113 protein-coding genes and 1 tRNA gene (1 of these 114 running past the window's edge) are annotated in these 115343 nt (G+C 43.3%); 47 read left to right on the top strand and 67 right to left on the bottom strand.

The window, feature by feature from the left end; all coding sequences use genetic code 11:
* Positions 1–2835 (top strand): PD-(D/E)XK nuclease family protein (locus B3O12_RS15080; protein WP_286756898.1); only part of this gene is annotated, 2835 nt, incomplete at its 5' end.
* 106 nt (positions 2836–2941) lie between these two features.
* Here the strand turns inward: B3O12_RS15080 and B3O12_RS15085 are convergent.
* Positions 2942–4276 carry a serine hydrolase domain-containing protein gene (locus B3O12_RS15085; RefSeq protein ID WP_286743999.1) on the bottom strand — a complete coding sequence of 445 codons (1335 nt, stop codon included), beginning with the start codon at positions 4274–4276 and terminating at the stop codon, positions 2942–2944.
* Positions 4277–4475: 199 nt separating this feature from the next.
* Between B3O12_RS15085 and B3O12_RS15090 the strand changes: the two genes are divergently transcribed.
* Together B3O12_RS15090 and B3O12_RS15095 are read left to right on the top strand one after the other, a co-directional pair.
* The gene (locus B3O12_RS15090) at positions 4476–5504 is read left to right on the top strand and encodes a sensor histidine kinase (protein WP_286756899.1); all 1029 of its coding nucleotides are present in this window, start codon (positions 4476–4478) and stop codon (positions 5502–5504) included.
* Positions 5504–6226 (top strand): LytR/AlgR family response regulator transcription factor, encoded by a 723-nt coding sequence (locus B3O12_RS15095; RefSeq protein WP_189630996.1) that lies wholly within the window; start codon positions 5504–5506, stop codon positions 6224–6226. Before B3O12_RS15090 ends, B3O12_RS15095 begins: the two co-directional genes overlap by 1 nt.
* Positions 6227–6254: 28 nt before the next feature.
* On the opposite strand, the gene B3O12_RS15100 is transcribed toward B3O12_RS15095, so the two are convergent.
* On the bottom strand, positions 6255–8309 hold the full coding sequence (locus tag B3O12_RS15100; RefSeq protein WP_286756901.1) for a S9 family peptidase: 2055 nt from the start codon (positions 8307–8309) through the stop codon (positions 6255–6257).
* A 172-nt stretch (positions 8310–8481) separates the two neighbouring features.
* Between B3O12_RS15100 and B3O12_RS15105 the strand changes: the two genes are divergently transcribed.
* Together B3O12_RS15105 and B3O12_RS15110 are read left to right on the top strand one after the other, a co-directional pair.
* A complete protein-coding gene (locus B3O12_RS15105; RefSeq protein ID WP_348655423.1) occupies positions 8482–11784 on the top strand; it encodes a VPS10 domain-containing protein in 3303 nt (1100 codons plus the stop codon).
* Between the two features lie 256 nt (positions 11785–12040).
* Positions 12041–13504, top strand: a complete 1464-nt coding sequence (locus B3O12_RS15110; protein ID WP_286756903.1) for an alpha-L-fucosidase — start codon at positions 12041–12043, stop codon at positions 13502–13504.
* Here B3O12_RS15110 and B3O12_RS15115 read toward each other — a convergent pair.
* The 5 genes from B3O12_RS15115 to B3O12_RS15135 form a co-directional block, all read right to left on the bottom strand.
* Positions 13479–14270, bottom strand: a complete 792-nt coding sequence (locus B3O12_RS15115; protein ID WP_286756904.1) for a DUF3050 domain-containing protein — start codon at positions 14268–14270, stop codon at positions 13479–13481. The two genes, B3O12_RS15110 and B3O12_RS15115, sit on opposite strands and share 26 nt — an antisense overlap.
* 74 nt (positions 14271–14344) lie before the next feature.
* Positions 14345–15088: a sulfite exporter TauE/SafE family protein gene (locus tag B3O12_RS15120; RefSeq protein ID WP_286756905.1), complete on the bottom strand. Its 744-nt coding sequence runs from the start codon at positions 15086–15088 to the stop codon at positions 14345–14347.
* Positions 15089–15194: 106 nt separating this feature from the next.
* Positions 15195–15268, bottom strand: a tRNA-Asp gene (locus B3O12_RS15125).
* A 240-nt stretch (positions 15269–15508) separates the two neighbouring features.
* Entirely contained in the window at positions 15509–15724 is a 216-nt protein-coding gene (locus tag B3O12_RS15130) for a hypothetical protein (protein WP_286756907.1), read from the bottom strand.
* 30 nt (positions 15725–15754) lie between these two features.
* Positions 15755–16354 carry a DUF6134 family protein gene (locus tag B3O12_RS15135; protein WP_286756908.1) on the bottom strand — a complete coding sequence of 200 codons (600 nt, stop codon included), beginning with the start codon at positions 16352–16354 and terminating at the stop codon, positions 15755–15757.
* Between B3O12_RS15135 and B3O12_RS15140 the strand changes: the two genes are divergently transcribed.
* Positions 16337–16660, top strand: a complete 324-nt coding sequence (locus B3O12_RS15140) for a GNAT family N-acetyltransferase (RefSeq protein WP_286756909.1) — start codon at positions 16337–16339, stop codon at positions 16658–16660. The two genes, B3O12_RS15135 and B3O12_RS15140, sit on opposite strands and share 18 nt — an antisense overlap.
* Before the next feature lie 88 nt (positions 16661–16748).
* Here B3O12_RS15140 and B3O12_RS15145 read toward each other — a convergent pair whose 3' ends face one another.
* The 3 genes from B3O12_RS15145 to B3O12_RS15155 form a co-directional block, all read right to left on the bottom strand.
* Positions 16749–17207, bottom strand: a complete 459-nt coding sequence (locus B3O12_RS15145; protein ID WP_286744077.1) for a CBS domain-containing protein — start codon at positions 17205–17207, stop codon at positions 16749–16751.
* Positions 17208–17357: 150 nt separating this feature from the next.
* Complete coding sequence (locus B3O12_RS15150; RefSeq protein WP_286756910.1) at positions 17358–17870, bottom strand: DUF1905 domain-containing protein; 513 nt, start codon at positions 17868–17870, stop codon at positions 17358–17360.
* A gap of 327 nt (positions 17871–18197) precedes the next feature.
* A complete protein-coding gene (locus tag B3O12_RS15155) occupies positions 18198–18473 on the bottom strand; it encodes a hypothetical protein (RefSeq protein ID WP_286756911.1) in 276 nt (91 codons plus the stop codon).
* 157 nt (positions 18474–18630) lie between these two features.
* On the opposite strand from B3O12_RS15155, the gene B3O12_RS15160 reads away from it, so the two are divergent.
* A complete protein-coding gene (locus B3O12_RS15160; RefSeq protein ID WP_286756912.1) occupies positions 18631–19776 on the top strand; it encodes a serine hydrolase domain-containing protein in 1146 nt (381 codons plus the stop codon).
* On the opposite strand, the gene B3O12_RS15165 is transcribed toward B3O12_RS15160, so the two are convergent.
* Positions 19769–19972, bottom strand: a complete 204-nt coding sequence (locus tag B3O12_RS15165) for a DUF3820 family protein (protein WP_189631007.1) — start codon at positions 19970–19972, stop codon at positions 19769–19771. The genes B3O12_RS15160 and B3O12_RS15165 overlap by 8 nt on opposite strands.
* 221 nt (positions 19973–20193) lie before the next feature.
* Between B3O12_RS15165 and B3O12_RS15170 the strand changes: the two genes are divergently transcribed.
* Positions 20194–20625 (top strand): ubiquinol-cytochrome c reductase iron-sulfur subunit, encoded by a 432-nt coding sequence (locus B3O12_RS15170; RefSeq protein WP_189631008.1) that lies wholly within the window; start codon positions 20194–20196, stop codon positions 20623–20625.
* A gap of 26 nt (positions 20626–20651) precedes the next feature.
* On the opposite strand, the gene B3O12_RS15175 is transcribed toward B3O12_RS15170, so the two are convergent.
* Positions 20652–21317 (bottom strand): OmpA family protein, encoded by a 666-nt coding sequence (locus tag B3O12_RS15175; protein ID WP_189631009.1) that lies wholly within the window; start codon positions 21315–21317, stop codon positions 20652–20654.
* A gap of 238 nt (positions 21318–21555) precedes the next feature.
* Here B3O12_RS15175 and B3O12_RS15180 point away from each other — a divergent pair, with 238 nt between their 5' ends.
* The 5 genes from B3O12_RS15180 to B3O12_RS15200 all read left to right on the top strand — a co-directional run bounded on the left by B3O12_RS15180 (position 21556) and on the right by B3O12_RS15200 (position 25572).
* A complete protein-coding gene (locus tag B3O12_RS15180) occupies positions 21556–22479 on the top strand; it encodes an SRPBCC family protein (RefSeq protein WP_286756913.1) in 924 nt (307 codons plus the stop codon).
* A 178-nt stretch (positions 22480–22657) separates the two neighbouring features.
* Positions 22658–22972, top strand: coding sequence for a helix-turn-helix domain-containing protein (locus tag B3O12_RS15185; RefSeq protein ID WP_189631011.1), 315 nt, complete (start codon positions 22658–22660; stop codon positions 22970–22972).
* A complete protein-coding gene (locus B3O12_RS15190) occupies positions 22972–24273 on the top strand; it encodes a type II toxin-antitoxin system HipA family toxin (RefSeq protein WP_286756914.1) in 1302 nt (433 codons plus the stop codon). The genes B3O12_RS15185 and B3O12_RS15190 overlap by 1 nt, the downstream gene beginning before the upstream one ends.
* A 38-nt stretch (positions 24274–24311) precedes the next feature.
* Complete coding sequence (locus B3O12_RS15195; RefSeq protein ID WP_286756917.1) at positions 24312–24935, top strand: flavin reductase family protein; 624 nt, start codon at positions 24312–24314, stop codon at positions 24933–24935.
* A gap of 151 nt (positions 24936–25086) precedes the next feature.
* Complete coding sequence (locus B3O12_RS15200) at positions 25087–25572, top strand: ankyrin repeat domain-containing protein (protein ID WP_286756918.1); 486 nt, start codon at positions 25087–25089, stop codon at positions 25570–25572.
* Between the two features lie 117 nt (positions 25573–25689).
* On the opposite strand, the gene B3O12_RS15205 is transcribed toward B3O12_RS15200, so the two are convergent.
* The 5 genes from B3O12_RS15205 to B3O12_RS15225 all read right to left on the bottom strand — a co-directional run bounded on the left by B3O12_RS15205 (position 25690) and on the right by B3O12_RS15225 (position 27980).
* Positions 25690–25908: a hypothetical protein gene (locus B3O12_RS15205; RefSeq protein WP_189631015.1), complete on the bottom strand. Its 219-nt coding sequence runs from the start codon at positions 25906–25908 to the stop codon at positions 25690–25692.
* A gap of 151 nt (positions 25909–26059) precedes the next feature.
* Positions 26060–26500, bottom strand: a complete 441-nt coding sequence (locus B3O12_RS15210; RefSeq protein ID WP_189631016.1) for a VOC family protein — start codon at positions 26498–26500, stop codon at positions 26060–26062.
* Positions 26501–26690: 190 nt separating this feature from the next.
* Positions 26691–27116 carry an SRPBCC domain-containing protein gene (locus B3O12_RS15215; protein ID WP_286756919.1) on the bottom strand — a complete coding sequence of 142 codons (426 nt, stop codon included), beginning with the start codon at positions 27114–27116 and terminating at the stop codon, positions 26691–26693.
* 56 nt (positions 27117–27172) lie between these two features.
* Positions 27173–27550: a DoxX family membrane protein gene (locus B3O12_RS15220; protein WP_286756920.1), complete on the bottom strand. Its 378-nt coding sequence runs from the start codon at positions 27548–27550 to the stop codon at positions 27173–27175.
* Between the two features lie 10 nt (positions 27551–27560).
* Positions 27561–27980, bottom strand: coding sequence for a VOC family protein (locus B3O12_RS15225; RefSeq protein WP_286756921.1), 420 nt, complete (start codon positions 27978–27980; stop codon positions 27561–27563).
* Positions 27981–28089: 109 nt separating this feature from the next.
* Here B3O12_RS15225 and B3O12_RS15230 point away from each other — a divergent pair, with 109 nt between their 5' ends.
* Together B3O12_RS15230 and B3O12_RS15235 are read left to right on the top strand one after the other, a co-directional pair.
* Positions 28090–29055, top strand: a complete 966-nt coding sequence (locus B3O12_RS15230) for a GlxA family transcriptional regulator (RefSeq protein WP_189631020.1) — start codon at positions 28090–28092, stop codon at positions 29053–29055.
* A 46-nt stretch (positions 29056–29101) separates the two neighbouring features.
* On the top strand, positions 29102–30367 hold the full coding sequence (locus B3O12_RS15235; protein WP_189631021.1) for a DUF2130 domain-containing protein: 1266 nt from the start codon (positions 29102–29104) through the stop codon (positions 30365–30367).
* Positions 30368–30493: 126 nt separating this feature from the next.
* Here the strand turns inward: B3O12_RS15235 and B3O12_RS15240 are convergent, their stop codons facing one another.
* Positions 30494–31396 carry a YihY/virulence factor BrkB family protein gene (locus B3O12_RS15240; RefSeq protein WP_189631022.1) on the bottom strand — a complete coding sequence of 301 codons (903 nt, stop codon included), beginning with the start codon at positions 31394–31396 and terminating at the stop codon, positions 30494–30496.
* A 242-nt stretch (positions 31397–31638) separates the two neighbouring features.
* On the opposite strand from B3O12_RS15240, the gene B3O12_RS15245 reads away from it, so the two are divergent.
* Positions 31639–32229, top strand: coding sequence for a superoxide dismutase family protein (locus B3O12_RS15245; protein WP_286756922.1), 591 nt, complete (start codon positions 31639–31641; stop codon positions 32227–32229).
* 316 nt (positions 32230–32545) lie between these two features.
* On the opposite strand, the gene B3O12_RS15250 is transcribed toward B3O12_RS15245, so the two are convergent.
* The 4 genes from B3O12_RS15250 to map form a co-directional block, all read right to left on the bottom strand.
* Positions 32546–33352, bottom strand: coding sequence for an oxygenase MpaB family protein (locus tag B3O12_RS15250; RefSeq protein ID WP_286748221.1), 807 nt, complete (start codon positions 33350–33352; stop codon positions 32546–32548).
* Between the two features lie 3 nt (positions 33353–33355).
* Positions 33356–34924, bottom strand: a complete 1569-nt coding sequence (locus B3O12_RS15255; protein ID WP_286756923.1) for a serine hydrolase domain-containing protein — start codon at positions 34922–34924, stop codon at positions 33356–33358.
* 160 nt (positions 34925–35084) lie between these two features.
* Complete coding sequence (locus B3O12_RS15260) at positions 35085–35414, bottom strand: potassium transporter KefB (protein ID WP_286756924.1); 330 nt, start codon at positions 35412–35414, stop codon at positions 35085–35087.
* A gap of 446 nt (positions 35415–35860) precedes the next feature.
* Positions 35861–36625 carry a type I methionyl aminopeptidase gene (gene map, locus B3O12_RS15265; protein ID WP_286756925.1) on the bottom strand — a complete coding sequence of 255 codons (765 nt, stop codon included), beginning with the start codon at positions 36623–36625 and terminating at the stop codon, positions 35861–35863.
* Between the two features lie 292 nt (positions 36626–36917).
* Here map and pnuC point away from each other — a divergent pair, with 292 nt between their 5' ends.
* Positions 36918–37523, top strand: a complete 606-nt coding sequence (gene pnuC, locus B3O12_RS15270; RefSeq protein ID WP_286756926.1) for a nicotinamide riboside transporter PnuC — start codon at positions 36918–36920, stop codon at positions 37521–37523.
* Positions 37492–38508 (top strand): hypothetical protein, encoded by a 1017-nt coding sequence (locus tag B3O12_RS15275; protein WP_286756927.1) that lies wholly within the window; start codon positions 37492–37494, stop codon positions 38506–38508. The genes pnuC and B3O12_RS15275 overlap by 32 nt, the downstream gene beginning before the upstream one ends.
* A 201-nt stretch (positions 38509–38709) precedes the next feature.
* Here B3O12_RS15275 and B3O12_RS15280 read toward each other — a convergent pair whose 3' ends face one another.
* From B3O12_RS15280 to B3O12_RS15295, 4 genes are all read right to left on the bottom strand, one after another.
* Positions 38710–39405 (bottom strand): DsbA family oxidoreductase, encoded by a 696-nt coding sequence (locus B3O12_RS15280; protein ID WP_348655424.1) that lies wholly within the window; start codon positions 39403–39405, stop codon positions 38710–38712.
* Positions 39406–39475: 70 nt separating this feature from the next.
* Positions 39476–40114, bottom strand: coding sequence for a class I SAM-dependent methyltransferase (locus B3O12_RS15285; protein WP_286756928.1), 639 nt, complete (start codon positions 40112–40114; stop codon positions 39476–39478).
* Positions 40115–40287: 173 nt separating this feature from the next.
* Positions 40288–42252: an LruC domain-containing protein gene (locus tag B3O12_RS15290; protein WP_286756929.1), complete on the bottom strand. Its 1965-nt coding sequence runs from the start codon at positions 42250–42252 to the stop codon at positions 40288–40290.
* Positions 42253–42590: 338 nt separating this feature from the next.
* Positions 42591–42890, bottom strand: coding sequence for a hypothetical protein (locus B3O12_RS15295; RefSeq protein WP_286756931.1), 300 nt, complete (start codon positions 42888–42890; stop codon positions 42591–42593).
* Between the two features lie 330 nt (positions 42891–43220).
* Here B3O12_RS15295 and B3O12_RS15300 point away from each other — a divergent pair, with 330 nt between their 5' ends.
* The 4 genes from B3O12_RS15300 (at position 43221) to B3O12_RS15315 (ending at position 47586) form a co-directional block, all read left to right on the top strand.
* Entirely contained in the window at positions 43221–44033 is an 813-nt protein-coding gene (locus tag B3O12_RS15300; protein WP_286756932.1) for a DNA-deoxyinosine glycosylase, read from the top strand.
* 19 nt (positions 44034–44052) lie between these two features.
* On the top strand, positions 44053–45513 hold the full coding sequence (locus B3O12_RS15305) for an ATP-dependent nuclease (RefSeq protein WP_286756933.1): 1461 nt from the start codon (positions 44053–44055) through the stop codon (positions 45511–45513).
* A gap of 370 nt (positions 45514–45883) precedes the next feature.
* The gene (locus tag B3O12_RS15310; protein WP_286756934.1) at positions 45884–46606 is read left to right on the top strand and encodes a DUF6088 family protein; all 723 of its coding nucleotides are present in this window, start codon (positions 45884–45886) and stop codon (positions 46604–46606) included.
* Positions 46603–47586: a nucleotidyl transferase AbiEii/AbiGii toxin family protein gene (locus tag B3O12_RS15315; protein WP_286756935.1), complete on the top strand. Its 984-nt coding sequence runs from the start codon at positions 46603–46605 to the stop codon at positions 47584–47586. The genes B3O12_RS15310 and B3O12_RS15315 overlap by 4 nt, the downstream gene beginning before the upstream one ends.
* 192 nt (positions 47587–47778) lie before the next feature.
* Here the strand turns inward: B3O12_RS15315 and B3O12_RS15320 are convergent, their stop codons facing one another.
* From B3O12_RS15320 to B3O12_RS15350, 7 genes are all read right to left on the bottom strand, one after another.
* The gene (locus B3O12_RS15320) at positions 47779–48420 is read right to left on the bottom strand and encodes a DUF6266 family protein (RefSeq protein ID WP_053224313.1); all 642 of its coding nucleotides are present in this window, start codon (positions 48418–48420) and stop codon (positions 47779–47781) included.
* A 178-nt stretch (positions 48421–48598) separates the two neighbouring features.
* Positions 48599–49033, bottom strand: coding sequence for a DUF6943 family protein (locus B3O12_RS15325; protein WP_071426793.1), 435 nt, complete (start codon positions 49031–49033; stop codon positions 48599–48601).
* A 612-nt stretch (positions 49034–49645) separates the two neighbouring features.
* Positions 49646–49864, bottom strand: coding sequence for a GDCCVxC domain-containing (seleno)protein (locus B3O12_RS15330; RefSeq protein WP_100626886.1), 219 nt, complete (start codon positions 49862–49864; stop codon positions 49646–49648).
* The gene (gene merTP, locus B3O12_RS15335) at positions 49861–50469 is read right to left on the bottom strand and encodes a mercuric transport protein MerTP (RefSeq protein ID WP_053224310.1); all 609 of its coding nucleotides are present in this window, start codon (positions 50467–50469) and stop codon (positions 49861–49863) included. Before merTP ends, B3O12_RS15330 begins: the two co-directional genes overlap by 4 nt.
* Complete coding sequence (locus B3O12_RS15340) at positions 50466–50834, bottom strand: ArsR/SmtB family transcription factor (RefSeq protein WP_053224309.1); 369 nt, start codon at positions 50832–50834, stop codon at positions 50466–50468. The genes merTP and B3O12_RS15340 overlap by 4 nt, the downstream gene beginning before the upstream one ends.
* A gap of 1143 nt (positions 50835–51977) precedes the next feature.
* Positions 51978–52700: an IS1595 family transposase gene (locus B3O12_RS15345; RefSeq protein WP_286756937.1), complete on the bottom strand. Its 723-nt coding sequence runs from the start codon at positions 52698–52700 to the stop codon at positions 51978–51980.
* A 118-nt stretch (positions 52701–52818) separates the two neighbouring features.
* Entirely contained in the window at positions 52819–53040 is a 222-nt protein-coding gene (locus B3O12_RS15350; RefSeq protein ID WP_286756938.1) for a hypothetical protein, read from the bottom strand.
* 182 nt (positions 53041–53222) lie between these two features.
* Here B3O12_RS15350 and B3O12_RS15355 point away from each other — a divergent pair, with 182 nt between their 5' ends.
* The 21 genes from B3O12_RS15355 to dnaK all read left to right on the top strand — a co-directional run bounded on the left by B3O12_RS15355 (position 53223) and on the right by dnaK (position 72767).
* Complete coding sequence (locus B3O12_RS15355; RefSeq protein WP_286756939.1) at positions 53223–53660, top strand: Hsp20/alpha crystallin family protein; 438 nt, start codon at positions 53223–53225, stop codon at positions 53658–53660.
* A gap of 129 nt (positions 53661–53789) precedes the next feature.
* Positions 53790–53978, top strand: coding sequence for a hypothetical protein (locus B3O12_RS15360; RefSeq protein WP_286756940.1), 189 nt, complete (start codon positions 53790–53792; stop codon positions 53976–53978).
* 36 nt (positions 53979–54014) lie between these two features.
* Positions 54015–55547 (top strand): Do family serine endopeptidase, encoded by a 1533-nt coding sequence (locus B3O12_RS15365; protein WP_286756941.1) that lies wholly within the window; start codon positions 54015–54017, stop codon positions 55545–55547.
* 108 nt (positions 55548–55655) lie between these two features.
* The gene (locus tag B3O12_RS15370; RefSeq protein WP_286756942.1) at positions 55656–56339 is read left to right on the top strand and encodes a Crp/Fnr family transcriptional regulator; all 684 of its coding nucleotides are present in this window, start codon (positions 55656–55658) and stop codon (positions 56337–56339) included.
* Between the two features lie 145 nt (positions 56340–56484).
* Positions 56485–56844: an Hsp20/alpha crystallin family protein gene (locus tag B3O12_RS15375; RefSeq protein ID WP_286756943.1), complete on the top strand. Its 360-nt coding sequence runs from the start codon at positions 56485–56487 to the stop codon at positions 56842–56844.
* A 147-nt stretch (positions 56845–56991) separates the two neighbouring features.
* Positions 56992–57429 (top strand): Hsp20/alpha crystallin family protein, encoded by a 438-nt coding sequence (locus B3O12_RS15380; RefSeq protein ID WP_286756944.1) that lies wholly within the window; start codon positions 56992–56994, stop codon positions 57427–57429.
* A 27-nt stretch (positions 57430–57456) separates the two neighbouring features.
* Entirely contained in the window at positions 57457–58395 is a 939-nt protein-coding gene (locus B3O12_RS15385) for a YfdX family protein (protein WP_286756945.1), read from the top strand.
* Positions 58396–58543: 148 nt separating this feature from the next.
* Positions 58544–59242 carry a zinc metallopeptidase gene (locus B3O12_RS15390; RefSeq protein ID WP_286756946.1) on the top strand — a complete coding sequence of 233 codons (699 nt, stop codon included), beginning with the start codon at positions 58544–58546 and terminating at the stop codon, positions 59240–59242.
* The gene (locus tag B3O12_RS15395) at positions 59242–60213 is read left to right on the top strand and encodes a J domain-containing protein (protein ID WP_348655425.1); all 972 of its coding nucleotides are present in this window, start codon (positions 59242–59244) and stop codon (positions 60211–60213) included. Before B3O12_RS15390 ends, B3O12_RS15395 begins: the two co-directional genes overlap by 1 nt.
* Complete coding sequence (ftsH, locus tag B3O12_RS15400) at positions 60213–62111, top strand: ATP-dependent zinc metalloprotease FtsH (RefSeq protein ID WP_286756948.1); 1899 nt, start codon at positions 60213–60215, stop codon at positions 62109–62111. Before B3O12_RS15395 ends, ftsH begins: the two co-directional genes overlap by 1 nt.
* Positions 62108–62392 carry a phosphoribosylpyrophosphate synthetase gene (locus B3O12_RS15405; protein ID WP_286756949.1) on the top strand — a complete coding sequence of 95 codons (285 nt, stop codon included), beginning with the start codon at positions 62108–62110 and terminating at the stop codon, positions 62390–62392. The genes ftsH and B3O12_RS15405 overlap by 4 nt, the downstream gene beginning before the upstream one ends.
* Before the next feature lie 84 nt (positions 62393–62476).
* Complete coding sequence (gene trxA / locus B3O12_RS15410) at positions 62477–62776, top strand: thioredoxin (RefSeq protein ID WP_286756950.1); 300 nt, start codon at positions 62477–62479, stop codon at positions 62774–62776.
* Positions 62777–62781: 5 nt separating this feature from the next.
* On the top strand, positions 62782–63033 hold the full coding sequence (locus B3O12_RS15415) for a hypothetical protein (protein WP_286756951.1): 252 nt from the start codon (positions 62782–62784) through the stop codon (positions 63031–63033).
* 21 nt (positions 63034–63054) lie between these two features.
* A complete protein-coding gene (gene clpB, locus B3O12_RS15420) occupies positions 63055–65685 on the top strand; it encodes an ATP-dependent chaperone ClpB (protein WP_286756952.1) in 2631 nt (876 codons plus the stop codon).
* Positions 65686–65750: 65 nt separating this feature from the next.
* The gene (locus tag B3O12_RS15425) at positions 65751–66758 is read left to right on the top strand and encodes a sigma-70 family RNA polymerase sigma factor (protein WP_286756953.1); all 1008 of its coding nucleotides are present in this window, start codon (positions 65751–65753) and stop codon (positions 66756–66758) included.
* Entirely contained in the window at positions 66745–67104 is a 360-nt protein-coding gene (locus tag B3O12_RS15430; protein WP_286756954.1) for a hypothetical protein, read from the top strand. Before B3O12_RS15425 ends, B3O12_RS15430 begins: the two co-directional genes overlap by 14 nt.
* A gap of 4 nt (positions 67105–67108) precedes the next feature.
* Positions 67109–68362, top strand: coding sequence for a cation:proton antiporter (locus tag B3O12_RS15435; protein ID WP_286756955.1), 1254 nt, complete (start codon positions 67109–67111; stop codon positions 68360–68362).
* An 11-nt stretch (positions 68363–68373) separates the two neighbouring features.
* Entirely contained in the window at positions 68374–68976 is a 603-nt protein-coding gene (locus B3O12_RS15440; protein ID WP_286756956.1) for an HdeD family acid-resistance protein, read from the top strand.
* 20 nt (positions 68977–68996) lie between these two features.
* Positions 68997–70184 carry a cation:proton antiporter gene (locus B3O12_RS15445; protein ID WP_286756957.1) on the top strand — a complete coding sequence of 396 codons (1188 nt, stop codon included), beginning with the start codon at positions 68997–68999 and terminating at the stop codon, positions 70182–70184.
* Positions 70185–70326: 142 nt separating this feature from the next.
* Positions 70327–70734 (top strand): mechanosensitive ion channel domain-containing protein, encoded by a 408-nt coding sequence (locus tag B3O12_RS15450; RefSeq protein WP_286756958.1) that lies wholly within the window; start codon positions 70327–70329, stop codon positions 70732–70734.
* Between the two features lie 125 nt (positions 70735–70859).
* Positions 70860–72767 (top strand): molecular chaperone DnaK, encoded by a 1908-nt coding sequence (gene dnaK / locus B3O12_RS15455; RefSeq protein ID WP_286756959.1) that lies wholly within the window; start codon positions 70860–70862, stop codon positions 72765–72767.
* Between the two features lie 66 nt (positions 72768–72833).
* On the opposite strand, the gene B3O12_RS15460 is transcribed toward dnaK, so the two are convergent.
* Entirely contained in the window at positions 72834–73709 is an 876-nt protein-coding gene (locus tag B3O12_RS15460) for a diacylglycerol/lipid kinase family protein (RefSeq protein WP_286756960.1), read from the bottom strand.
* Between the two features lie 172 nt (positions 73710–73881).
* Between B3O12_RS15460 and B3O12_RS15465 the strand changes: the two genes are divergently transcribed.
* A complete protein-coding gene (locus tag B3O12_RS15465) occupies positions 73882–74691 on the top strand; it encodes a phosphatase domain-containing protein (RefSeq protein WP_286756961.1) in 810 nt (269 codons plus the stop codon).
* Positions 74692–74818: 127 nt separating this feature from the next.
* Here B3O12_RS15465 and B3O12_RS15470 read toward each other — a convergent pair whose 3' ends face one another.
* The 22 genes from B3O12_RS15470 to B3O12_RS15575 form a co-directional block, all read right to left on the bottom strand.
* Complete coding sequence (locus tag B3O12_RS15470; RefSeq protein WP_286756962.1) at positions 74819–76918, bottom strand: Piwi domain-containing protein; 2100 nt, start codon at positions 76916–76918, stop codon at positions 74819–74821.
* Positions 76918–79872 carry a type I restriction endonuclease subunit R gene (locus B3O12_RS15475; RefSeq protein WP_286756963.1) on the bottom strand — a complete coding sequence of 985 codons (2955 nt, stop codon included), beginning with the start codon at positions 79870–79872 and terminating at the stop codon, positions 76918–76920. The genes B3O12_RS15470 and B3O12_RS15475 overlap by 1 nt, the downstream gene beginning before the upstream one ends.
* Positions 79873–79874: 2 nt before the next feature.
* Positions 79875–80708, bottom strand: a complete 834-nt coding sequence (locus B3O12_RS15480) for a hypothetical protein (RefSeq protein ID WP_286756964.1) — start codon at positions 80706–80708, stop codon at positions 79875–79877.
* A gap of 4 nt (positions 80709–80712) precedes the next feature.
* Complete coding sequence (locus tag B3O12_RS15485) at positions 80713–81891, bottom strand: AAA family ATPase (RefSeq protein ID WP_286756965.1); 1179 nt, start codon at positions 81889–81891, stop codon at positions 80713–80715.
* Complete coding sequence (locus tag B3O12_RS15490; RefSeq protein ID WP_286756966.1) at positions 81884–83062, bottom strand: DUF262 domain-containing protein; 1179 nt, start codon at positions 83060–83062, stop codon at positions 81884–81886. The genes B3O12_RS15485 and B3O12_RS15490 overlap by 8 nt, the downstream gene beginning before the upstream one ends.
* Entirely contained in the window at positions 83055–84383 is a 1329-nt protein-coding gene (locus B3O12_RS15495) for a restriction endonuclease subunit S (protein WP_286756968.1), read from the bottom strand. The genes B3O12_RS15490 and B3O12_RS15495 overlap by 8 nt, the downstream gene beginning before the upstream one ends.
* Complete coding sequence (locus B3O12_RS15500; RefSeq protein ID WP_286756969.1) at positions 84384–86153, bottom strand: type I restriction-modification system subunit M; 1770 nt, start codon at positions 86151–86153, stop codon at positions 84384–84386.
* A gap of 2 nt (positions 86154–86155) precedes the next feature.
* Positions 86156–86449 (bottom strand): helix-turn-helix domain-containing protein, encoded by a 294-nt coding sequence (locus B3O12_RS15505; protein WP_286756970.1) that lies wholly within the window; start codon positions 86447–86449, stop codon positions 86156–86158.
* Positions 86450–86568: 119 nt separating this feature from the next.
* Positions 86569–88386 carry a DUF3987 domain-containing protein gene (locus B3O12_RS15510; protein ID WP_286756971.1) on the bottom strand — a complete coding sequence of 606 codons (1818 nt, stop codon included), beginning with the start codon at positions 88384–88386 and terminating at the stop codon, positions 86569–86571.
* 3 nt (positions 88387–88389) lie between these two features.
* On the bottom strand, positions 88390–89364 hold the full coding sequence (locus B3O12_RS15515; RefSeq protein WP_286756972.1) for a BT4734/BF3469 family protein: 975 nt from the start codon (positions 89362–89364) through the stop codon (positions 88390–88392).
* Positions 89351–89629 (bottom strand): helix-turn-helix domain-containing protein, encoded by a 279-nt coding sequence (locus tag B3O12_RS15520; RefSeq protein WP_286756974.1) that lies wholly within the window; start codon positions 89627–89629, stop codon positions 89351–89353. The genes B3O12_RS15515 and B3O12_RS15520 overlap by 14 nt, the downstream gene beginning before the upstream one ends.
* A 14-nt stretch (positions 89630–89643) precedes the next feature.
* Positions 89644–89943, bottom strand: coding sequence for a helix-turn-helix domain-containing protein (locus tag B3O12_RS15525; protein ID WP_073093951.1), 300 nt, complete (start codon positions 89941–89943; stop codon positions 89644–89646).
* A 231-nt stretch (positions 89944–90174) separates the two neighbouring features.
* Positions 90175–91191 (bottom strand): DUF6617 family protein, encoded by a 1017-nt coding sequence (locus B3O12_RS15530; protein WP_286756975.1) that lies wholly within the window; start codon positions 91189–91191, stop codon positions 90175–90177.
* Complete coding sequence (locus tag B3O12_RS15535) at positions 91188–92282, bottom strand: site-specific integrase (protein WP_126973092.1); 1095 nt, start codon at positions 92280–92282, stop codon at positions 91188–91190. Before B3O12_RS15535 ends, B3O12_RS15530 begins: the two co-directional genes overlap by 4 nt.
* The gene (locus B3O12_RS15540) at positions 92279–92632 is read right to left on the bottom strand and encodes a helix-turn-helix domain-containing protein (protein WP_286756976.1); all 354 of its coding nucleotides are present in this window, start codon (positions 92630–92632) and stop codon (positions 92279–92281) included. Before B3O12_RS15540 ends, B3O12_RS15535 begins: the two co-directional genes overlap by 4 nt.
* Positions 92633–92874: 242 nt before the next feature.
* Positions 92875–94257, bottom strand: coding sequence for a tRNA uridine-5-carboxymethylaminomethyl(34) synthesis GTPase MnmE (gene mnmE / locus B3O12_RS15545; protein ID WP_286756977.1), 1383 nt, complete (start codon positions 94255–94257; stop codon positions 92875–92877).
* 946 nt (positions 94258–95203) lie between these two features.
* On the bottom strand, positions 95204–96109 hold the full coding sequence (locus B3O12_RS15550) for a metal ABC transporter permease (protein ID WP_286756978.1): 906 nt from the start codon (positions 96107–96109) through the stop codon (positions 95204–95206).
* A 103-nt stretch (positions 96110–96212) separates the two neighbouring features.
* Positions 96213–97499: a metal ABC transporter permease gene (locus B3O12_RS15555; RefSeq protein ID WP_286756979.1), complete on the bottom strand. Its 1287-nt coding sequence runs from the start codon at positions 97497–97499 to the stop codon at positions 96213–96215.
* Position 97500: 1 nt separating this feature from the next.
* Positions 97501–98292 (bottom strand): metal ABC transporter ATP-binding protein, encoded by a 792-nt coding sequence (locus B3O12_RS15560; RefSeq protein WP_189631427.1) that lies wholly within the window; start codon positions 98290–98292, stop codon positions 97501–97503.
* 164 nt (positions 98293–98456) lie between these two features.
* The gene (locus B3O12_RS15565; protein WP_286756980.1) at positions 98457–99374 is read right to left on the bottom strand and encodes a metal ABC transporter solute-binding protein, Zn/Mn family; all 918 of its coding nucleotides are present in this window, start codon (positions 99372–99374) and stop codon (positions 98457–98459) included.
* Positions 99371–100048: a metal-dependent transcriptional regulator gene (locus B3O12_RS15570; RefSeq protein WP_229838710.1), complete on the bottom strand. Its 678-nt coding sequence runs from the start codon at positions 100046–100048 to the stop codon at positions 99371–99373. The genes B3O12_RS15565 and B3O12_RS15570 overlap by 4 nt, the downstream gene beginning before the upstream one ends.
* Positions 100049–100231: 183 nt before the next feature.
* On the bottom strand, positions 100232–101356 hold the full coding sequence (locus B3O12_RS15575) for a hypothetical protein (protein WP_286756981.1): 1125 nt from the start codon (positions 101354–101356) through the stop codon (positions 100232–100234).
* A 35-nt stretch (positions 101357–101391) separates the two neighbouring features.
* On the opposite strand from B3O12_RS15575, the gene B3O12_RS15580 reads away from it, so the two are divergent.
* Both B3O12_RS15580 and B3O12_RS15585 read left to right on the top strand, forming a co-directional pair.
* The gene (locus B3O12_RS15580; RefSeq protein WP_189631046.1) at positions 101392–102204 is read left to right on the top strand and encodes a 2,3,4,5-tetrahydropyridine-2,6-dicarboxylate N-succinyltransferase; all 813 of its coding nucleotides are present in this window, start codon (positions 101392–101394) and stop codon (positions 102202–102204) included.
* A 266-nt stretch (positions 102205–102470) separates the two neighbouring features.
* The gene (locus tag B3O12_RS15585) at positions 102471–103070 is read left to right on the top strand and encodes a tetratricopeptide repeat protein (RefSeq protein ID WP_189631047.1); all 600 of its coding nucleotides are present in this window, start codon (positions 102471–102473) and stop codon (positions 103068–103070) included.
* A 16-nt stretch (positions 103071–103086) separates the two neighbouring features.
* Here the strand turns inward: B3O12_RS15585 and B3O12_RS15590 are convergent, their stop codons facing one another.
* Entirely contained in the window at positions 103087–104106 is a 1020-nt protein-coding gene (locus B3O12_RS15590) for a DNA/RNA non-specific endonuclease (RefSeq protein WP_286756982.1), read from the bottom strand.
* Between the two features lie 93 nt (positions 104107–104199).
* On the opposite strand from B3O12_RS15590, the gene B3O12_RS15595 reads away from it, so the two are divergent.
* Complete coding sequence (locus tag B3O12_RS15595) at positions 104200–107685, top strand: amidohydrolase family protein (protein ID WP_286756983.1); 3486 nt, start codon at positions 104200–104202, stop codon at positions 107683–107685.
* 209 nt (positions 107686–107894) lie between these two features.
* Here B3O12_RS15595 and B3O12_RS15600 read toward each other — a convergent pair whose 3' ends face one another.
* The 10 genes from B3O12_RS15600 to B3O12_RS15645 form a co-directional block, all read right to left on the bottom strand.
* Positions 107895–108263 carry a nuclear transport factor 2 family protein gene (locus B3O12_RS15600; protein WP_286756985.1) on the bottom strand — a complete coding sequence of 123 codons (369 nt, stop codon included), beginning with the start codon at positions 108261–108263 and terminating at the stop codon, positions 107895–107897.
* 12 nt (positions 108264–108275) lie between these two features.
* The gene (locus B3O12_RS15605) at positions 108276–109019 is read right to left on the bottom strand and encodes an SDR family NAD(P)-dependent oxidoreductase (RefSeq protein WP_286756986.1); all 744 of its coding nucleotides are present in this window, start codon (positions 109017–109019) and stop codon (positions 108276–108278) included.
* Between the two features lies 1 nt (position 109020).
* Entirely contained in the window at positions 109021–109221 is a 201-nt protein-coding gene (locus B3O12_RS15610) for a tautomerase family protein (RefSeq protein ID WP_189631051.1), read from the bottom strand.
* Positions 109222–109327: 106 nt separating this feature from the next.
* Positions 109328–109888 (bottom strand): Crp/Fnr family transcriptional regulator, encoded by a 561-nt coding sequence (locus tag B3O12_RS15615; RefSeq protein ID WP_286746371.1) that lies wholly within the window; start codon positions 109886–109888, stop codon positions 109328–109330.
* Between the two features lie 263 nt (positions 109889–110151).
* Positions 110152–110502, bottom strand: a complete 351-nt coding sequence (locus tag B3O12_RS15620) for a hypothetical protein (protein WP_286756987.1) — start codon at positions 110500–110502, stop codon at positions 110152–110154.
* A 131-nt stretch (positions 110503–110633) separates the two neighbouring features.
* The gene (locus B3O12_RS15625; RefSeq protein WP_189631054.1) at positions 110634–112175 is read right to left on the bottom strand and encodes a M20/M25/M40 family metallo-hydrolase; all 1542 of its coding nucleotides are present in this window, start codon (positions 112173–112175) and stop codon (positions 110634–110636) included.
* A gap of 67 nt (positions 112176–112242) precedes the next feature.
* Positions 112243–112698 (bottom strand): nuclear transport factor 2 family protein, encoded by a 456-nt coding sequence (locus tag B3O12_RS15630; protein ID WP_286746374.1) that lies wholly within the window; start codon positions 112696–112698, stop codon positions 112243–112245.
* 11 nt (positions 112699–112709) lie between these two features.
* Positions 112710–113078, bottom strand: coding sequence for a glyoxalase/bleomycin resistance/extradiol dioxygenase family protein (locus B3O12_RS15635; protein ID WP_286746376.1), 369 nt, complete (start codon positions 113076–113078; stop codon positions 112710–112712).
* Between the two features lie 277 nt (positions 113079–113355).
* Entirely contained in the window at positions 113356–114690 is a 1335-nt protein-coding gene (locus tag B3O12_RS15640) for an amidohydrolase family protein (RefSeq protein ID WP_189631057.1), read from the bottom strand.
* Between the two features lie 8 nt (positions 114691–114698).
* Positions 114699–115343, bottom strand: partial view of an amidohydrolase gene (locus tag B3O12_RS15645; RefSeq protein WP_189631058.1) — the 3' portion only. It continues 726 nt past the right edge of the window; the window shows 645 of its 1371 coding nt (coding positions 727–1371); the start codon falls outside the window, past its right edge; it ends in the stop codon at positions 114699–114701.

The following is a 115343-nucleotide window of genomic DNA, read 5'->3' on the forward strand; positions in this document are numbered from 1 at the left end:
ATGAAAACGTTCCATCAGTTACTTGTTGAGCAGTTTTCTGTTAGTCAGTTGGGTGAGCTCAAAAATCATTGTTTTGTATTTCCAACCAAGCGTGGAGGGGTGTTTTTTAAGAGGGCCTTATTGGCTGCGCATGGCGAAAGCAACTTTATGCTACCGGCCATACTGAGCATAGAAGAGTTTGTGCAGCGCATGACGGGCCTGACCATTACCGATGAGCTTACCTTACTCTTCCACCTTTTCAAAATCTACCAAAAGAAAGATAGTAGCCTGCAGTTTGATGACTTCTATGCCTGGGGGAAGATTATTCTCAAAGACTACGATGAGATAGACCGGTATATGGCCGATGCCAAAAAGATCTATTCAGCCCTGCAAAACATAAAGGAAATAGACCATGTGTTCGGCTATTCCGATGAATTCAGGGAAATAATAGCTCGCTACCGAACGCTGACAGAAAAACAGGAAAAAACAAAACTGCTCACCGAGTTTCTCAAAATATGGAAAGAGGTAGGAGCTGTCTATGAGCAGTACCAGGAAACGCTGCTTCAAGAAGAAAAGGCCTATGGAGGAATGCTGTACCGAAATCTGACCAATGTACTGACACAAGAATCTTTCGATCACCGATATGTACATTACCACTTCTGTGGGTTCAATGCACTGAGTAAATCAGAAGAATTGATTTTCGATGCTCTGGTAAAATCGGGTAAGGCGCAGCTCTATTGGGATGCGGACTCGTATTACCTGCAAGAAAAGAAAGAGGAGGCAGGGAATTTTCTGAGAGAGTATACCGCCAAGTGGCCCAAGAGTCTGGTTTTTGATGCTCGCTCATTAGAGGTGCCGAAGCAGGTAACCCTTCACAGTGTTTCGCAAAACATGGCCCAGGCACAACTAGGGGCACGCTTGGTTACCGAGCTCATAGACCGGGGAGCTAAGCCTGAAGAAACAGCCATAGTACTGGCCGATGAAAAACTGTTGGTGCCATTGTTGTATGCCATGCCTACCCAAAAACATAAGATCAACGTAACCATGGGCTATCCCATGCGATCTACGGTGGTATTTGATTTTGTGCTCAGCTACCTGGAATTAATGCGCAAGGCCCGTCAACAGGAGGGGGAGTGGGTTTTTCACACCTTCGACCTTAGGCCTTTGTTAGCCAATCCATACGCTGCTGTCTTTCATGGAGGAGTATATCAGGAGTTTAGCCAATGGGCGGTGAGAGAAAAGCGCACCAAAGTGAGTCAGTCAGAGTTGACAAGACTCATTCAGAGCTCGCAGCTCTCTACACTCTGGCAGGCCGAAAAAAGCTGGGAAGGCCTGTATAAGGCGCTGAAAGACTATCTCACCGCAGTTTTTTATACGTTCAAAGAACAAAACACCGCACTTACTGATCAGGAGTTTATTTACTTTCTGCTCAAATCGCTTAACCAACTCAACGATTATCTGGAAGGAAGAACCGACTTCAGCCTTAAGCTTATTAAAAAGATTATTCAGGAGCACTTTAGAGCCGTAAAGATTCCGTTTGAGGGAGAACCGGTGCAGGGAATTCAGATTATGGGCTTTCTGGAAACAAGAACCCTTGACTTTAAACAGGTGGTGGTGCTTTCGGCCAACGAAGGCAAGTTACCCACCGCCAGAAATCTCAACTCATATATTCCTTACGGACTACGAAGGGTGTTTGGGCTACCCACCTTCGAAGAACAAGATGCCATTTATGCCTACCACTTTAAGCGACTTATGCAGCGGGCTGAACAAATACATTGGGTGTACGATAACACTACCGAGGCAGATTCTTCTGGGGAGAAGAGTCGGTTTATTTTGCAGCAACTGAAACGATATGCTCCTCTAAGCCATTATCGGGTTGAAGAAAAAAACTACGAGGGCTGGATACCCAATGCGGCAGAAACAGAGGCGGTTGAGGTACAGAAGAGTGAAGAAGTAATGCGTTTGCTTGGCCGGTTTACGACAGAGGCCGGGCAATCAAAGTTTTTATCGCCCACTTCATTGACCAACTATGTTACCTGTCCGCTTAAGTTTTACCTGAAAAACGTGGCCGGTTTTAAAGAGCAGGAAGATGTGGAAGAGGATATTGATGCCCGCAATCTGGGCATTGTGGTTCATGAGGTGTTGGAGTACCTCTACCGACCCTGGGTTGGCCGGTCTATTGGCTCCGAGCAAATAAAGCTGCTCAAAGCACAGGTAGAGAAACAGCTTATTGACTCTTTGCACCGAAACAAGATTATTCAAGACCACCAACAGCTTACCGGACGAGATCTGGTAACCAAAGAGGTGATGGAGCAACTGATACAAAAGGTGCTGGACTTAGACATGGCCGATGCACCTTTTGAGGTAATAGGGTTAGAAGAAGATGGCTATGAACAGCTGGTAAAGGTAGAAGGAAAGGGCACTGTTCGGATAAGTGGAACCATAGACAGGATTGACGAGAAAGATGGAGTGTTGCGTATTACCGACTATAAAACCGGTAGGGTAGATTTTGTGTCGAGGGGTCGTTCCCCGAAGCCGGACGAAGAAATACTCGAACTTCATTTCAATGAGCCCAAGTACAAATCGGGTTTTCAGGCCTATTTGTATGCCGTATTGGTGCGCCCCCACGTACAGAAACCTATAAAAGTGGGTATCACTACACTGAAAAGTCTTAGAGAAGGCACCCAGTGGCTCAAAGGCGGTGAAACACTTGATGATGCTGAAATTGAAGCCTTTTCGGAGAGACTGCAAGAGCTTGTTCAGGAGATTTACGATGTTTCCGTACCATTTATCCAAACAGATGATTTGGAGCGTTGCAGCTATTGTGAGTTTACAAGGGTGTGCAAAAGGGGCTAGTGTCGGCCATTAAAGAAGCCCCTTTCCCGATAGAATGCCTATCGGTTGGGGGCTTCATAGAAAATAGGTCAATTGAGTCTCTAAGCCGTATTTTCTGTCCGTATAACTATTGTTTTTCGAAGATAAACTCACCGCCACCTTGCAGTAGGGTAAACTTATCGCGGTTCTCATGGAATTTAATGACTATGCCAGCTGCAGAAAACTTAAACGTATCGTTTTCGAAGGCCGCCAGAGGAAAACCCGACTGTCCTTCTGCCTGAGCCATCAGGGCTCCATCCTGAACCCAAAGCTTAATTTTCATGCCCAAGTTGCTATTGGCAAAGGTGCCTTCGAAAGCCTTTAGTTGTTCTGAACTCAACTCAACCGGTTTGTCTGAAAAGCTTGGTAGTTCAAAAGGTTTGTCGAACCAGTAGCTTAGCACTCCCAAGGCCACATTATTAAACCCATATTCTCCAACGGCATTCGATAAAATTACCAAGGCCGTTTTTTCTTCAGGAAAGTAGGCCAGGCTCGACTCAAATCCATCGATAGACCCATTATGACCATAGGCCACCCGATCGTAAAAGGGAAAGACCATCATGCCGCGCCCTAAGCCCTGGTCAATAGCTTTCATATCATTCAGACTTTTTGTCGATATAAGTTTGCCCTCGAAAAGTGCTTGAATAAAAGTAGCCAGATCCCTAGTGTTCGATACTACGGCTCCTGCACCTTGAGGAATACCCATTTCAGTTTCTTCCATGCGTTTCCAGCTGCCACTGGCGGCATCGAAACTATAAGAGTGAGCCTCATTACCGGCTTCATTGATCTTCTTACCATAGCTTGTTGCCGTGAGTTTTAGAGGTTGGCTGATTTTTTTATCCAGCAACCTGGCAAAAGACTCACCAGTAACCTTTTCTAAAATGCGGCTCAAAAGGTAATAGTTAGAATTGGAATATGAAGTTTGTGCATTGGGTTCTAGCTCCACAGGCAGGCTTTCGATAAGGGCTATCACCTCTTTTTCAGTCATTCCCTTATACATTTTTTCGCGATACACCGGTGAACTGGTGAAGTTGGGAATGCCGCTTTTATGGTGAAGCATATGGGAAATTGTGATCCGATCGGCATTTTTTATGCCCGGGTAGAATTTCGATAGCTTAGTATCCAAACTCAATTGCCCGGCTTCAATAGACTGGAAAACCAGCACCGCAGTAAACATCTTGCTAATGGAACCAATTCGGAATCGGGTGTCACCGGCCAACGGCTTCTTATTCTCTGCGTTAATCCATCCGGCAGCCTTGCTATACTCTTCCTTGCCATTGGTATAAATGGCTACCACGCCCATATTTTGTTGGTTTTCGTGGAGCAATTCCAAAAATCGGTCGATCGATTCTTTTTTGTTTGTTTGTCCCAGACCGGTTGTACAAACCAGTAGGGCCATCATTAAAGTATATAACTGTTTCATTTTCTGAGTTTTGGTCAAAACTAGGTTTGTTGAGCATACCACAAAAATGAAATCCATCAACGATGCCAAATGCTGGTTGTAAGGCCTGAAATAATTGATGAGTCGGTCTTGTCAATCCAAAGTGCGGGTTTATCCATTGTTACCGGGCTTTCATCAATAGTAGCAGGAGATAAGCGTCAAAACTTGTAGTTTAACGACTATGAAAACCGTTTTGCGCATTTTTGAGAGTGGTCTGTGGCTGATAGGGTTATTTATTCTCACCTGGCCGGCTTTTGGTCTTACCATGGGACATTTTAGTGCAGAAGATGGAGGTCTTTTTTGGTCTTCGCTGGTAGGAACCATCATCAATGTGGTCATTTTTTATGGCAATGCGCTCTATCTGATGCCCAGGCAACTGGCCAAACGAAAGCGTAAGCAATATGTGCTTTCTCTCGTAATTGCTTTTGTGCTTCTCACACTGCTGGAAATTACCTTCGACTACTTGTTACTACAAACACTTGGCCGACCGGTAGCTTGGTACAATGGGGAGTTAATTGGTATGGTGCTGGTGTTCAATTTCTTTTTTCTGTTTCTATCACTTGGCTACGGATTCTTTCTGATCTGGCTTAGGGATACGCAGTACCAGAAAGAACTGGAGCGGGAAAAACTGGCTTCTGAGCTTAATTTCCTGCGTTCACAGATTAACCCGCACTTTCTCTTTAATACGCTCAATAACTTGTTTGCCATGAGTAGAAAGAATGGCGATTATACCACAGCCGAACAACTAGCAAGGCTGGCGGGTATTATGCGCTACATGCTTTATGAAACCAATGCCGACAGGGTTTCACTGCGGAAAGAGATGGAGTACCTTCAGAATTACATTGAATTGCAACAGTTACGATTTCAGGAGAGTGACCCTATAACCATCAACTGCACCTGGCCGGAAGATGATGAGAGTTTGCGTATTGCTCCGTTTTTACTTATTCCTTTCGTAGAAAACGCCTTTCAGTATGGTATTTCACTGTCTAAGCCATCGGCTATAGCGCTTAACTGTAAGGTAGAAAACGGGCATCTTCTGTTTACCCTGCAGAACACTATTCATAAGGTCAACTCTAAAGAGGTTGGGGGTATAGGTTTGCAAAATGCCACACAACGGCTCAAATTAATTTACCCGGAAAAACACCAGTTGGAGATAAGCACAGAAGAAAATTGGTATCGCGTGCAATTGAAAGTAGATTGTAAGAACTAATGAACAATGTAATGGTGCAACCCTTTAAGACAATTGCTGTTGAAGACGAACCTATGGCTTTGGAAGTAATGGTCGATTATATTGGTAAAGTGCCGGGGCTTGAACTTGTAGCCACTTTCCGGCATGGCATGCATGCACTCGACTATCTCAGAAAGCATCCGGTAGACCTTATGTTCTTGGATATTAACATGCCCGATCTTAGCGGAATGGAACTAGCCCGGCTTCTTCAAAAACCTCCTAAAATAATTTTTACCACGGCCTATTCGGAATATGCCGTAGAGGGGTTTGAAGTAGAGGCCGTAGATTACCTGTTGAAACCGGTAGACTTTGCGCGTTTTGTAAAGGCTTGCGAGCGAGCTATGGCCCAGACAAAGCCTTTGACTACTTCAGTAGAGCCTGTGGGTAATGAAGAAACCTATCTGTTAATTAAAAGCGGTACCGAAACCCATAAAGTATCCGTGGATGAGGTGTACTTTTTAGAAGGTAGTGGCAATTATGTCACTTACCATACGGCTAAAGGTAAAATTATGAGCCTTCAAACCATGAAAGAATTGGAAGCCAGCCTGCCGGCCCCCTTTGTAAGAATCCATAAGTCATACATCATCAACCTGAAGCACCTCAATTCTTTTGAGGCGCATCAGGTGAGTATTGGTAAATCTAAAATTCCGTTGAGCCAGGCTTATCGCGATTCCTTTTTTAGTAGACTCAGGCAAGGCAAATAAACGCCCTGTGCTTCCCCGTATTTGGAATTTATCTCTTTCTCTCCAGATCTACCATATCAGTACGGTATTTGTCAAACCATGTGAGTATGGCCGACACTTTGGCAATGAGGTTGCTGGGGCGGGCTGCAATGCCATGAAATGCTCCCGGAATGCGGACCATAGCCGTTTCTATGCCTCTTAGCTTAAGAGCCGTATAAAACTGCTCCGACTCATGAATAGGTGTTCTCAGGTCGGCTTCTCCTGTTAAAAGCATGGTAGGAGTAGTTACATTCCCTACCAGCGAAATAGGAGAGTGTTTGAGGTACTTTTCAGGGTCTTCCCAAGGCTTTTTCTCAAACCAATAGCGGGTAGCAAAGGCCGACATATCTGCATTGAGCGACCAGCTGTACCAGTTAATGACCGGTTTAGCGACTACAGCAGCTCTAAACCTATTGGTTTTGCCAACAATCCATGAGGTAAGCACACCGCCTCCTGATCCTCCGGTGACAAAGAGTTGATTTTCATCGATATAGCCCCGTTTTATAAGCTCATCCACACCAGACATCAGGTCGTCATAGTCATGGCTGGGGTAATTTTTGTTAATCTCATTGCCAAAGGCTTCACCATAACTGGTGCTGCCTCTGGGATTTGTATAAAGCACTACATATCCGGCTGCAGCCATCAGCTGAATTTCGCCAGAAAATACGGGGCCATAGCTTGAGAATGGACCTCCATGAATCTCAAGAATCAATGGGTATTTCTTACCCGGATCAAAATCCGGAGGAGTTACTATCCAGCCATTAATGTCCAGTCCATCGGCAGATGATTTGTACCATATTTCTTCAATAGCGCCCAGTTTTTTGTGTCCGAAGAGGTCTTCGTTTACCCACGTCAGTCGCTTATTTTTACCTGCTTCTCCGGCTCCTAAATCGGCTGGTTCGTGAGTTTCGGCCCAGGTATAGGCATAGCGTCCATTCCTGGCTATGCTATAGGCACCCGAGGTATAGGGCCTTCCGAGAGACATTCCGCCTAAACCAGCGGCAACTTTTGTAACTTTACCATCCAGCGTGATGTTGCCAATTTTAGTATGTCCCTTGTCTACATACTGAAAATAAAGACTTTTGCCATCGGCTGCCCAGTGAATACTGTTCACGTCTCTATCCAGATTACCGGAAATTAACTTCGGATTGGCTCCGTTGGCTTCAGCAACGTACAGTCGGCTCAGTTGGTAGCCTTTGTATTCATCATTATACCCCAAATAGGCCAGTTGCCTTCCGTTTGGCGATATTTTCGGGCTGCTGTCCGGGCCGTAGCGGTTAGTGATTTTCTTAATGGCTCCTGTGCTAAGCTCTATGGTGTAAATGTCAGAGTCCTGAGCTTCCAGTTCAGCATCTTCTCGCATGTTGGCACTAAAGTAAATCAGTCGGCCATCTTTACTCCATTCCGGAGAAGAATGGTTATAGGGTGCACTGGTAAGCTGCCGGGGTGTTCCACCCGAAACGGGTATGGTAAAGAGCTGCTGGTGCCCTGAGGGGAGCTCACCCACACCATCCATTCGCCAAACCAGTTTGTCTACATACTTGGGCGGAGCATTCCATTCCGCTCCGGCTGGTTTGGCTGGCATTTTAATAGGAGAGGCTTGGGGCTCCGGAACAAACATGCTGAATGCGAGAAACCTATCGTCAGGAGACCAGGTGATATTACCGGGAGTTTTTTCCGAATTGACCAGAACCATCTCATGACCGGTGTCCATCCAGCGCAAGTACAGTTCTGTTTTTCCCGATTTGTTGGAGATGTAGGCCAGCTTTGAGCCATCATTCGACCATACTGGCGATCGGTCGCTTTGTTCTCCTGTGGTCAATGGCCGATTTTGACTTCCATCGAAATTAACAATCCATAGATTCGACAGGTTACGATCTGTCATTATGTCCTTGAAGTTTCTTACATATACTATGCGCTGGCCATCGGGCGAAATTTGAGGGTCAGAAACATACTCCAGATTAAAGATGTCCAGCATTTCGAGCTTATCAGAAACCTGAGCAGAAAGAGAGAGTGTGAGGCAGAAAAATAGTGATAAACAAGAGGTGAGTTGAGAGATGTTCATGGTCTTATGGTTTAAGGTTGAGGAATTTACTAAGAAGCCACCACTTGCCCAAGGAGCTCGCTTTGAATGGTAGCAGCTGAGGCATTGGGCTTACCGCTCATACCATTTTCAAATCAGGCAATAAACTTTTCAATTACTTACTTGTCCAAAGCGAAATCAACCTTTTTAAACTATGCAGAATCTTCAACATTCTAATCATCGCCAAAAGCGCTTTTGGATGATGGTTGTAGCCTCTTTTTTACTGATGTTTTCAGTGCAGGCGCAGCAAATCAACTTTAGTGCTATGGAGTCGCTTAAACCCCGGAGCATTGGCCCGGGTAGTATGAGTGGCAGAATCACCACGGTAGATGTGGTGCGAGATCAACCTGAAATTATTTATGCCGGTTCAGCTTCCGGTGGTTTATGGAAATCGGAGAGCGGAGGTATTGCCTGGGAGCCTATTTTTGACTCTGAGCTGGCTTTATCGATAGGTGCTGTTGCCGTTAGTCAGAAAAACCCCGATGTGGTATGGGTAGGTACCGGAGAAGGTAACCCAAGAAATAGTTTAACGGGAGGATATGGTGTGTACCGAAGCCTCGATGCCGGCAAGACCTGGCAGCTCATGGGGCTGGAAAAAACCCGCAATGTGCACCGAATTATCATTCACCCCGATGACCCGAATACAGTTTACATTGGAGCTATTGGTTCTCCCTGGGGAGACCATGAAGAGCGTGGTGTATTTAAAACTACCGATGGTGGCGAAACCTGGAAGAAGATACTTTATGTAGATCAGATGACAGGGGTGGGTGACATGGTGATGGATCCGGCTAACCCCAACAAGCTATTGGTGAACATGTGGCAGCACCGCAGAAAGCCATGGTTTTTTGAATCAGGAGGTCCGAGTTCCGGACTGTATATGACGCTTGATGGTGGTAAAACCTGGACCCAACAAACTGCTGAAAAGAATGGTTTGCCCGAGGGAGATTTGGGTAGAATGGGATTGGCCTTTGCCACTAACAATCCTAATAGAGTATATGCCATTATTGAAGCCAAAGAAAACGCGCTTTATCGTTCAGATGATGGTGGTTTTAAGTGGACTATGATTAACAATAAATCGGAGATTGGCAATCGCCCATTTTATTACTTCGATATCTATGTAGATCCTCAGAACGAAAACAGACTGTACAGCATCTTCACCTACGTGAACAGAAGTGAAGATGGTGGAAAATCATTCGAGCGGCTTATTCCAAATAACCTGATTCACGTAGATAATCATGCCTTGTACATTCACCCAGACAACCCTAAGTATATGATTTTGGGCAACGATGGGGGAATGGCCATTACCCGCGACATGGGAAAAACCTGGCAATTTGTAGAGAATCTTCCACTGGGGCAGTTTTATCATGTCGCAGTAGACAACGAGATTCCTTACAATGTGTATGGCGGTCTGCAAGATAATGGTAGCTGGACCGGGCCTGCCTATATTTGGACCAGAGACGGCATACGGAACGACTACTTTATGTCCGTAGCGGGAGGTGATGGCTTTGACGTGGTGCCCGATCCTGACGATTCGCGTTATGGTTATGCCATGTCGCAGCAAGGAAATGTGTTGAGGTACGATAAGGTTACAGGACGTTCAAAATTCATTAAACCAACACATGAAGACCCAGGGGTGAACCTTAGATTCAACTGGAATGCCGCAATAGCACAAGATCCGTTCGATAACAATACCATTTATTTTGGTAGTCAGTTTGTACATAAAAGCACGAATAAAGGTGACGATTGGACGGTCATTTCACCGGATTTGACTACTAACGATCCGGAAAAGCAAAAGCAGAATGAAAGCGGTGGATTGACCCGTGATGCTACTGGAGCTGAAAACTACACCACCATATTGGTTATAGAACCCAGCCCTAGGGAAAGAGGGGTGATTTGGGCAGGAACGGATGACGGTAATATTCAGATTACCCGAGACGGTGGCAATACATGGACCAATGTGGCCTCTAACCTTAAAGGAGTGCCGGCAGGCAGCTGGGTGGCTCAAATAAAAGCTTCACGCTATAATGACGGGGAAGCAGTAGCAGTAATTAACAATTACCGCAGGTTCGATTTTAAACCGTACCTCATGCGTACCAGAAACTACGGTAAAACCTGGGAACCATTGGTAAAGGAGTCCGATGTATTTGGCTATGCCCTCTCATATGTGCAAGATCCGGTGGAGCCCAACCTGATGTTTTTCGGAACAGAGCATGGTCTTTACATCAGTATAGATGGAGCGAAAACCTGGAGCAAATTCAATAATGGATACCCCAGTGTGTCTACTATGGATTTGGTGATTCAGGAGCGGGAGAGCGATCTGGTGATAGGAACTTTTGGAAGAGGAATATGGGTGCTTGATGATATTAACCCATTGCGGGTATTGGCTTCAAAAGGGCAGGCTACGGTAGCCGCTGCAAAAGTTACAGCCATACCGACCGTTACGGCCTACATGGTGAGCAACCGTTCGGCCAATGGTCCTGCCAATCCGGGTAGCGCAACCTATGAAGGAGAAAACCGATCGAATGGGGCAGCACTGATTAAGTTTTTTGCTAAAAAGCCTGCTACGCCCGAAAGGCCTGCAGGAGCACGCCCGGGAGGAGGTCAGCCAACTGAAGAGCAAATGGCCGCCTTTAGAGCAAGAGCCGGTGCCGGAGGTGGTGGTAATGGTAATGGTCGCTTTGGTGGAGGCCGTGGAGGTCAGAGAGGTCCTCAGGCAACGGTAGAAGTTATGGATGCCCAGGGAAATGTGGTTAGAACTCTTTCTGTACCGGTTCAAGATGGGTTGAACGTGGCGGAGTGGAGATTCGATGAAGACCCTCCGGAATCGGAAGATGATACAGAAGATTCTCCCAATCAGTTTGCCAGTCGCTTCTTCAGAGGCGGAACTCCTGCCTTGCCCGGTCAGTATAGGGTGAAAATTACAGTAGATGGTGCTTCTGACGAAACCACTGTTGAGTTTAAAATGGATCCAAGAGAAGAGTTCTCAATGGATGCCCTGATTGCCCGAAGAGATATGTTGCGGCAGATTGGCGTGGTTTCTAACGAGGTGATGCAGCTGAGTGGTAAGGTCAATGAAAGTATTCAGTCGGTTGACAAGGTAATTGCTGCCCTTCAGGGTAAGAGAGGATCACAATACAATGGCCTACGCACCAAGAGCAACGAGGTGAAAAAGCAACTGGAAGAACTACAAGGACTCATAGGTAGTAGTGGAAGAGGTTTCTTTGGAGGTGGTGGCGATGGCCCTACTCCTGTACTTTCTCATGTGTTTACGGCCATGAGATCGGTGAGCGGTTCTTATGATAAACCGGGGCCAACCCAACAGCGACTGTTAGAAAGGGCTTCCAACCAACTGCAAGAGGTAAAACAAAAAGTAGAGGAATGGTATAGTGCCAATTGGGAAGCTTACCTGAATGCAGTAAAAGAGGTAGACTTTTCGCCCATTGGTGGTGATAATTAGAAAGTTGAGCTAATACATAAGTAAGAGGTTGTCTCAAAAGTTGGTTTAAGGTCACCGAGAATTTACCTGTCGACAGACAGGTTCGGAATGGCCTGGTTCTGACCTTTGAGGCGGCCTCTTTTTCGTAATGCCGGGGCAAATTTATCTGGCTACTATGCTCTGCCTTTATTTTGAGTTGCCTGGCCATGCTAATTTCAGTTACTTGTAAGTGTCCATTGCTTTAAACCCACAGAAGATTTTAGAAATACCTGTTCTTATGAAAAAGATAATTGTTGGCGTATTCGCCCTGTTTACTACCCTGGCATGCACGCAGAATGTGGCGCCACCAGACCCGGTGGGGCCTTTGCCTTCGGCTGAGCAATTGGCCTGGCAAAAGCTGGAATACTATGCGTTCATTCACTTTAATATGAACACGTTTACTGATATGGAGTGGGGGCTTGGTGATGAGCCTGCGTCCAGTTTTAACCCTACAGCACTAGATACAAGGCAGTGGGCAAGGGTGGTAAAAGAAGCAGGGATGAAGGGTATTATCCTCACCGCTAAGCACCACGATGGGTTTTGTCTTTGGCCTTCGGCCTATACCGAGCATTCGGTAAAGAATAGCCCCTGGAAGAATGGTAGGGGCGATGTGGTAGCCGAATTGGCCGATGCCTGCAGGGAGTTTGGACTCAAGTTAGGTATATATCTATCGCCCTGGGATAGAAACCATGCGGCCTATGGCCAACCGGAGTACGTGGAGTATTACCGCAATCAGGTAAAGGAGCTGCTGACCAACTATGGAGACATATTTGAGTTTTGGGTAGATGGTGCCAACGGGGGCGATGGTTATTATGGTGGAGCTAATGAAACCCGCAACGTAGACAGGAATACCTACTACGGATGGGATAGTACTTTTGCGCTGGTAAAGGCTTTGCAACCGGAGGCTATTATTTTTAGCGATGGTGGGCCAGGCACGCGATGGGTAGGCAACGAAAATGGCTTTGCCGGCAAAACCAACTGGTCTACCTTTAGAAAGGAGCAATTTGCACCGGGAGTTGGCCCCTATCAGGAGTCGCCATATGGTCACGAAGACGGTAAATATTGGGTTCCGGCAGAATGTGATGTGTCCATCAGGCCTGGATGGTACTATCATAAAGCGGAAGACGATAAAGTAAAGTCTCTCTCTCAATTGTTGGATATTTACTACCGCTCGGTAGGTAGAAACGCCAATCTACTTCTCAATTTACCGGTAGATAGAAGGGGGTTGGTCCATGAAAATGATGTGGCGGCTTTAATGAATCTGCGAAAAACGCTCGATGAAACGTTTCGTACCAACCTGGCCAAAAAAGCCGTGGCTACTGCCGGTTCAGAAAGAGGTACTGAGTTTTCGGCAGAAAAAGTAATCGATGGAGACTTCGATACTTACTGGTCCACACCAAACGATTCTGTAGCCTCTACTTTGAATCTCTCGTTTTCCGAGCCCGTTACCTTTAACCGACTGCTAATTCAGGAGTATATTCCTTTAGGGCAGCGAGTTAAATCATTCGAAGTATGGATCAAATCGAATAACGAATGGGTACAGGTAGCTAGCGAGACCACTATTGGCTATAAACGCATTCTTCGGTTAGATGACATAACAACCACCGCCATTCAAGTTAGAATTACTGATACTCGCAATGTACCAACCATTTCTGAGGTTGGCGTATATTATGCTACTACAGAACCGGCTCGGCCTCTTTAAGTCCTATGGCTTCGCTAATGGAATCCCATAAACCAATGCGCGCATTCAGGGCCTTTTTAGCTATGGCCAGCACTTCCTGCCATTTCTGTTCATCGTTGTCGCAAAGCTCTGTGATCATGCGCATAGCCAATGGTCCATGATCTCCGCCATCGAGCTCAATGTGTCTTTTCAGATAGTAGGTAAGCTTGCTATAAGCCTTGTGGCCGTCTTTTGCTTCGGCTGATTTTACAATTTCAAGAAACATATCCGGAATTAGGTCTTCTCGTCCAAAAGTGAAAGCTGAAGCGATAAGGTGAGGTTTTCCGCTTTCAATCACATCGAAAGTGAAACGCATAAAGCGTACTACTGCATCGTTCAGGTTTAGTTTTTCCTGAATTTCAGATAGGTTTTGGCCGGCACGGACGCATTCTATAAACTGAGATATTGGCAGAGTATTGGCGCCAATCTGATCCATGGCCTGAAGGTACATTTCAAAATGACTCATGTACTCTCCGTCTTCGTTTACATCGCTCTCTTCTTCCAGCACTATTTCATTGATAAACCTGCTCAATGAAGGATTGTACTTTGGTACCCAGGGTAGAGTAGTGCAGGTAAGTTCGTTTTGTAAGGCTTTTAAAAGCGACATAAAATCCCAAACGGCATATACATGGTTTTCCATAAAAACCTGTATGTCGTTAAGGTTGCTTAATCGTTGATATAAAGGGTGATTGTTGAGTTGGGTTCTATACGGTTGAAGTTCTCTTTCTATCCAATCAGTCTGCTCCATTACTTCAAAGTTTGCTATCTAACCATCTATTGAGCATGGTTGTTGCCGATAGCCGGTGAAAATTTGGGCTAAAATTAACTAAAGTAGATGAACACGGCACCCACGGCCGTCATGAATAAGATAAACTTTCTGAAAAATTGCTCATTGACTCGTTTGAGTAGACGAACCCCAATGAAAAGACCGAGGAAGATGGCCGGAGTAAAGATCAAACTCACCTGAAGGGTGGGCCAATTGATGGTGCCCCAACTCCAAACATGAAAGGGCACTTTGAAAAGGTTAATGATTAGAAACAGCCAGGCGGTAGTGCCTATAAAAGCATCTTTCGGTAGGCGCATGGCCAGAAAAAAGATGTTGGCAAAAGAGCCGGCCAGATTTCCTACCATAGTGGTGAAACCTGCTGTAAGTCCCATAACCCCGGCAAAAGAGAGGTGCTGAGGTACCTTCTTTGACTTGCGCTGATCCCACCAGAACATGATGATCACAGAAATGAAAATAACCAGTGCCATGCTTTTTCTAAAAGCATGAGCCGACATGTGATCGCCAGCAATAGTACCTACTATTACTCCGGCCATCATAAAGGGCATAAGCCTGAAAAGGTATTTCCATTGTGCATGGCGGTTGTAGTAGATTACGGCAAATACATCGCCCACTATGAGCATAGGAAGCAATATGCCAGTAGAGGCTCTTGCTTCAAAAACTAGCGCCATTAAAGCCACAATGATTATGCTAATGCCCTTAATACCTGATTTAGACAGGCCTAGTACAAAGGCGGCTGTAGTTATGGTAACAATATCAAATAGACTCAGTTGGGAGAGCATGCCGCGAAGATATCTAATTTCCCAAAAGAGCAGGGAGGTACTAATGAAGTTGATTTACCGAGAGTCCGATAATAAAAAAAAGCCTCAGATTTCTCTAAGGCTTTTGCGGAACGGACGGGACTCGAACCCGCGACCTCCTGCGTGACAGGCAGGCATTCTAACCAGCTGAACTACCGCTCCTGAATTGTTCCTTTCGTTTAAGGTGTTGCAAAAGTAGTAGCTTAGATTTGATTTGCAAACAGCGCATTCAAAAAACTTTTCATTTTTTTATCGGTTTAAGGCCTTTGGTTTGATTCTGAGCGAATTAGTAATTGCTCGTTTTTTTTAAAAAAACAGAACCAATAAGAGGAAGTGGCCTTTCCGAGCTTTAAAAGTGTAGAAAAAATTACCGGAGGTAATAAAGTCTGTAACTATGGTGGTTTACAAAGGCATGTCTTTGTCTTCGTACCAACAGTTAGACGACTTTCGGGCGCCCTGTTTGTCGACCAGAATACGGTAGGCCATGTGTGCCAATAAGACCTGACAAACTAAAAAAGTGCTAAACAAAATTGGTGGATAACCCGAAACCAGGGTGAGTCCAACATAAATAACCATGGCTAGTGTGGTCATAACTATGATGAAGTATAGTGGTCTCATATTCTTAAAACCGGTAAGGACTGCTCTTGTTTAGGGTTTCAGGCGAAGTTGAATAGTGTAGGCTTTTGTGACTATGGTTATCTCGCTTAGCTCACCTTTTTGATAGAGATAGGTGGTTTGTTCTCCGTCTTCATCGAGAACATAGGCATGATTGCCAATTGAAGAAATCATAAGAAGTTTACCGGAGAATAGCGATAGGATTTCTCGAATTCGTTCGGGCTCTTCAAAATATAAAAGGTCGGTACCCAACAACTCGTAATGCTTTAGTTTGAAGGATTCTTTTAGAGTATTCACTAAATAATATTCGTCTTTTTTTACAACCTGTACAGCGCTTTCAATACCGGAGAGATAGTCGGTTGAAGAAGCAGAAGATTCAACTAATATTTGATTGACGTAAGTGGTTTCAATCAGCTCACCAATGTGTAAGTCGGCTGGAACCTGAGTGTTAAAGGTAGCTTCTATTCGCACCTTTACGTTCTCATCGTTCACTTCCCGATGGGCCACTAATTCGCCTATTTTGTGCGTGTCCACAAAAGCCTCCCAGATTAATTGTTGGGCTAAAAGGTTAGAGGGAGCGAAGTAGTAAGTCAGCAGAAGACTTAAAATAGCTAAATGAAACTTATTCCGCATGCAAGGGTTTTTGAGAATATGGAGCTGAAAATTAAACAGAACGATGAGGAAACCAAAGGTAGTTTCTTTATTGAAGAAGATGGCAAGCGCCTGGCTGAGATGACTTATTCAAAAGCCGGAGCAGATAAAATTATTATAGATCATACCGAGGTGAATGATGTCTTGCGAGGAAAAGGGGTTGGCGTTAGGCTGGTAGAGGCAGCGGTTGATTATGCGCGAGGGGCGGGCATAAAAATTCGACCCTTGTGTCCTTTTGCCAGGGCTACATTTAAACGCAAAAATGAATGGAGAGATGTTTTATCGTAAAAGGCAATTCAAAGCTCAGAAAAGTGTTTTGGAAAGGGAGGCTTTTGGGTATTGATACACTTGAGCTTTGAATGCCGTAGGTGGAAAATTACCAGGTAGATGTCTTTAAATCTCTGGTGGCTTGTAGTATATCCCTTCGGCTTACCTGTCCCACCAATTTGCCATTGTGGTCTACTACCGGAAAACGCCTGAAGTGTGTGTGTAAAAACTTGGAAGCCACATCGAGTACATCGGCAGTTATCGGCACAGTCGACACGTTATTACTCATGTATTGCATTACCGTTATTTTACCATGGGGTAGATTGTGGTAGGCTTCATCGACCATGATTTTCATACAGTCGATTTCAGAAAGTATACCTATAATTTTACCATCATCATCTACCACCGGAGCACCGGAAATGCGGTGTTCCAAAAAGATATCCATAGCATCTGCTATGCTCTGCAGTGGATGAAAGGTTATAACCTCTCTTGTCATATAGTCGGTCACCGGCTTGTACTCGTTTACCGTCTTAGCCGGCTCCGGTGCTTTAGATCCTTGGAAATTCATATAGTCCCTTAGTTTTGCTTGTGAAAAGTCTGTTAAAACAATAGGTAGAATGTATGGATATTTTATCTATAATCAAAATTATTAATGGTGTATTTGTTTTGTCATAGAATTAAATTGCTGTGATTCTATTGTAATGCAGAATTTGATTCATTAGATGTTTTGATTGAACTGTTTGATTTTCTCATTCAGCAGCTTGAAGTCTAATTGACCATGAACGTCTTTTAAATGCTCCATAATGGCTAAGGCCTTGTTTATTTGTCTGTCGATGCTTTTTACCTTGCTTACTATGTAGATCAGGTTTCTTTGTTTTCCGGCTGTGAGTGAATGAAAATACCTGCTACCCAACTCGTCTTGATCGAGCATCAGACGTAGTGTTTCGGGCATAGGCATTCCGTATTCCGACTCATCTTTTTTCAGCTGTAGTTCCACACGATCGCCCTCTTTGAGCTTCAATTGTTGCCTTACTTTCTTGTTAATCATAATGTAGCTGCCTTCACCCAAAAGCATTAGAGCTGCATGAATAGTCACGCTTTGGTTGATGGTGCATACCACGCGCCTGTGTTCTGTACTACTGAGAATGGTCGTGGTGGCTTTGTCGATAGGGAAGTGGTAATATCCGGTAGACCAATTAAATGATTGTAGATGTGTTTCGATACATACCATGCTTTTTGTGGAGGTTAATGGTTGAAGTTATCAAGAAAACGAGTTTTCATGCTTCATGTGGGAAATAAAAAAAAGCAACGGTTAAATCCGTTAAGGCCGGTTACTTCGTATCTCCCAGTATAAAGCATCTTTTGAGTATTGAAGGTGTGGATTTGAAAGAATTAACACGGTAGTGTTGCTGATAGTTGGTTGAGTCGGGGTGGTCTGCGCAAGCGGGCTGCCCTAATTTTTTACATATAAAAAAGTAAACTCTGTTTTACCGAAATAAAATCAATGTTACCTTTGTGTTAACTGATTACATGATTGCACTGTCTTTCATGTTTTCGATTAGGTGAGAGGAGGTGTCATGGCCTCCTTTCTTTTTTTAGAGTTGAAGTAATAAAACGTAAGGCTCAAAATAAGACATAGTAAACCAAGCGACAGGTGAGGGTATGCTTGGGTAATGCCTCCGGCTACCAGTGAGGGGCTAATGTCGTTTGCTGCCTGAATGGCTTCAAACGTTTGGTTTATCTGACTGACAACTCCCCATAAAGCAAGGCATACTGCAATTAACCCTACAGGAATGAGTGATTTTCTGAAAAGATAAACTCTTATCTTTTCCATTCTATAGTGCTGATAAAATCCCATAACGAGTATGTAGGCCAGCAATATGTAGAGGACTGAAGCAAACGGAGATAACCATGGAGAAGGAAGTGCCATAGATAAAAATGTTATTGTGTTTAGTGTGAATATTTAATAAATCTACGTCAAAAATACCTCTATGTCAATCAGGCAATTACTACTCACAATCTTATTTACAAGCTCCATTTCACTCTCAGCTCAATACTTTCCTCCACGTGGTACCTGGCAGAGTAAGGCTCCCCATGAGCTTGGTCTGAATTCTGCTAAACTCAGCGAAGCTGTTAAGTTTGCCGAAGCCAATGAGTATTCCGGCTCAAAAGATTTAAGAGTGGCTATTTTAGAAGGTTTTAGAAATGAGCCTTTTCATGAAATTCTGGGGCCTACTAAGAAAAGAGGTGGTCCGGCAGGCCTGATTATCAAAAATGGTTACATAGTGGCGCAATGGGGCGATGTAAATCGGGTAGATATGACTTTCAGTGTTACCAAAAGTTATCTCTCTACAGTGGCGGGTTTGGCTTTGGATGAAGGACTCATTGGCAGCGTGCAGCATGAGGTAAAAGACTATGTTTGGGATGGAACATTTGAAGGTGAGCATAATGGCAAAATTACCTGGCACCAACTGCTCAATCAGTCATCGGCTTGGTCGGGTGAATTGTTTGGTATAAAAGATTGGGGTGACAGGCCTCCGAGAAGAGGTGGCATAGATGATTGGAGGTTTACTAAGCCTGTAGAACCGGGTACGGTCATGGAGTATAACGATGTACGTGTAAATGTACTGGCTTATTCACTTTTGCAAGTGTGGCGAAAGCCTGTTCCGCAAGTACTAAAGGAGAAGGTAATGGATCCCATAGGTGCCTCAACTACCTGGCGCTGGTTTGGCTATAAAGACGCTTGGGTGACCATAGATGGTCTGCAAATGAAGTCGGTAACCGGAGGAGGGCATTCCGGAGGAGGGCTGTTTATAAATACGCTCGATCATGCTCGTTTTGGCTTGCTCTTTCTCAATAACGGAAGGTGGAATGGTCACCAGATTCTTTCTGAAGAATGGGTGAATGCCGTACAGCAACCTTCAGAACCAATGGAAAGCTATGGCTACATGTGGTGGTTGAACCGTGGTCCGAGAAAATGGCAAGGTGTTGAAGACGAAAATATATACTATGCGGCAGGCTTTGGTGGTAACTTTATTGTGGTAGACAAGACTAACAATATGGTTATTGTTACCCGTTGGCTGGAGCCGGGTAAAATTGGAGAGATGGTTAAGAAGGTTCAGGAAGCTCTCAACTAATTTTTTTGAGCCGGACTAAAAGGTCATCCAGTCCGTTGAGTTTAATTTCATAGACCGTTTGCAACTGCATGCCCAGTTTGCCTTGAGGAAAACCCTTTCTACCGAACCACTCCAGATAGCTTATGGGCAGGTCGCAAAGCAAAGTACCCTTGTATTTGCCAAAGGGCATTCTAATTCGTACAATTTCTTGAAGCATGTTGGGGTTAAAGCCGGCAGGTTCCAAAGGCAGTTGTTTAATTACCTCTAAAAGTACGAGCTATTTTTATAAGGTGGCTGAATAGGCTGTGTTTAGTCGTGTAGCAGTCTAATTTTTTGTATTTCTCAATCAATTCGGTCAATTCTTTAGTTGTGTCTGAATGGTGACAAACCAAGCACGGGGTATTGCTCGTATGCCCTACTAGAATAAACTACTAAACTATGGACCGTAAAGAATTCTTAAAAAATGCTTCTGCTGCTACGGCTTTGGCTTTCTTTGGCTTGTCGTTGGAGAGTTGCTCCAGCGATCAGGAAGACACCACTCCGGGCACCGGCAATCCACCTGCCAGCTCAGCTGTTACCTTTAACATAACGGAAAATCCGTTTAATGCTCTTCAGTCGGAGGGAGGTTGGCTTTTACACCCTTCAGAAAATATTCTGTTGGTCAATGTAGGTGGCCAACTTAGCGCCTTTGGGTCGAGATGTACACACACGGGTTGCACTCGTGATTGGACCTTCCCGAACAACGTTTTTCAATGCAACTGTCATGGCTCTCAGTTCGATACGAACGGCCAGGTAGTAAACGGACCGGCTTCTTCTCCGCTCACAAAGTTGTCGGTGAGCGTAAATGGAGATATTGTAACGGTGGGCTAGGTAAAGAAAAAGAAAAAGGAGGCTGATTAATTCAGCTCTCCTCTTTTTGCCATTCTCTTCATTTTGTCGTTGGCGTAAATGGCTACTTCTACTCTTCGGTTGGCTCGTCTTCCGGCAACCGTATTGTTATCGGCTATTGGTTGAGACTCTCCATAACCGGCTATACTTAGTCTTTTGTAGTCTAGTCCAAGGCTAATCAGGTAGTCTTGCACTGAAGACGCCCTTTGTTCTGATAGTCGTTGATTGTAGGCCGCTTCTCCGGTGCTGTCGGTGTGTCCTTCAATCAATACGTTTGTGTCTTCGTATTTTTTAAGCACTGTGGCCAGGTCTTGCAGGTTTTGCTTGGTGTCAACGGTTAGGGTCGATTGGTTGGTGGCAAACATAAGGCCTGAATCGAAAGTGATTTTAATACCTTCGCCCACGCGCTCTACTTTAGCGCCTTCCAGGTCGTTTCTAAGCTCTTCTGCCTGCTTGTCCATGCGTTTTCCAATGAGTGCTCCGGCAGTACCGCCAATAGCAGCTCCTATAATGACTCCCGTAGCTGTATTGTCTTTACCGGCAATTACTCCACCCAATACGCCACCGGCAGTACCGCCAATGGCACTACCTTTTAGGGTGTTGCTGGCTTTGCAGCCATAAAGCATGAGGGCAGAGAGTAAAGTGATTCCGAATAGTTTTAGTTTGTGTTTCATGATTTTGGATTTTTTTGTGTCATGAAGTCAACTGATATGCCATTTGGGTAACTTGTTGATAATTAGTTAGGTAAGGTTGCCTGGGGTGTGTTGTGTCTTTTGTTTTTGAGAATCTTTTTTCAAAATGAAAGTGAAATAGAGTTATAGCCTATGGTGGCTTGGCCGGAAGAAATTAGGGCTGGAATGGTATGAGGTAATTTGGCCTAAAATTGATAACTTCCTATCCAAATTTTTTGTCATGCCGAAAATGAATATTAGTCGATCCATTACGATCGATGCCCCCGCAGAAAAAGTGTTTTCCAAACTAAACGACTTGAACCATTGGACTGCGTGGTCGCCATGGCTCATTTTAGAACCGGAAACCAAGGTAACGGTAAGAGAAGATGCTAAATATTATGAGTGGGAGGGAGAAAGAACAGGTTCAGGGCAAATGACCATTACCTCAGAAAAAGAAAATGAGGAATTGCAGTTGGATCTCCTTTTTCTTAAACCATGGAAATCGAAGGCTAAGGTGGGGTTTAAATTGAAAGGTAATGGAGTGACTACACATGTTACCTGGACCATGGAAAGTTCCATGCCCTTCTTTATGTTTTTCATGACTAAGATGATGGAGGCTTTTGTAGGCATGGATTATGAGCGTGGTTTAAAGCTGTTGAAAGATTATGTGGAAGATGGAAAGGTGCATTCTGCATTGGAGATAGAGAAGAATGGTAGCTATCCGGGGTGTACGTATGTGGGAATTACCACGGACTGTAAGATTGTAGATTTAGCCGATGCCATGACCAAAGACTTCGATAGGTTATGGGAATATATGGGTGATAAGAAGAATTTAATAGCAGGCAACCCTATCTCTATTTATCATAAGTGGAAGTTTGTAAAGGGTACTGCTCAGTATACTGTGGCTGTGCCGGTGAACAGGCTTCCGGAAAGTTTACCTGGAGGATTTGTGAGTGGTGGTATACCGGCTACTACGGTGTATAGTGCTATTCATACGGGGCCTTATGAACACTTGGGTAATGCGTGGTCGCTGATGGCTAATTTGCAGCGAAGTAAGGCTTTTAAAAATAGAAAGGGAATCCATCCTTTTGAAGAATATCTGAATGACCCATCTGAAACTGATCCTAAATCGCTCAAGACTGCGGTGCGTTTTGCGGTAAAGTAGCATTCTAACCTTATTTTGAAACATAGTCATGCTCTTTAAAACCTATATTTATAGGTTTTAAAGCCGTATTATGAGTTTAATATTGATTATAATGGGTTTTTGAACAAAATTTTGTAAATTTGTTTACACCTGTTAATTTAGGTTTTAAAGCTATTTTATTCACTTAATACCTATTTATATGGGTTATAAAAACTGGAAGAGGATGACAGACCAGGCTATTGTAGAGGAGCTTGGTCAACGGATAAAGCAGCGCAGAATTCACAAGCGCTACACCCAGAAAGAATTGGCCGAAAGGGCAGGGGTCAATGTAAATACTATTCAAAATTTGGAGTATGGCAAGTCGGTAACGCTTGCAGTACTCATACAGGTGCTTAGGGCCTTAAAAGATTTAGATCACTTAGATGCGTTTCTGCCCGAGGTAGAGGAGAGTCCGCTTATGGTTATGGAGAATGAAGCGAAGCCTCTTCAGCGTGTACGAAAACCAAGAAAGTAATGGCGGTTGTGCAAGTTTTTGTTTGGGATGAGCTGGTTGGCGCTGTTATATGGAATGAAGCCCGCCAAGTGGCTACATTTCAGTTTGCCCCGGAATTTATCGAAAAAGGTATTGATTTAGCCCCTCTTACCATGCCTTTAGACGATCTGAAACGCGGTGAAACCATCTATTCATTTCCATCTCTCAATCGTGATACCTATAGCGGATTGCCGGGCTTGCTGTCTGATTCGTTGCCCGATGCTTTCGGGAACCAAATTATTCGATCTTGGCTGGCTACTCAGGGTAGAACACCGGCTAGTATTACTCCATTGGAAAAATTAAGCTACGTGGGCATTAGGGGCATGGGGGCTTTGGAGTTTAAACCGGCTTCTACTCCTTTTGGCAAACAAACGAAAGATATTGAGGTAGAAGAATTGTTAGGGCTTACGAATAAGGTGTTGGAAGAGCGACAGGCCATAAACCTTAGTTTAACAAAAGATGAGCAGGAGGCTATGACCGACTTGATAAGGGTGGGGACTTCGGCCGGAGGGCAGCGCCCAAAAGCCATTGTGGGCTATAATGCCAAAACAGGGGCCTTAAAGTCGGGGCAATTTAGGCTGCCCAAAGGGTTTAACTATTATCTCCTAAAATTCGATGGTGTAAAGGCCGGAAATTTGGGCGATCCGGCCGGATACGGTAGAATAGAGATGGCCTATTACCTGATGGCCAAGGCAGCAGGCATAGAAATGATGCCTTGCCGCCTGTTGGAAGAGAATGGTCGTGCCCACTTTATGACTCAACGGTTCGATCGGAGCCCTGAGGGCGAAAAGATTCATATGCAAACCCTTTGCGCCTTATCACACTATGACTTTATGATGCCCGGAGCTTATGGATATGAAGATGTAATGGCCGATATGCGCGATTTGCAACTGCCTTATGCCGCTATGGAGCAGATGTTTTTGCGTATGGTATTTAATCTGGTGGCCAGAAATCAAGACGATCATACAAAGAACATTGCATTTCTTTTGCCCAAAGGAGGAGAGTGGCGATTGGCTCCGGCCTATGATGTAACCTGGGCATATAATCCGCAAGGTGCCTGGACCAGCCAGCACCAAATGTCGCTAGGGGGTAAACGTGATCATTTTAACCGGGAGGACTTGCTTGTTTTTGGTCGCCAACAGTCCATTAAAAAAGCCGACCTGCTCATCAATCAGGTTTTGGATGCTGTGCATCGCTGGCCTGAATGGGCCAATGAAACTGGTGTGCCTAAAGCTCAGGCTGGGGCTATTGCCAAAACCCATCGTTTGTATTTGGGAGGTTAAACACTTTTGTGCTGGCTGGGGTTTGTTAGAAAAACTTTATGCAACTCAGCAAGGATCAGTTGCTGTCGCTCGACAGAATTTGCCGTTTAAACCTCGTCAATTCCTTAACAGGCATTAAGCCCGCCAATCTTATTGGTACCGTGAACACCCGTGGGGTCACTAATCTGGCCATTTTTAGTTCGGTGATACACCTTGGGAGCAACCCGCCACTGTTAGGCATGGTTACCCGACCTTTGGGTGAGGTGAGAAGGCATACTTATGAAAATATTAAGGAAACCGGAGTCTTTACCATTAACAGCGTACCGAACTCCATGACCAAAGCAGCACATTATACAGCCGCCAAATTCGAAGACAACGAGTCTGAATTTGAGCATTGCGGGTTTACACCTGAATACCTTAGTGAATTTAAAGCTCCATTTGTGCGAGAGAGTCCTTTAAAAATGGGCTTGCAATTGGTAGATGAGCTACCAATAAAGCACAATGATACGCGCCTACTCATTGGAGAAATAGAGTATTTGTGTTGCGAACAAGAGGTAGGTGATGGACACTTGAATCTTGAAGAGTTGCAACTAGCAGGTATCTCTGGGCTCAATTCTTACTATACCCTGGAAAAGATAGCGGAGTATCCTTATCCCAGAAAAGAGGAGTGGAGTAAAGATTGAATATTGCTTGAGTTTATATAGAATATTGATTTTGTAAATACTTTGTAAAGATTTTCAATTTGATCGAACGCTTGATATTGAACAGTTTCGTAGAGTTGAAACATGAATTTTGGCCTGAAAGCAGTGCAATAAATAGCTTAAACCTGGATTAATGGCGAATAACGAATTGACTACTAAACTACAGCAGGGACTACGTTCCGGTGATTTACCGGTAGTGCAAAAACTACTTGAGGAACATCCGCATTTGACTAATCAAGCTGACGAACGTGGGTTTACTCCTCTCATCATGGCGGCCTACTTTAATCATTTGGAACTGGTGAAGCTGCTCGTGGAAACCGGAGCGGATATCGATGCGGTAGATGGCTCAGGAAATACTCCTTTGATGGGAGCCGTGTTTAAAGGGTATGTAGAAATTGCCGATTATCTAATTAAAAATGGAGCTTCTCTTCACATAAGCAATTATAATGGCGCAACGGTGATGACCTATGCGGCTACTTACGGAAAGCCTGAAATGATTGAACTGCTGAAAGCTGTTAAGGCTGATGTAAATCAGAAAGACAACAGGGGACTGAGTCCGCTCGATCATGCTAAAATTCAGAATAATGAGGCTTTTCTCCGCGCTTTCGGAAATGCATAAGGCTATGTATGAACGGGCAAATGGCCTGACCGTGGTTATGTTGTTACCCAATGCCTGTTGGGGTGAACAACAAATAATGCCTTAGTTAGATCAACAGCCAATCCACTATTATGGCTGTTAGTCGAGTAATAAGTTAATTTCCACACCCGACTGCCTTACCAATAGCATAATATCTCCAGGATCTACCTCTCCTTCCACTCGCAATATATTGTCACGGTCTTCCAGGTCGAAGTTTACATCGAGGTGGGGGAAATGATGGAGAATTGACGTTTTGATTAGTGCTGCCTGAGCTTGAGAGGAAACATTTGTTTTAAAAACCTCTATGGTGATGAACATAAGCCTTAAAAAAATAAAGTACGACCCTGTAACTATCATGAAAAATGCAATGATGCACTTTTTGGTTCCCTTGGTATAAAATTTAGGCAAGAGGAAGAAACACCCACCTCAGCCCATTGGTTTCCGGGCAGGTGTTTCATCGGGGCAATCTTTAGGCCTTTTCGGCACAATTGAACATCCACTGTACTCCAAACTTATCGATGCAACTACCAAAATAATCGCCCCAGAACATATCTTGGAGTTCCATGGTAACCTTTCCATTGGCAGAAAGCTCTTTGAATAATCGCTGGGTTTCTTTTCTGGTATCCGGTTGTAAGTTGATGTATACATTATTGCCTTGTTGAAGATCAAAGCCCATACTTTTGGGGGCATCCGTCCCCATCAGACTATGACAATCCATAATTCGTAGTTCAACGTGCATTACGAGTTGCTTGTCGGCCTCAGTGAGTTGGGGCATCTCCGGGTCGGAAGGAATATCGCCCATTCGCATAATGCCTTCTCCGGAAAATTCTCCTCCAAAAACAGATTTATAAAAATTGAAAGCCGCTTCTGTTTCGCGCTCAAAGTTTAGGTAGGTGCTTACACTTGCCATGTGGTTTTATGATTTAATGGTTAGAAATAAATGGCGAAATTCGGTTGCATGCTAAGTTTGTAGAACACAAGGCCTATGGAACGGTGTTTAAGCTGCGAACACAAGTGCGTGAGACCAAAGCGAGCCATCTTAAAAAGTACTTGGTGATTTAAGTATTAAAAAATCAAAAATGAACACGAGATGCTATGGCTTAAGATGCCTTAGCTCCTTCAGCACACTTTTTATAGTTGTTGAGAATAGCCTGCCAGCCGTCTTTCTGCATTTCTAGGGAGTTTTGGGTTTCCGCATCGAAAGTCGTGGTTACTTCAACTCCCTCCGGCTTAGTTTCGAACGTGGTACAAACCTCGCGGCCATCGTCTAACCGATAAACGAGCTTCTTTTCTTTCTCCACCGTTTCGTAAGTCGCTTCAAAATCGAAGCCGAAACTACCGTCTTTGGCCTCCATTCTCGAACAGAGTTTTCCTCCTACTTTGAGGTCGTTTTGAGCCGTTGGGCAATGCCAGGTATCATCGGCAAAGTTCCATTGAGTAATGTAATGCGGGTTGGTATAGCAATCCCAGGCTGTGGAAAGGCCGGCTTTTACCGTAGCTGCAATAGTTATTTTCTGAAAAGTCATGTGGTTGGTGTTTTATAATTCAATTTAAATGTTTTTCTGTGCGAATGGGTGTTGAGTTACTTTACCATTACCAGGTATTTGTTAAGGTTTTCAAAAATTACCCAACATTCAATGGCCAGTAATGCAATTACTAAGGGTAGCCCGCTGGGTGCTGCGGTAAGGTTAATGAGCGTGATACCGGTAAGAATAGGAATCAACACAATGGCCCCCAGAGCTCTGTAGCGCGGTATCATAAAAAGCACTCCACCAATTATTTCGATAATGGCCACCAAAGGCAATAGCCAGCTAACCTGCATTAGAGCCGTCATCAACTCAATCATGCTTTGAGGCAGATCGTCCGGTATCGGCATGTAGTTGAAAAACTTGTTGAGGCCGGCATTTACAAACATGAGCCCAAGGAGCAATGAAAGTGCAAAGAGTATTTTCTGTTTCATATATAAGTTTTTATAGGGTTAATGTTCTTAAGGGGTGGTGAAGCATCCATTGATTGCCAAATTGGTCGGTAAGTCCACCAATCATGGCTCCCCAATGTGTTTTTTGAATCGGACGCGTTACCTGTCCTCCCATTTTGAGCTTATCAAAAATGGCCTCCATTTCTCCTTCTTTTTGGCACTCCAGTAAAATACTCATGTGGTTGCCAGTGGTTAAAGGTTCATCCAAAAGGTCAGAAGCCATCAATATCAGTTGTTCACTTCTTAGGGTAGCATGTACAACCAATTGGGTGAGTTTGGGTGGAAAAGCGTGTCGTTGTGGCATGTCTTCAAGGGTTTGCATGTTCAGCTCTCCACCAAAGCAGTTTTTATAGAAGTGCATGGCTGCTCTGCAATTTCCGTTGAATGACAAATGGGCAAAGGCTCTTTTCATTTTTGTTTTGCTTCCCTACAAAGGTGGCAGAGTAGAAGCTTAGAAACAGGGTGTGAAAACGACTCTCTACGGGGTTGATCGCGTCAAATACTTCATCTATCTTCAATACATGAAAAACATATGCATACTTGTGCCCGAAATGGCAGTTACTGAGGCTGTTTCTAACCCTCGTTATATGTTCTCTGCCGCCAATCAGTTTTTACAAGCTTCCGGAAGGTCGCCCGTTTTTAATATTGAGCTGGTTGGTTCTCGGGCTCAGGTGCCAGTACACGATGGCTATTGCAGTATTCAAACCACTCGGCTTTTAAACCACTCCAAATCGGCAGATCTGGTGATCATACCCGCGCTGTTTGGAGATATGCAAACGGCTGTCAGTAAGAACGAGGCTTTGATTCCATGGATTATTGAACAACACAGTCGCGGAGCAGAAGTAGCCTCACTCTGTGTAGGTGCTTTTTTGCTGGCCGCCACCGGCCTGCTTAATGGTAAAAAATGCAGCACCCATTGGGCCTATTATCAAGAGTTTAAGGAAACTTATCCGGAGGTAGAGGTACAAGACGGAAGCATTATAACGGAAGAAGATCGTATCTACTCCAGTGGTGGAGCCAATTCGTATTGGAACTTACTGCTCTATTTGCTGGAAAAATATACCGACAGAGACACGGCCATCCTTGCCTCTAAATACTTTGCCATAGATATGGATAGAGAGAGCCAGGCACCATTTACGATTTTCAGAGGGCAGAAGGACCACAACGATCAACAGGTGTTGCAGGCCCAGGAGTTTATAGAGCAAAATTTTGCCGACAAGCTAACAGTTGATGAATTGGCCGATCATGTGGCTGTAAGTCGCAGAAGTTTTGAAAGGCGTTTTAAACAAGCCACCGGCAATACCATTCTAGAATACATTCAAAGGGTGAAAATAGAAGCGGCCAAGCGCTCATTTGAGGCCACGCGAAAGAATATTACCGAGGTGATGTTCGATGTGGGATACACCGATACCAAGGCCTTCCGAAATGTTTTTAAGAAAATAACAGGTCTTACTCCGGCTGAGTACAGAGATAAGTATAGGAAGTAAGAAATTGATCAGGATAACTGTGGCACTTTAAATAAATTTGTCAACCATGTCGACAAAGAATCAAATCAATTGCCCCAATTGTGGCACCGCTATAGACGTACAAGACATTCTTTCGCATCAGTTAGAAGAGGAGATAAAACAGAAATATCAGGCCGAACTGACTGCTGCACAACAACGGTTCAAAGCCGAACAGGAGAGTCTGGCCAAAGCCAGAGCCGACTTTGAAGAAAAGAAGAGGAGAGAGAATGAGCTTTTTCAAGAGCGACTGGAAAAGCAAATGGCCCAGGAGCGCAAATTGTTGGAAGATAAACTGAAGTCGAAATTGCTCTCAGAACAAGCCGAGCAGTTTGAAGCCCTTCAAAAGGAACTCAACGAGAAATCGGAACAAGTAAAAGAGCTGAATCGCTCGCGGGTTGAAATTGAACGATTAAAAAGGGAGAAAGAAGAGGCAAAGGAGCTAGCTCAGTTAGAGGCACAGAGAATGCTCAACGAAATGCTCGTACAAGAGCGCGAAAAAATCAGCAAGTCGGAAGCCGAGAAAAATGAGCTTAAAATGAAAGAGCTCGAAAAAAAGCTGGAAGATCAGAAGAAGCTCACTGAAGAAATGCAGCGTAAGCAAGCTCAGGGCTCTATGCAATTGCAGGGTGAGGTACAAGAACTGGCCATTGAAGAGTGGCTTTCTACACAGTTCCCTTTAGATACGATCGAAGAAATTAAGAAAGGAGCCCGAGGAGCCGATTGCATTCAGGTAGTCAACACGCGCACTTTACAAAACTGCGGTAAGATCTACTACGAGAGCAAGCGAACCAAGGACTTTCAACCGGGATGGATTGAGAAATTTAAAGCCGATATGCGCGACAAAGAGGCCGATGTGGGAGTGCTGGTTACCGAGGCCATGCCTGCTGATATGGAGCGCATGGGGCTAAAAGATGGGGTCTGGGTTTGCTCATTTGCTGAGTTTAAGGGGCTTTGCGCGGTGCTCAGAGAGTCGGTTATACAGTTGAGTAAGGTGGCTATTTCTCAAGAAGGCAAAGGCGATAAAATGCATATGCTTTACGATTTCCTTACCAGTAACACCTTCCGTATGCAAGTAGAAGCCATTGTAGAAGGCTTCTCTCAAATGAAAGCCGACCTGGAAAGGGAGAAAAACTCCATGCAGCGAATTTGGAAGCAACGCGAAAAGCAAATCGATAAAGTAGTTTCCAATACTATTGATATGTACGGCTCCATAAAAGGAATTGCCGGCAATGCAGTTCAAAGCGTGAAGGCTCTGGAACTCGATGCCGGTTTGCCTGAAGAAGGAGAGGAGTAATAAGGTGAGTAGAAGGTGTGGGGCTGAGTTATAAGTTCAGAATGACGCACTACGAGTTATGCCAGACATATGAACCATGAGTCAGGAATTACAATTTAGGTGATGATCTTTGGAGAGTAATTGCGACTACTCATCATTTAGTTCAACATACTTTATGCGTTTGGCATAGCGTGTGGCACGAATGTATACTTCGTTTACTTTGGCCATAGCTTTGATCAATTCGCCACCAAAGAATAGGATCACCGATGAGTAGTACACCCAAAGCATAAGTATAATAATACCTGAAGAAGCTCCGCCAAGCTGGCTAAAATTGCTACTGCCAATGTACCAGCCAATGCCAAATTTACCAATGATGAGTAGCAGGGCGGTGATAAGACTCCCTCTGAATATGAACTTTTTGGGAATAACCACATCGGGCAGAAAGCGAATGAGCGCGTAAATAACCCCATACACCAGTAAAAGAATGAGGCTGTATTGGGCCGCCAGGGCCATGGCTACAGAAAGCGTGTCGAAACTTTCGGAAAGAAAATCGACAAAAGCCACCACCAAAGAATCAAGAATCAGAGAAATGATCATGATAAAGCCCAGGCTTAGCACCATGCCCAGCGAAATAAGACGGTCGATCACCAACTTTTTAAATCCTTTACCCTCAATTGCCTTCACCATAAATATCTCGTTGAAAGAGGTTTGAATTTGAATGAAGATGTTGGTGGCCGAATAGAGTAGAAGTCCAATGCCGGCTACTAACGAAAAGGTGTTTTGGTCTTCCTTATGCAAGGTATCCATAAGGGCGCGTACGCCATTGGCCCCTTGTGTACCAATCAGGCTCTCGAACTGAGAGGTTACCTGATCCCTTACCAGAGCATCATCGGCAAAAATACCTGCTACGTAAATGGCCAGCAAAATGAGCGGAGCGATTGAAAATAGTGTGTAGAAAGAGAGGGCGGCACTAAAGCGAAAACAGTGATCTTTCATGAATGCAGGAATGGCAGTTTTTAACACCTTCCACGCATACTTTATGGCTTTCATGTTTTGTTTATTGATGTTTTATAGGGTTACTACAAATATCAAGCAAGGTTTGGGCAGTTTTGTTTGGGCAGCCTGCGCTTGTTTTCCGGTAACTTCTCCACTCCTGCGTTTTTCCATTTGACAGAACCATTTTCAAATTGACAAAGAATGGATTGCAAGATGTGCTTATTATAGCAATAGGAGCGGTTTTGACTCAGCTGGCATGAGTTTTTCCTTATGTGAAGCAACCAAAATTAATCGCTATGAACACGCTTACCAAGAACCTGAAACTTGTATTGGGTATGGCCATAGCCATAGTGGCCTGTACCGAAGCGAGACAAAAAACGGAGGAGGTAGAAGATGCAGTGGCCAAAAGAGTGGCCAGCGAAGCCCAAAAGACCTACCGAACCATTACCACACCAATCAAAAGCATTAACGGGAGTGGTTTGAGGGGAGAAGCTACTTTCAAAGAATTAGAAAATGGAGCCATAGATCTGACGGTAAGACTGAACGGAGTGAGTCCCGGTGAGCATGCCGTGCACATACACGAAAACGGAGATTGTTCTGCTGTTGATGGCTCTTCGGCCGGTGGGCACTGGAACCCAATGGACGTAAGCCATGGCCACAGGCTGGAAGATGAGCAGTTTCATCAGGGCGATATAGGCAATATTACCGTTGGAGCCGATAGCAGCGGCTTGTTTACCATGGAGGTCGAAGGCTGGACCATCGGAGGAGATTCTACCAGCAATATTCTTCAAAAGGCCATAATTATTCATGCCGGACCCGATGACTTTATCTCACAGCCTTCCGGTGCGGCAGGCTCGAGAATAGGTTGTGGTGTCATAAAGCTTTAGAAATCAACGAGATTTATCGACCCGATAAATCCTAGCTATACATTTATTGACCTTTCGACCATTCTGATAGACGATCGGAATGGTCTTTTTTATACTGAAAAAGTTCATGCTTACTTGTATGTGCTCAAAATAAGCAGCCCTAAGATTGTTCTAAAAAACGGATTGGAGTCCTTCAATAGGAGCCAGAAAGTGGTGTCAGGTTATTCTTGCCCTAATATAAGTTGTATTGTTTACTCCATTTCCGGCTAGCACATATTCGGTAGATCAAAAACCAAGAACCTAGAACTATGAATTAAGAACAATGAACCACCAAACCTCAAGCGGTTCCTCCCAACTGCATAAACTGCTGACGGTATTGACCGGGCAATACAAGTCTTTTTAGGAATGAATTTAACCCAAGGGGGCGAATGATTCTGTAGAAGCCAATTAAGAGAAGAATAGGTCTCTTTTTCTTCAGGCCCATTAATGAGCGTACCTTTTTGGGGGCCAAAACTGCTTGTACCTGTAACAGCATGTGGTAACGAAAAGACCCCAGGTGAAGTTTGTATTGCAAAAATAGGTCGCTGGTATAGTCGCTAAACTCCAGGTTTCGTTTAAGGTGTTTTTGGCGCATATTCATCCATACTTGATAGGTCTCCGGCAGACCGGTCATTTCCATTTTCTCACCCAGTTGATTAAAGACCCGAAACACTTCCTCTTTCTCCTCATTAGTGAGTTGGCGATGAAGTACTTCATAGGCTCTTATGGAGTAATCAATAAGCATAAAGAGTACATCTCTGTAGGCCCATTCTGGAATTTGAAAGCCTCGTTTGTACTCCACTCCGTGGTGTATGGCCGAAATGCTGTCTATGGCTTTAAAGGCATCTTGTTTTTGGGAGAATACAATGCGCTTGGCGTAGGTAACTGTAGATAGTAAGCGTCCAAGAGGGTCGGAGGGAAGGCGGCCGGTAAAATACAACCAGTCCACGGCTTTGCTAAGCGCAAATTCTGCTGCGGCTCCTGCAAAAATAAGTAGTATGGTATCTCCATCGGCCCATATTTTCCGCACAATGGAGCCTTCCGGAACAAAGAACTCCTGTACGGCATCAGGTTCTGATGTTAATTGTGCTGTCGATTGTGTCATTAGTTAGTTGTTGAGTCTGGTAAACCTGACATCTTTCAGAACAGGGTTACTATAGGTTAAGGCAACAATTGAGCCTTGGTCGTCCCTTATCCACCCAATGTGCATTCTTCTAAAGACAAACATGTCTTTTACAACCGGGCTAAAGGGAAGCCGCTGCATAGGAGCGTGTTCCAAATATACGACCAATTGTTTTTCTGTGGCCTTTATATGGAAAACAGCTTTGAGGTCTTTGCTCTCATAGCGACCTTCATAGCGACTCAATTCATCTATGGCAGGCCGGTATGGTTCTACTGGTACATATATTTCTTGTTGACCTTCCATAGAAGTGAGCGTAAACCTGCCGTTAGGTTGAAATTCGATTTCGAACTGGTCTTCTGAGCGGAACTCGATATTTCTGCGAGTATTGATAAAGTGAGTATTGCTTTTGGCGCTGAGCATGGGTCCGCCTACAATAGCCAGTCTATTCTTATTCACGGTTAACTGGAGCAGGTTCTTGTCCTTTTTATGGATATACCATCCGCTACGTGTATTGAGTATATCTTCCGGCACCATCACATCTTCTTTGCCGGGGGGATACGACTGAGTTTGTGGTTCAGCGAACAACCTGAAAATCCGGCCGGCAAGTGCAGTTCTATTGATCTGGTCACCCGAATTGCACATAATGGCAATGGATAAACCATGAGCTGGTAGATGGCCTACCAGTGATTTATAACCTCCGGCACTACCCGTGTGCCATATGAGCTTGCCCAGCTCGTTGGAGGTCACGAACAGCCCTTTGGTATATGAGAGTTCCCTTCCATTATTTAGGCGTGTCGGGGTTAGTAGGTTGTTGGTTACAAATTCACCTAGTTTTTGTTGTGCAAGCGCCTGAGTCCATAACAGTAAATCCGGTGCAGTAGTCATCAAAGCGCCACCGCCACCACGGTCGTTGTTTTCCAGCACGGCATTTTCCCATCCGCTCTTTCCCTTTTCGTAGGCCAGTGCCAGATTGGATGTTTTATCCGGATATTGAGTGTATATGGTATTTTTCATTCCTAATGGTTCAAAGAGGTAGGTGGAAGCAAACTCACCAAAAGTTAAACCCGTTACCCTCGCCACGATCTCTTTGAGCAATACGTAGCCGCTGTTCGAATAAGACCATTGCTCCCCGGGAGCAAAATTGAGCGACTTTTGGCGCAAGACCATGGTAAGGGCGTCCTCATCGGCAGCAGAGATCATTCGTATGCCGGTCCAATCGCGAATTCCTGATGTGTGGGTGAGTAAATGATAAAGTGTAACCGGGTGTTCGTAATGTGGTAGTTCCGGTAGGTACTCATGTATATCGGTATGTAGCGATAGTTGCCCTTGCTCTACGAGCAGTAGGGTAGATGCTGCTACAAATTGCTTAACTACTGAGCCGGCATCGAGAACGGAGCTTGGTTGGAGAGGTGTTTTAGTCTCCATATTGGCCAAACCATAGGCTTTATTGAATAGTACTTCTCCATTTTTTGAAAAGGAACAAGAGCAACCGGGCTCATCGGTTGCTATGCTGATAAATAATTGGTCGATGGCATCGGACTCTTGTTGAGCCATAAGTAGTAATGACCTGGTTGAGGCAAAGAAAAGCAGGCTGATTAAAAATAAGAGGCCTCTAGATATCAGGTGGCTAGAGTACTTTGCTGTTGAAAATATTGAGTGATTGAACATTTGAGTATATTTTACTTTGAAATACAAAGTGCGTGAATAAATTTTTTTAATTCCAGTAGGTGCCGTTGAGTCCGAGGATTGTGCCTAACCAGAGTGTCACTACAAAACCTAGTGATCCTAATATGAATGCTAAAGCCCTGCTCCAGTTGTTTGTGCTAAAGATTTTATCGACATAGAAGTGAAGGCCGCCACCCATTGCAGCAGCAATGGGAGTGATGATCAAAGGTTTGATAAACCAGAATTTGTTCCAAGCCGGATCCGGATGATCAACTGAAATTATAAACAGTGTTATAAGCACGAGGCCAATGATTCCTCCAATGAGTATTCTTTTCATTAAACCTCTTGAAGAGACTGTGTCTGAGATATTTTCATTCATTATTTAAAAGTACTTTGAAATACAAAGTAAATAATAAAACCGAATACATCGCAAGAGGAAAGAGGAGATAGATTCAAAAAAAGGAGTAACTAATTAGAGAAGAGGCTTTCACAAAACCTAACCATCATTCTCGACTCGGTTCTGATAAATACGGAGTGAATCCCCCAAAATGACTCTACAGACCGATAGGGATTCCCAGTCAAGCTGGGAATGACTAAAAAAGTGGATTTTGAGGCAGCCTCATTTTATTGGTCACAAAAGGAGTTAAAACTATGCACTTTAGTGCATTTCGCTTTAGCTTCTAAAAAGCATCCTGGAATTTACGATGTACGAATTTTGATTGACGTCAATCGTAAATCTAAGATCGTACATTTTCTAAGTCGGCCATTCAAAGAGACTTTAAGCTGCTTCTAAAACTATGGTGCTTTCAGCCCATAGTGGTTTATTTAACCCCAAATACCATTGGACTGCGTGAGGATTACTGGCTCGCCATCCGTAATCAAAATAGTGTGCTCGTGCTGCGTTACATAACCACCTCTGTTGCCCACCAACGTCCAGCCATCGTTTAGCTGAACCGCTACAGTTGATTGGGTCGAAATAAAGGTTTCAACAGCCACAGTGGTGTTTTTTCTGAATCGTTCTCTATTGGTTTTTACTCTATAATTCAGAATATCTTCTGGTGCTTCATGCAGGCTTCTGCCTACACCATGTCCTGCTAGGTTCTTAATTACCTTAAAGCCCGATTTTTTGGCTTCTGTTTCTATAAGATAGCCAATGTCAGAGATTTTCACCCCTCCTTTGATGCTGTGGATCGCCTTGTGAAGAATATCTCTAGAAGCATCTACCAACGGCTGATGATTGTGAATGTCTTTGCCTAAAACAAAAGAGCCTCCATTATCTGCCCAGAAGCCATCGAGTTCTGCAGAAACATCAATATTCACCAGGTCGCCCTCTTTCAAGATTTTTTGATCAGATGGAATACCGTGAGCAGCCTCTTCATTTATGCTAATACATGAGTAGCCAGGGAACCCATAAGTCTCATAAGGAGCAGATTTGGCACCATGGCTCTTAAGAATTTCGCCCCCAAAATTGTCCAGCTCTTTCGTAGACATGCCCACTTTTGCATGTTCTCTCATTAGCCTTAGCGTTGTGGCAACCACTTCGCTTACCCTTTTCATTCCTTCTAATTCAGACTCTTTTGAGATGGACATATCAGTATTTTTGATTGATGAGTTTTAGCTATTTCGATTCAAAGATAGAAGATTAGCTTGCTAGAAGAGATGAGCTAGGTATTTCTTCAAATTTAAATCTTTTGAATCCTTTCCTTCCTTTTGGGGGAATCTTACATTTGCCCAAAATGGGGTGCTTGCTTGCGCAGGCTGAGATGATACCCAGGAGTTTGGCTCCGCACCTGATCCAGATAATGCTGGCGTAGGGAAAATAAAGCTTTTGCCGTGCTGCAAGGGCTGGTTCATCTCCTCATTTCATTGAAACCTAAAAACAATGATCGAGGAATTTTTAACACAACTTACCTGGCTTCAAGGGTTGGGAACTCTCTTTGGCATAGTACAAGTAGTGCTGGCCCGTCAAAACAATGTGCATACCTATCTGTTTGGTATTGCCTCCATCTTAATCAGTATGTGGGTGCTCTATCAGAGCGCACTTTATGCTGATATTCTACTGAACATGTACTATTTGGTCATGAGTGTTTATGGCTGGGTTTATTGGCGGTTTGGCAGGCAAAAAAAGGAAACGCCTATTTCCATAGTCAATAAAAATGAGTTTTTAAAAGCCAATGGTATTGTACTAGCTTGCTTTGTGCTGATGTCTTACTGGCTTACATTTCACACAGATTCCGATGTTCCCATTTGGGATGCTGTGGTAGTGGCTTTTGCATGGGCCGGAATGTGGCTGATGGCCAAGCGCAAAATCGAAAACTGGATATACCTCAATATCAGTAACATTATTTCCATTCCACTAATGGTTTATAAAGAGCTTTATATCTATGCTGGAATGACCGTGTTCCTATTTATAATGGGTACTTCAGGGTATCTGAAATGGCGAAAATTGATGGTGAATGAAAGAGAGCTTACTTATGCAACTGCCTAGAGAATATTTGAATGACGCAGCAGTTTTTAGAAAAGAGGTGTTGCAATGGATAGAGGAAGAAAATCTATGGAACATCTGGGTGCCAAAAGCTTTTGGCGGACTTGAATGCTCACTTTCTGATGGTTTGAAAACTCTGCAAGCTTTGGCTAGGTTAGACGGTAGTTTAGGCTGGACAGTCACTTTGTGTAGTGGTGCTAATTTCTTTATCGGTAACCTTCGGCCCGAAGTTGCCCGAGAAGTTTTTGCTCAGTCAGCCATTTTAGGTGGAAGCGGAGGAATGTTTGGAACTGCCGAAAAGGAGGGAGATGCTTATCGGCTTAATGGTACTTGGCGCTACGCAACAGGAGCACCATATCTCACTCATTTTACTTTGAATGCAAAAATTATAGAGAATGGGATAGAGTTGAAGAATGAGGATGGAACACCAAAATTCCTGTCATTCGTTATTCCAGCAACTGAAGTGACCATCATTGAAGATTGGCAAACCATGGGGCTGAAAGCTTCGGCTACTCATTCTTTTGAGGTGAATAATGTAGTTGTTCACGAACGTTTCAGCTTTATTTATAATCAGTTTTATCATCCTCAGTCAGTCTTTAAAATTCATTTTTCAGTATTTGCCGACCTCACCCTTTGGGTGAACTATATTGGTATGGCTGAACACTTTTGGGAAGAGGCAACTTTAATTACTCAGTCCGAACCATTGAATGGGCTGGAATCTGTCGTTCGATCGGCTAGCCGGGAAATCAGAGAAATTGTACGAACCGTATCGGAATTGACGGACAGCAACGGAATATTTGCTGATTCATTCATAAGAGAGGTACATGAGGCGGCATCCGTTTCAGTCAGGTATATTTCCAGCGCAATTACGGCTCTTTATCCCCACTTAGGCGTTAAGGCCAGCAGAGAGGATCATTCGATCAATCAGATTTTCAGAGATTACTTCACTGCTACCCAGCATCATATATTTACCAGAAAGGCTGATTGAAGAAAGACGGTTAGGCATCTTTTAGTCAATAAAAAGAGACTTTCCCAAAACTTAAACGCCATTGCCTACCCCTGAAGGTGATTTCATCTACTTGGTACTTAAGGCCGATGGAGATTTCCGATCAAACCGGAAATAACGAGAATAGTGGCTTTCGCGGTGACCTCTTTTTATGACTTTTGTTGAATAACTGTTCAACAATGCCTAGCAATTGCCTTCAATATCACAGCTATCGCCTTGTTCTGGCGAAGTATTGATGAAAGAGCTGCTTTCGGCCTGAATCTTTTCTAAGGTGGCTTTAAAATGCTCTACTGGTTGAGCACCAGATACTGCATATTTTCTATCGAAAACAAAAAAGGGAACTCCTTGAATACCTATTTGCCGAGCCTCTTCAATGTCTTGCTTCACATAATGAGCAAACTGTTCTTCATTGAGCGCCAGTTCTACTTCATCACCACTAATTCCTACAGAATTAGCTAGTTCAACGAGCGTTTTAGTGTCGCTGGTATTTTTTCCTTTAGTGAAATAGGCTTCGAGGAGTGTTTCTTTTAGTTCATCGCCAAGATTCTTTCTCTTGGCTAACTGTAGCACGCGGTGTGCCTTAAATGAGTTGGCTACTTTGGCAATGTCGAAGTTGTAATCTAGTCCGGCATTAGCCGCCATTTCTTCAACGCGCTTATGCATTTGCATGGATTGTTCCAGGCTAATGCCCTTGGCCTTTGCCAGATATTCATAGACGCTTTCATCGCTGCTTTCCGGCATATTGGGGTTCAGCTGAAAGCTTTTCCAAACCACTTTAACTTTATCTTTCTCGGGAAAATATTCTAAGGCCTTTTCCAGATGTCGCTTGCCAATGTAGCAAAACGGGCACATCACATCGCTCCAAATCTCTATGGTCATTTGCCGGTTTTCATTTTAATGATCAATGCCTACAACTCCGTAGTACTAGAATTGATTCAACTTTTGAAGGTTAAGTACCGATTTTTTTCATAATCGTAAGGTATTCGGGATCCGATTCCGACAGTTTTAGACATTCTACCATCTGCCAGTTTGCCCTTGTCAGGGTTCGTTTGAGACCGGGTAGAGAGAAGCCTGTGATATCGGGCGCAAGTTTAATTTTGGAAAGTCCTTTTAGAGCCAGTAAGAGAAGAGGTTTTTCTTTCATGCAGGGTGTGGTTGCCATAAAGTAACCTCCCGGTTTCAACAGGTGGTCGGCCCGCTGTAAAACAGCCTGTAGATCGGGTAATAGGTGGAGTAGATAGTTGGCTGTAATGCATTCGAAAGAGTGGTGACTGAGCTTTTCATCAAATACATCGGCTTTGAGAAAATGCGTGTTCGTAAGGCTATTTTGCAGGGCTCGTTCTTGCGCTTTTCTAATCATTTGGGATGAAATATCTATTCCTGTGACTTGTTGTACATGACCCGCAATTTGCGAAGCCATTAAACCTGTTCCGCAGCCCAGATCTAATACCTTATCGGCTGGCAGCATGTATTTTTTAAGGGTATCGAAAACCAGCTCGTGCTTATGGCTGTCGCTGGCCTCGGAATTGTCATAGCCTGGTGCGGCCCTATCCCAAAATTTTTCGGTGTTATATCTGCGGTTCTTCATTAAGCGGTATAAACAGTAATGTATAGGCTGTTTACCGCCATGAAGGTATTAAGTTGAGTCGTTAGCGCCAATGGTTTTAAGCTCTTAGAGGCTAATCCGTTTCCATTGAACCTGTTGCGGTAGGGCACCGGCCAAGTATTTTGGCTTTGGCCGATGCTTAAATAGGCTTGCCGTTAGTTGTTGAAATATATCTTGTTGGTATTTCTGTAGCCTGAGTTGTCGCCATACCAATCTTTATATAACGCTCCGCTGCTGAGTCCCCAGTCAACAAATTTGTTGTAGCCCTGGTCGATCCGGTTTTTTTCGATTGGGTATCGGAACTCATGTATGATATGGATGGCCCAAGGCAGGTTGTTGCTATCCTGATAGGTTTTTCCGGTGTTTACGTTGGTGTCATCGCTGGCCGTTCCAAATAGGCTTGCATCGGCCAAAGAAGTTGGCATTTTGCCGGCCAGGTGCAGTTCTTTTCCTCTCTCATAACTAGAGAAGATAAAAGGGTTGAAGGGGGCTTCGCCAAGTAACTCGGGGGCTATCGGGTTGGTAAATTCTACCACAACTTCTACCGTAAAGGGAGCCACACTACTTTCGGAAGGGTCGGTATTGATGAACTTTGCGCCTGCAGCCGGTTTCAGGTGATTAAAACTATCATTAAATACAATAATTACCGATTTGTTCTGCTGAGCCTCAAGTCCTTTGGCATTGAGTGTGGTGTTTTGTCCGTCCGTTTTATGACCAGATACGGAAGCAATCAATGTAGGGTCTACATCGAGTTCAATGCCAAAACCACTATGATTGGCGGCTCCTACTGCCCGAATAGTAAAGCTCATTTTAAAGCGTACGCTTTTGTTATCTGAGTTTAACACATTGGTATATCGGTAACCAATAACCATGTCGTTGAAGTCGTAGTCGCCTTTTACCGGCCATAAATCTTCAAAAGCAAACGTGCCCATGCCCAGTTCGGAGGGAGTGTAGCTATCTACAGCCGCAGTAGGATCGTTTGGATAGTCGTCCAATTCGTCAATTACTCCATCGTTGTCAGAGTCTTGCTGGTTGAGCGAACCGGTATCGCATTTCCAGGCGGTGAGGTCGTTAATTTTTTTGTTGAAAGTTTTTACAATCTGGTAGGCTCCATCTTCCTTACTAATTTGAATGAGGTTTGAGTTGGCATCGTTGGTACCCACAAATATTCTATCCTGGCGGTCTATAGCCATAGAGGTGAGTTGAAAGGGAAAGTTTTCGGCACTTATTCTTACAATTTCGGCTGTTCCGTTGGTGTCGTTTATTGAAGTGAATTTATAGAGCCCTGAAAAACAAGCCAGATAAAGCTCTCCGTTCGAGTCGAATGCCAGGTCGCCACCACCGCTGTTGTTGATGAATCCGTTGATGGTGTAGCTGGCTACCAGGTTGTTTGTGGCTGCTTCTACTTTGTGCATGATATTTTTGTTGCTCATGTAGAAGTAACCGTCTTTATATTCGAGGCGAGGGTAGTTGCCATTGAAGGGGTTGTTGGTATGTTTTACGGTGAAGGTGCTGCTGGCAATATCGTAGGCATAGAGTGTTTTTCCCACGTTGTAATACATAATTCCGTTGGCCTGATCGAGAGCGTTGGCTATGGATCCGCCCCCTTGAAGCTGACTCAAGTCGGTAGGAGTAAAGGAAGAGTTAGAGATATCTATGGTAAAGAAATCTCCATTATTATTAACGGCATAGAGATGGTCTATACAGTCGGAGCTGCTATTGGCTACACTACCGGCAGCTGTCTGTTGAATCGTAAGGTTTGCTGAAGCACCACTTACCGGCATAGAAAAGGTTTCTGTACCATCAGCACTGATTTTGGTAACATACAACTCACTGATGGAGGCTGGCAATAACTGCTCGATACTTAGCCCACCGCTCTGCTTAATAAATGAGCCTATGGAGAGCGATTCTCCACCCGATAAGTAGTGTATTCGGTATTTAGCGGCTCCTTTTGTGTAGTCCGTAATGTTTAGGGCTACCATTTGAGAGGTTTCGAAATTAAACGAGTCGAAGCTGAAATCGGTAAGGGAAGAAGAGTTCTCTGCCGGTTCTTCGAAAGGTGGCTCTTCTATACACGATACGATAAGGAGGGGGAGGATTAAATACAATAAATTCTTCATGCTTCACTCGATTTCCTCCCAAAATGCTCAGTATTAACAAGGTAGAAGCAAATTTTCGATCACTGAACGGAATCTTTCGATAACCCGAACCTTTTCACGATAAGTGGTTGGGCCCTGTAACCATTTCAAATCAAGGTTGCTGTTAGTCTATACCTTCTTTAATGTTTAGGAATATCCATATCATTCGGGTTATTTCAAAGAGGCGGCTCTGTGTGGATTGAACACCCTCCAAGGGGTTATGGTGTAATCCTTTGATCACGGATCGAAACTGGCTACCCAGTCTATAAAGAGTAAGCGGTACTATTCCATTGAATCGCGAACTACCTGAAAGCAGTGACTTATTTAAAGTCTAACATTTGTAAGGTATGGTTTTGCACCATTAGCTCGGGAGCGGTCTTTCTGATGATAGCTGCATTTTCCATTTTAAGGTCGTATAGTCCGGCACCGGTGGCTCCAGCTACTTTGACTGTTAGCATCATGGCATCTTCCATCATGATGGATTTCGTGAACTCCAGTTCCTTGTTGTCCTCGGGTATTAAGTCACAGATTTGCCTAACCACATCGAATATTTCCTTTCCCTTTTGGTAAATAGGAAGGGTTCTTGGGTCTATGAAATCATCATCTCCATCTTCGAACATTGTGTTTTTCTTTTGTCAGTATCACAGATTAATAGGATTAAGGGATAGCCCAGATTAGGGTTGCGAGGTGTCGGGTTTCCCATCCAGTGTCATTACAAAACGCTTGAAATTGAGACTTTTCTCTCCAAAATTCACTATAATTATCTTCACTTTTTTATCTAAATATACCTATTCATTACTATTAAACCGAGATTCATACCATAAGGAGCACCAAGAAGCCTTATTAAAGCAATTGATTTGTGGAAAGGTGAGAGTGCCTGTCTCTATTCTCTATACTTTCGGGAGATAAACTAGAATAGGTGTTTGCGAAGGCTATTAATAAAACACACAATGTCAGAAGTAATTAGGAACAGAACCATAAGACCGAGCACAAGGCTTGAAAGCTCCAAGAGCTATAAAATAGATACAAAAACTGTTGTCAGTGGAGATGTCCTAGTGGTGAACGTAGATCATGAAAGTAAATCGTTTAGTAAACGGTATACATTTTCAGGTAAAGATGTTGCACATAAGGACAGTATCAGTTTTAGAGTCACAGAAACAGCATCTCACGTTGATATTTTATGGTCTGGTGCAGTTCCGAAAGAAGAAGGAGTAAACCAAGGCATTCTAAGCTCAACACCAACGCCAAAAGTAAAAAGTAGCTCCAAGTTATTTAATGGACAGGTAGAAAGCTTTGCAGCTATTGAGGATCAAAATACAAAGGTGTTGATTCTTGGCACCATGCCTGGTGTAGAATCGCTTAAACAGCAAGCCTATTATGCACATCCGCGTAACCTGCTTTGGAGGATTTTGGCAGAAATCACTGGTCATGAATTACCTAAAGATTATTCGGAAAGAATTCAATTGGCAAAATCAGCAGGAATTGGCCTTTGGGATACTTGTCAAGCTTGTGCCCGAGAAGGTAGTTTAGATTCAGCCATTTCGGAAGTGACACCCAATGATATTCACGGCTTTGTTGAAAGTCACCCCAACCTCAAAGCCATCGCCTTTAACGGTAAAAAATCAGCTCAACTATTCGCTAAGCATATCGGAGCTATTCCCGGTATTCGCTTATTGAGATTACCCTCTACAAGTCCTGCCAATGCCGGAGTCAGTTGGGAGGATAAGGTTCGGGAATGGGGTAAGATTAAAGAGTATTTGTAGAATTTTAATAAACACAATTATGTATATATCAGAACTAGTAGTTCGTAATTTCAAAAGTTTTGGAGCTGATCATCCACCGCTCTCATTTAACGTACCTAATGGTGATTTAGGAAGTGGGCTAAATATTTTTTTAGGTGAAAATAATACAGGGAAGTCTACCATTTTTGAAGCCTTCGATTTTTTAAGGAATAAAACGAATAAACCAAGTACTTCAATAGTCAATAGAGCCACTCCCGATGCCGAAGCTTCAATTGAGCTTGTCTTTTGCGGTGACATTGATTCAGTAATTGAAGAATTCTCGCCAACACCAAAAAAAGCTGCATTCAGGGAAAGAGTATATTCGATTGATGATGTAGAACATATACGCTTTAAGAGAACTTCAGAGGAGAAGAATCCAATTGTTATTTGGCATCCTGAAAATGAAGAATTTACTAATGTATCTGGCATTGATGCGCCAATCAAAAGCATGTTCGAAACTAATTTTGTTTGGGCAGATACTAATCCCAATGATGAAACAAAGTTTGGAGCTTCCACTGTAACCGGAAACCTGTTAGGAGAGATCCTTAATAATTTCACCAGCCATGAACAGTATGAAGCATTTATTGAGCAATATGATACAACCTTTAATAGTCCAGATTCCAGCCTAAAACAACAACTAGAAACTATTGAAAGGACAATACAAGAGCTATTTGAAAATCAATTTGGTGCTGGAAGTATAAGGTTTCAGTTTGACCAAGTATCACCAAAAGATTTTTTCAAAAACGTTAAAGTCTATGTAAATGATGGCACTGAAACCAGTATTGAGGACAAAGGAAGCGGAATGCAGAGAGCAGTGGCACTTGCTATGTTACAGGTATACGCGGACATAGTTAAGAATCAACCTGAAGGAGATATTCTGAAACCTTTATTTCTATTCATTGATGAACCTGAAATTTGTTTGCACCCCAAGGCACAAGAAAGGTTATTCAATGCACTGTTGGAACTTTCAAGGACTAGTCAAATATTCATTACCACTCATTCTCCATACTTTTTAACTAACAGAGCAATGGAGAATATGGCTTTGTTCATTTGTCGATCAGGAGAAAACGGACCAGAAGTTTCAAATCTAGCTGCCGGAGGTCTTTTTCCTTGGAGTCCAACCTGGGGCGAAATCAATTATCTCGCTTATGATATGCCCACGGTAGATCTTCACAATGAATTATATGGTAGATTACAAGAGTTGACTGAACACTGGAGTATTCCACGTTTTGATAATTATTTGGTTGAGCAAGGTATTCAAAAAAACAAGCAGTGGCGAGAGGAACGGGGTGGTGTGCCAAGAGAACCTTATGATGTCACACTGATGACATTTATTAGACATAAAATTCATCATCCGGAGAATGCTACTATGCAAGGTCAAGAGTATACTCAGGATGAATTGAGGTCATCTATTGAATCTATGATTGCTTTATTAAATCAAATTGAGAATGGCGAAGAATAACTAAATCAACTGTCCCAATTGCGGCACCGCTATAGATGTACAAGATATTCTTTCTCAATATTTTAAGAGAATCGTTTCTGTGTGAGTGGTGTAAAAGATGCCACAGATAATTATTAACATTTAAACGAATAAGTTAGAAGTGTGAAATTTACTGAAGCCCAACTCGAGCAAGCCTTTATTTGGCTATTGGCCGAAGAGTCCATTGATTACAAGTCAAGTAATTATGTTCGCGAACGTCATACGAATGTTCTCGAGCTATGGTGTCTGAAAAGGAGTGAAACGGTGTGCTTAGGGGAAGGTTTCTTAGTGTGTATGTCAAGTTTTTTACGCAAAAAACTTGACAAATTAATCCTTTCTGTACTTTTGTAAAATGAGTTTGGCAGCACAGATAGAGCAAAAAATAGATCGGTTTGAGGCAGGTGAAAGTTTCACCTATAATGACTTAGATATTTCTAATGATCAATACCTCAATACGGCTAAAATACTTGAAAGATTGCAGCGGAAAGGACTGATCAAAAAACTATCGAAAGGGATTTTCTATAAGCCCGAACAAACTGTTTTTGGAGAAATCAAACCTAGGGAGGCTGAGGTAATTAAAGGGTATCTGTTTAATAACGGAAAGCGAATGGCCTATATCACCGGCAACTACCTTTATAATCAGATGGGCCTCACAAGGCAAATTCCTCGAAACTGGAAGATTGCATCATTCAACAGAAGAATCTATGTCAATCGTCAGAACCTCAAGGCCAAACCAGTAAAAGCTTATGCGGAAGTTACAGAAGAGAATTATAAGCTATTAGGCTTTTTAGATGCCCTAAAAGACTGGAAGACTATCCCAGATTTAAACATTGAAGAAGGCATCAAAGTATTAACAGCTTTCATTCAAAAACTCACTAAATCTGAAGTATTGCAGCTTACCCAATTAGCACTAAAATACCCACCAAGAGTTCGGGCTTTTTTAGGGGCTTTGTTGGAACAGGCGGGTAAGGGAGAAACAGGAATCATCAGAGAATCTTTGAATCCAATCACTAAATTCCAATTAGGACTCAGTCCCAAGCAGCTGCCCGGCTTATCAAAATGGAATATTGAATGAAACTGCACCTCAATCAAACTCTTTTTGAAACCTCAATTACTGTTACCTCACAGGACTTAGGAATACCTGAAATCTATATTGAAAAGGATTATTGGGTAACATTGGCGCTAAAGACCATTTTTGAATCAGACTGTAAAGCCTATTCGGTTTTTAAAGGAGGTACGGCATTATCCAAATGCTACAAGGTAATTGAAAGATTTTCAGAAGATATAGACTTAGTAGTGCTTCGTGAAGAAGCTGAGTCGGGCAACTCGCTCACCAGAAAGATTAAGAGTATAGGTGCTGTAGTCAATGAGGTTCTGCCAGAAGTGGAAAAGGAGGGAGTGACCAGTAAAAGTGGCAGACTTAGAAAAACGGCTCATGATTACCCTAAAGTGTTCAAAGGCGACTTTGGACAGGTGAGAGATTTTATAGTCGTGGAGGCTTCTACGCTGGGGAATTTTGAGCCTTATCAGGAGATGGAAGTTTCCAGTTTTATCTATGAAATGATGGTGGCTAGAGGTCAGCAGCAAATAGCTGAAGAACAAAATATGTTGCCCTTTATTATTCAGGTGCTGGATATCAGAAGAACTATCTGCGAGAAAATCATGAGTCTGGTTAGATTCTCTTATGAGGTTGACCCAATAGATAGCCTGAAAAATAAGATCAGACATACCTATGATATTCATCAGTTGTTGAAGATACCTGGGATCAACACATTTTTTGAGAGTAATGAATTCGATCAAATGCTGCTCAAAGTAGGTGGCGATGATGTAGATAGCTTTAGAAATAACAATGACTGGTTGCCGAATCATCCTTCTGAGGCACTTATATTTAAAAATACCCATGAGGTATGGAGGCAATTAGCAGATACCTACAAGGGTAGCTTTTCTGACCTGGTTTATGGGGGCAACTTGCCAAAGTCTGAAGAGGTAGTAGCTTCTTTGGAAAGGGTTTCACTCAGGATCGCAAAAGTAAAATGGAGTATTGAGCTTGATTGAGATACCTACTTCCCAATACAATATCTTTTCAATTCCTGTATATCAGGTAGTTATGCCGCATTAGCAACAGATTAGCAACAAGAAGTGTTGATATTAAGCTAATTAAGGACTAAAGAAAGGAAAAACGAAGTGTACGGGCATAAAAAAACCGCTTCACAAAGGAAGCGGTTTTCAAGGAAAACACCAATCGCTTTACGCAACTGTTACAGAGCCTAAATAAACGCTGTTGGCGACTTTAGTTCCGTCTTCTGATACAAAACCTAAGAAGACTTCAACGTCTTCTCCTGAGTACTCAGAAGGCACTGGAATGGTCGCTGATCCGGCAGACCTTGCTGGTCCCGCAGTGGTGAACACTGCTTCCCCTCGGGTAGTGTTCAAAAGAACAATCAGAGCTTTGTCTGTTGCTTGAGCACTTCCGCTTCCTGAGTTGTCTGTCCAGGTTGCTTCTACGTTTCCAGCACTTGGAGAAGTAGCTGCACCGTTGGCCGCACCTGTCAAGTTACCACGAGTAACCAATGAACTTGCATAGTCAATCATGAAGTTTGGATAAGCTCCAGTAACTGCATTGTTCAGGTTGTAGGACATAGCCGCATTGAATTGGGTCATACGGTTTGCATACAACTTGAAACCGACTCTCAGGAAGTCTGTCATTGGCTGCAAGAACCTTAGGACAGTTGAGAATTTCGAACGCTGGTCAACCTGACCTTCCGTTCTTGGATTCGCTACACTGGAAGGTTTGATGCGCAGGTAATCGATGCCCTTCCAAGTTCCACCGATTACATTCCCTACTTGGCCTGATACGCCACCGAGAATACCTTGATTAATTTTTCCCATCTCTTTACGATTTTTAAGGAGTTAAACATTTGCTTGGACTTGACACGGACTTACCATGGATTTGCCCTTCGCCAACTAAATTACTTCAAGAATTAGGCGGTAGTTCTCTCTTGGGTGCTGTTGCGGTGGTGTGCTTTATTTTGCTTTTGTCGCCCTGTTTTTTTGGCAGGGCAGGAAGTTACCCTGCATCTGCTTCTTTCATCAAGTCATAAAATATGGCTTGTCTGGCAGTATCAATCATCTTTAGTGTGACTTTGATTTTTTGCTCGTTGGTATCGAGTAGTTGAAGGGCTTGAATTGCCTTTTGAAATGCCAGGGCTTTGCAGCTTGCTTTGGTAGAGCTTTCCCGGATCAGCTTTCGGCTTTCATCAATAGTCACAAATGGAATTACAGAGCCTTTCAGGAGATAGTGAAATGATTTTGACCTCCACAATCCAAAGCAAAGCCAAAAGAGAAATTCCCTGTCCTCTTGGTTGTCGGTGAGGCAAACAAAGCAATTCGGGCAAGCGTTGTTGAGCGGTTTCCCGCTGTTCAATCCTTTATTCAGGATAAAGAAGTGCGGCTGTTGGTAGCTGCTTTCCAGTCGATGTGTTTTGATACAAAACGATTTCATACAGTGAGCCATTAATTTTTAGCTCGCTGCGCTTCGCATATATTTTTTCAAAAGAGAAAAGAAAAAAGGGAAAAAAAGAAAAGAGAAAGCTGTCTTTCAGGCGGGTGAGGCTCGGCTGTCAAGGTTTTTGGAAAAAATACTACCCGTAGGGTGGAGATTTTTTTCAAAACCCGTAGGGCTTGACCTTGACTGTCCGAAAGTGCGATGGGCATGTGCGAACCCGCCTATCTTTGCTTTTCTCTTTTTAAAATTTTCCCTTAACGAGTAAAAAAAAGAGCCCCCTAAAAAGGAAGCTCTGAAAGGCACAACTCGAACCAAAAAACACGCAGCGTATAATCTGTGATGCCACAACGCTGAATGCCTGCATGAAACGGGAGACCTGAGGTGCGAACGCCCGCCAACAACCACCGGCTGCCGAAACGGACTCTGAATAATAACTTAAACATAATGCCCTCACACTACAGGACGGTGCGATTGCAGCAAGGGCTGTGGAAAAAAAATACTACCCGTAGGGTGGAGATTTTTTTTCCTAACAGGCGAAGCGAACCCTTGCAGCTCTCGCATCCGCACGCCTGTAACTTTGCTTTATGTTTGAGTTATTTATTGTCTGATTTACCGACAGCATGAACTGTTACCACCTTCTTGGATTGGTGGGCATGCCACTGTACCATAAGAGCAGTAAACGCAACAATCACCTTGTAACGGTTTAAGTATCTCCTTACAATTTTCGCACTCATAGAAATACTGACACGCATCTGTAGGCATGGTTTCTTCTTTCTCATGTCCACATTTAGGACAAGTAATTGTTGATTTAAGGACTACTTCACTCATTTTGATTTGTTTACCGATTCTACTTTGTAACCTGTTTTGTTAACAGCTGATTTTACTTGCTCAATGTCTGTTTTAGATTCATCAAACGTTACCACTGCATTTGCTTTTTCATAAGAAACCTCTAATCCTAAAATACCAGGAAGCTTACCAATTTCAAGTTTTACATGTTCTTCGCATCCCGTACAGGTCATTCCAACAATATTGATTTCGTAGGTTGATTCGAAATTGACATTTTCTGATTCTGATAGTTTGGTTTTGGGGTAAAAAGTATCTGAGTAATAAGGGAATGCAAGCATGATCGCTGCAAATACCGTCACTATACCAAGGAATTTCTTTGACTGCCAAAAAGAGGGCTTTTCTTCATCACAAACGCAGGCAATTTCTTCCTCCGTTCTTGGCCTCAATTTCTGATACCATGCAAATGCTAAAACGACTACAGTTATTCCAATCAACCAAGGGCGAAAAGGTTCTAACCAAGAAAATGTTGCAGCTACTCCACTTGAACCTGCAAGTAGTGCCAACACTGGTGTAATGCAACAAAGCGATGCACTAATAGCCGTCAATACGCTTGTCATTGCTAATGAGCTTGATTTCTTGTTTTTCATAATGCTGATTCTTTTTCTGGTGTTAATAGCCCAAATATTGGATTCAGAATGAGGTTGTTGGATTCGGAAATAGAGTAGAATATTGTTTGACCTACTTTGTTTGTTTCAACCAGACCTGCATCTTTTAGCTTTCTCAAATGCTGAGAAATAGCAGGAACTGTCATGCCCAGAATATCGCTAAGATCACATGGACACATTTTGGATTCCTTTTCCAATAGAAACAGAATCTTTAGGCGTACTTCATTACCAGCAAGATTAAGTGTTCTTGCTATTTGGTTTATTGTATTCTCTACTTTTTCAATGTCTTGTTTACACTGGATGATCTGTTGTGCATCAGCATAAACTCTAATACAAGATTTCGTCATATAGAATCGTATTTAAGAGATTACTTAAATAAATACAAAGAAAGGAAAAAGAGTTTAATATTTAAGCAAATACTTAAATATATCAATCAGAGATAAGCTTCATTACGATAGGTGTGTGAACGCAGGTAAACCCAGGCGAAGTCATTTCTGCGAGCCGCCTGCGAGCGGAGCAAGGGTGGTGGCTGCAAAAGCCCGAAGAATGAGGGCGGCAGACGCCTACCGTTTACGGCAGGGCTGGCGTGTTTTTTTGCATCAGGGTCGGCAAAGGCAAGGGTAGCGACTGAACGGAACGAAACGATTGTTGGAAAGGAATGGAGCAATAACTGCCTGCAATAGTTTTGGTAGGGTTTGTATTTTTTGATTGCAGTACAAACCCATTGGAGGGGGATTGCAGGCAGATTGCGGAATGACGGTGCGTTGGCTCGTGTAGTGAAGTGAAAGAGCTATTCTTGTGAGCGGTGCTGAAAGTGGCTGAGTTGAAGGAATGAGGAACGAATGACTGAAACGAAGCGACTGAAAGCACATTGGGGAAAGCAAAAAACATGACAGCCCGATCAGCCCGCAGCGACCCGCAGGCGAGCAAAAACAATAAGCAGCGGCAGACCCCCAATTAAAAATATTGTGAGTGTAGCGAACACCTTAGAAGGGGTTTGGGGGGATGAAATAGCTGCGAGTGAGGAAGGAGAGAGTGTGTGAAGCAAAACAAGTGAACGGCAGTGAGTGAGCACCTACTGGAGCGCAAACGAGCTGGTAAGTGAACGGTATATGCAAGGGCGACCGAAGGGAGTTCATTTTATAACCCTTGCAGATATGTTTTTGCGGAACAAAACGGAACGACTGACGAACACCGCTTTACCTGCGTTGGGGGGTGCGTTGGGAAAAGCAAGTGTGGCACGGTATGGAATGCAGCGTATCGGAATGGAATAACGGGCTACTCTTGCTGTGCGGTGCTGGAAGTGGGTGAATGAAGAGAGAGGCACGAACGAAATGAAACTACTGGAGGCACATGGGTGAGGGAGGGGTTAGGAGGAATTATCTTCTGTACAACTAACACCAATTTCAACAATGTTATTCTTAAACTGAGAAATATTTCTTTCTCAGCCAAATAGCCTCCCGAACTAATAAAATCAACATGAATCTCCGCTAGTTTACCACTAACTTGGGCAGAACGCTAATGTTTAGTAATCTTTCAAAGATTTTCATCCCAAATTTTCTGCGATTAACCTTATAACAGAATTCGGCTAAATACCGTGCAAGGTTCTCTCTTTTTATTGAATGATAGATTCCAAGAAAGGTCCGTTTAATATTCGCTGTAATTACGCCTATCCAGGGCAAATGTTCGTCATTGTTTTCCCTTGTAGACAGCACTGCCTCATGTTCTGCTAATGTTGAGAGGGTTCCGAACTCAAGACCTTTGTCGCTTACAATTTTCCGCAAAGATTCTGTCATCTTTTCTAATGAACGCTTTGCTACAATTGCTCCGCGACCTTCTATTGGTTGAACTTTTATATAACCCATTCTTTTTCCTCCTTTAGGACCTTTGTCATTTTCTTTAGATGATTCAATAGCAATAAGGGCTATTGCTTGACGCTGACTGCCTTTACCTGCCTGGAGTTTTTCATCTTCCTTAAGTGTAGATGCCACCCGAATGAATTTTTCATCTACTTCAATTTCGCCTTTGAGCTTGTATTGATCTTCCCGGTAGGCCATCAAGTCGCGGATCTTATGCATCATATACCAAACTGGTTCATAGCGTTTTCGCCCCAATTGTCGTTGAAGTTCTAAGGCAGATATTCCTTTCTTACTTGAGGTCATCAAATACATAGCGATATACCAATCTCGATAGGGCAAATGACTTGAATCCATGATGGTTCCGCTTCGTAAGGTCGTTCTAAACCTGCATTTAGTACACTGAAATTGCTCCTTGTTAGGCAGCCAATAGTGTTTCTGGCAACCACACTTCTTGCAAATAACCCCTTGCTTTTTACGTAATTGCACCCAGTGCGCTTTGCATTGTTGCTCTGTTCCGAATAGCATAAAGAACTCTAAATGTGTCATATCCTGCATTTTTACAGGCAATATCTAAACTCAGTTCGTCACAATGAGGCGTAGTGGCACTAAAGCGAAGATTCATGAAAATCAATGTAGGCACTTCCACCAATGGACCAATTACTCCAATAAGCTTTTCCAGTTTGAGACGGTGCACTTAACACTTAAGTAGGCATGGGCATGTGAAATGCAATCTAAAAGATGTCATAATGGCATATTTTAGACTAATTTCTTATCTATAAAGTGTCATATTGACATATTTTCTCCAAATAATTTAACTGGAACATCATTTGTTCATAGCCCCACAGACGCAAATGTTAAACATTAAATCTGTAAAAAATGGCACTTGTAAGAACATCAAATCCGTCATTCAGCAGTCTGTTTGACGATTTTTTCAATACCGAACTAGGTGATTGGAGAAGACAAAATTATTCTTCAACTGACACAACATTACCTAAGGTAAACATCAAAGAAAATGATGATGCCTTCATGGTGGAGATGGCAGCACCAGGAATGAAAAAGGGAGATTTTAACATCCAGTTGGACAACAATGTCCTGACTATTTCTTCTGAGAAAAAAGAGGATAACAAGGATGAAAAATCCAGATATTCCCGCAGAGAGTTTGCCTATCATTCCTTCCAGCGTGCGTTCACGCTACCAGAGTCTGCTGATGGACAGAAAATCGGAGCGGCTTACGAAGATGGTATTTTGACCATTACTATTCCTAAAAAGGAAGAAGCTAAGCCACAACCACCTAAAACCATCAGTATTAAATAATTCACGTTGGGCTGTAAGGAGTCATGTTGTGGTGACTTTTTGCAGCCCATGCGTTGAGTTTCATCATCTAATTAAGTCAGTGAATTTCTGATTTTAGAGTTGCTAAAATTTTAAAAAAAGGAGGTTGATATGGACAAGTTAGCTTTGGGTCTTAGCCTGGTCACGCTTCTCTGTATCCCCCTCTTCTTCGCCATCAGTTATGCAATGGGGCTTTTAGAAGAGTGGAAAGAAGTGAAAAGACCATTTTCTTCAAAGACACTAAAAATGACGAAGAAGCTTGATTTGAATCAAGACCCGGATTGGAAACAAGCTGCATAATTGTAAATGAATGTTTAACCTAAAAAGGATATTAAAATGAAAAATCACATCGTTTCTGGTATCATCGCACTGATCGTTTCTTTGGGTGTGATTTGGATCGCCCCAGAGGTAGTGCCTGGTGCGAAAACGCTAAAAATAGAACACATTAACGGTACACCTTCTAAAGGTGCTTTATACACCCTTGATGAGAATAATGAGATTGTGCCATTGGATTTTACTGCAGTATCTGAAAAAGTGATGGATGCGGTGGTACACATTAAGTCAACGCAAACCAGTAACTATACTGCGCGAGGTCAGCAGCAATACCGTCAACTACCAGATCCGTTCAGAGACTTTTTCGGTGATGACTTCTTTGATCAGTTTTTTGGTCGCCCCGATCAAGGACAGAGATACTATCGCTACGAAACGCCACAGCAGCCACAAGTACGTGTAGGCACTGGTTCGGGCGTAATCATCAACAGAGAAGGTTACATCGTGACGAACAACCACGTAATTGCGGATGCAGATGATATTGAAGTTACGCTTCACGACAACCGCACTTACAAAGCCACAGTGGTAGGTACAGATCCTAGTACTGACCTGGCACTGATACAGATCAAAGAAAAAGGCCTTCCTTCATTGCCGCTGGTAAATTCAGATGATGTAAAAGTAGGTGAGTGGGTGCTCGCAGTAGGTAATCCTTTCAATCTGAACTCCACCGTTACAGCAGGTATTGTAAGCGCTAAATCCAGGAACATAAACATTCTGAGAGATCAGTATGCGATTGAGTCCTTCATTCAAACCGATGCAGCGATCAACCCTGGCAACAGTGGTGGTGCGCTGGTAAATCTCCAAGGCGGCCTGGTGGGAATTAACACAGCCATTGCCAGCCCTACCGGAGCGTATGCAGGTTATGGATTTGCCGTTCCTTCCAATATTGTAAATAAGGTGGTAGAAGACCTGCTCAAGTACGGGGTGGTACAGCGTGGGTACTTAGGAGTGACCATCCGCGGCATTGATGGCAACCTGGCCAAGGAAAAGAACCTGGAAGTAACCAAAGGAGTTTATGTTGATAGTGTAGCTGAAAACGGTGCCGCAAAAGTAGCAGGAATTGAAAGCGGGGATGTAATACTTGCAGTAGATGATGAGGAAGTAAGTACTGCTCCTGAATTGCAGGAAATGATTGCTCGTCACCGTCCGGGAGATATTGTGAAATTGCGAATTGACCGGAATGGTAAAGAAATGGAGGTGAAAGTTGAGCTAAAAAACCGTGAGGGCGAAACTAAGTTTCTGGCAAAAAACCGTAAAGAGATATTCAACATACTCGGTGCTGAATTTGAAGATGTGGATAAAGATCTTGCCAGAAAACTGGACATAGATGGTGGAGTGAAAGTGAAAAAGCTCTATGCCGGTAAGCTAATGAAGCATACCGAAATGCGAGAGGGATTTATCATCACCAAGGTTGATGGCCGTGTGATAAAAGACACTGAAGAGCTGGCTAAAGCCTTGGAAAATAAGAAAGGCGGTGTGCTGGTAGAGGGTGTTTATGAAGATATTCCAGGCACTTACTATTATGCATTTGGCTTATAAGTGTCATATTTAGGCAGACGGGGGTTAAGCAAACGCTCCCCCTGCCTGCCTCTTAAAAGAAGATGTTAGGAGTTATTTAAGGTATCGCATGGTTGTCTGTTAGACGAAATGAACCCAGGAAAGAACATATCGACCAAGTTATTTACCCAGCCGAGAGAAGGGTTTGAAGCGGAGGTGGCCAATACCTTCAAAGTAAAAACTTTCAAAAAGGGAGAGTTTATTTACCGAAAAGGTGACATCCCAAAAGAAGTATACTTTATGAAGTATGGTTGGGTGAAAATTGTTCGGTATGACGAAGCTGGCAATGAAATAGTTCTAAAGATTTTAGGCAACAATGAGTTAATTGGGTATGTCCCTTTACTTCAGGAAATGAAGTATACTAACTATGCCCAAGCCCTGGAATATTGCGAGCTTTATTTCATTCCTAAGGAAAAGTTCCTCGCTCTCCTACACAAAAGTGCTGACTTTACAAAGTTGATCATTCAGATGCTATGTAAAGAGCTCTGGAGTGATGAGGAGCAGATTGTCAACCTGCATTCCAAAAAAATAGATCACAGGCTCGCTACTTTGCTACTGGGTTTGGAGCAGGCTTCTGATCACAGTCCCGTACATGATGACAGCCTGATCAGATTACCAAAAAAAGATATGGCAAAAATTATCAATGTGAGCCCGGAAACATTGAGCAGGTACCTTACCAGGTTTCACGACTCTGGATTGATTAATTCTGTGGATGGAACCATTGAACTCCTGGAAAAAGAAAAATTGCACCAGATGTCAAATCTGGAGCATTGAAAAGATGTGAAAAAAATGAAAATGAATTGGATGACTTGATTTGAATCAAGACTTGTGAAATACGGAATAATGATGTTTGAATGGAATTAATGTTTCACTAAAAAAATTTAAAGCTATGGCGTTTATCAGAACAAATTATCCAATTATGAGCAGTTTGCTTGACGATTTCTTCGGTACTGATCTTTCAGACTGGAGAAGTCAAAATTATTCTTCTACCAACACCACACTTCCTAAAGTCAATATCAAGGAAGATGAGAATGGTTTTGTAGTAGAAATGGCTGCACCAGGCTTGAAAAAGGGTGATTTCAACATCCAACTGGACCAAAACCTTCTGACCATTTCTTCTGAAAAGCAAGAAGAGCAAAAAGAAGCGGATGGCAAGGAAAAGGATAGCACCCGTTATACCAGGCGTGAGTTTGCCTACCAGGCGTTTACCCGCTCGTTCACATTGCCGGAAAGTGCTGCCGGAGACAAGATCAGTGCTTCGTATGAAGACGGTATTTAGAGCATTTCTATCCCTAAAAAGGAAGAGGCCAAGCCACAACCTCCGCGAAACATTGAGATTGCTTAAAAAAGTTAAAGGTCGGGAGATAGCCTCGGCTAGTCTCCTGAACTGAATTAAATGAATTGTTGAACCTAAAGAGTTTAAGAGATGGATTTATTCAAATGGACTAAAAACTTAAAACCAAAGTTTCCCAACATAGTGGAGAAATTCTTTGGTAAAAAGATAGATGACCAGGTAAGTGATACAGAAGTCATTGCCAGTGTGCCTTCTGTAAACATCAGCGACAAGGGAAAAACCTTTGAAGTATCAGTGGCAGTACCCGGCATAGATAAAAAAGACATAAAGCTGGAAGTGCGAGACAACTGCCTGATCATTTCGTCTGAAAAGCAATACGAAAAAGAAGAGAACGAAGGCAACTGGATGCGAAGGGAATACGGCTATGCTTCGTTCCAGCGTATGTTTCAGCTCCCTGAAAATGCCAACCCGGATGAGATTGACGCCTCCATGAAAAATGGCGTGCTCAAAATCAAGGTAGGCAAATTGAAAGGGAAGGAAACTAGTAAAAAGGCTATAGAAATTAAGTAATTTTTCTCAAAAAAAATGGAAATCAAAATGAAACGATATAGCTCTATTTTACTCATGCTCCTGGCAATGGCAGCCTTTGTCAGTTGTAGCGATCAAAACAAAAGTAAAGAGGACAACCCAAGTCAGTCAGAAGAAGTGCGGATGGAAAAACCTGATGAGTTGGGCATGAGTGCCGACTCTTTACAAGACCAGGTGCAGCAGGAAGCCATTGATGCCGTAGAGTCTTCTAAGGATGGATTAGTAGTTGAAGCTGTTGATGCATTGGAACAGGTGTACATAGCGCTAGACTCTTTGGCAAATGAGAACTCAGATGCTGCATTAGAGGCCCTGGAAAAAGCCACAGGCAAATTTGAAATCCTTCTGGCAAGAGATCCGAGTCTGGCTTTTGTGCCCATAGACGCTTCTGTAAAGACGGTAGACCTGGTAGCTGACTTGGAAACCATCAAGACCATCAAAAAAGCAGCCCGAAAAGCTATCAAAGAAGACCGATTCCAGGCGTTGAGGGATGAGCTGACCAGCCTGGCCAGTGAGATTCAGGTAACTACGGTAGAGATGCCATTGGCTACTTTTCCGCCAGCGATGAAAAGAGCAGCTGCTTTAGTGGAAAAAGATGATCTGGAAGGTGCAAAGGACATTCTCTATACTGCGCTGAATACACTGATCGTAAAAGAAGAGCGCATCCCGCTACCTATACTGAGAGCACAAGCTATGGTTGACCAGGCAAAGAGCGATGATGCCTCTGATGAGGATAAAAAGAAAGAAGTATTGCAGCTACTGGAAAATGCTGAATACCAATTGATTTTGGCCGAAGAGCTGGGTTATGGAGAGCGTGATGAGGAGTATGGAGAATTAAACAAAGCCATCAAAGAACTGAAAAAGTCAGTCGAAGACGATGGAGATTCTCAAGGCTTGTTCGATTTGCTGAAAACCAAGCTCTCTGACTTTAGAAAAAGAATAGCTTCTTAAATAAAACTGCGAAGAGCATTAAAGTAGCTTAGGAAGGTTTAAAAAGGGGCTGTTCGCAGAGTGAAGTTCCTTTTTATTGAAAAAGAATGGCGCAAAGCGCTGCCATATATGTACTGGCTGATAAAGGGTATTTAAAAGTTTAATCATTATGGTACTTTGGTTGATTTTTGGGGTCTTTTTTATTCTTAGTTTGATTGCCGGTGGGCGCTTAAAGTCCAAATTCAGGGAGTATTCGTCCATCCCTACGGCAAATGGTATGAGTGGCGCTGAGGTGGCTCAAAAAATGCTTCGAGATTACGGCATATATGATGTTCGCATCACTTCCGTTGAAGGCACACTGACTGACCACTATAACCCACAGACAAAAACAGTCAATTTAAGTCAGGATGTGTATTACGGTGCTCATGTAGCGGCTGCTGCGGTGGCTGCTCATGAGGTGGGACATGCCGTACAACATGCCACCGCTTATGCATGGCTTGGGTTCAGAAGTGCCTTGGTACCTATTCAAAATATCAGCGCTACCATCCTGAATTTTATTTTCATTGGGATGTTTTTCGGATCGTTTATGTTGGGTCATATCTTCCCAATGCAAACAGCGCTTCTGGTCATTGTTGCCTGCTATGCTATTTTCACCCTGTTTGCGCTGGTCACTTTACCCGTAGAGTTTGATGCCAGCAAGCGAGCTTTAGCGTGGCTGAATCAGGCTGGAATCACAGATTATTATTCACATCCTAAAGCGGTGAAAGCACTCAACCTGGCAGCATCTACCTATGTGATTGCAGCATTATCCTCGCTTGCCACCTTATTGTACTACTTATTGATGTTGTTGGGATCTAATGATGAATAATGATGGACTACAAGGATTACTATAAAATACTAGGTGTCGCCAAGACAGCTTCTCAGGACGAGATCAAAAAGGCTTACAGAAAGCTGGCTGTGAAATACCATCCGGATAAAAATCCTGGAGATAAGGTGGCCGAAGAAAAATTCAAGGAGATCGGTGAGGCTAATGAGGTATTAAGTGATCCTGAGAAAAGAAAGCTGTATGATCAGTTAGGTGCTAACTGGAAGCAATACAAAGATGCAGGCTATGACCCGTCTGCAGGGGCTGGTCGGGCCAGGTATTCACAAGGAGGTCCTGACGGGCAATACTATTATGAATTTGAAGGAGACCCTTCCGAATTTTTTGGAGGAGGTGGTAGCGGCTTTTCAGACTTCTTCGAATCTTTCTTCGGAGGAGGTTCCCGGAAGGGACGTGGTTTTTCAGGCTCGGGCGGATTCTCAGGTTTTGGTGCGGACATACCTGGAAATGACCTGGCTGGGGAAATCAGTATTTCACTACAGGAAGCCCATACAGGAACCGAGCGTATTGTGGATCTGGGCAGTGAAAAAATCAAACTAAAAATCAAGCCTGGGGCGTACACAGGGTTAAAACTGCGCGCCAAAGGAAAAGGTGAAAAAGGAAGAGGCGGTAAGGCAGGTGATTTGTTCATCACCATTCATGTGTCTCCACACCCTGTCTATGAACGCAAAGGCAATGACCTGTACATGGAGGCACACGTGGATTTGTTTACAGCTCTTTTAGGAGGCAAGCAGGAAATCCAGACTCTGTCCGGAAGGGTAAACATCACGATCCCGGAAGGTATGCAAAGCGGAAAACAAATACGGCTGAAAGGAAAAGGTATGCCTGTTTACGGCAAATCGTCTTATGGCGATCTGTATGTGAAACTAAACGTGAAACTGCCAGAGAAATTAACTGGTGAGCAAAAGGAACTTATTAAAAAATTGAAAGACAGTTTTCAAGGAACATATGCATAATGACCAAAAGAGCAAAATATAACTGGACGTATTGGTTGGCCGTGATCACATTCTTCTTTGGGCTACAGATACTCTTTTTCCCGGATACTTCTGGAAACAGAGAATTATCATATAAAGTTTTTCTGGACACCTTAAAGTCAGGCGAAGTAGAGAAAGCGGTGATTTTTCAGGACCGCATCGTTGGGCAGTTTAGGGAAAGAAAAGACACCACCAAGCAGGAGTTGACAGATGCACCCAGCACCCCATGGCGCATTCGTATTCCAAGCATTGAAGAGCAGGTCAGGCGCCAGTTTACAGTCAGCCGCATTCCTGATATGAAGGACGAGCAATTGCTGGATTTACTAAATCAGTCGGGGGTTGATTATAAAGGACAGTTTGAAAACAACAGCATCCGGAACTTCTTTCTCAATTGGATATTGCCATTTCTCGTTTTGATGCTGATTTGGGGCTTCTTATTCCGCAGGATGGGACCAGGCAATCCTATGATCGATCTGGGCAGAAACAAAGCCAAGATACAGGCAGAGAAACCCAAAGACCCGGTCAAGTTTACGGATGTGGCCGGTGTAGATGAGGCCGTAGAGGAAGTGAAGGAACTGGTAGAGTTTCTGAAAACCCCTAAAAAATATACGCAGCTTGGAGGTAAGCTTCCTAAGGGTGTTTTGTTGGTCGGTCCTCCGGGAACCGGAAAGACTCTACTGGCCAAAGCAGTAGCAGGTGAGGCAGGGGTGCCATTTTTTAGCCTGAGCGGCTCAGACTTTGTGGAGATGTTTGTGGGCGTAGGAGCCGCTCGGGTAAGGGATCTTTTCAACCAGGCCAAGGCCCAGGCCCCCTGCATCATCTTCATTGACGAGATAGATGCCATTGGCAAGAGCAGGGCGCAAAATGCAGCCTATGGGGGCGGCTATGATGAGCGGGAAAACACCCTCAACCAGCTATTAGTGGAGATGGACGGGTTTGACGCTAACTCAGGGGTGATCATCATGGCAGCTACTAACCGACCGGATGTACTGGATCCGGCATTGCTCCGTCCCGGTCGTTTTGATCGGCAGGTACTGGTGGATAAGCCCGACATGAAAGGCCGTGAACAAATATTCAAAGTACATACCCGCAAGCTGAAGCTCAGCGCAAAAACCGATTTGAAACGACTGGCTGCCCAGACTCCAGGATTTGCCGGTGCAGAGATTGCCAATGTATGCAACGAGGCGGCCATCCTGGCGGTGAGAAACAATCGGGAAGAGGTGACTATGGGCGATTTTGAGGCAGCCATCGAGCGGGTGATAGCCGGACTGGAAAAGAAAAATAAACTCATCAACGAGAATGAACGCAAGATTGTGGCCTATCATGAAAGTGGCCATGCCATTGTAGGGTATTTCACTCCCGGAGCAGATGAAGTGCAAAAGGTGAGCATCGTACCCCGTGGTATCGGTGCTCTTGGCTACACCCTGCAGATGCCGCTGGAAGATCGCTACCTGATGTCTAAGTCGGAATTGCTCGGCAAGATCAAAGGGCTACTTGGAGGTCGTGCTGCAGAGGAGTTGATCTTCGGGGAAGTGTCCACTGGAGCATCCAATGACCTGGAGCGGGTGGCACAGCTAGCACGAAACATGATCGTGGTGTATGGCATGAGCGAAAAACTGCCCAATATCTCCCTGGTCAACAAATCCAATCCAGGGTTTTTAGGGCAATCAGCGGGTCTGGAGCGCAGGTCTGAATACGTAGAAAGGCAAATCGATGAAGAAGTAAGTCAGATCATCAATCAATGCTATGAAGAGGCTAAAAAACTGCTTGCGGAGAAACAGGACCTGCTGGAGAAGATGGCGCATATCCTGCTCGATCAGGAGGTGATCAGTCATGAAGAGATCAAAAAAATATTGGGTGAAAAGAAACAACCTGCATGACGATGGATACCGTATTGGAAATCATTAAAAAACTCCAGGATAAGGGGTACCATATTGACTACAACAAGTCGCCTAACTTGAAGAAGCTCGAAAAAACTCCACAGCTTTTCAAGGTGGATGAAATTTTTCGGTATGAAGGTTTAACTGACCCGGAAGATGAAACTATCGTATATGCCATCTCTTCGGGTATAAATAATCAAAAAGGGATTCTTGTGAACGGCTATGGTATTTATGCCCTACCCGAAGTGGAGGAAATAATCAACAAATTGAATGCATCATGAAATGCCCACGAGAATGGCTTCTCACACAGGGGAATGATTATAAAGGGCATTCCATCTGGCCGCTAAAAATCAAATTATAAACAGATGAAAGGAAACTTTAACAATATCATCAATGGAGATCAGCCTGTGTTGGTAGACTTCTATGCTGACTGGTGTGGCCCCTGCAAAATGCAAGCCCCCATACTGAAAGAGGTATCCTCTGAAATTGGAGGAAAGGCACGCATCATCAAAATAGATGTGGACAAAAACCAGCCCATTGCACAGCAGTACCAGGTACGTGGTGTGCCTACCTTGATCTTGTTTAAAAAAGGGCAGCCCCTATGGAGACAATCCGGAGTGGCAACCAAACAACAGTTAATTGATTTGATCAACCAAAACGCATAAAGACCATGTTTAAAACAACCGCATATTACGACCGTTTGACCAGCTTTTTCAGTACCCCCTGGTGGATGTACCTGCTCATGGGGATCAATTTCATCCTCCTTGCAGTGCTGATCATGTTGTACCCGGAATTATTAGCCTATCTCGTAGCAGGATTTCTTCTGTTCAACGGATTGCTGATGGTCATTCTGGCCTTCCGGTACAGAAGCCTGCGTAAGAGAAATCGTGGATGGCAGGAAGAATTTTGGATAGAAGTGTAAAACCTAAAAACTGATATAGATATGCAACTGGATAAATTTACCATAAAATCACAGGAAGCGATTCAACGGGCACAGCAGCTCGCCATGGAAAAAGAGCATCAGGCCATAGAGTGTGGCCACCTCCTACAAGGCATCATGGAGGTAGATGAAAACGTTCTTCCTTTCATCTTTAAGAAACAGGCGATCAATGAGCAAAACGTCAGTGCAGCATTGGATCGCATCGTTTCCGGCTATGCCAAAGTGAGTGGCGGGCAGCAATACCTGAGCCGCACAGCCAATGAAGCCCTGTCCAAAGCGCAAGGTGCTGCCAAACACATGAAAGACGAGTACGTCTCACTGGAGCACCTCATTATGGGTTTGATGAAGGTCAATGACCCGGTTTCCAGCCTGCTCAAAGACAGTGGCCTGAATGAAAAAGACCTGGCCGCTGCTATCACAGAGCTGCGCAAAGGTGGCCGGGTGACCAGCCACAGTGCTGAAGACACCTACAACTCCCTTTCCAAGTATGCCATCAACCTCAATGAAAGGGCACAAAGTGGCAAGCTTGACCCTGTAATTGGAAGGGACGAAGAAATCAGAAGAGTATTACAAATTCTTGCTAGAAGAAGTAAAAACAACCCGATACTGGTGGGTGAACCCGGTGTTGGTAAAACCGCTATTGCAGAAGGTATTGCTTTCCGTATTGTAAACGGTGATGTGCCGGACGACCTGCTTTCTAAAGAAATCTATTCGCTTGATATGGGAGCGCTCATAGCCGGGGCTAAATACAAGGGCGAATTTGAAGAGCGACTCAAAGCAGTGGTGAAAGAGGTAACCGAATCAGATGGACGCATCATTCTCTTCATTGACGAGATCCATACACTTGTGGGTGCCGGTGGTGGTGGAGAAGGCGCTATGGATGCCGCCAACATACTAAAACCTGCATTAGCCCGTGGTGAACTGCGAGCCGTGGGAGCCACTACCCTCAATGAGTTTCAAAAGTACTTTGAGAAAGATAAGGCCTTGGAGAGACGCTTCCAGAAAGTGTTCGTGGATGAACCTTCTGAAGAAGATGCCATTTCGATCCTTCGGGGGATCAAAGAACGGTACGAAAACTACCACAAGATCCGTATCAAAGACGAGGCGATTGTGGCTGCCGCACAGCTATCCATACGCTACATCTCTGATCGCTATTTGCCAGATAAAGCCATCGACCTCATTGATGAAGCTGCAGCTCACTTACGGTTGGAGATGAACTCCAAACCGGAAGAGATTGATGTGCTGGATAGAAAAATCCAGCAATTAGAGATCGAACGAGAGGCCTTCAAGCGAGAAAAAGACAAAGAGCGGTTGAAGCACATCGCAAAACAACTGGCCGATCTGGAAGAAGAGCGGAAGCAATTAATGGCGCTGTGGGAAGATGAGAAAGCTGTGGTGGTCAATATCCAGAACATCAAACAAAGCATCGAGGATCTAAAGTACCAGGCTGAGAAAGCAGAACGTGAAGGCGATTTTGGCAAAGTGGCAGAGATCCGTTATGGTGAGCTGCCTAAGAAGGAAGAAGAGCTGAAAAAAGCGGTTGCCAAGCTGCAAGCGTACGAAACGAAAGGAAAACGACTAGTGCGCGAGGAGATTACAGCCGAAGATATCGCTGAGGTAATTTCCAGATGGACTGGCATACCTGTGAGCAAGATGCTGCAGAGCGAAAAGGAAAAGCTGCTTCACATTGAAGAAGAGCTACACAAACGAGTGGTAGGTCAGGAAGAAGCCATCCATGCGGTAGCTTCTGCAATCCGCAGAAGTCGAACCGGACTGTCAGATGAAAATCGACCGATTGGATCCTTCTTATTTCTGGGTACTACCGGGGTGGGTAAAACAGAGCTGGCCAAAGCATTGGCAGAGTACCTCTTTGATGATGAAAAGCTGATGACCCGCATCGATATGAGTGAGTACCAGGAGCGACATGCCGTATCTCGTTTGGTGGGAGCGCCTCCGGGCTATGTGGGCTATGATGAAGGTGGACAACTCACCGAGGCAGTAAGACGAAAACCCTACTCTGTGGTGTTGTTAGATGAAATTGAAAAGGCTCATCCTGACACCTTCAATATCCTACTCCAGGTTTTGGAAGATGGCCGGCTAACTGATAACAAAGGTCGGGTAGCCAATTTCAAAAACACCATTATCATCATGACTTCCAATATGGGCTCGGATATCATTCGGGACAACTTTGCTGAAATGACTGAGAAAAATGCTGAAGAGGTCATCGAAAAAACAAAGAATCAGGTGTTTGATCTGCTAAAAGTTAGCATCCGGCCTGAGTTTCTCAACCGGATCGATGAGACCATCATGTTCCGGCCGCTTTCCAAAAAAGACCTGGAAGGCATTATTCGTATTCAATTGGATGGTCTGCTTAAGGTACTAGCCAAGCAAAACATCACCTTCCAGGTTACAGACGATTGTCTGGACTATTTGCAGACGGAAGGATTTGATGCACAGTTTGGCGCCCGTCCGTTGAAGCGTGTCATTCAGCGTAAGATCCTGGATGAGCTTTCCATAGCAATGCTGGAAGACAGGGTGCAACCCGATTCACACATTGTGATTGATGCCATTGATAACAAGATTGTATTTCGCAAACCTGTAAACGAAAAAGAAGAAATGAGTTTTGAAGCCTGATAGATTCCTCTCCACGTAGTTGGAGAGGACAGAGTTATGTCGTTGAACCTTTAATTCTCAAAAAAATGAAAGTGACGATACACAACAAGCATCTCCTGAAAGGAGACGGTCAAATCAGCCAGTTTGAAGAGGCCATCAAACATCATCAGAATTGGTTTGAAAAACTAAATGCCCTGGTCAATTTAAACCGGCTGGACGCTTACCTTACCGAGCAACCTGGCGGTCTGAAAGCGACTTTTTATTTAAAGCAAAGTCATAACCAGATTTTTGTGGAGGCAGAAGGAAAAGATCCTGCCGTATTAGCAGAGCAGTTGATGACCCGGTTAAAATCCCGGTATTTGAGGCAATTGATCTCTTCACGAAAAAGAATTAGGCTTGATGTTGCCCGGGACAACCTCAGTCAGCTCGAAAACCTGAAAAAGCAGGAAGACCGGGAGCATTTTGGATTCCTGGTGAAGCAACTGCTTCCGGCCATCAGGGGTTTTGTGGCGCGCTATTTATCACATACTAATTCCAAGGTCACCAAAGAGTTTACCATCGATGACCTTGTAGATGAGATATATATAGCACTTTATGACAGGTTTGACGAGCGTCCGCAAAAGACCAGTGAGTTCTCGCCCTGGAGTTTCCAAATAGCTCGTGAAAAATTGGATGACTTCCTTGAAAATTATGGCACTAAAGATGGAGAGGTATCGCTGGAAAAGCTGGCGGCAGAGGAGTTGAAAAATCTGGAAGAGAAATTTACTGCTGATGCCGAAGGTGAGCTGATCATGCAGGAAGACCTAGATGATACTTTTTATACCAACGGACAAATGGGCAATGAAATCCTTACCAATGATGCGCTGCTTGATCTTCCCGAGGAAGTAGAGATAGAGCCTGTAGTAAATGAAGTACTGGCAGAGGCTGGAGAGACAAATAAATTGGCCTTTGAACTATTCTGGCTGCATGAAATGACGGCTAACGAAATCGCCAAGGCCTTACGACTGCAAATTGAAACCGTTGTGAACATTATAGATAATGTAACCAATAGCATAGTATCCAGATTAAAATCCGTATCCCATGAAGACAAATGAAATACTGGTCCTGGATGACCAGCGAGTGCCCAGGCACATTAGGGACTTTATAGAAGCCATCGAGGAACTCGATATGCAGTTCACTTCTGCTTCGCTAGAAAACATTTACCAGTCAGACCGTGACATGGAAATGGCCATTGCCAGGGCCATGCGGGTATGTAGCAATATCGGTCTGCCATTGGAACGGCACTTTCGCAGAAGGTACCTGGCCAACGAAATTCTGCACACCCTGGAAACGGACTGGCGAATGTCGAAAGTGGCCTACTGCTTGACGTTGATGAACGGCAACCCGGACAATCCGATGGTGGGGCGCATCCAATGGGAGTTACTAAAGAGAATGGTTTGAGCTGATGTACGGAGAATTGATACTCATAACAGGTGCCATGCTGCTGGTAGGCTTCCTACTTGGACTGGGAGCGGAAAAAATCGGATTGCCTAAGGTGACAGGCTACCTGGTTGCTGGACTATTCCTTAATCCACGGCTTTTCAGTTATATTCCTGAGGCATTTCCGGTTCACACCGAACCTATTATAGACCTTTGTCTGGCCTTTATCACTTTTGAGGTGGGTTTCAATCTCTCTGTAAGCAAAATAAAAAGACACGACACCAAGTTGTTAACCGTATCTTTCCTTGAATCATTTGGAGCCTTTTTGGTAGTCTTATTAGGGTTTCTCTTCATTGCTCCCTATTTGATCAATGACATACCCACAGATAATTTTATAGCGCTCTCCATCCCGTTTAGTTTATTGCTGGCGGCACTCGCATCCCCTACCGATCCATCGGCCACTCTGGCTGTAATGCATCAGTACAAAGCCAAAGGCCCTGTTTCAGATACGATTTTGGGTTGTGCAGCTTTTGATGATGCTTTTACTCTTATTATTTATAGCATTTGCTTTACGCTAGCGAGTATGTTCATGGGAGATTCGGCTGTATCTTTTGGCAATGTTTTTAGCAATGGGATACTGTCCATTGCCGGAGCGGTAGCGGTAGGGGTTGCTATAGGTTTTATTTTCAATTTTTTGACTCAAAGATTGGCCATTAGTTCCGAGGGGCAATTGCTGGTGCTGTTGCTGGCCGCTATTAGCCTGGCATTCGGGGTAAGCAGTCTATTCGCTTTTGATGAGTTACTGAGTACCCTTGGAGTGGGTGTTGTGGCCGCTAATTTCAACCTTCAACGCAGGTTGCTGAAAGAGGTAGTAGAAAGGTACACCGAAGAGTTGATCTTTATCTTCTTCTTTGTAGTGAGTACCATGCATCTGGAATATTCTTCATTAGCCAGTTACTGGCACTACATATTGCTTTTTGTATTACTTCGGGCCATTGGAAAATATGTGGGCGCTTTTGCAGGATTATCCATTACAAAAGCTGACAAGCTCTCTCGCAGGTACACCTTCGCCGGGTTGCTGCCGCAAGGGGGTATTGTAATGGGCTTGGCGCTTATGATGCAAAAAGACCCTCGTTTTGATGCTTTTTCTGCTATACTAGTGAGTACCATTATGGGAGCCACTATTATTCATGAGTTTGCAGGGCCGGTTGCTGCCAGGTGGGGATTGGTAAAAGCTGGTGAGGTTACTCTTGATAATACAAAAATTAATGTTATCTAAAACTAATACTTATGACAACAATAGAAATAAAAGAAGGACAATCATTCCAATCTACATTATCTACCAATTGGTGGACATTCATTATCCGAGGAGTGCTTGCGCTCATATTTGCTGTCCTGGCCTTTGTTTTACCTTTTTCTGCCGTTCTTGCCTTAGCGATTGTCTTTGGAGCATTCGCCATAATGGATGGGTTTTTTGGAATTGTAGGTGCTGTGAGAAGAATAAAAAAGGGGAAACGATGGGGGTGGCTCCTATTTAGCGGCATACTTGGCCTATTGGCTGGAGTATTCATAATTATCTCTCCACTGGTGGCCACTATAGTTCTTGCCAGTTTTCTCTGGGCCAGCATTGGACTATGGTCTGTTTTCATGGGTGTAACAGAGATTGTTACCGCCATTCGATTGCGTAAAGAAATAAAAGGTGAAATATGGATGGCGCTAAGTGGAGTTTTCTCTCTTCTACTTGGAGGAATCATAATATGGATGCTTTTAACCCAACCTGAAGAAGTATTGTTAGCATCCGGATGGTTGCTCGGGTTTAATGCTTTATTCTCGGCTGTCACCTATTTTATGCTTGGCTTTAAGCTTAGAAAAGAAATGAAAGCTTCTAAATAGTAGATAAAAAACATTTCAGAATGACTCACGGAATACTCGATGGTCTGGTTGTTTTGTCGCTTACCGTACTGTTACTCGCTTTGTTTTTGAAGCGGGTAAAGCAGCCTTATTTTATTGCCTACATTGTTGCCGGGATAATCCTGGGACCGGAAGTATTGGGGGTAATCCAAAAAACAACCACCATCGAGCAATTGGGAGAACTGGGCGTCATTTTGCTGCTGTTCTTCATTGGTGCAGAGATTAATTTGCCAGATCTCTCAAAAAACATAAAGAAACCACTGCTGGGCACACTCACCCAAGTGGTATTGAGTTTTGTTTTCATGGTGGGTATTGGCCATTTTATGGATTGGTCATGGAAGGTCACCATACTGCTGAGCTTCGTGATCAGCCTGAGTAGCTCTGCCATCATCTTTCAATATTTATCAAAAACAGGACAAATACATAGTAAACTGGGCTTGCTAACCTCCGGGGTATTGATCATGCAGGACATCCTGATTGTGCCCATGATGCTAGTGCTAAGTTTCATGGCCAAGGGGGAACTGGAAGTTAGGGAGTTGATTAAAACGGTAATAGGCGGTCTGCTTGTGCTGCTATTTATCCGGGCAGCCGTGATCAAAAAGCTTGTGAAAATACCTTTCAAAGAAGACCTCTCCAAAGATCACGACTTACAGGTTTTCATCGGGTTATTGCTATGCTTTGGGTTGGCATGGATCACCCATTGGTTTGGAATCTCCGCTGGCCTGGGTGCATTTCTGGCAGGTATCTGGATAGGTCAGGACAAAGCCACCAAATGGCTGGATCATGCATTGGTACCTTTTCGGGTTTTCTTTTTGGCTTTTTTCTTCTTGTCGGTTGGCCTCCAACTAGACTTGGATTTTTTAAGGACGCACCTTGGCACCATTTCCTTAATCACACTTTCGGTTCTAGTCATCAATAGTCTGATCAATGCCTTCATCTTTAGAGGAATGGGCAGTACCTGGCGCGATAGCGTGTATGCCGGGGCCTTACTTTCCCAAATCGGGGAGTTCAGCTTTGTGCTGGTAAATGTAGCAACAACACTTGGCCTTATTGGTGACTACAGCTTCCAGATCACGTTGGCTGTTATCACCGTTTCAATGATGCTGACAACTATTTGGATTTCCATTATTCAGACATCTATATATAAGCTACCTGACAAGATTTCTTTACCTCAGAAAACCATTTTTTAGGGAAAAAGTTAAAGAATCAATAGATATGACCTGGAATGAAATACAATACTTTTTAGAAGCTCATTTTAATACTCTTCAGTGGCTACTCACCTTTTTGATCCTGATAATGGTGCTTATTGTGAGGTCTCTGGTTCGTAAAAGATTGAATAATTTGTTGGTTCAACACGGGTATGAGGCGCACCGGGCGATACTTACGCGCAGGATACTTAATTTTGGCGTTTATTTGTCAGCTATAGTTGCAATAATGTCGATTTGGGGAGCCAGTGTCGAAAATATCTGGTTCTATTTTAGTAGCATACTGGCAGTCATTGCGGTTGGCTTTTTTGCTACCTGGAGCATATTAAGCAATATTGTTGCTGGCCTTTTAATTTACACTTCAAACCCCTCCAGGAAAGGGTCTACCATTAAATTATTTGATCCGGAGATCAAAGCTATGGTGAAAGATATTAATCTACTCTATACCCAACTGGAAGATGAAGAAGGTGTTACCCAGGTGCCAAATAGTGTGTTTTTCCAGCAAAGCTTTAAGGGTTTGGAAAACCAGCCATAATGGCATTATTTTTTTATTCCTTTGGTCAAAAAATGTCATTTTGTCTGTCTCTTTGGCCTGGTATTTAAATTGAATTAATGACTTGCGAAAACTATTTGAATTAAAAAATTAAAAATCATAAGTAAATGGGAAAGATAATAGGTATTGACTTAGGAACCACCAACTCCTGCGTGGCGGTAATGGAGGGCAATCAGCCCGTGGTTATTCCAAACAGTGAAGGCAAGAGAACCACCCCTTCCATTGTGGCCTTTTTGGAGAATGATGAGATAAAAGTGGGCGACCCTGCAAAACGTCAGGCAGTAACCAACCCACAGAATACCATAAGCTCTGTGAAGCGCTTTATGGGAAAAAAAATCGGAGATGTAAAAGCAGAATTGAAAAACATCTCTTACAAAGTAGAGCCTGGGCCTAATGATACCGTGAAGATCAAAATCGGTAAAAAAAGCTATACCCCTCAGGAGATTTCAGCCCTGATCTTGCAAAAGATGAAAACTACCGCAGAGGAATTTACCGGACAGGACATCAAAGAGGCAGTTATCACTGTGCCGGCATACTTTAATGATGCCGAGCGACAAGCTACCAAAGAAGCCGGTCAGATTGCCGGTCTGGATGTAAAAAGGATCATCAATGAGCCTACCGCTGCTGCATTGGCTTATGGCCTGGACAAGAAAAACAAGGAGATGAAAATTGCGGTGTATGACCTGGGTGGTGGTACATTCGATATTTCTATTCTTGAGCTTGGAGACGGTGTTTTTGAGGTTAAATCAACCAACGGTGACGTACACTTAGGTGGTGATGACTTTGATGATGTAATTATCAACTGGTTGGCAGAAGAGTTTCAAAAAGATGAAGGGGTAGACCTGAAAAAAGACCCGATGGCGCTTCAGCGATTGAAAGAAGCCGCTGAAAAAGCAAAAATTGAGCTTTCAAGTTCATCAGAAACTGAAATCAACTTGCCATATATTATGCCGGTAGATGGTGTGCCTAAGCACCTGGTGAAGAAACTAACAAGAGCTAAGTTCGAGCAGTTGTCAGATGATCTCATCAAGCGAACCATGAAACCAGTGGAAGCTGCTTTGAAAGATGCCGGACTTTCTACTTCTGATATAGACGAGGTGATTTTAGTGGGAGGATCTACCCGTATCCCTAAAATCCAGGAAGAAGTAGAGAAGTTCTTCGGGAAAAAGCCTTCCAAAGGTGTGAACCCGGATGAGGTGGTCGCTTTAGGTGCAGCAATCCAGGGAGGCGTGCTTACCGGTGAGGTGAAAGATGTATTGCTTCTTGATGTCACTCCATTGTCTCTGGGTATTGAAACTATGGGCGGTGTATTTACCAAATTGATAGAAGCGAATACGACTATTCCTGCTAAAAAATCAGAGGTATTCTCGACTGCTGCGGATAACCAGCCTTCTGTAGAAGTGCATGTGTTGCAAGGTGAGCGACCCATGGCCAAGGACAACAAAACCATCGGACGCTTCCACCTGGACGGTATTCCACCTGCACCAAGAGGAATCCCTCAGATCGAGGTAACCTTTGACATTGATGCAAACGGTATTTTGAATGTATCAGCTAAAGACAAAGGCACAGGTAAAGAGCAAAAGATCAGAATCGAGGCTTCTTCAGGTTTGACTGAAGAGGAAATCCAACGAATGAAGCAGGAAGCAGAAGCTAACGCTGAGGCAGATAAGCAAGCCAGGGAAAAAGTGGATAAGCTAAACCAGGCGGATTCATTGATCTTCCAAACTGAAAAGCAACTTTCAGAAATTGGTAACAAGCTTTCTGAAGGCAATAAATCTGCGATTGAAGGGGCTTTGAAAAAGTTGAAGGAAGCACACCAGAAACAGGACATTGCTGCTATAGAACCAGCCATGGGAGAGTTGAATAACCTATGGCAGGCTGCTTCTCAGGAAATCTACCAGGCGCAGCAAGCCGGAGGTAGCACTGAAAGTAATGCTGATGCGGGAGCAGGTGCTGAAAACACTTCGGATGAAGCTACCGATGTAGAGTTTGAAGAAGTCGATGAGACCAAGTAATAATCTTTCCCATTACTTAGGTGAAGTTGAAACGGGGTGGCCAGCGATGGCCGCCCCGTTTTTTATCTATGGCACCAGCACATTGATTGCATTTTCAACGATACCAACTGACACTTCACTTAACCGGCCTTGTACTTGCCCATCTACCTGAAAATATTGAGGAGTTTTTGTAGCTATGTGAGCTTTTTTAGCTTTAATAATCTCTACATAAGGAGAATTTTCAAGACTTCCCAAAAAAGCTGAAAGCGTTAGGTTAACTAATTTCACACGGGGGATAGGCTTAAATACTACGATTTCAAAGTACCCGTCATGGAGCTTGCTCGATGGACTAACTACGGCACCGGTTCCATACCTTGCAGCATTGGCTATAACGATCATTTCCGCTTCCCTTTCTATGGTTTTTCCATTGACTGATAGTTCATACGAAGCTACGGTTTCATCACTCAATGATTTGAAAAAAGCTTTTGCATAGGAGATCATTCCACGAGTGCCCTGCTTCTCAAATTCTGCAATCATTTTTGCATTGAACCCAAAATCACTTAAATGAAACGAATAGAGGGAGTCATTAAATCTCACCCCATCAATGGCCAGTAATTTATTCCTGTTTAAAACCTCAAGTGCCTCGTTAATGCTAGAGGGGATTTTCAATTCTGTAGCCAGGCCATTAGCCGAACCAGCAGGGATAAGGCCTAATTTCACTTGTGACCCTAACACTAGGCTTGCAACAAGATTAAAGGTACCATCCCCTCCACATACAATCACCCGTTCCGGCTGATATAGGTCAATGGTTTGCTTAATGGTGACCTCATCATTTTTATCGGTAGTATACAAAACAGCGTAAGGCGTCCTCCTCTTTAAAGAAAATTGCGAAATAGCATTGGCAATGGTTATTTTGTCTGTGTCTCCGGAGATGGGGTTGATGATGAATAAATCTATGTTCATTTAATGTCGAGATAACTAACATACAGATTACTTAATTGTGAAAATACAGAAAATCATACCGTATGTAGGCTATGGAAAGCCAAATGAAGTTTATTTGATGGGTTCGGTCATTCTCGAAAGGGAAAAAATAAAAAGTCATGCATTGGATTCCAGATGGAGCAATTCGAAAAGAATGATCCAAAACTTTTCTTCCCGGCCCATTAAAAATTGTTCCATATCAGTTACTGTTAATGAAAAAAAACTTGTTGCCCAAACCGATGATCGGGGCTATTTTGAGACTAAGTTTCAATTTGAGGATGACCTGGAGGAAGGCTGGCATACGGCCTATTACGAGGTGGTGGATGGGCCGGATATGGAAGGAAAAACCGGAAAATTCCTGATTGTGGGTAAGGAATCCAGCATGGGGATCATTTCAGACATTGATGATACCATCGTGAAATCTTATGCCTACACGTTTTTTAAGAAATTATGGGTACTGCTTACAAAAAATGAAACAACCAGGAAGCTGACGCAAAACATCCATACGTTTTATAACAAATTGCATGCCGAAGAAAATCCTTTCTTTTATGTGAGCAGCAGTGAGCGTAATCTCTATACCTTTTGGGTTACATTATTACAAGAAAGAGGCTTTCCTGATGGCCCTCTTTTGCTTAACCGATCAAAATTTGGAATCAAGCAATTACTCTTTTCAGGCAAAGGACACCATGAAGGCAAATACCAAAGCATCGTTCATTTGCTTTCATTGTATCGCCAAATGAAATTTGTATTGATAGGAGACAATGGCCAAAGGGATATACATATCTATGCGAGCATAGTCGAGCAGTTTCCTGACCAGATTGCTTCGGTATACATTGTGAAAGTAAAAGAGAGACACCTGAGTAGTACTGTCAGGCATACGTTCAAAAAGTCCGGGGTGGATGTTGTCATTACGAAAGACATTGATGAAGCCCTATCCCATGCCAGGTTGAAAGAGATTATTTAGTAGATATTCAGCTTTTGAAATTCAAATACATGCTGTTTTCGTTCTCCCATATCTCCTATAATGTTATTGCAATAAAACGATGAGCATTTTTGGGTAACAAGAATTAATTCTTGGGATAGATTGGGCTTTATAAAAACCATAAAATGTTCTTTCCATAGTCTGGGATTTCATCACCGTCAAAGTATGGGAGAATTTCTGCTACCATTTCAGGGTATTTGATGGTAACTGGTAAGTTCTGTTGTCTTACTGACTTCCAATACATACGGCTAAATTGATATACCTGATCGATAAGCTCTTTTACTGTTTTGTAATCATCAACCAATTCGGGATTGGAGCAATTTATCTTGAGCTTTACCGGAAATGAAAACCCGTCATTGAAATTGAACTCCGATGCGGAATACCTGGTATTATTGAACAATAAAAACCTGTTGTAACCTAATTTGATGAATGTGCCACTTACAGGCATCAAATCTTTCCAGTCCAAATCAAAGGCAACAATATCAGAGGATTCTGTTTTGTTGATAGATACAATGAATACCGGAATGTTCAATTCCAATTCTCTCAGGCCGTTCTCAATCGGTTCTACTTCTTCTCTACTCATGTCTTTGTAGAAGTGAATTACTAGCCTTCGGATTCCTGTATTTACATTCACATAGTCTTTAACTGCTCTTAGGATTGAACCTGCTAACTCTTTTGTTTGGTCTTTTTGAAAGCATTCAAAGCGGTTGAATTTCCCTGTATTGGAGAAACTGAAAGCACTGCCGATATATTGGATGTCAACTTCTGTGTGCTTGAATGCTCCAACTCCAACAATCAATTCATTCTTCAGCTTTGTGTCCAACCTCCACGGAGTGCCATTGAGCTTTGCGAGAATGGCAATTGCGATGTTTGGCAAGCTGAAATGATACTTGTCGTTGCTAATGACTTTATCAGGATCTATCACCTGAGAGGAAACTCCTTTTTTCAATAGTAGCTCTTTCAGCTTGTAGTAAACCAACCTCTGAGATTTGACTGGAACATTTTTGCTAATTGGGGTAATGTAAATGGCTATGTGCTGAATGTCGGTATCAAAATCTTTATCGTTGATTTGCTCGTAGAGTTCCGGCCAAGGGTTATCCCTGTCCTTAAAATAGATTGCGAGTTCTCTATCAGGATGATACGGTGTATGAATAAACTTTGATAAACCTCTAAAGCCGTTGAGTTTGCCATTAAAGTAGTTGTGAATCTTGGCTGCTACCTCTCTATCATCTTCATGGAGAATAAAGAAGAAATGAATCTTTGATGATGGGCTTAATTCAAAGGGACCATGTTCGGTAATGCCATAGTAAGGGATATGATGCGGTTTCTGGTTTCCGAAAATCAATTTGTTACTGCTCTTTTCTACCGTACCTATTCGAGCTTCTTCCACCGGAATAAAGCCATTGGATGATATTGGAATGATGGCCTTAAACTCTTGTGTATTTAGATGCTGCTTGTAGAATTTATCAATGGCTGTTTTGAACTTCTTGTATTTGTTGGTTTTGTCGGGTGCTTCCGTTTCCTGCTGTAAAGCATCCCTGATTTCAAAGTTCCATACTGGATAAACCTTGTCGTATTGTCTTTTTCCTTCGTCTGGTAATTCATCAAAGCGGTACAATCCTTTTTCAAAAACTACCCAATTAAAAGCCTTTACAGGCACTTCCTCAAAAAGTTCTGCTACTGGTGTTCGGAAAATCTTGGATCTCCCTTCAAATGTTACCAAAAGCTCTAAGCTGTTGGAAACTGTTTTGAATTGAACCTTCAAGGAATAGCGGTCAAAGATTTTGTAAGTGCCTTTTGAGTCCTGTACCTCACTTGGCAACCATACTTCCGTATCGCTTACAAAATTGGGTTTGACCAAACAACCCTTTGACTTGAAGTGATTGTGAATTAACCCATTGTAATACCGCTTGAGAATGGATGAGGAAAAAGCCGAATTGAAAACCGGAACGGATTTTTCAATTCCCTCTTTGGTTTTAATGGTTTCAAATGTAGGTGCAGTTGATTTGTTGATTGGCAAAAAACCATCCAACTGCTGCCCGAATGAAGTGTAATAATGTTCCTGTTCACCATACTTTTCAATGACCTCTTTAGGAACTAAGGCATGAAATATCCTTGTAACTCCTTCCTGCTCTTTATCTGTAAAGTAGAAGGTAAATTCCTCACTTGGGTGATTGAATGTTAGGATGTTGAAACAGTGTTTAGGCATTATTTAGGTCTGTTTTGAAGATTAGTTTGTTGATTCCAAATCTTGTCAAATACAAAGTCTAAATACTGGCGTTTGAAATCTGGATCATCCGTGAATTTTTTATACAAATCGGTGTATTGGAAAATCACATCTTGCATCAAATCCTCCACCTTTTTATCAGAAGTGATTTTAGCGTTCTGTTTGTCACTGTTTTTAACAGCATTGACTGTGGCCTCATCACGGGCAAAATCGGCTGGTAATTGCTCGAACAGGAATTTCTTTACCTTATCATCATCCGTCCAGTTATCAATGCCAAACTTTGTATTAAATTCTTTGAGTATAGCATCCAACTCATTAAAGCCAAGTTCCCCTTTTTTGCCCTTCATTACTGGCGGAGTAGGGTCTAATTCTTCATCACCACTTAGTTTGATGTTCTCTTGCGTTGTACGGGTTAGTCTGTAACTATCAAGGTCTATTGCTTCCAGAATGCCTTTGGCCAAATCCTCAATTTCCTCCGGCTTGATTTTAGGAATCAGGAATTTCAGAAACCAGTACAACCTCTCCCAATAAGAATTATTGAAGGATAGCAGCTTAGAAAGGAATGCATACGTTCTAAAGAAGGATTTCGCCTTTACATAGAAATCAATCTGTGCATCTTCATTCAGTTCAGTTTTAAACTCCGCAACACACTTATCAATGATTGGGTCTAATTCCTGCCTGTCTGCTTCCTTGAAATACAAGTCGGTGAAGTTGACTACATCATCCTGAGAATAGACCTGAGCATTGTCTAAGGCATCTTGTAAATCATTGAGTTTATTTGCGTCTGTTTCTTCACTTAGAATGGTGGTGGTATAGAAAGGCTCAAATGCTTTTTTAATATCCTCGGTGGTATTGAAGAAATCCATCACAAAGGTGTCTTCTTTGTAAGGTTTATAAGCTCTATTGAGTCTTGATAAAGTTTGTACCGCCTGAACATCCGCTAATTTTTTATCTACATACATGGTATGTAATAGTGGCTGATCGAAACCTGTTTGAAACTTATTGGCAACTATCAGGAAGCGGTATTCTTTTTTCTTGAACTCAGTTGGAATGTCATTGCTCGGGAAACCGTTTAATCTGGCTTCATCCCAATCTTCTCCGTCTATTTCTTTTGTGCCTGAAAAAGCTACAATGGCTTTGTATGGCGAGTTGATTTCTTTCAGATACTCGTTGAAAGCCTGATAGTAAAGAATGGCGTTTTTAATGCTTTTGCAAACAACCATTGCTTTTGCCTGACCATTGATGAGCTTTCTAATGTCCGCATGGAAGTGGTCTAACATGATTTTAGATTTTTCCATGATGGAGAAAGGATGACTTTCTACATAAGCACGTAGCTTTTTGTTGGCTTGACGTGTTTCAAACTCCGGGTTGTCTTCAACAGCTTTATCTAATTTGTAATAGGATTGATAAGTGGTGTAGTTCTTTAGCACATCAAGAATGAATTCCTCCTCAATGGCCTGCTTCATGGTGTAATTATCAAAAGCTATGAATTTACCTTCGGCTGTTTTTTCTCCAAAGGTTTCCAATGTCTTGTTTTTTGGGGTGGCCGTAAATGCAAAATAGCTTCCGTTTTTCAGCATTTTACGGTTCTTTATCAAGTCATTGATAATATCCTCAGAGGTTGGTGGTTCGGGTTCTTCACCGTAAGTAACTTCTTTATCGGACAGCACCCAATTCATTTTACTGGCCGTTTCACCACTTTGGCTGCTGTGTGCTTCATCAATAATGATGGCAAATTTCTTTGCCTGTAAAGCTCCGATTTCATCTATGATGAATGGGAACTTCTGAACTGTGGTAACAATGATTTTCTTTCCATCTTCAAGGGCCTGTTTTAATTGTCGGCTTCCTTTATCAATCGCTTCAACAACACTACTTACCTGAGCAAATTGCTTGATGTTATCTCTAATTTGCTTATCCAAGACACGCCTGTCCGTTACTACAATAACACTATCAAAAACGGTCTCTGTATTTTCACTATCGTGTAAACTCACCAACTGGTGGGCTAACCAGGTAATTGAATTTGATTTGCCTGAACCAGCCGAATGTTGAATGAGGTATTTCTGGCCAACACCGTTTTCTTTGGAATGATGCAGCAGTTTTTTTACCGCTCTGAGTTGGTGGTATCGAGGAAAAATTAGTTTGCGTTTAACCTTTCCTGTGTCTTCGTCCTTCTCCTCAACAATTTGAGCGAAGTTTTCCAATATGTTGCTCAAGCTGTCTTTAGTCAAAATATCTTTCCAGAGGTAATCAGTTTTTAAACCTCCGGGGTTTACTGGATTGCCTGCACCATCGTTATTCCCTTTATTAAAAGGTAGGAAAAAGGTCTTTGTACTGTTGAGGTGAGTGGTCATGTAAACCAAATCGGCATCTACAGCGAAGTGAACCATACATCTGCCAAAGGCAAACAAGGGTTCTTTTGGATCTCGGTCTGTTTGGTATTGGCGTATGGCGTGTTTTACATTCTGACCTGTCCATTGGTTCTTTAATTCAAAGGTGCTCAATGGTAAACCATTGATAAATAACACCATGTCTAAAGAGTTGCTGTTTTCCAGACTGTAGTACAACTGTCGGGTAACAGAAAAAATATTACTGCTGTATTGCTTCTGGGCTTTATCGTTAAGGAGAGAGGTTGGCTTTTTAAAGTAGAGCTGTACTCTTAAATCCAAATCCTTGACCCCATTGCGAAGTATTTCAATGATACCTTTCTGGCGGATTTGGTCTGAAAGGCGTTTCAGGAATTTGTCTTTGCCTCTTTTGATGATGGTATCATGGGCATTGGGTTGTGTTGCTGCCAAAAACTCGAACAACAGCTTTTCATTGATGCAGAGGTCACGGTCATAGTCAGCACTATAGCTTGCAATAAAGCCATTGTGATTGATTAAATGCTTTTCAATGATCGTTTCTAAGCCCTTTTCTGATGTATCTGTTGTATGCATAGCTATGAATATCTTTCCCTTAATTTATGAGCAATGGCTTCTGTTTCACGGTAATTTCTACCAGTTGTTTGAACCCATAAGGCGTATTTTCTTTGAGACTTAAATAGCGTTATCTCAACGACACCATTTTTATGAATTTTTCTTATGAAAGTGTTCCCGCCCCAATCAGTTGATCGCATGGCTGTAACATATTCATTATGTTTAAGCCGGTTGCAAAGAGCTTGCAACTCGTCTTTTCCATGGTGGTCTGCTAAATGAATATCCTTCTCATCTGGATTCAATGTGGTTTCGATTAATTCTACTTCTCCAAGATTCTCAACAAATGCAGCAATTCCTTCCTCACCAAAACAGGATTCGTCAAATACATTTGGTATTCGGTGGTCTTCAGAGGTTTCATCTTTCTCAACGATTATCGGCAACAAGTTTCTTTGCCATTCGACTGAGGTATTGAGACTAATTGTTGGCAATTCGTATAAATGCGCTGCGGCTAAACCTAAGCAGGGTACTTTTTCAGCTTCATTTCTCTTATAAAAATATTCTGCTTCAATATAGGCTTCCTCAACCTGCCCATCTTCCTCATTTATAAATGGAGTAATAATGCTTCCGAACATGAAGCCTTTAAGTTCAGGAGAGACAGAACTATCTATGAGCCAACTATGAACTGTATAGTCGTCCGCAAGGCGTATTTCTGAAACACTTACATCTGAACGAATGCGTTTGAAGCCTAAATCCCTCGATTTCTTAAAGGTTTTGGCGAATAGGGTCATTCTTTCAATTGCTTCGTACTTATTCGCTGAATATGGAATAACACTTAACTCGTTAAACATTAATTCCATAAGCCTAAATCAATTTTGCTAATTGGTTAGTCCACTCATCCAATAGATTCTCTGGATATTCGCTTAACGTCCCATTCTTATCCAAAACAATGTCAGTTATGGCTGAGTATTGTTCCTGTTCCTCCACAATCTTTTTGAAGTAGAACAGCCTTGCATTGTCTTTACTTAATTTATCTTCTTTGATGCCTACACGGATGCCGTTTACAATATGGTCGCTATGGGTTTCGATAATAATTTGCACATCGTTTTGAGCTACTAAGGCAATCAACTCTCCAAGTTTTGCCTGTCCTTTTGGATGGATATGACTTTCTGGGTTTTCAATTATCAATAATGCTCCGGGTTTTGCTGATAACAAAGCAGTGACTACCGGGAGGGCATAAGTGATACCAAAGCCTACATTGACGGGTTTGAACCTGTTGGTGTTTACATAAGTTGGTTGCTCAAAAACGTATTCCAACAATACTTCATCCTGATTAATGGAAGTAGTGCGGACATTTATACCTGGTGAAATTTCACCCAACCAAAGGTTGATTTGGTTGATGAGTGTTTTGTTGACAATTGTCTTTTTAAGTAGTGTATCTTCTACAAAGGAATCGGGGTGCAGTAAGTTGTCAAAGGCTACTTCTTCATCGTAATAGGTTTCAATAAAGTGTGCAGCATATTGGCCGTTCATGCCAATATTCCTGTTCTGAACTACTTCATTATTGCTCTTGGGGTATGTAGATTCCGGTTGAATACGATAAGCATTGAGGTACTGAAACTGATTGGAAAATAGTCCGGTATGCTTTTCTGCATCCTTTACCAATAACTCAAATTTGACTTCCGTTTCACCGTAAATGTTTTTGTCGGCCTTGGGCGGTAAAACATCTTTTTCCATTTCATAGGCATAGTGAAAAGGAATAGTGGTGTCTTCTCCAAGAGAAAGGTTGAAAATCAAGTCCTCCTTTTTGGCATATTGATAAAAAGCATCCTTGGTATTGCCAATATCAACATACCTACCTTTTAAATTCAGCCAACCTTTTACTCTGCCCGGTTCGGTATTGCTTTGTCGCAAGAGCAATAAACTTTGAATGAACGAACTTTTTCCCTGTCCGTTGAGCCCCAAAAGCACATTCAAATTCCGAAGTGCAAACACTTTGGATTTGATGGATTTGAAGTTCTTAATTTCTATACTACTAATCATGGTTAATCGTTTGATTAATTAATTCTCTGATTTTGTTGTGACGTGTAGCCACTTTGGTTTTATCACCTGTACCACTGGTTACTGCCAAAAAGAAAACCTCGTTATTGGTAAGCTCTTCTTTTAGTGAAGTTTTAAATGTTGCTTTGTTCTCCGTTAGGCGTGTTGCTTCATCTTCTGATAACAATGCCAATTGGGTAGAAAGCGCATCAAATAGGGCTTTGTTGATTGGTGGTAGTCTTCTGTTTCCTGTGCGCACTTTTCTGAATGCCTCGTCTCCGAATATGGTTTTGGCCAGTTGCATGGATGTTTTAAAAGCATCGGAAATTTGCGATAATTCCTCCTCTGTTTTGGAGTAAATCTCTGCCATTGCCTTGCTCATGTAGGAGTCTAAATCATAGCCAAATTCCCTTGTGCCGTAATTTTCTATTCCTAAGAGATAGAAGCCCAAGAAACGGTTGGCAAAATCTCTATCGAGCATTCTGTCCGTTTTAATTTTATTTCCAGTGGCTTCTTTAAATGCTTTGAGATTTGCCAATTCATAGATAAAAGTAGCAGGGCGACCTTGGAACAAGGCATGGCGAATTTCCTGAGGTTCAAGGATCAATCCGCCTGTATTGATACGTTTGAAGATGTTGAATTTCACATCGGTGGGTGTACCCGGCATGATCTTGTAAATCACTACCTGGGCTTCTTCAATTACTCGTTGAAGGTCTTCAGGTAAATCATCCCAATACTTGCCGTTGAGATGAGTTAAAAACTCCAGATTGGTCAATGCCTGACTTTTATCTACCACAAAGTTTCGGATACTACTTAATCTTTGCAGTCCATCTACTACTAGCCAGTTGTTATCGTCACTCGCATCGAAAAAGAAGGCAGGTAGAGGGAAACGAATGAGTATGGATTCTATCAGTCGGCTTTGCTTGGTTTTATCCCAAAGGTCGTCTTTGCGCTGAAAGTAGGTTTCGGTATTCATTTGAATACTTTTCCTTTCAATGCGCTTGATTAAGGTATCTAACGAAGGTGTTTTGGTTTCTATCTTGATAAGCGTAGGGTCGAATGGTTTTTCCATCAACAACACCTGGTCATCTACCTGCTCTTTCTCTGTACCATCACCAGCGTCAATGATAGCATTATCAACTTCTTCTTCCGATATGTTACGATTGTTATCCATTTTCCAATACTTTTTTAGTGTGAACCTTTACATCCAGTTTCCCCAATACCGCTTCGGCTATCATGGCTTCCCGATACTCTTTGATGAGTTCTATTTCTTTCTCTGCTTTCGCAATGGCCTGGTCTATTTTGGCGGTTTCGGTTTTGATATAGTTATAAATCATTACTTGTTCTTCGATTGGAGGTAAAACAATTGGAAGGTTTTTCAATAAATCCTGACTCATTGAAGCACGGGTTATGATGTTCATTTCTTTTACGAAATACTCCCGTAATAATTCATTTCTAAAGTAGTATGTGCTGTAACCCTCATAAAGAAGGTTTGCCGTGGGTCTGAAACGAATTAAAAACCCTGAAAAAGTTGCATAAGGAATTGTTTTGTGACAAGTCGAAGCGATGGCGATTTCATCCACAATTTCTGATGTTCGAGTGAAAAAAACGTCTCCTTTTTCAACAGAACAGTTAGCTTGGTCTTCTTCTGTTGATTCAACTAAACCTGATGGGATTTCGGGCAAAATCTCATTGTTGTATATATCTCCATAACCGAAAAAGGGAAAACCTTTTCCAAAAAATTCTCCTCCTTTATTTAGCCCATTTTGACATTGCCCACAGTATCTCAATTTCCTCAATTCCCAATGCTCAGGAATTTTCCCCAACCACTCGATACTGCTATCCTTTAAAGTTACATCAGGGTTAATTCCTTTGGTTACTGCCCTGCTAATTATTGCCTGCCGTTGCTCTTTTAGCAACTCAATAAAGGCTTGCTTTTTCTGGATGAAGTGCTTTATTTTTTTTGACTTGGCTTTTATGTAATTCACTATCTGGTCTTGCTCATCTTTTGGAGGAACAGCCACCGGAATACTGAAAAATTTATCTGAGTATAAGCGCAAGCGGCTATCGATAATGCCGAAGGATTTTTTTCTAAACTCTGCCTTCATGATAGCAGTAGAGAACAAATAGCCGTAATAGTGTGGGTTATTGTCTCCTTTGATGCGATACACACAATAGGCAGGGCTTGTAATTCCATCATATTTTGAAATTCCCAAACTACCATTCCATGCCAACATGATATTGCTTACCAAATCATTTTCAGCTACTTTTTTGTAGCCAACCAAGGTTTTGGCATTGCTGATGAAATCATCCTCGTTTTCAAGGCTGTCTCGCTTTTTGGTTACTCCGGTGTAATGAGAAACTGAGAGCAATTCTTCTTCGCCTGTTTCGCTTCTTTCATCTATCTCGGCAAAGAGATTTTTGATGCGCAAAGTCTTCCAATGCTGCGGAACAGTGGATAGCCAAGTTGCTGTATGTATATCTTGTACCATCATTTACGCTTCAACAATTTCTTTTAATAGATGCTCGGTTTCTTCCTCAATCTTGAAAATATCGGCAGATATTTCCTCTAAGCTCCTTGGGGCTTTGTGCTGGTAGAAGTACTTGGCAAAGTTGATTTCATAGCCAATTTTGGTTTCACTCTTTTTATACCAGGCATCCGGCACAAAAGGGGTAACCTCTTTGGCAAAAAAGGCATCAATGTCGTCCTTTAAAGGAATGTTTTCTTTGTCTTTGAGGGCATTATCACTTTTCGGTTTGCCTTTGGCATCCTTGATGATATTTCCGTCTTCATCACGCTGAGGGCGGTGTACGGTTATCTGGCTGTAGCCAAAATCCTCATTATCGAGAATGATGCTGTGCTCATTGTTCTCGAAGTTCAAAAACAGGTCGGTAATCTTGCGGATATGGTCTTTGCTAAACTCCACCCGCTTTTTACCCAAAGGCTTGCGCATTTTGCTGTAGAACTGCTCAGAAGTAACATTGATGAGTTGCAGTTTACCTTTTCGTTTTTCTTCCTTCTTGTTGTTCAGGATAAAAATGTAGGTGGGTATGCCCGTGTTGTAAAACAAATCATTGGGTAGGGCAATCACCGCTTCTAGCAAATCATTCTCGAAAAGGTATTTGCGTATTTCGGTTTCTCCTTGTCCTGCATCTCCTGTAAACAACGCTGAACCATTATGAATAGTAGCTGCCCTGCTACCCAATTCGCTGTTGGTTTTCAGTTTGGAAACAATGTTCATGACAAACAGTAATTGGCCGTCATTCACTCGGGGTACACCTACGGTAAAGCGAGGATCTATGATGTCTTTTTTGTCCAGTATGGCATCTGCATCTACTTTCCATGTTTTCCCATACGGTGGGTTACTGATCATGAAGTCAAATTGCAGATTTGGAAATCCATCTTTGCTTAACGTAGAGCCAAAAGCAATCTTCTCTGGGTCTTCATCTTTTATCAGCATATCTGCTTTACAGATGGCATAGGTCTCTGGGTTTACTTCCTGACCGTACAAGTGGAAAGTAGCTTTGGGGTTGAGTTTCTTGGCGAAGTGTTCCGCTTCGGTAAGCATGCCACCACTACCACAAGCAGGGTCGTAAATCAAATACGTACCGTCCTTAATCTTTCCTTTGAGCGGTTCAAAAATAAGGTGGGTCATTAAGCGAATGATTTCCCTTGGGGTGAAGTGTTCTCCGGCTTCTTCGTTATTCTCTTCGTTAAACTTGCGTATCAGTTCTTCAAACACATAGCCCATTCCTAAATTGGTCAAGCCTTCCATGACTACATTGCCGTCTTTATCTGTGACAGGCATTGGGCTTAGGTTAATAGTGCTTGAGCAAAATTTTTCAATCAGTGGAAAGGTAATGTTGCCTTCTTCCAAAGTCTCCAACTGGTTTCTCAATTTGAACTTACTGATGATGTCCTGCACATTGCTACTAAAGCCATCCAGGTAAGTTTCTAAGTTTTGACGAATATTGCCCGGTTCATTCAATAACCTTTTGAAGGTGTAGTTTGAGGTATTGTAAAACACATAGCCACTGGTTTTGCGCAATTGAGCAGATTGGTTGTCAATCTTCATTTCGTTCAGCTTTTGGTGCATCTCCAAAACTTTGTCTTTGGTTGGCTCCAAAATGGCATCCAGTCTGCGCAGTACGGTAAATGGTAAGATTATATCTCTGTATTTTCCACGTGTATAGACATCACGTAACACATCATCAGCAATACTCCAGATGAAATTAACGATAGCGTTATGTTGTACTTGGTTCATTCTTATTTGGTGTTTGCTTGGTTTATATCCTTTTGAGCGATTTTCAATGCTTGTAATGCCTGATCTTCGTCTGTTACTATTTCCTTGATTTGGTCTGCTAACCACAAAGCCAATAATTCCTGTTCGCTTGCTTTGAGGATTTCGGCAATTTTCAGTACCTGTTCCCGTTTGGCTTTCCGTTCACCACGCTCAATTTTGCTGAACATGGGGGTGTCTATCTCAAGGTTTGCCGCTAACTGTCGTTGTAACAATCCCTGGCTTTCTCTAAGCTCTCTTATTCTTTCACCGAAAAACATGACCTGTTAATTTATGACTTGTCAATATTTGGCTAATATAAGAAAAGATAACGATAGTAAAAGAAAAATATAGTGGTAAACTGATTTCAGGATTTTGAGGAAATGGAGGATGCCAAGGACTATACGTCCTCAGCATCCTTAGAATCCTTGGTTTCCTCAAGTGACGTATTGATGTAATTGTCCTGAGATTCACGGTGAATCAATCCCGATTTAGCAAAAGCGGTGATGTAGCCTTCGGCTGTCTTTGCCGGAATACTCAGGGTGTTGGCTACTTCAAGATACTTCTGGCGGTTGAAGTTGTACGGTAGGGCATAGAGGAACTTTTCTTTCTTGTTCATCCTGCTTGGTTTGGATTCTTCTTGTGGTAGCTCTCCAAATACCTTGCTTGAATGCTTTACCAATACTTTGACCATTTCAAGCGCAGCTTGAAAATCCCTTTCCTCACAAATCAGCTTCTTGGAAGTGTCACCCGTTTCCATGATCCGCAAAGCAGAGAATATCATGCTTATGCGGAAGGCTATCAAACCTAATCTTCTGATGGTTGCCATGTAGTCCAATCCTTGAAGGTTGAGGTACTTTTCCTGTATCTGCCCAAAGAACTGATTGAACTGCTCTTGCTGGTCTGCCGTAAGGTAGAACTGCCTTGGTTCGTCCTGCATGATGACTTTGTAGAGTTCATAGAACTCATTGCCCAGGGCTTCAAAGTAATCGTCCAATCCGTTATCCGTTTGGCTTGCAAAGACATTTTTCCATACCGGGCGCACGTTCATGAAATAGAAGATGAAACGGCTGAATAAGCCGTTTTCAGCGTTGGGTATCAATGCCGAAACTTGTTTTGGCGTTCCTGAAAGGACAGTAGAAAGGCAAGGGCTTTCTATGTCCACAAACTCACGGTCGGTTCTGCGATAATAGGAAATGGTTTCATGGTGAAAGGCTTTTCTAAAGCCATCACTGTAGTTTCCGTAATCGCTCTTGAAGGCATGGGCTAAGGTATCACCTTCGGTCTCGAATATTAGTCCTCTGCCATCACTATCACCCAAAAGCTGATAAGCACCCGTTGAACTGTTGTTGGCTGGAATGAAAAGCATCTTTTCAGGTGGTTTGGCTGGCTTCTCGATACCATCTTCCTTTCCCTTCTTGGAGTTGTATTCTGCCATTTCCAATTCATAGTGTTGTTTGTGGAGTTTGGCTTGTTCCCTCAATTCCTTATGAATGGGATTGACCAATTGGCGGCAATGCACCAATCGGCCTTTTCCTGCGGATGCCTGGGCTGTAATGAATAGGAATAGATTGGGGAATACTCGTTTGCCATCATAGATGCCCGATACTTTGGGTAAACATGCGCTGATAGCTCCGAGGGAACCGAGGAGGAGAATATCTCTTTCCTCATTGGAAGTGGCAACCGCCACAACCTTTTGCAGAAATTCAGGAAGTTCAGGAAACAAGGAATCTGGAAGGGTTGGCATTTCTTCCGGTTCCTGATTTTCGGGCTGGTGGTATTCAGATTGACTACCATTCAGCTTTTCACTTTTGAAGGTTCGCTGATCCTGTTTTTCTGTCCGTGGAGGTGCGATGTCAATTCCTGCATCCTTGGCGAGGTAGAAAAAGGTCTTTAGTGAAACGCCATGACCTTTTGATTTCAAGCAATTGTCAAATTGCTTGTCGCACTCCGGGGCGGAATAGCCTGGATAAAACTGGCTCACCCTATGAAATAGGGTACGTCCATTTTCTCCAAACTCATCTGAGAAAGCAAATCCGATATTTACCCAATCGCTATAAGTGGACGTAATATCTGTTCGGTTGGCTTCAATGCTTTGGATGATGCGCTCTACTTCGTCTGATTGGGAATCTGTATTGAAAGTTGGTTGCTCTGTAACTTTCGGTTGCGGGGTTGGCTGATTAAGCCAATCCTGCGGATTGAATGTTTTTCTTTCCATGTCCTACAAGTATTTAGGATTGATGAATATTTCTGAATCATGTGGAAGGAAACAGGCTCTTGAAATGTCCTTGCCTGATTGGTCTATTTCGAGATGGTAGGTGTGGGAAACGTAGTTTGCCACTGCCTTGAGATAGTCCTGGTGTTTTGCCTGCGTCAAGTCGATTGGTATTACCCATTTGAGGCCATCACCTGAAGGAGATACAAACAGTAGCTCCGTTTCAAAGTAGTGGTCGTTGAGTAGTGCCGTCTTGAGTGTAGGAACGTCCTCAATGTGGTCAAAATCGATTGTGAGCAAACCTGAATGTCTTTGAAGGTTTGCATCATTTCTCTTGGAGAAAGTGCCTGAGAAGGTCACATAATCGAAATTTTGAGCCTTGTACTTTCTGGCTTCTTTCGGGTCGGGAATGTTGCGAAGTGTACTTGTACACGATGCAAATTCATTTCCTTTGATAAGGTTGTACACCTCAACCAAGGAGGCTTGCCGACTTGGTGTTACGTTGGTGACAGGTCTATTGAAATAGCTGAAAACTGGCGCAGCCGGTTTGACTATTTCAGGAAGAGCAACCGTAGGTTGCGAATCTGCCTGAGCGTAAAAACCTTGTTGCTTACCGATACGCAAATGCAGTTCTTCATTCAGCTTATCAAGAAGGGCTTGCCCTTCGAGGCTGAAATGCAGTGCTGCAAAATCAAAGACATTGCCTTGTGCAATGGCTTCTTCTGAATCGGTGTGCGTAGCACAACCGTCAACAACCTTTACCAACAATGTAGGCTTGTCCGCATTGAATGGGTTCTTTGCAGGTTTGCAGTCCCTTCCCGAAAGGGAAAGGACTGTTTGAGCACCTTTTGATTTATCTTTATTCGGTGTGCTCGAATCTCCAGAGTCGATTTCACCCGGATAGTACTGTCGCAGCACATAGGCGTAGATATTTAAGCCGTAGTGCGTTTTGTCGAGAATGGCTTTTCTACTTACCTCCATAGTGCTTTGATTTTGAAGGTGAGTAATTGGATTCCAGCAAGGCTTCTATATCAGAAACCTTGTAGTAGAATTTGCCATTGATTCGGCTGTAGGGAAGAACCCCACTATCCCGAAGGGATTGGAGGGTTCTTTTGCTGATGTGAAGCGTTTGCATCACTACCTGTCCATCAATCCATTCTTCGCTGAATTGCTCCAAGCGTGATTTATGGAAGTTGAGGAGGTAGGCTTTGACTGTTTTTATGTCTTGAGTTAGCGTCAAGATCATATCCATTATCTCGTTCATAGCTTCACCCTCCCTTTCTTGATTAGGTAATCCGCTGCCCTTTGGTCTATTTCTTCCTGAGTGGAATTGCGGTTGCGTAGCAACCAGCTTTCCAGCTCGCTTCTTTTGAAATAGAGCTTCTTTCCATTGGGCTTGTAGTGCGGAATGCTCCCTGCACTTGTCAACTTGTACAAGTGAGATTGGGAAAGCTCCAGATACTGGCAAGCTTCATTGAAGTTTAAAACTTCCTTAGTGTAAATCCCCTGGCTCTCAATTAGGCGTTGGAGATTTTCAAGACGTTCAATTATTTCGTCCATGACTTAATCAATTATGAATTAGGAAATGGACATCTGGCCAAATGTCATCTTCGATTGTCGAAGACAGGGCTAAATTAGAATGGCTAACAGGGCGTTAGGAGTGCAGAATGGCGGGGGGAGTGTCGAGTGTCGAGTGTCGAGTGGGTTGAAAAAAAGAATAGCCCACTTTTTTTGAAAAAGAGGGCTAAACAAAAACAGAAAAAAGATAGTAGGAGTAAAGTGTCGAGCGGGTTATTTCAGCAATGAAATAGCGGATTCCAATAAATGGCCTGTTGACTTTGGAGCTTGATTTTTCCTAAGACCTTCATGTTCGAAGAATGATCCATCAGTTTTAATAAAGCATTTGCAAGCAACTTTCCATTGGTTTTGCTTTAGGTCTGCAACCAATTTGTGTTTAGTGTAAAGCAATTTGACGAAGTAATAGAACTCACTTACGTTGCCTGTCCAGACAATAGGAGTTTTGATTTCGTCTCCTGAGAAAATCTTTCTGAAACTGGATAGCTGAGTTTCTTTGCTAATGAAATTGTTCTTTTTGAGGCTATCACATAAATCAGTTAGCTTGTCTGGACTTGTGCTGAATTGCTTGTAGGTAAATGAATGAAATGAATTTACCGTTGGTTCGGGTTGGGACTTTTTAGTTGGTTCTTTCTTTGCTTCAACTTCAATGATTTGAATCTCGGTCAATAAAGCTTTTTGCGGTATTGGTTCAAGTAGTAGCTGGGTGTAAAAATCCTCTATCACCAACTTGTCATCAATCCAAGTGCTGAAAGCATCTTGGATTTCGAGGTAAAGTTGCATGTATGCAAGCTTTAGCAATTGGATGATATAGGTGTTGGCTTTGTGTGCCTGGTCAAACTCAATGGAAGCTTTCTTGGGATCTATGTAAACCAAATCAAAATCCTTCTCTTTAATTAGCTTTCCAATGTCTTTTAAGCGGGTCTTTAAACGCTTGTTGAGGGTGTCATCCAGCCAATAGCGGATGAGGTTTTCTGTATCGTCTTCACTGATGAGGTTGTAGAGCCTTTCAACGTCTGTCTTGAGGGTGTTCAGAATCAGCTTTGAGTAGTATTTGGTTTTGTTGTCAAATGGCCTTTCAAATTTGATTTCATACCGGAATGGGTAATCGGTGGAGGCTTCTTTCAGGGAACGGAACTTTGGAGCAAACTTTTCGTCCACGCTGTTTTTCTCTGACCAAGGGCGAAGCCCCTGGTAGAGAATATCGTCAAGTATTTTGGTTTGATTGCTCATAGGTCAAGTTTGATTTTACTGGCCGCCTCTTTCTTCTTGTCGTCTATGATTTTCGCATAGACTTGGGTTGTTTTCAATTCCCTATGGCCTAAGAGCTTTGAAACAGTGTAAATATCGGTTCCCATTGTAAGCTGCAATGTGGCATAGGTATGACGGGCGCAATGGAAAGTGATTGTTTTGGAGATTCCGGCTTTCATCATCCATTGTTGCAATTTCAGGTTGTGCCATGCCGAATACTTCAAACCTTTGAAAACTCTTTCTTCTCTTTCCTCACGTTCTCCGAGCAAGCCGAAGGCTTGTTCTGAAATGGGTAGGGTTTCCGCTCCTTTGGTTTTCTTCTGTCTGAATCGAATATAGTAGCCCATTTCATTTGAGTGCTGTACTTCCGACCAAACGAGCTTGTTTATATCTGACCAGCGCAACCCTGTAAGGCATGAAAAAATGAATGCCGTTTTTAGGATTGGAATTTCACATTCTGCCTTTACTGCTGCTTGCAGCTCTTCCAGTGTCAAAAACTCTCTTTCCGGTTCTCCTTGCTTGAAAGCTTCTACACCTTCAGAAGGATTGGTTGGAATGATGCCGTCTTTCACGGCCTGTTTCAGGGCTGCCCTTAGCTTATTGAAATAGGAGTACTTGGAGTTTTGGGATAGCTTCTGATTTCCGTGGGCTATGGCCTTCTTATCAAGGTACTGTTTGAAGTCCTGGACAAACTGCCTGTCCACTTCCGTGAAAGATAAATCATAGTTGCAAAAGGCTTTCAGGTGCTTAATCATGCTGGTCCAATTGCCATGATTGCCGGGGCTGTCATCCCTTTGCTGTGCAAGCAATTCAATGTAGGAAAGGAAGCTGCCTTTTTGCTTCTCCTGATCACGAAAGCCATAAACACCGTTTTGGATTTCGATTTGTCTTTGTGCCCTGATAGTCTCTGCTAATTGCATGGTCTTTTTGTTGACCTCTTTTTCCTCCTTGGTTTTAGCATTGGGGTCGAGGTACAATTTTAGGTACTCGGTTTTCCGCTTTCCTTTATGGTAATAGTCGAGGTATAAGCTGGTCTGTCCGCCTTGGTTGCGTTGTCTTAGTGTTACCTTCATATCTGAAACAGTTTATCGATTTCGGTTCTCCTTATTATGGTTCGTCTACCAAGTTTGGCCGCTTTGATTGTGCCGGACTTGATTTGACGGTAGATAGTCATGCGACTTGCTCCAAGTAGCTTGCAGGTTTCTTCGATGCTTAGAAAGTCTTTGCTTCCTAACTGATCTTCTTGGAACTCTAAACGTTGGTGGGAGACAGGAGCGACTTCTTGTAGCTTAGCATCCCGCTTGCGCTTCTTATAATTTCGGGATGCACATGTCTGGCTACAGAATTGGGTAACCGTAGTCTTTGCGATGAAGGACTCACCACAGTGCTGACAGATCTTTGGTATCTCAATGTTGCTGCTCACGTGTTTCCTTTTGTGGGCTTGTTTCTGTCACTGGATGTATCTGATTGTATCAGTATGTATCCTGATGTAACATCATCTCGCCATTGCTCAAAAAATCTGTTGCTACCAACAAACTTGTTTCTAGTAACAACTGATTAGCAACAAATATAAGTAAAAAAAGGGATAATTAGCAACAAATAAAAGAAGGAAAAACAGCCTAAATGATAGAAAGAGAAGGGTTTAGCGTATGAAGGGAAAGTAACTTACTTCCCAATACAAAACTTGCTGAAAATATTCGCCAGCAAATCATCTGTGGTGATTTCTCCGGTGATCTCACCAAGGTAGTGGAGCGCTTGGCGGATATCCATGGCCACAAAGTCATTGGTGACTTGGTTGTCAATGCCTTCGATGACGTTCATGAGGGTATTTTTGGTTTGAAGGAGGGAATCGTAATGACGGATATTTGTCACCACGGTATCGCCCCGTTTGAACTTGTTGAGGTTCACGAGTTCTAGAATTCGCTCTTTGAGCAACTCCACATGCTCCGGCTCTTTGGCGGTAAGGAAAAGCATATCAGGGTGTTGATGTTGGAGCTTTTCAACCAAAGCGTCATCTACCTTATCCAGTTTGTTACCGACTTTCAGGAATGGCACTCCTGTATTTTCCAGCACATTGATCTCCTTGTTCATTTCCACAATATCTACCTGAGAAAGGTCGAAAAGGTAGATGATCATGGATGCCGTTTTCATTTTGGCTTGGGTTCGCTCCACACCAATTTTTTCAATCGCATCGGTAGTTTCTCGCAAACCCGCAGTATCGATAAATCGGAAGGCTACTCCACCAATCACGATTTCATCTTCGATAAAATCGCGGGTAGTACCGGCAATGTCGGAAACTATGGCTTTTTCCTCTTTTAGCAGGGCGTTGAGAAGGGTAGATTTACCGGCATTGGGCTTACCGGCAATCACCGTGGGTACTCCGTTTTTGATCACGTTACCCAGGTCAAAACTTTGTATAAGTGCATTTACAACCGTTAAAAGTCGGTTCACAAGGTCTTTGAGGTCATCTCTGCTAGCGAATTCTACATCTTCTTCGCCAAAGTCGAGTTCCAACTCAATCATAGAGGCAAAATGAATTAACTCCTCGCGAAGCTTTTTGATCTCACCAGAGAACCCACCACGCATCTGATTCAGAGCTGCATTATGAGCCGCTTCGGTATCGGCATTGATGAGGTCGGCCACTGCTTCAGCTTGAGCTAAATCGAACTGTCCATTCATAAAGGCACGTTTGGTGAATTCACCCGGCTTGGCCGGTCTGGCTCCTTTTCTGATCAGAAGTTGGATAATCTGCTTGATGATGAAGTTGGAGCCATGGCAGGATATTTCTACCACGTTCTCTTTGGTAAAGGATTTTGGGGCAATAAACAATGAAACCAACACCTCATCTAAAATGCGGTTGTCCTCATCGCGAATTGTACCAAAATGAATCGTGTGTGACTCCTGTTTTGTCAGGTCTTTTCCTTTAAAAACCTTATTGGTGATGTTGATTGCCTCTTTTCCACTTAAACGAATTACCCCAATGGCACCAACTCCCTGGGGAGTGGCCAAAGCGATTATCGTATCATCATTTTGCAGGAGATTTTGCATGCTGCAAAGATAGGTTTTCGAATGAATAGATGTTTATGTCTCAAATTCTAAATGGTAAGGCCAGTTCGCAACTAATTCTTTTCTAGCCTGCGTTGTTGTCAAGTATGGCTAGTTGTAAAGAGAAGCGAGTGCTTTTGCTGTGTGGTGTAATGCTTTTTACGACTTTACTTTGTTTCTCCCACCGTTGTTATGGATTGATTGTAGTATAGTCTCAGTTTCAATAATAGACGATAAACAATGAATAAGCCCAGTGTCGGATATCCTTCGGCCATGCTCAGGATAGGAAAGTGAGGTTTCGTTCTTAGCAATTAACCGAATAACCAATAATCTCGAACAGGCCTTGCGTCAGATCCTTCAACTACGCTCAGGACAGGAGAGGGAGGTTTCCTTTAACCAATAACGAATAAGCGTGAACAAGTCCCTGCGGGATCCTTCGGCTATGCTCAGGATAGGAAAGTGAAGTTTCGTTCTTAGTAATTAACCGAATAACCAATAATCTCGAACAAGCCTTGCGTCAGATTCTTCAACTACGCTTAGGACAGGAGAGGGAGGTTTCCTTCTTTACGATTAACCAATAACGAATGAGCAATGAACAAGCCCTGTGTCAGATCCTTCGGCTATGCTCAGGATAGGAAAGTGAAGTTTCGTTCTTAGCAATTAACCGAATAACGAATAATCTCGAACAGACCCTGTGTCAGATCCTTCGGCCATGCTCAGGATAGGAAAGTGAAGCTTCGTTCTTAGCAATTAACCGAATAACCAATAACGAATAAGCGTGAACAAGTCCCTGCCGGATCCTTCGGCTGGGCTCAGGATGGGACAAGGAGTAGGTAAGGGGTGAATAACGAAGAGCGGTTAACGACTAACCATTAGCAGCTTCCCTCAATGATATCAATAAACCTTTCTCTTGGGAAGGAAGAAAAGGGTATCAAAATAGCTTTCGCTACTATGAGAGAGGAGCTTCAGTTTTGAGTCTTTGTGCTTCTTTTCGTTGGAGTCTTTTCTTCATAAGCACTCCATGGCCGGGAGAAAAGAGGAAGGTGATCCCGAACAGAATACCTATGATGGTAACAATAGCACCGGCAATGGAACCATCGACCCAAACAGCAAGGTAGTAGCCGAGCGCACTACTGACAATGGCCACAAAAACGGTAATAATCATCATGGTTTGGAACCGGTCGGTGAGGAGGTAGGCAATGACAGCTGGCCCGACAAGCAAGGCTACAACAAGAATGGCTCCTACAGAATCGAAGGCGGCTACAGTAGTCATGGATACAGCTCCCATTAAGAGGTAGTTCCAAAGCGACACTGAAACCCCTATGGTAGCTGCAAAAGCCGGATCGAAGGTGGTTAAATGTAGCTGTTTAAAGCCAATGCGAATAAAGGCAACATTCACTATGAGTGTCATGGTAGCTACATAAAGGGCTCTTGGACCAAATATGGTACCGTTATCTCCAATCCACAAATCGATTGGGACATAGGCAATTTCACCATAGAGTACGCATTCCTGATCGAGGTCTACCTGGCCCGCAAAAACAGAGATAAGAATTACACCCAAAGCAAACAGCCAGGTAAAAGTAACTCCTATGGCTGCATCGGTTTGTAGTCGGGCTTTATGATGAAAAAATTCGATAAGGAAAGTGCTGAAGATACCGATTAGTGCAGCACCGAGTATCATTTCGAACGAATCGCGGGTACCGGTAAGCAAAAAAGCAATCACTATGCCGGGCAATACGGCATGAGAAATGGCATCACCTACCATGGCCATTTTTCTGAGAATCAGAAAGCAACCAAGCAGACCACAGGAAATGGCAAACAGAGTAGCCGTTAGTATGATATAAAAAGCATCCATCCGAATCAGTTGTCGGTTAATTGTTGTTTAGTTATCGGTAATATTTTTCATTACAATCTCTTGCCTAAAGCTTACTGTCTTGGTCTTCCGTCTTTTAGCCACTTCAATACGGTATCTTTTCTTCATGCGGATCCACTTCAGGATATTCCAGCATTTTTTCCAATCTTTTTTCCAATTCGGGGGTAATAATGTGCTCTATGGTTTCGGCATCTTCATGCACATGATCAGGATCAATTTTCATGTATTTGGAAAGATATAACTCCCAGAGCCTGTGTAGTTTGACCACCCGCTGTCCTTTTTGCCGGCCGGCTTCGGTGTATCGCCAATGCCCGTTTTCTTTGGTAATGAAACCTTCTCGCCTAAGTCTTCTCAGCGAACTTCTCAATCGGTCTTTTGGAAAAAAACGTTCCTCAACAATTTCTTCAATGCTGCGTGCTTTATAAATATCTGCATCTTTTTCTCCCAGATGATAGAGCTCTTTGAGCAAGTTTTCGTCCATAATCATTCGTTGTAGCCTTCTTTGCTGAACTCCGCGGGAAATAATACCTCGCTTTGGGGCTATGAAGAAGGAGGTGAGCGCAATGGCAGAAATAATCATTACAATCCACGGGCCTGTGGGCATAGCCGGAGCCACATAACTTACGTAAGCCCCTGAAAGACCGGAAACTCCGCCCATAATGGCTGCTAAAACGGTCATTATTCGTACATCGTTGGTCCAAAAGCGGGCCGCTGCGGCCGGAGTAATCAACATGGCGGCCATTAACACTACCCCCACAGCTTGAATACCGGTAACCACAGCCAGCACTGTGAGCGAGGTGAGTAGTAAATCCATCCCTTTTACGGGTAGCCCAAGAGCTTTGGCATAGCTGGCATCGAAGGCAATTAGCTTCAGTTCTTTAAAAAACAGTGCTACGGTAACCAGCAGTACAATAGCCACAATACCAAAAACTTGTAAGTCTTGGCCTACCAATGCGGCTGCTTTACCAAATAAAAAAGAATCGAGGCCTGTTTGAGCTGCATTTCCGGAATGCTGAATATGAGTGAGCAGGAGTATGCCAATGCCAAAGAAAACAGATAGGATGAGGGCAATGGCGGTATCTTCTTTGATCTTAGTTTTAAGGGTAATGTTATCGATGATGACCAGAGATAGCCAGCCGGTGACAAAAGCTCCTATAATTAGCCAAAGAGGGTTTTTTGTGCCGGAAAGTATGAAGGCCAGGCATATGCCGGGCAATACCGAATGTGCCACAGCATCGCCAACCAGGGCTTTCTTTTTAAGAAAAGTGAAAGTCCCGACTACTGCCGAAGAGGCACTCAGAAGTACGGCACCCACTGTTACGGCAATTATGCTTGGATCGCTGAAAGAAAAGAATTCCTGTAAGGTTTCCATATCAGTATTTCTCCCGGCTGGGTATTTGCCTTTTCCGAACCAATTCGCCCACCTCGGCCAATACGGTGAGTTTTCCTCCATAAGTTTCCTGTAGCATTTCATTGGTAAATACCTTATCGATAGGGCCGGAAGCTACAAGTCTCATGTTAAGCAGTACTATCCAATCGAAAAACTCTGCAGCCGACTGTAGGTCGTGGTGCACCACTATTACGGTTTTGCCCTGTGCTGTCATTTCTTGCATAATGGAAAGTATGGCTGCTTCGGTTGCCGCATCCACTCCTGCAAAGGGTTCGTCCATAAAGTATAGATCGGCCTCCTGAGCTAGTGCTCTGGCCAGAAAAACCCGTTGCTGTTGCCCACCGGAAAGCTGGGATATTTGTCGGTCTACATAGGCTTCCATTCCCACCTTTCTCAAGCAGTTTAAGGCCATTTCTTTATCGGCTTTTCTGGGGCGTGTGAGCAAACCTAGCTTGGCGTAACGCCCCATCAGCACCACATCCAGCACAGAGGTGGGGAAATCCCAGTCTACACTTTCGCGTTGCGGCACATAGCTTACTCTATGCCTCACATCGTCCAGTGCTTCATCGAATATTCTCACATAACCAGAGGCTAAAGGAAGCAAGCCCATGGCCGACTTAATCAGGGTTGACTTTCCCGCTCCATTTGGTCCGATAATTCCAATAAGTGCGCCTTTGGGTAAAGTCATGTCAATATTCCAGAGTACTGGCTTCTTATGATACGACACCGTCAAATCATGAAATTCTACTACTGGTTCTTGTGCTTCTACTTTCATTTCTTCCTTCCTTAAGTACCCCCTAAATCCCCTAAAGGGGACTTTCGAATTTTTGACACCCTTTCGAGCCGGGGTCTTGTGCTTCTATTTTCTTCGTTCCGTTTCAGGTTTTATGTTCAATGTTCCAGGTGTTTTCTTAAAACCTTGAACCATGAACTTTAAACTCATTTCAATGCTTCAACTATGGTTTTAACATTGGCTCTTACCATGCCCAAATAGGTTCCCTCAGGGGTTCCGGCAGCGCCCATGGCATCAGAAAATAGGCTTCCTCCAATTTTCACTTCGTGGCCTTTCTGTTCACAGCCTTCCACAATGGCTTTTATGTTCTTTTCGGAAACCGAGGTTTCTACAAAAACTGCATTAATCTGTTTTTCAACAATAAAGTTGATAAGGTCTACCCGGTCTTTCAGCCCAAACTCGGAGAGTGTAGAAATACCCTGTAGCCCGCGTACTTCCAGGCCATATGCCCTGCCGAAATAACTAAAAGCATCGTGAGCGGTAATCATTATCCGCTTGGTAGGGGGGATGGTTTGGATTTGCTCCGTGACCCACTCATGGAGCTCAGCAAATTGCCTACGCAGAGCTTCAGCATTGGCAATAAAGTAATCACGGTTTTCCGGTCGGGCTTCAATCAATGTATTGGTTACTTCCACAATGGTTTGGCTCCAAAGGCTTACATCGAACCAGATGTGCGGGTCGTATGTGCCCTGATATACCGGACTATCGAGTAATAAGTTCTTTTCAATACCTCTGGCCACCGGAATCACCGTTTTTATGCGTTCCAGTTTTTCGAATACCTCGCCCATTTTACCTTCGAGGTGTAGACCGTTATAGAAAATAATATCGGCTTGTTGCAGGCGTGCCAAGTCGCCTTGTGTGGCCTTATAGAGGTGTGGGTCTACACCAGGGCCCATTAGGGCTGTTACCGTTACAGAGTCTTTGCCTATGTTTTTGACCACATCGGCAATCATGCCGGTAGTGGCTACAACATTTAGTTTACCGACAGTTTTCCGGCTGGTTTTAGGTTGGCAGCCCAAAAGAATCAATACGGCCAACAGTGCAATGTGTAGAGATTTAATCATAGCGGTGTTACAAGTATATTTTGGGCAGCGGCCGGAGATACGGTGGTGCTTTTATTTTGGTTTATGGTAATGTCTACAGAGCCATCGAACTCATTGTGATCATCTATTCGCAAGGTGGTGCCAATCGATATACCCACCTTGTCCAAATATTTTAAGAAGGCCGAACTGGAATCATTTACGGTAATTACTTTGCAGCTCTGTCCTGCTTCTATATTGCAGAGGGGTTCCTTCTTTACGGTAGAAAAGACTCCATTCTCATCGGGTATGGGGTCGCCATGCGGATCGTGCTTAGGAAAGCCCAAAAACTCATCTAGTTTACTTATCAGTAGGGGAGATTTAATGTGCTCTAATTGTTCGGCAATATCGTGCACTTCGTCCCAATGAAAATTTAGCTTTTCAACCAAGAACACTTCCCAGAGCCTGTGCTTACGAATTATTTTGAGCGCAATCTCTTTGCCTTTCTCCGAGATATGAACCCCGCGATATTTCTGATAGTCCACCACTTTCTTTTTAGAGAGTTTGCGGATCATATCGCTTACTGAGGCCGGAGTAGTGTTCATTTCTATGGCTATGGCATTGGTGTTTACACTTTCCTGTCCGTGGTTAGACAGGTGGTAAATAGCCTTTATGTAGTTTTCTTCCGATAGACTATACACGTAATTAAAGTTTGACACAAATATATGTTTTAGATTTATCTAAAAAAAATGTATTGATAATCTAAACTATTTAAAATATGCTCCATATTGCTGATTTAAAGCTTGTTAGTTGGGGAGATAAAAATTTTTAGACAAAACTAAAAATGAGAGAAGAGGCTGTTGGTAAGGTTGGCTTAAACTCGGCAGAAGGTGGTTGTTAGCTCATTGCCCGGAGAGTTCCTCTAATAAGTTCAGTAGTTTCGGCTTCTCACTCGACCAAAGGCTGGAAGAAGCATTACCCCTATCGTAGAAGGTTTTGGTCTTCATGGTGTTCAACAAGGTCTTTGCATCAAAGTCATCAGGGTTAACTTCAATGGCCGCATTAAACTCGGCACAGAACTGCAACCATGTGGGGTTGTTGAGCAGTAGAATAGGCAGTTTATTGGCGGTATACTCAAAAAGCCTGGTGAGTATTTTGTCGTCATTAATACCTCCATTCGAGCGTTTTAGTACAAAACCAAAATCGGCCTTTTGAATGGCTTCAATAATCTCCAGGTGCGGAACGAGGTGATCTCCGCCATTTAGTTCTATGAATTCATAGTGCTCTATTTCTTTATGAAGACGCATAAGGTCTTTTTTAAGAGCACAATAGCCTACAATGCGGAGCCTGACTTTCGGGTCGCATAAATGAAGCGATTTGGTGATGTCTATGGCATCAAACACCCCATTAGACTCAGAAATGGTGCCTGTATATAGCAGGTCTATATATTCAGGGTCGGGGTTGCGGTAGGCCGTAGACTCATGTGTTTGTGGTGCATATTTATTTTCGATTACGGTTACTCGTTTTGAAAGAAAGGGGAGTTGTTTGTTGTACACCCTTTCTGCAAGAATATAATGGTTGATAAAGGGCCTGCTCAGCCATTCTTTCATTCGTACCCACACGGCCAGAAACGGACGGACAGCGGGAGGGAAAACCTGGGTGAAACGAATATTCTTTACATAATTTTCTCTTAAATCATAGATGAGTTTGCTGCCAAATAAAATTTTGTAAACACTGCTAACTATCAGTAATTCATGGGTGTTAGCTATTATTATTTCAGGTTTTAGTTGAATGTACTTTTTGAATACTTTGAAGGGATGAATAAGGCGCTGAAAGCTCAAACGTCCGAAGGGACCATGAGGGTGAAAAGTAATGCCTTCATGTGTACGGACATTTTTTGAATCAAAGCCTATGATATTAATATCATATTTATTTGTTTCAGCCATTGAAAGGCCGAATTTCTCATACATGCGGGTGTCATCTATTGGCTTAAGCAGCGAGGCAATTACTACTTTGGTCTTTTTCATCAACAGTATTAAAGTTAAAATTTTCTGCGATATAAATGGAACTAAAAGACATCATCGAAAGAGCTTGGGAAGACCGCACATTACTCAATGATAAGGAGGTGGTAATTGCCATCAAAACTATTATTGAAGATTTGGATAGAGGAGATAAGCGTGTGGCCACTCCCACAGAAGAAGGTTGGGTAGTTAATGAATGGGTAAAAAAGGCGGTGATTCTTTACTTCCCTATTCAGAAAATGCAAACCATTGAAGTTGGGCCGTTTGAGTTTCACGATAAAATGAAGCTCAAAACCGGATATGAACAGAAAGGAGTCCGTGTGGTTCCTCATGCCGTGGCCAGATATGGAGCCTACATTAGCAGTGGCGTTATTCTAATGCCATCCTATGTAAACATTGGAGCTTATGTGGATGCCGGCACTATGGTAGATACCTGGGCTACGGTTGGTAGCTGCGCCCAGATCGGTAAAAACGTACACCTAAGTGGTGGGGTAGGTATTGGTGGAGTGTTGGAGCCTCTACAGGCTGCTCCTGTAATTATTGAAGACAATGCCTTTATTGGCTCGCGATGTATAGTGGTGGAAGGCGTTAGAGTAGGTAAGGAAGCTGTGTTAGGGGCTAACGTGACACTTACAGCTAGCACCAAAATTATTGATGTGACAGGTTCTGAACCTGTAGAATACAAGGGCTATGTGCCTGAGCGATCGGTAGTTATTCCGGGCTCCTATACTAAAAAGTTCCCGGCAGGAGAGTACCAGGTTCCTACAGCCTTGATTATCGGAAAACGCAAAGAAAGTACGGATAAGAAAACCTCACTCAATGATGCGCTTAGAGAAAACAATGTAGCCGTCTAGAATTGAATGAGAATTTCCCGTTTTGGGAGCGATAATATTGTATGAATTTATATAAGCCACTGATTTTCAGTGGCTTATTTTTTTGGTCTTTAGCTTGTCTTTTATAGGGTAGTTGTTTGAGTTTTTGACATTGGGTAGCGGACACTTGTCCGCTTTAGGGTAGACCTTTCACCCTACCTGAGGAAAGGGGGCTTAGTGCCCCCTTTTTCTTTTATTCTGATGTTTAAAGGGCTAACTTTGCAGCCGCAATTTGAAAAACAGATAAAATGAAAAAGTTGATAGGGTTGATTTGGGTGCTGATGATGGTGGTGTTTTCAGCTTGTAATTCTGATGTAACCAGAGAGGCCGATGTGCTGTTTAAAGACGGCAAATACAATGAGGCCATTGAATCCTATACCGAATACCTTTCTACGAAACCAAAAGACATAAAATCACTTTACAACAGAGGTAGAGCCTATGAAGAAGTGGGTCAACTGGAGGAAGCCAGAGAGGACTTCGAAGCAGTTTTGGCTATTGATGAGACCAATGTGAACGCCAACCTGAGCATGGGCAAGTATTGGTATAACTCCAAAGATTTCACCAAAGCCATTTATTATTTCGATAAAGTGATTCAGGTAGATGGAAGGGTGTCTACTGCCTATCTGCTAAAAGGTCGTTCCCATCATCAATTGGGTGATTTCGATGAAGCAAAAGCCAATTACGACCAAGCCATAAACTTCGATAATGAGAATGCCGAAGCGTTCTTGTATAGGGGTGCTTTGAAAGTGGCTTTGAATCAATCCAAGGGTGCTTGCAATGACTTGAACCGTGCGAGGGCTTTGGGGTCAGAAGAGGCTAAAGACGCTATTGCCAGGTATTGCAAGTAGTTCCGTCAATGTGGTATTAGTCGAAGTTCCAACGGCTGGTCATCACCGTACTTTCGAGCATATTTTCCAGTTCATCGGGTATGGAAGGAAAGAAATCGAGCCGGGTGAGTCTTTCTATTTCATCGATAGTTACCACAAAAGAACTTAGCTCATTCGAAGATTTTTCGTTTTTCATAAGAAATGCAATGGCCTTGATTTCCGGCCTGTCAATGTCTAGCACAATCTTGTAGTAGTATTCAGGCACCGATACCTTATTTGGACCAATACTTTTGAGTCCGGATTTCAACACCGGGCCCGTAACCACATATACCACTCCATTTTCTTTAGCCCAGTCTCGCACTTTCGATTCCAGTTTTTTCCAAATGCCTCTGTTGAACCCGGGATCTTGCGGACTCATATTACTCATGTAAAAACTCTGAGAAAGGGCAAATTCATCATATGAAAAGTCTGCGGCAGGAGCCAAATGACCACGGTCGTAGCCTGAGCCCCTGTAGTCGGCCAGTGAAGCCGATCCGGTTCGAACCCTTGGATCTTCCCTAAAATCATCGGCTCTATCGAAAGTGGGCCGGTTAAGCGAATCAGCCACTAATTTGTATGCAACCCACATGGCTTGCTCATGGTCTTCGTTGTAGCGCAGGGTATAATAAGGTCTTTCTATAATGGCATCATTCGTGTTGTATGCCGGCCACATGAAGTCAAATGCAGAGGTAAAGTATAAATCAAATTCACTGTAGTTAAGATCTTCATTATTAGAAGGTTCAGAGGTTGATTCAGGGGCTGATATTACCTCGCTTCCTGTGTTTTCAGATCCCGGCTCAGCTTTAATACGGTCACCATTGAGGGGTGATTCTAACCTGAATTCTCTGATGGACTCAGGCACCAATTCTCCTTCGCGCAAGGCCAGACCGGTGTAGCCCAGTCCACCTAAAATTAAGACTCCTAGGATAAATTTGCCAAGACTAAAGCCAGAGCTGTTCTTTTTGCTTCCCGCTCTACTGCTGGTTTTTCGTGAAGCTGCTTTTCGTTTCTGAGCCATTCCGGTTTTTTCGCAATGTTAATTATTATTCAGCTTACTGCGTAACCGATATTTCTTAAATTCAAGACTGTTTACAAACTAATCAACTAAGCTATGACGCATTCAACTCAATGGAAGGCTACCGTACATAGAGTACTTTTATGCCTCTTTATTGGTCTTGTCTGGTTAGGGGTGGGAGTACAGCCCGCTCATGCCTTTTGGCAAGACGATAAGTCCGATACCTCAAAATTCAACCAAAAAACCTACAAAGATTTGCCTCTCAAGGCCGATCGACTGCTTGAGTTTAATACCAAGGAAGGTACCTGGCTTTCTGTAGACGTTTCACCCGATGGAAAAACTATTGCTTTCGATATGCTGGGAGACCTGTATACCATGCCTATTTCGGGAGGAAAGGCTACGCGGATTACCGATGGCATGGCCTACGATACGCACCCTCGCTATAGTCCGGATGGAAAAAGCATTGTGTTTACCTCAGACAGAAGCGGTTCGGACAATGCCTGGATTATGAACCTGGAAACAAAAGAATTCACTCAGATTACTAAGGGCAACAATGAGTGGGTGCAATCGGCCGAATGGTCGCCTGACGGTGACTATGTAGTGGTATCGAAAGGCCGCAGAAACTTAAAGTTATTTATGTACCACAAAGATGGTGGTGGAGGCTTTCAGCTTATCGATGAGCCAAGCAGCCTGAAAGTGATTGAGCCGGCATTTTCGGCCGATGGTCGATACATCTATTTTTCGCAGCGTAATGGTGCGTGGAATTACAATGCGCAGTTACCTCAGTACCAAATTGGTATGTATGACAGAGAGAATGGGCAGAGAGCTACCATTACCAGCCGTTATGGGTCGGCCTTTACGCCAACTCTCTCACCTGACGGGCGATGGATGGTGTATGGCTCTCGTTATGAAGACCAAACCGGCTTGGTGTTGAGAAACCTTTCAACAGGTGATGAAAGGTGGTTGGCCTATCCGATTCAGCGCGATGAACAGGAGTCTATAGCTCCGCTAGGAGTATTGCCTGCCATGTCTTTTACACCCGATTCCAAAGAAGTAATTACCTCATGGGGAGGAAAACTCTATAGGGTAGCCATTGAAGAAGGAAAGGCAACCGAGATACCCCTGGACGTGGATGTGAAGTTAGAAATGGGCCCCCGCCTCAAGTTTGAATACCCTATTTCGGACGACCCGAACATGGTGGTGACACAGATTCGCGATGGAGTGCCTTCACCGGATGGTACTCAACTGGCTTTTACGGCACTCAACCGACTGTATGTAATGAAAATACCCAATGGTGAACCCAAAAGACTCACCGACTTTGAGATGACTGAAGCCATGCCCACCTGGTCGCCAGATGGTAAAATGATAGCTTTTGTTACCTGGTCCGATACAGATGGTGGGGCTATTTACAAAGTGAATGTGGAAGGGCGCCCACGTCCGGTTAAACTCACCAAAACACCGGCTATTTATCAGACACCCGCCTGGGCGGCCAACAATAGAATTGTGTTTACCAAGGGAAGCGCACAAAACCTAAAAGATGCCTCCGGTCCGGGAGCACCAAGAGCCGATGAGGACCTTTGCTGGATTTCTGCCGATGGAGGAGATATTAACTTTATAATGAAAACCCAGGGAAAAGGAGGGCCGCACTTTGTAAAAGGTAGCGACCGAATTTACCTGAGTGGTTTCAATGGATTGAGCTCCGTAAGGTGGGACGGTACCGATGAAAAGGAAATCGTAAAAATTACCGGAATTACCACTTACGGTTCTATCGCTGATCATCACCATGCGCCATACGAAGTGTACGATCCCTGGTCTCAGCAAGCTGGCACGACTGCAGGTGGCACCTCGCTCGAAGAAGGTGAGGGATGGCGTGAAAATAACCCTCCATCCAGAGCTACAGCCATATATATGGCTCCTGAAGGAGATAAAGCCATGGCACTCATAAACAATGATATTTACGTAGTAACGGTGCCAAAACTTGGACAAACTCCAACTATTTCCGTCTCAAACCCCGAAAGTGCACAGTTTCCGGCAATGAAACTGACTGAAATTGGTGGTCAGTTTCCGGCTTGGTCGGCCGATGCAAAAAAGGTTCACTGGTCAATTGGCAATGCCCATTTTATCTATGACCTGAACGCTGCCGAGGCCTATGCAGATAGTGTGAAAATGACGAAAAAGGCAGAGGCAGAAGCCAAAAAGACTGAGGAGAAAGACGAAGAAAAGAAAGAAGAGGCCAAAGAAGATACTAAGGAGGAGAAAAAGAAGGACGAAGGCTACAAACCTCATGAATTCAGAGTAAAAGTAATGGCCAAAAAAGACATACCGCAAGGTGTGGCTTTGTTGAAAGGTGCCCGAATTATTACTATGAATGGTAATGAGGTGATTGAAAATGGAGACGTTCTAATAGAGAATGCACGAATAAAGGCCGTTGGAGCCAGTGGCACACTTGATGTACCAAGGGGAGCTCAGGTATTCGACATGACGGGTAAAACAATAGTGCCGGGCTTTGTAGACACTCACGCACACATGTGGCCGGCCTGGGGACTTCATAAAAATCAGGTTTGGGTATATGCCGCTAACCTGGCTTACGGAGTAACTACTACGCGAGACCCTCAAACGGCAACTACCGATGTTTTAACCTATGCCGATTTGGTAGAAACAGGCGATTTGTATGGCCCTAGAGTCTACTCAACCGGCCCGGGTGTAGGTTTCTGGATGTACAACCTCAAAGATCTGGATCATACCAAGCGTGTACTAAAACAGTACAGTGAGTACTACAACACCAAGACCATAAAAATGTATTTGGTGGGTAACAGAAAGCAGAGACAATGGGTTATTGAAGCTGCTAAAGAGCAGCAACTGATGCCTACTACTGAGGGTGGTTTGGATTTTAAACTGAATATGACCCAGATGATTGACGGATACCCCGGCCATGAGCACTCACTGCCAATTGCTCCGCTTTACAAAGATGTAACCTACGCGGTGGCACAATCTAAAATGGCTTACACACCAACCTTACTGGTGTCTTATGGTGGTCCCTGGGCTGAAAATTACTTCTACAGCAGAGAAAACCCTTATCACGACAAAAAGCTGCAACATTTTACACCATACGATGAACTGGCTTCTAAATCCAGAAGAAGACCAGGGTGGTTTATGGACGAAGAACATGTTTTTGAAAAACACAGTGAAGGGGTGAATGCCGTGGTGAAACAAGGTGGCTTGGCAGGTATTGGTAGCCACGGACAGTTACAAGGTTTGGGTTATCATTGGGAATTGTGGTCTGTTGGAGCCAAAATGGCTCCTCACGATGCATTAAAGGCAGCGACCATTTTAGGAGCAACAGCGATTGGCTTAGAAAAAGACTTGGGCTCCATAGAAGCAGGTAAGCTGGCCGACCTTGTCATACTTAATGACAACCCACTTAATAACCTGAGAAATACGAACAAGATTTATCAGGTTATGAAGAATGGAAGACTTTATGATGCCAATACTCTGGTTGAGGTTTATCCACGCAAGCGTAAGGCAGAACCCTTCTATTGGCACCAGTCCAAACCAGAAGGACTGCCGGGGCTTAAAAAGTAGTATAATATTGGAGATTTGTTGATGAACCGGTGGGGGAAACCCTGCCGGTTTTTGTTTTCAGCCTACCAATAGTAGCTCGCGCTGAGGACTTTTTATGTGCTGTGAGTTTGATCGATAAAGGTTCAGAGCATTCCCAGACAAGTGCGGATGACTTCAATCCAAGAAGCCCGGAGGAGTACTTGTCCCCCGAGTCTTCCTATATAGGCTAGTTATTCTACATGAACAAAAAGTTTATTGACAATTAACCACCGATTGTTGAAACAAGCCAGAGATAAAAAGTCATAGTAGTTAAACCCAAGCATGGGTATGCGAACTTTGGCGGTGGCTACATTATCCAGCACCTCAACAGCCAGTATTTCCATGGCAAAGCTCTCTCCAAGACTTTCAGGGCTTTTTCTGCTTTTTACCCCTTCCAAGTACTCCTCCAGGTTTTTTTCATAAGGGGTGCCCTTAATATTCCCATAAAGCCAGGCACGGCTATCAAATACCTGCTTTAATTTTTGGATATCGCCTGTAAAGAGGCCATCAAAGTAGTTTTCAATGACCTCTACAACTGATTGAATGTTTTCTTTGTACATAAAATGAATGGTTTAGATGGCGTGGCCAATAGAATGGCCACCACTTAGGTTTAATGTTTCACCAGTTACAAATCCTGAAAAAGCCAAATAGTAGGCAGCTTCGGCTACTTCTTCAGCTTCGCCAATTCGGTTGAGCAAGTGTAATCCTGCCAGACTATCGGCATCTTCAACGCCAATTTTATTCTGAAGTGGACTGCGGATTATTCCTGGAGCAATGGTATTGACACGTATGTTGTCTTTTCCAAATTCTGCTGCTAGATGTCTCGTAAGGGTATGAATAGCTCCTTTGGAAACAAGAGGTGCTGAGCAAGGAAATCCTGCAATGGCATGGTCAACCAGAACGGTGCCATTGTTTATTATGGCGCCCCCGGTGCCTTGGGCGAGCATTTGCCTAATTGCTGCCTGCGAAGTAAAGTAGGTACCCTTTAGGTTAATAGCCATGTAATGTTCCAAGTCGTCTTCTGTGACTTCCAGAAAAGGCTTTGGAGCAAATACCCCGGCATTATTGATTAAGACATCAACCCCTCCAAAAGTGTTCACGGCAGTATCTACCAGCCTTTGGCCTACCTCTCGTTCGGCTATGTTGCCAACTACGGTTTGCACACGGTTTGTGCCCAATTCTCTGGCAGTATTGAGTAGCCGTTCTTCGTTGGCTGAATTTATAACCAACTGGTGCCCTCGGTCCAGAAAATATTGGGAAATGGCTTTGCCAATTCCGGTTGAAGCCCCGGTAATAATTATTCGTTTAGTACCCATCTTACTTTTGTTTTTTAAGTGTTGAATAAAGGTTTCCTCTAACTCCCCAGTTATCCACCGGAACTTCTTGAATGACTATGTGGGTAGTTTCCGGATTTTTGTCGAGTACATCGACCAAAAGTTGTGTAACTCCCTGTACGAGTTGCAATTTTTGCTCTTTGGTTACATTCTCGTCAGTAACCTGAATGTTTACGTATGGCATATTCGCTTACTTATAATTGAACTTGTTTTGGAGCAAAGTTCACTAGAGAGGGTAAGACACCACAGGAGCCAGGTCACCATTTAGGAGTGATGTATATCACAGGTTTTCAGTCGTTCAGGCGACTCAATGTTTCCCGAGATACTCCCAGATAGGAGGCTATGTGCTTTTTGGGCACTCGCTGTAGTAGTTGAGGATACTGACTTAGAAGGAGTTCATAGCGCTCTTTGGCTGTGTTCTTCATCATGGAAAGAATACGATTTTGCAAAGCAATGCGACCCAGCTTGCTTTTCTTTGCCCAAAAACGCTCCATTTTGTGCATTTCTGAGGTGAGCTTTTCACGGTTTTCGTGGCTTATAGAGTAGAGTTCAACATCTTCCATGCAGTCAATAGATGTTTTGGAAGGTGTTCGCAATACGAAAGACTCGTAGTCGGTAATCCACCAGTTTTCCATACCAAATTGTAGGATATGTTCTTTACCATCTTCTCCAAGAAAATAGCTGCGAACACAACCCTCCACAATCCAGAATTCTTTGTCGGCTATGTCTCCTTCCTGCACCAGGTATTGGTGCCTGCGCTTTTTTACATGAGAGAAATGACTGAGTATAAATTCGAATTCCTTATCGCTGAGTGGAATGAGTTCTTCTATATGAGCTCTGAGAGGATGCATATTACTGAACTACCTAATGCATTTTTTTGAACTCGGGTTCCATTTTAATGTTGGAGTTGGTGGTTGAGGGGGAATGTTTAAGGTTTACGGTTCATGGTTTATAGTTTGATGTTGATGATTTAGAGTTCATTGTTCCTAACAGGATGGTGAATTTCATGTTGGTAAAGGCTAATGATTTCATCAAACCCTTTGGGGGAAATAGAGGGGAGTTATTCGTGTGTGATGAATTTATTTTTGAGATGGTAAGTACAAAGTAAAGAAGTTTAGAAGGTGCATTGTGAGTCTGCCGCTTTCCAAAGTAGGGTGGGGTTCTGAAGGTCATCTATCATTATTTCATTGCCAATATGGCCTATGAGAGTACCCTCACATGAATAAACGGAAAATATAGATCCACACATAGGACAACAGTTGCCAAACAGGAGTACGAGCTGCCCCTGATAAGTGGCTTTTTGAATGTAATTGTACTCGTTCATGCCTGAGTTTTCCAGCTCCTCTATTTTATCCTGAAGCCAGGAGCTATTTTCCAGGTCTATGCCTTCGCAAACAGGGAAGACACTTTTTTCACAACCATAAGACAGGCTTAACAACAGTATAAGTATTAAGGCTTTTTTCATACTTTTTAAGACACAGACCAAGACTATAGGGTTGTAATTGACTTAAAAAGAAGAGGTTGCCCCAGAAGTTTGCCGCTTGGTGTTGCGAACTTAAACTTTTGAGACAACCTCTTTTTAGTTTAGCTGTATGCCTAGTCGTTGCCTCCTTTTCGGGTAGGTTTTCTTGGCGATGGCCATTCTCTTGGTTGCCCGGTTCTAGGGTTAGTGCCTAATTCGGCCTTATCTCTTGGGAAGAACTCAGGGTCTTCACAAGCCATGTAAACCAAAATGGCCGTGAGAATAACATTATTTCTTACGTCATCGAACACCACCTTGTCATAAGTGTCACGGTTAGTATGCCAGGTGTAGGTGCCATAATCCCAGCTCAGTGAACTAAGGCTAAAGCCTGGTGCTCCGGCTGCCACAAACGAGGCATAATCTGAGCCTCCACCACCCGGAGCTCCCGGGAAGTTGGTGTTAATTTCGTTGCTAATAGAGCGTGGTACAGGTTCTAACCAGCGGTTAATAAACTCATAGGCATGCAAAAAGCCTTGTCCGCTAATGTTTACTACCCGGCCGGTACCGTTGTCTTGGTTAAAGAGTGCTTGTAGACCCTTTACTACTTCTGGATGATCTTCTACAAATGAGCTTGAGCCGTTTAGTCCTTGTTCTTCACTACCCCAATGCCCTACCAAAATGGTGCGCTTAGGGTTAGGGTATACTTTTTTGAGAATTCGCATGGCTTCCATCATTATGATTGTGCCGGTACCATTGTCGGTGGCTCCGGTACCTCCATCCCACGAATCGAAGTGGGCAGAAAGCATAACATATTGATCGGGGTTTACCGCGCTTTTTATCTCTGCCATAGTATTGTAAGTAGGTACTGTACCATGGTCTTTATTGGTTACCTCCACTCTAATTTTTGGTACATCACCATACTCAACCATTCTAAAAAGTGTTCCGTAGTCTTCCAAGCCAATGTCTATGGTAGGAATGCTTTTGGTACGCGCACCAAAGATTTTGTTTACACCAAATCCTCTGGACCAGTTGGATATAAGAATTCCTGCGGCTCCGGCCTCTTCCAATACGCCCGGTAACTCCCGGCTGTTGTACCCTGTGTTTCTGATTCGCTCACCCCAGGCGCGCATGGCGTCTCTGCGATCGGCTTCCATCTTTTCAATAGACTCTTTGGTGCCCCATTTTTCCCAGTTATAGTCAGGTCGGCCGGAAAGCTGGGCCATGTCTATCATTACAAACTTGCCTTTTACGGTCTTAAGCCAGTTTTTAAATTCGCTTTCATTTTGAACGTTTGGTATAACTGTTACTTCAGCGTCCACAATTCCATTGGTAGGAGGGCTCCAGGCCAGTTGCATGGCTTCGAGGGTTTTTACACGCGGCTCAATAAGGTCTACGTGGGTAATGCCACGTTCCCAGCCTCTCCACTCACCCCATTGCTCGTTTCTGGCACTAATTCCCCAGCCGTTGTAGCGATTAACAGCCCACTCATGAGCGTTTTGCATTTGGGGAGTTCCCACCAGGCGCGGGCCATTTTTATCGAGCAGTTCATAAGCCAATTGCTCGAGCATAGAATTATCGTTGGCTTCTTTGATAATCTGGTCTACCACATTGCCTTGCGCCCAGGCCTGTGTAAAGACCAGGGAGAAAGCTGTGATAGCAAAAAGTAGTTTTCTCATAATTGGATAGTTTTTGTGCGTTGAAATTAAAGAAGTTGGACACCAAACGTGAACCGATAGTGGAAAATTAGGGATGCCTCTGCTCGTATTTCTTCAACATGCGATGGGTTTGTTGTCGTAGTTTTTTCTTGAAATATTCTGACCAGCCAAGTATAGCTCCTTTAAAACCCATGGCTTGTTTAGCCCAGCGGTGTAAGTCGAAAAAATCTGTATGCCTTACGATGAGCCCCTCTTTGAATTCAAACTGAGCAATAATTTTATTGTGAACCTTTCGGCCTGTAGGGCTAAATGTGTAGAAGGCTTCCCAGTAGGCTGAGTCTTCCGTTACTTTGGTATACTTTATGGCAAAGTCCCTGCCTTTCTGACTATCGCAAAGCATGCGCCACATATTGGCAGCTCGCACGCCTTCAAGCCTGCCAAAAGCGGGGTCTTCAAAGACAACCTCTTTGTGGTAGCATTTGACCATTCCTTCAGCATCGAGCTGTTGAAACGACTGGTAGAATTGCTGAATGACTTCTTTCAAGGCTTATGTTTTTAAAGGTCTTGTACAATAAACAATGCATTTTTATTCAGGTCGAAGAAACCGAACTCGTGGGTGCCCCAGGGGGTGTTTTTTCGGAGACTGTCTTCATTAATAGTGTTGCGCTCCAGAAACTCTTCGTACCAGGGTTGAATGTCTTTTACAAATATCTTGACGACCGAACCGCCCAGTAGTGGGTCTTCAGGGGTATCGGCATGCCATTGCAAATGAATACAGAGCTGGTCGCGCACCATACCACTATACATGTGGTCTCCAAAGGCATAGGTGAAACCGGTATACTGTTCATACCAACTAAGATCCCGACCAATATCGGTGGTGGGAAGTACAGGTTCAATTCCTTTAATGTTTGGGTTGTGGGCCATAATATGCTAAGCTTGGGTTGAACAAGTTAACTTATTTATTAGGATTACTTAGTCGGTTCACACAGAAGTAGGCAGACAACTTGAGCGATAAACTGTGTTTTCGCTATGCCTTATAGGCGCGATTGATGAAGACAAAAATGGTAGCAAAATGAGGAAACATACGCCAATCGACTTAAGTAAGTAAGCCTGTTATGAATAAAAAAAGAGGCTGTATTCAAAGCCTTACCGCGCAGGTAAAAACTCTGAAACAGCCTCTTTAGCTGTAAGTAAGGGTTGGTTATTTCTTTTTAATATCGATAACCGGCTTGGTTTTGTCTACACCCGGAGTTCTGTTCAGGAACTCATCGTAAAGCCTGATTTGACGAGAAGTCATTGGTACTTTGAAGCCATCAATGAACAAGTCTGTGATCTTAGTTGCTGTTTCGAACGGATCGCCAGTAGCTACAAAGATGTTGGCTTTCTTGCCTACTTCAATAGATCCTACCTGGTCGCTAATGCCTAGGATTTCGGCTGCATTGATAGTAATGGCTTTCAATGCTTCTTCGCGTCCCATTCCGTATGCAGCAGCAAAACCGGCATGGTAGGGGAGATTTCTAACGTTCTCAGACTCCATGGTTCTAAGCGCTACTTTAACTCCTGCCTTAGACATAATTCCGGGATTGGCGTAAGCGGCATCGTAGTTGTCAGATTCTCTTGTAGGTATAGCCTGTACAGGGCCGGTGATTACCGGAAGACCGGCCTTGGCAATTTCATCGGCTACTCTCCAGCCTTCTGAAACGCCTGTTAGAATCACTTTTTTGTAGCCTCTTTTCTTAACCCACTCAATGGCATTGAGTATGTCTTCGGCCGCATTTACCTCAATGAATAAAGGCATTTCACCTTTTACCACAGGAACCAAAGCTTCTATTTCAGGGTAGTTACGTAAGTCATCGGCATTTTGAAGTTTGGCATAAAGCTCAGCCTTATCCCAGGTATCGTTAACCTGCTTGAGCGCTCTTTCCTGACGTTTCTTCAGTTCGTCTTCCGAAAGTCTTCTCCAGCGTCTTCCTGCCCCGGTAGAGGGGTAGTTCATTACAATGCCTCTTTGTCCGGCATACATCTGATCTGGCGTATAGCCAAAAAGATTAATGGCTGCTGCAGTACCCGGCAAAAAGCCACCTTGCGGCATTGTCCATACAGTTGTTACTCCACTCACGCGGGTTACCGGAATGGCTACCGAGTTAGGGTTTACAGCCGTAAGCGCCTGCATCTGAGGTGTTAACTCTCCGTACTCACGGTAGTCGTTGGCTTCGGCAATACTTCCAATTTCGGCAAGGCCCAGAGTGGTTCCACCGTCAATCATGCCCGGGTAAATTTCTTTACCTCCGCAATCAATCACTTCCGCATCGTTCGGAATCTGTACATTGGCTCCAACGGCTTCAATAATTCCATTGTTAATTACCACTGTACCATTTTCAATAATACCGTTGGTTACGGTATAAATTTTGGCATTGGTCAATGCAAATTTGCCATTTCGGGCTTTCATTACCTGATCATCTTCCTGACCAAATGACAGAAGTGGGATGATGGCGAGCATTAACAATGCAGAAAACAGCTTTCTAAGTTTTTTCATGTCTTCTATCATTTTTGGTTAGAAAATAAATCTTCAAAGTTGATAAAGTTGGCTCCTTCCATGCATCTGTGCTGATCTTCTCTATCGAAAATGGTGATTTTCTCAATAGAAGATTCCGGGTCTACATAAATGCGTTGGTCAGCTTTGTCGTTGGCTTTATCAAAATACTTTACACCGTCTACAAAAGTCATTTGTGGAATGGCGTATACTGAAAGCGGATGGCCTTCAAATATGGCAATGTCTGCATCTTTGCCTACTTCTATTGAGCCTACACGGTTGTCAATACCCAATTGCTTGGCAGGGTTGAGGGTAATGAGTGCAAGGGCTTCATCGTCCGATAGGTCACCGTACTTCTGAGTCTTGGCGGCTTCGTGAAACAGGTGACGGATAAGTTCTCCTGAATCGGAGTTAATGGAAGTAAGTACTCCATTTTCGGTAAGAATGGCTGCGTTGTAAGCAGTTGAGTAATATACTTCAAGCTTGTATGCCCACCAGTCGGCAAATACGGAAGCACTGGCACCAAAGGCAGCAAGTTCTGGAGCTACTTTGTAAGCTTCGTTGGCATGCTGGAAGGTGATTTTCGGAATACCAAAGTCAGAGAATACTTTCAATAGCATGTAAATCTCATCGGCTCTGTAAGAGTGGCAGTGTAC

The organism is Roseivirga sp. UBA838, from assembly GCF_002296035.1.
Taxonomy (GTDB): Bacteria; Bacteroidota; Bacteroidia; order Cytophagales; family Cyclobacteriaceae; genus Roseivirga; species Roseivirga thermotolerans.

Coding starts and splice junctions, on each gene's coding strand:
- merTP (WP_053224310.1), bottom strand. CDS start 50,469: ATGAAAAACAAGAAATCAAGCTCATTAGCAATGACAAGCGTATTGACG.
- B3O12_RS15390 (WP_286756946.1), top strand. CDS start 58,544: ATGGTACTTTGGTTGATTTTTGGGGTCTTTTTTATTCTTAGTTTGATT.
- B3O12_RS15120 (WP_286756905.1), bottom strand. CDS start 15,088: ATGCTCTCCCAACTGAGTCTATTTGATATTGTTACCATAACTACAGCC.
- B3O12_RS15510 (WP_286756971.1), bottom strand. CDS start 88,386: ATGGAAAGAAAAACATTCAATCCGCAGGATTGGCTTAATCAGCCAACC.
- B3O12_RS15435 (WP_286756955.1), top strand. CDS start 67,109: ATGTACGGAGAATTGATACTCATAACAGGTGCCATGCTGCTGGTAGGC.
- B3O12_RS15290 (WP_286756929.1), bottom strand. CDS start 42,252: ATGAAGAATTTATTGTATTTAATCCTCCCCCTCCTTATCGTATCGTGT.
- B3O12_RS15155 (WP_286756911.1), bottom strand. CDS start 18,473: ATGGAAAAGATAAGAGTTTATCTTTTCAGAAAATCACTCATTCCTGTA.
- B3O12_RS15175 (WP_189631009.1), bottom strand. CDS start 21,317: ATGAAACACAAACTAAAACTATTCGGAATCACTTTACTCTCTGCCCTC.
- B3O12_RS15625 (WP_189631054.1), bottom strand. CDS start 112,175: ATGAGAAAACTACTTTTTGCTATCACAGCTTTCTCCCTGGTCTTTACA.
- B3O12_RS15320 (WP_053224313.1), bottom strand. CDS start 48,420: ATGGGAAAAATTAATCAAGGTATTCTCGGTGGCGTATCAGGCCAAGTA.
- mnmE (WP_286756977.1), bottom strand. CDS start 94,257: ATGCAAAATCTCCTGCAAAATGATGATACGATAATCGCTTTGGCCACT.
- B3O12_RS15515 (WP_286756972.1), bottom strand. CDS start 89,364: ATGGAGGTAAGTAGAAAAGCCATTCTCGACAAAACGCACTACGGCTTA.
- B3O12_RS15330 (WP_100626886.1), bottom strand. CDS start 49,864: ATGAGTGAAGTAGTCCTTAAATCAACAATTACTTGTCCTAAATGTGGA.
- B3O12_RS15340 (WP_053224309.1), bottom strand. CDS start 50,834: ATGACGAAATCTTGTATTAGAGTTTATGCTGATGCACAACAGATCATC.
- B3O12_RS15185 (WP_189631011.1), top strand. CDS start 22,658: ATGGGTTATAAAAACTGGAAGAGGATGACAGACCAGGCTATTGTAGAG.
- B3O12_RS15195 (WP_286756917.1), top strand. CDS start 24,312: ATGCAACTCAGCAAGGATCAGTTGCTGTCGCTCGACAGAATTTGCCGT.
- B3O12_RS15575 (WP_286756981.1), bottom strand. CDS start 101,356: ATGAAAAAGACCAAAGTAGTAATTGCCTCGCTGCTTAAGCCAATAGAT.
- B3O12_RS15250 (WP_286748221.1), bottom strand. CDS start 33,352: ATGACACAATCGACAGCACAATTAACATCAGAACCTGATGCCGTACAG.
- B3O12_RS15190 (WP_286756914.1), top strand. CDS start 22,972: ATGGCGGTTGTGCAAGTTTTTGTTTGGGATGAGCTGGTTGGCGCTGTT.
- B3O12_RS15210 (WP_189631016.1), bottom strand. CDS start 26,500: ATGGCAAGTGTAAGCACCTACCTAAACTTTGAGCGCGAAACAGAAGCG.
- trxA (WP_286756950.1), top strand. CDS start 62,477: ATGAAAGGAAACTTTAACAATATCATCAATGGAGATCAGCCTGTGTTG.
- B3O12_RS15220 (WP_286756920.1), bottom strand. CDS start 27,550: ATGAAACAGAAAATACTCTTTGCACTTTCATTGCTCCTTGGGCTCATG.
- B3O12_RS15585 (WP_189631047.1), top strand. CDS start 102,471: ATGAAAAAGTTGATAGGGTTGATTTGGGTGCTGATGATGGTGGTGTTT.
- B3O12_RS15180 (WP_286756913.1), top strand. CDS start 21,556: ATGCCGAAAATGAATATTAGTCGATCCATTACGATCGATGCCCCCGCA.
- B3O12_RS15275 (WP_286756927.1), top strand. CDS start 37,492: ATGAAAGAGAGCTTACTTATGCAACTGCCTAGAGAATATTTGAATGAC.
- B3O12_RS15485 (WP_286756965.1), bottom strand. CDS start 81,891: ATGATTAGTAGTATAGAAATTAAGAACTTCAAATCCATCAAATCCAAA.
- B3O12_RS15140 (WP_286756909.1), top strand. CDS start 16,337: ATGAAACTTATTCCGCATGCAAGGGTTTTTGAGAATATGGAGCTGAAA.
- B3O12_RS15365 (WP_286756941.1), top strand. CDS start 54,015: ATGAAAAATCACATCGTTTCTGGTATCATCGCACTGATCGTTTCTTTG.
- B3O12_RS15550 (WP_286756978.1), bottom strand. CDS start 96,109: ATGGATGCTTTTTATATCATACTAACGGCTACTCTGTTTGCCATTTCC.
- B3O12_RS15285 (WP_286756928.1), bottom strand. CDS start 40,114: ATGAAGAACCGCAGATATAACACCGAAAAATTTTGGGATAGGGCCGCA.
- B3O12_RS15425 (WP_286756953.1), top strand. CDS start 65,751: ATGAAAGTGACGATACACAACAAGCATCTCCTGAAAGGAGACGGTCAA.
- B3O12_RS15430 (WP_286756954.1), top strand. CDS start 66,745: ATGAAGACAAATGAAATACTGGTCCTGGATGACCAGCGAGTGCCCAGG.
- clpB (WP_286756952.1), top strand. CDS start 63,055: ATGCAACTGGATAAATTTACCATAAAATCACAGGAAGCGATTCAACGG.
- B3O12_RS15610 (WP_189631051.1), bottom strand. CDS start 109,221: ATGCCATACGTAAACATTCAGGTTACTGACGAGAATGTAACCAAAGAG.
- B3O12_RS15235 (WP_189631021.1), top strand. CDS start 29,102: ATGTCGACAAAGAATCAAATCAATTGCCCCAATTGTGGCACCGCTATA.
- B3O12_RS15170 (WP_189631008.1), top strand. CDS start 20,194: ATGGACCGTAAAGAATTCTTAAAAAATGCTTCTGCTGCTACGGCTTTG.
- B3O12_RS15150 (WP_286756910.1), bottom strand. CDS start 17,870: ATGGTATGTATCGAAACACATCTACAATCATTTAATTGGTCTACCGGA.
- B3O12_RS15315 (WP_286756935.1), top strand. CDS start 46,603: ATGAAACTGCACCTCAATCAAACTCTTTTTGAAACCTCAATTACTGTT.
- B3O12_RS15465 (WP_286756961.1), top strand. CDS start 73,882: ATGATCCAAAACTTTTCTTCCCGGCCCATTAAAAATTGTTCCATATCA.
- B3O12_RS15375 (WP_286756943.1), top strand. CDS start 56,485: ATGAGCAGTTTGCTTGACGATTTCTTCGGTACTGATCTTTCAGACTGG.
- B3O12_RS15490 (WP_286756966.1), bottom strand. CDS start 83,062: ATGGATAACAATCGTAACATATCGGAAGAAGAAGTTGATAATGCTATC.
- map (WP_286756925.1), bottom strand. CDS start 36,625: ATGTCCATCTCAAAAGAGTCTGAATTAGAAGGAATGAAAAGGGTAAGC.
- B3O12_RS15280 (WP_348655424.1), bottom strand. CDS start 39,405: ATGACCATAGAGATTTGGAGCGATGTGATGTGCCCGTTTTGCTACATT.
- B3O12_RS15520 (WP_286756974.1), bottom strand. CDS start 89,629: ATGATCTTGACGCTAACTCAAGACATAAAAACAGTCAAAGCCTACCTC.
- B3O12_RS15135 (WP_286756908.1), bottom strand. CDS start 16,354: ATGCGGAATAAGTTTCATTTAGCTATTTTAAGTCTTCTGCTGACTTAC.
- B3O12_RS15480 (WP_286756964.1), bottom strand. CDS start 80,708: ATGGAATTAATGTTTAACGAGTTAAGTGTTATTCCATATTCAGCGAAT.
- B3O12_RS15225 (WP_286756921.1), bottom strand. CDS start 27,980: ATGAAAAGAGCCTTTGCCCATTTGTCATTCAACGGAAATTGCAGAGCA.
- B3O12_RS15370 (WP_286756942.1), top strand. CDS start 55,656: ATGAACCCAGGAAAGAACATATCGACCAAGTTATTTACCCAGCCGAGA.
- B3O12_RS15580 (WP_189631046.1), top strand. CDS start 101,392: ATGGAACTAAAAGACATCATCGAAAGAGCTTGGGAAGACCGCACATTA.
- B3O12_RS15440 (WP_286756956.1), top strand. CDS start 68,374: ATGACAACAATAGAAATAAAAGAAGGACAATCATTCCAATCTACATTA.
- B3O12_RS15385 (WP_286756945.1), top strand. CDS start 57,457: ATGAAACGATATAGCTCTATTTTACTCATGCTCCTGGCAATGGCAGCC.
- B3O12_RS15640 (WP_189631057.1), bottom strand. CDS start 114,690: ATGAAAAAACTTAGAAAGCTGTTTTCTGCATTGTTAATGCTCGCCATC.
- B3O12_RS15130 (WP_286756907.1), bottom strand. CDS start 15,724: ATGAGACCACTATACTTCATCATAGTTATGACCACACTAGCCATGGTT.
- B3O12_RS15325 (WP_071426793.1), bottom strand. CDS start 49,033: ATGAAATCGTTTTGTATCAAAACACATCGACTGGAAAGCAGCTACCAA.
- B3O12_RS15605 (WP_286756986.1), bottom strand. CDS start 109,019: ATGGGTACTAAACGAATAATTATTACCGGGGCTTCAACCGGAATTGGC.
- B3O12_RS15165 (WP_189631007.1), bottom strand. CDS start 19,972: ATGCTTCAAGAAATTGTACGAATTAGAATGCCCTTTGGCAAATACAAG.
- B3O12_RS15230 (WP_189631020.1), top strand. CDS start 28,090: ATGAAAAACATATGCATACTTGTGCCCGAAATGGCAGTTACTGAGGCT.
- B3O12_RS15565 (WP_286756980.1), bottom strand. CDS start 99,374: ATGATTAAATCTCTACACATTGCACTGTTGGCCGTATTGATTCTTTTG.
- B3O12_RS15095 (WP_189630996.1), top strand. CDS start 5,504: ATGAACAATGTAATGGTGCAACCCTTTAAGACAATTGCTGTTGAAGAC.
- B3O12_RS15310 (WP_286756934.1), top strand. CDS start 45,884: ATGAGTTTGGCAGCACAGATAGAGCAAAAAATAGATCGGTTTGAGGCA.
- B3O12_RS15205 (WP_189631015.1), bottom strand. CDS start 25,908: ATGTTCATCACCATAGAGGTTTTTAAAACAAATGTTTCCTCTCAAGCT.
- B3O12_RS15380 (WP_286756944.1), top strand. CDS start 56,992: ATGGATTTATTCAAATGGACTAAAAACTTAAAACCAAAGTTTCCCAAC.
- B3O12_RS15115 (WP_286756904.1), bottom strand. CDS start 14,270: ATGGAGCAGACTGATTGGATAGAAAGAGAACTTCAACCGTATAGAACC.
- B3O12_RS15255 (WP_286756923.1), bottom strand. CDS start 34,924: ATGGCTCAACAAGAGTCCGATGCCATCGACCAATTATTTATCAGCATA.
- B3O12_RS15620 (WP_286756987.1), bottom strand. CDS start 110,502: ATGAAAAAAGCCTTAATACTTATACTGTTGTTAAGCCTGTCTTATGGT.
- B3O12_RS15505 (WP_286756970.1), bottom strand. CDS start 86,449: ATGTTTTTCGGTGAAAGAATAAGAGAGCTTAGAGAAAGCCAGGGATTG.
- B3O12_RS15105 (WP_348655423.1), top strand. CDS start 8,482: ATGCAGAATCTTCAACATTCTAATCATCGCCAAAAGCGCTTTTGGATG.
- B3O12_RS15525 (WP_073093951.1), bottom strand. CDS start 89,943: ATGGACGAAATAATTGAACGTCTTGAAAATCTCCAACGCCTAATTGAG.
- B3O12_RS15475 (WP_286756963.1), bottom strand. CDS start 79,872: ATGCATACAACAGATACATCAGAAAAGGGCTTAGAAACGATCATTGAA.
- B3O12_RS15355 (WP_286756939.1), top strand. CDS start 53,223: ATGGCACTTGTAAGAACATCAAATCCGTCATTCAGCAGTCTGTTTGAC.
- B3O12_RS15405 (WP_286756949.1), top strand. CDS start 62,108: ATGACGATGGATACCGTATTGGAAATCATTAAAAAACTCCAGGATAAG.
- B3O12_RS15260 (WP_286756924.1), bottom strand. CDS start 35,414: ATGAATGAAAATATCTCAGACACAGTCTCTTCAAGAGGTTTAATGAAA.
- B3O12_RS15445 (WP_286756957.1), top strand. CDS start 68,997: ATGACTCACGGAATACTCGATGGTCTGGTTGTTTTGTCGCTTACCGTA.
- B3O12_RS15110 (WP_286756903.1), top strand. CDS start 12,041: ATGAAAAAGATAATTGTTGGCGTATTCGCCCTGTTTACTACCCTGGCA.
- dnaK (WP_286756959.1), top strand. CDS start 70,860: ATGGGAAAGATAATAGGTATTGACTTAGGAACCACCAACTCCTGCGTG.
- pnuC (WP_286756926.1), top strand. CDS start 36,918: ATGATCGAGGAATTTTTAACACAACTTACCTGGCTTCAAGGGTTGGGA.
- B3O12_RS15200 (WP_286756918.1), top strand. CDS start 25,087: ATGGCGAATAACGAATTGACTACTAAACTACAGCAGGGACTACGTTCC.
- B3O12_RS15100 (WP_286756901.1), bottom strand. CDS start 8,309: ATGAACATCTCTCAACTCACCTCTTGTTTATCACTATTTTTCTGCCTC.
- ftsH (WP_286756948.1), top strand. CDS start 60,213: ATGACCAAAAGAGCAAAATATAACTGGACGTATTGGTTGGCCGTGATC.
- B3O12_RS15555 (WP_286756979.1), bottom strand. CDS start 97,499: ATGGAAACCTTACAGGAATTCTTTTCTTTCAGCGATCCAAGCATAATT.
- B3O12_RS15360 (WP_286756940.1), top strand. CDS start 53,790: ATGGACAAGTTAGCTTTGGGTCTTAGCCTGGTCACGCTTCTCTGTATC.
- B3O12_RS15535 (WP_126973092.1), bottom strand. CDS start 92,282: ATGAAGGTAACACTAAGACAACGCAACCAAGGCGGACAGACCAGCTTA.
- B3O12_RS15470 (WP_286756962.1), bottom strand. CDS start 76,918: ATGCCTAAACACTGTTTCAACATCCTAACATTCAATCACCCAAGTGAG.
- B3O12_RS15240 (WP_189631022.1), bottom strand. CDS start 31,396: ATGAAAGCCATAAAGTATGCGTGGAAGGTGTTAAAAACTGCCATTCCT.
- B3O12_RS15245 (WP_286756922.1), top strand. CDS start 31,639: ATGAACACGCTTACCAAGAACCTGAAACTTGTATTGGGTATGGCCATA.
- B3O12_RS15530 (WP_286756975.1), bottom strand. CDS start 91,191: ATGAGCAATCAAACCAAAATACTTGACGATATTCTCTACCAGGGGCTT.
- B3O12_RS15145 (WP_286744077.1), bottom strand. CDS start 17,207: ATGAATTTCCAAGGATCTAAAGCACCGGAGCCGGCTAAGACGGTAAAC.
- B3O12_RS15495 (WP_286756968.1), bottom strand. CDS start 84,383: ATGATGGTACAAGATATACATACAGCAACTTGGCTATCCACTGTTCCG.
- B3O12_RS15395 (WP_348655425.1), top strand. CDS start 59,242: ATGATGGACTACAAGGATTACTATAAAATACTAGGTGTCGCCAAGACA.
- B3O12_RS15560 (WP_189631427.1), bottom strand. CDS start 98,292: ATGAAAGTAGAAGCACAAGAACCAGTAGTAGAATTTCATGATTTGACG.
- B3O12_RS15500 (WP_286756969.1), bottom strand. CDS start 86,153: ATGAACCAAGTACAACATAACGCTATCGTTAATTTCATCTGGAGTATT.
- B3O12_RS15635 (WP_286746376.1), bottom strand. CDS start 113,078: ATGGCCCACAACCCAAACATTAAAGGAATTGAACCTGTACTTCCCACC.
- B3O12_RS15600 (WP_286756985.1), bottom strand. CDS start 108,263: ATGTACAAAGAAAACATTCAATCAGTTGTAGAGGTCATTGAAAACTAC.
- B3O12_RS15215 (WP_286756919.1), bottom strand. CDS start 27,116: ATGACTTTTCAGAAAATAACTATTGCAGCTACGGTAAAAGCCGGCCTT.
- B3O12_RS15090 (WP_286756899.1), top strand. CDS start 4,476: ATGAAAACCGTTTTGCGCATTTTTGAGAGTGGTCTGTGGCTGATAGGG.
- B3O12_RS15615 (WP_286746371.1), bottom strand. CDS start 109,888: ATGCATCCTCTCAGAGCTCATATAGAAGAACTCATTCCACTCAGCGAT.
- B3O12_RS15460 (WP_286756960.1), bottom strand. CDS start 73,709: ATGAACATAGATTTATTCATCATCAACCCCATCTCCGGAGACACAGAC.
- B3O12_RS15160 (WP_286756912.1), top strand. CDS start 18,631: ATGTCAATCAGGCAATTACTACTCACAATCTTATTTACAAGCTCCATT.
- B3O12_RS15590 (WP_286756982.1), bottom strand. CDS start 104,106: ATGGCTCAGAAACGAAAAGCAGCTTCACGAAAAACCAGCAGTAGAGCG.
- B3O12_RS15295 (WP_286756931.1), bottom strand. CDS start 42,890: ATGTTCGAAGATGGAGATGATGATTTCATAGACCCAAGAACCCTTCCT.
- B3O12_RS15305 (WP_286756933.1), top strand. CDS start 44,053: ATGTATATATCAGAACTAGTAGTTCGTAATTTCAAAAGTTTTGGAGCT.
- B3O12_RS15415 (WP_286756951.1), top strand. CDS start 62,782: ATGTTTAAAACAACCGCATATTACGACCGTTTGACCAGCTTTTTCAGT.
- B3O12_RS15300 (WP_286756932.1), top strand. CDS start 43,221: ATGTCAGAAGTAATTAGGAACAGAACCATAAGACCGAGCACAAGGCTT.
- B3O12_RS15085 (WP_286743999.1), bottom strand. CDS start 4,276: ATGAAACAGTTATATACTTTAATGATGGCCCTACTGGTTTGTACAACC.
- B3O12_RS15345 (WP_286756937.1), bottom strand. CDS start 52,700: ATGGATTCAAGTCATTTGCCCTATCGAGATTGGTATATCGCTATGTAT.
- B3O12_RS15595 (WP_286756983.1), top strand. CDS start 104,200: ATGACGCATTCAACTCAATGGAAGGCTACCGTACATAGAGTACTTTTA.